This is a genomic window from Arthrobacter sp. B6 (genome assembly GCF_001663775.1).
GTDB lineage: Bacteria > Actinomycetota > Actinomycetes > Actinomycetales > Micrococcaceae > Arthrobacter.
The window spans coordinates 1978875-2093649 of sequence record NZ_KV467168.1 but is presented as its reverse complement, the minus strand read 5'-3'; the positions used below and the strand labels follow the sequence as shown (position 1 = coordinate 2093649).

The window sequence follows — 114775 nt, the reverse complement described above, 5'->3', positions numbered from 1 at the left end:
AAAGTCGACGCTCACCGAAGCGCTGGCCCTGCACGCGAAGGTGATCGGCACCGCCGGTGCCTCCAGTGGCAAGGCCAACCGCAAGGAAACGGTCTCGGACTGGATGCAGATGGAGAAGGACCGCGGCATCTCGATCAGCTCCGCCGCGCTGCAGTTTTCCTACCGGGACACCGTCATCAACCTGCTGGACACTCCCGGCCACGCGGACTTCTCCGAGGACACCTACCGGGTCCTGGCCGCCGTGGACTGCGCAGTGATGCTGGTGGACGCCGCCAAGGGCCTGGAAACGCAGACCATGAAGCTGTTCGAGGTCTGCAAGCAGCGCAACCTGCCCATCATCACGGTGATCAACAAGTGGGACCGCCCCGGCCTGGACGCCCTGGCCCTGATGGACGAGATCACCGAACGGACCGGCCTCCAGCCCATGCCGTTGACCTGGGCCGTGGGCATCTCCGGCGATTTCCGCGGCGTCTGGGACCTGCGCAATGACCGGTTCGCACGCTTCCAGCGCAACAACGCCGGCGCCAACATCGCGCTGACCGAATACTTCACGCCGGAACAGGCCGCGGAGAGCCAGGGCAGCAACTGGTCCGACGCCGTGGACGAAGCCGGCCTGGTCATCGACTCCAACCTCGAGTTCGACGTCGAAGCCTTCCACGCAGGTACCGCCACGCCCATCCTCTTCAGCTCCGCCGCCCTGAACTTCGGGGTGAAGGAACTGTTGGATGCACTGGTGGACTTCGCTCCGCCAGCGGCGCCCCGCCCGGATGTTGACGGCAGCCCGCGCGCCGTCGAATCGCCGTTCTCCGGCTTTGTCTTCAAGGTCCAGGCCGGCATGAACAAGGCCCACCGCGACCACGTAGCCTTCATCCGCGTATGCTCCGGCGTTTTCGAGCGCGGCATGGTGGTCACCCAGACCCGGACCGGGAAGTCCTTCGCCACCAAGTACGCCCAGCAGGTGTTTGGCCGCGAACGCGAGGTCATCGACGAGGCCTACCCCGGCGACGTCGTGGGCCTGGTCAACGCTTCCTCCCTGCGCGTCGGTGACAGCCTTTTCCTGGAAGAGGCCGTGGAGTACCCGGCCATCCCGCTGTTCGCCCCGGAACACTTCCAGGTGGCGCGGTCCAAAGACCCCAGCAAGTTCAAGCAGTTCCGCCGCGGCATCGAGCAGCTGGAGCACGAGGGCGTCATCCAGGTGCTCCGCTCCGACGTCCGCGGCGACCAGGCTCCGGTGCTTGCCGCCGTCGGCCCCATGCAGTTCGAAGTGGTGGAGGACCGCATGGCGCACGACTTCAATGCCCCCATGCGCCTGGAACGCCTGCCGTACTCGATGGCCCGGATTTCGACGGCGGATGCAATGCCCGCGCTGGCCAACGTGCCGGGCGCCGAGGTGCTGGTGCGGTCCGACGGCGAATACCTCGCCCTCTTCAACGACGTGTGGGCCCTGCGCCGGATTGAGAAGAACCACCCGGACCTGACGCTGGTGCCGATCGGGACGCACAACCCCGCCAAATAGCTGTTCCTTCCAATCCGTCGGGTGAACGGAGCCGAAGACTCATTGGGACGTTCGCGCTGCCCGGCATGCGGGCAGCCGCCTCCGTCCCGCAACAAGAAAGCCAGGTACCCAGATGTCTGCAGTCCAACCACGCGCGCTCATCACGGGCGCCGGCACGATCAACCCCCTCGGCTCCAACGTTGGGCAGACTTGGGACGCGTTGCTTGCCGGCCGCTCCGGGATCGCTGCCCTGGACAATGACTGGGCCGGACAGTTGCCCGTGCGCATTGCCGGCCAGGTCACCGCCGACCTCTCGGAGCACCTGACCACACGCGAGCTCAAGCGGATGGACCGATGCGGACAGCTTGCCCTGGTGGCCGCCCGTGAAGCATGGCAGCAGGCAGGGGCGCCGGACGTCGACCCCGAGCGGTTCGCCGTGGTGATCGGTTCGGCCTACGGCGGCCTCGGCTCCACGATTGAGCAGGACAGGGCACTGGCCAGCGGCGGCCCGCGCCGGGTATCGCCGCATACCCTGACCCGCCTGATGGTCAACGGCCCCGCTGCCTGGGTCTCCATCGACCTTGGTGCCCGCGGCGGAGCCCGCACACCTGTCAGCGCCTGCGCCTCCGGGGCCGAAGCCATCGTGCAGGGTGCCGAAATGATCCGGTCCGGAGCGGCCGACGTCGTCATCGCCGGCGGCGTGGACGCCTCAGTAAATGACCTGGTAATCACCGGGTTCTCCCAGATCCGGGCCCTCTCGACGCGCAACGGCGAACCCCAGCTTGCGTCACGCCCGTTCGACGGCGGCCGCGACGGCTTTGTCCTGGCCGAGGGTGCCGGCATTGTGGTGCTGGAGAGCGAAGCGCATGCCCGCGCGCGTGGTGCCGCCGTCCTGGCAGAGGCCGCCGGCGGATCAGTGACCTCGGACGCGAACGACATCGTGGCTGCCGACCCGGCCATGCAGCGGAGGGTCATGCAGAAAGCCCTGGCCTCGGCCGGGATGGACGCCGCGGACATCGGCTTCATCCACGCCCATGCCACCTCCACCCCGGTGGGGGACCGGCTCGAAGCCCAGGCCATCACAGCCATCTTCGGTGCCAACGTCCCGGTGACCTCCACCAAGGGCCACACCGGCCACCTGCTGGGCGGCGCCGGTGCGCTGGCCGCCGTCGTGGTGGTCCAGGCCCTGCAGACCGGGCAACTCCCGGGCACGCTGAATGTGGAGGCACTGGATCCGGAGATTGACCTCAACGTCATCACGGACACCGCCCACACGCTCGCGCCCGGCTCCGCCGCTGCCGGCCTGGTGAACGCCTTCGGGTTCGGCGGACACAGCGTCGCGCTGGTGATTGCGGGGAACTGAACACAGCAGCATCAGGGCCGGGCGTTGGCCAGCTGCCTGGGCCTGCTTATCCGATCAGCAGGCTCAGAGCTTCCGTCAGGTGCTCCACTTCGCGCACGGAGAAACCAGCCGGAACGGGGCCCGGACCGTTGTGGCTGGCCGGGACGACGGCGTGGGTGAAGCCCAGGCGGTGGGCCTCCTGGATCCGCTGGTTGATGCCAGGCACGGGCCGGACCTCCCCGGCCAGGCCAACCTCGCCGAAGGCGATGAGCCGGGTGGGCAGGGGCTTCCGGGCCTTGGCCGAGGCCACCGCCAGGGCGACTGCCAGGTCCGTGGCGGGTTCGCTGAGCTTCACACCGCCCACTGTGGCCACGTAGGAATCGTCCTTGTGCAGCAGGCATCCGGCCCGTTGCTGCAGGACGGCCAGGAGCATGGACACACGGGAACTGTCCAGGCCGCTGGTGGCCCGGCGCGGCTGGGAGTTGGGGCTCTCGGCCAGCAGCGACTGGACCTCGGCCAGCAACGGACGCCTGCCCTCCATGGTCACCGTAATGCACGTTCCGGATACCGGGTCCTTGGTGCGGCTGACGAAGAGCCCGCTGGGATCAGCCAGGCCCTGGATGCCGTCCTCGTTCAGGTCGAAGCAGCCCACATCGTCCGTGGGCCCGTATCGGTTTTTCACGGCCCGGAGCAGCCGCAGCCTGGAATGGCGCTCGCCTTCGAACTGGCACACAACATCAACCAGGTGTTCCAGCAGCCGCGGGCCGGCGATGGAACCGTCCTTGGTTACGTGGCCCACCAACAGGGTGGTCATGTTGCGCCGTTTGGCCGAGGCGATGATGGACGCCGCGACCTCGCGCACCTGGGACACCCCGCCGGCGCTGCCGTCCACGTCCGCGCTGCTGAGGGTCTGCACCGAGTCCACAATGAGCAGCCTCGGCTCGATTTTCTCGACCTGGCCAAGTGCCTGCCCCAGGTCCGTCTCAGCGGAAAGGTAGAGGGAATCCGCGACGGCGTCGATCCGTTCGGCGCGGAGCTTCACCTGCGCGGCGGACTCCTCGCCCGTGACGTAGAGGACGTCCTGCGCAGTCCGGGCGAACTTGGCGGCCACGTCCAGCAACAGGGTGGACTTGCCCACGCCCGGCTCGCCGGCCAGCAGGATCACGGCGCCCGGGACCAGGCCACCGCCCAGGACGCGGTCCAGTTCGTCCACGCCTGTGGGAAGGAACGCCGCGGTGGTCGCGTCCACTTCGGCAATCCGGCGCGCCGGCTCCAGAACTGTTGTTGCCGCCGTCGTGCGCGCCACGGCGGCGCCGGTTTCCTCAACGGTGCCCCAAGCCTGGCACTCGCCGCAGCGGCCTACCCACTTGACCGTGGTCCAGCCGCACTCGGCGCACTTGTAGGCAGGCGCCTTGGACGCCCGGGAAGTCTTTGTAGCCATGCGTTCCACCCTAATGGCGGGGGCGGACATCACCCTGCACGGATCGTCTCCACGGTACGCCGGAAGACCGGCCGCGCGCAGCCCAGTGCGTTAACCAAGGGTGACGTGCCGGCTGTCAGGTCGGGGAAGAGCGTTGGTTCCTGGTAGATCACGGAAATGCCGGCAGCCTTGCTCTCTGCCACATTCTTGAAGTTGACCGGTTCATCGTCCACCCTGAAGTCCCCCGAATCGGGATGGTGCAGTCCGGCCAGGATCTTGACCAGGGTGGATTTGCCGGCCCCGATTTCTCCGACGAGGGCATGGATTTCACCCGGCAGAATTTCCATGGTCCCGTCGGCCAAGGCCACCACGGGGCCAAAGGTTTTCGCCGCGTGGGCCAGGGAGATGACTGGAAGCGAACCCCCCGTCCGGGCTGGACCGGGAATCATTGGGTTCATGCATTGAGATACCGCACCTTTGGGGCTCATCTAATGAATCGTTTCACGTCCTCTGTGATTTGAATCATAGGCTCGCACCAGGGTCCCGTCAACAGAATGCGGATGGCTGGTCCTAGGCGTTATTGATTCGTTTCATTGGCCGTCAGTGCACCTGGGTTGCGGGGCCGTTGACGTGGTCCACTCCGGACGGGTCACCCCCGTTCGAACCACGAAGGGCGGAGCGCTGCCCAAGGCCCAACCCTGGCGGGCTACAGCCCCGGCAGGACGTCCCGGGCTTCGCGGGAATCCATCCCCGTGGCCTCCAGTAGGTCCACCATCAGCGGCCGGAACAGCATGACTACGGTTTCGCCTTCAAGCCGCTGCACTTCCAGCAGTTTCGGATGCAGGCGGAGGGCGATTTCGCTCAGGTCCTGCCGGGCCTTGCGCAGGTGGGCGCGGCGGACGCCGTCGTGCGTTTCCGCCAGGCCCAGCGACAGTTCGTCAATGGCGGCAGCGGTGTCCTGCAGCACCTCGGCAATGTTTTCGTTGGCCTCATCGGACAGGGCGGCATGGTTGATGGCACTGGTAAGCCGCCGCGCGAAGACCCTGCTGTTACGCAGGGCCAGGTCGATGAAGTTCAGCGACTGTTCCAGCCGGTCCAGTTCGTCGCGGTGCCGTCGGTAGGCAGGCGCCAGCGTTGCCACCTCGCCCGAAGCGCGCAGGGAGTGGCGCATCCCGTCCACCAGCGGCTGGCAGTTCCGTCCGCGGATGAGCGCGTGCCACGCCTGCGTGGAGTCGCTGGTGCTCAGGGCTGTGGCGCACTCCCGCAGCACTTCTGCCAGTTCATGGAGCAGCTTCTGGACATCCTTCCGGGGTTCGCGGCGCGGATCCTTTGGCACAAGGATGGTCACCAGCAGTGCGAACAGCCCCCCGACGATGGCATCGAGACTGCGCGTGAAGGGCCCGCCTGCGGGCGCCGGCAGGAGCACCACAAGCAGCGATTGCAGCCCCAGTTGCGTGGTGAAGATGTTGCCGCTGTCCAGGAACCGCGCCAGCAGGATGGAGATCAGGAGCACGAGGGCGGCAACCCAGATTCCACCGCCCAGCCAGTGGAGGAGCAAGTCACCCACCGCGATGCCGATGGTGCAGCCCAGCCCCACTTCCACCACCCTGCGCAACCGTGGCTCCCGGGAGAAGCCCAGCGCAATCAGCGATGACGTCGCCGCGAACAGCGGACCGGAATGCCCCAGCACGTACTCAGCGAATGCATAGGCCCCCACGGCGCAGCCGGTCATCTGAATGGCGGGGAACAGCGAGTTGCGGCTGCGGATCAGGCCGGTGCGCACGCGGCCACGCAGGAAACGCCCGCTTGCTGAGAATCCTGTTGCGATGGCCATGCGCTCAAGTCTATTCACCGGCAGAGCACTGCGGCCGGACATGTGATCGGCGCAACCTTCTTGCATCGATTGCTCCGGCAACGCCCTTTTGACACCCCAAAAGGGCGTCCTTGGAGCAATCGATGCGCCGTTCAGCCCGCCAGCGGTGACAGCGCGAGGGCCAGGACAAAGGCCCCGGCGGCCGTGGCGACCGGCGTCAGGACCCAGAGCGCCAGTATCCGGATGACCAGCCGCCGGTTGGTCACCGAGAAGTTCTGGTTTTCGCCGGCACCAAGGACCCCGGACGTCACAGTGTGCGTGGTGGACAGCGGCAAGTGCAGGCCGATGGCGCCGACAAACAGCATCACGGCACTGAAGATCTGGGCCACTGAACCGCGCAGGGGGTCAATCCGGATGATCTTGTAGCCGATGGTGTGGGAGATGCGCCAACCACCGAAAAGTGTTCCGGCTGTCATCATTACGGCGGACAGGAGCGCGACCCACATCGGGATGGTGCCGCCGTCGGAATAGCCGCCGGCCAGCAGGGCGAGCAGCAGCACCGCGCTGACGCGCTGTCCGTCCTGCAGACCGTGACCAAACGCCACGGCGCCGGCGGCGATGGACTGGCTGCGGCGGAAGCGGGTGTTGACGACGTTGGGCTGGGTATAGCGCGCCGCCCATGTGGCCGGGTAGACCAGGAGGAAGGCGCCGCTGTAGGCAACCAGCGGTGAGAGCAGCAGAGGCAGGACCACCTGGAAAAGGAGCGACTCGTCCACGCCGCCTACCGCGCCACCGCCCACTGCCAGGCTTGCCAGTCCGGCGCCGGAAAGGCCACCAACGAGGGCGTGAGTGGAGGAGGTCGGGATTCCGCGCCACCACATCAGGATGCCCCAGGCGCAGGCGCTTACCAGGCCTGCAGCCAGGATGTTGAGGCCGTTGACACCGCCGGGCAGGGTGATCCAGTGCTGGCTCACCGCCACGGCCAGGCCTGCGCTGAGGAGGGCGCCAAGGAAGTTGAAGAAAGCGGCCAGCAGCACGGCCACGCTGGGGGTGAGAGCGCGTGTGCGGACAGCGGGTGCCACGGCGGTGGAGACGTCCCGGAAGCCGTTGACGAAGGCAAACGCGGCAGTCAGCAGAACCACCAGGCCGAAGATGGCTGCAGTCAACTCAGGATTCCTTGACGATGATGCTGCCTACCTGGGTGGCGATCCGCCGCATGTCCTTGGTGACCTCAACCAGCTGGTTGGCGATGTCCCGGTTCCGGGAGTACTGCGCCCACTTCATGTCCGAAATCATGTCCGCCACCCAGACGCGGTGGGTGCGTTCGGCGCGCTTGGCCAGACGCAGGATCTCGATCCAGTAGTCCTCAAGGCCGTCCAGGTTGTTCAGCTGGCGCATGGCGTCCACGGTCAGTTCGGCCTGGCGGCTGATGATCTCCAGCTGGTCCGCCGCCCGCTTGGGCAAGCGCTCCAGCTTGTACAGGGCCACCAGCTCCGCGGCGGCGTCGAGTTTCTCGATGGCCTCGTTGAGGTAGCGGGACAGCGCGTACATGTCCTCGCGGGGGAGGGGGTTCACAAAGCTGGTGCGCATGTGGGTGAGCAGTGCGAAGTGCAGCTCCGCGGACTTGGCCTCGTGGTTGTGCATGTCCTCCACGAGTTTGCCGTGCTCGGCTGCGGGGACGCCCAGGATCTCCGCAAGGGTGGCGGTGGCCAGGACGATCTGGCGCGCCATCTCCGAAAGGAGGTTCAGCCCGGCGGGCTCCTGGGGAAAAAGGCGCAGCTTCACGTGGGTACCGGTCTCCGGGAAATGTACTGTGATGGGGAAGCCGGCTTTGTGACTTGACCGCAGCCAGCAATTGACCATTACTCTACCGGGCTGTCACAGGCACCAAAAAATGGCACAAAAATGGTGCCGAACCGGATACGCCTCTCGGCGGTAGGCCGCTCTAGGCGGCTAATTGTTGAAGCCCGGGGGTTTCGCGGCTCGGCACCAGTTTCAGTGTTCTACGTTGGCTGGCCCAAGTCAACATTGACAGATCGGGCCTGCCTGGGTCAGTCCAGCTCGCCCAGGCGCCACGCGTTGGCCGCGTGCTCGAGGTCCTCGGCGGTCTTCACCAACTGGTGGGAGTTCCGCGTGAGCTTACTGGCGTGGGCCTCGTTACCGTGTTCGGCGCCGTCCGCGATGGTCGCCTGGCCGAGCGCCACCACGCGGCAGAACGCCGCGGAACGTTCCAGCGCGACGTCGAACTCGCCGTCGAACGCCCCTGAGAGGATGGCGTCAGCCATGGTCCGCATCTCATCGGCGCCCGGCGGTTCGGCGGCGCCGGCCACCACGTTGGAGACCTGGGCGGTGTCCTTGCCGGCACGGAAGTAGACCGAAATCCGCTCAGGGTCCTGGACGGTGGCGGCGCGGAGGGCGTACAGCCGCCAGAGGGCGCCGGGCAGGGAGCGTGCCGGGCTTTCGGCCCACATCTCCGCGATGGCCTCCAGCCCCTGTTCATCCGTCAGCTTGACGAGCCGTTCAGTGACGACGGGGTCGTCGCTGTCGCGTCCGTGGCGCACCAGTGCCTGTGCGGCGAGGTGGGCGGCCTCGGAGACGCGTGCAGGGTCAGGACCCCCTGCAAACGGCTCAAAGTCGATGGGCGCGAAAGGCTTGGGCTTGTGATGCCGGTTGGCTCCGCCGTAGTGACTGGGTCCTGTTTGCTCGCTCATGCCCCCACGCTACTCCTGTGCCCAAAGGGAATCGAGTGCGGGGCTGGGCGGTACCCGGGGCCTACCCGGGGCGCGGTAACGGGGCCGGAACAGGCCGCTAAGCGTACGACGGCGGCGCGCAGGTGCGTGCCGGAAGAGCCGCGGGTGTGGGGTACAGTATTAACGTCCAGAAATGGACTGGGCTGATCGGCTCTTTTGGCGGTCAGCTGGGGCCTTTAGCTCAGTTGGTAGAGCATCGGACTTTTAATCCGTGGGTCGTGGGTTCGAGCCCCACAGGGCCCACTCTTTTAGCGAAGAGTGGCAAGTCCCCGGCATCCTGGAAACAGGGTGCCGGGGACTTTTCTTTGCCGCGATTGCAGGCGCTCCTAAGCTTGTCCGGGGTTTGGAACCATGACGGCCACGAACCGCGGACAAGCTTGGGAACGCTGCGCAACGGGCACAATGGGTACATGTCAAAAAGCAGCAACGGGCGGCTGCCGCGTCTTGAGGACGTGGCCGAGCTCGCGGGGGTCTCGCACCAGACGGTCTCGCGCGTCATCAACAACCACCCGAACGTCAGCAAGGCCACCCGGGAAAAGGTGGAAGCTGCGATTGCCGAACTCGGGTACCGGCGCAACACCGCCGCCAGGAGCCTGGTGACCCGGCGCTCGCAGACCATTGGGGTGCTGGCCAGCGAACTCTCGCAGTACGGCCCGGCCAACACGCTCCTGGGAGTGGAGCAGGCCGCCCGGGACGCCGGCTATTTCGTCAGCATCGCCGCCCTCCGCTCCGTCGGCCGCGGGGCCATCTTCGACGCACTGCGGCACTTCACGGACCAGTCGGTGGACGGCATCGCCGTGCTGGTGCCGCACTCGGAAACCCTGCAGATCCTTGAGGAATTCAATCCCGGTGTGCCCGTGGTTGCCGTCGGCTCCCTGGGCAACGAGGCCGTCAGCGGTGCCATGGTGGACCAGAAGCGCGGCGCCGAGCTCGCCGTCGGGCATCTCATCGAGCAGGGCCACCGGACGATCGGCCACGTGGCGGGCCCCGGGGACTGGATTGACGGCGCCCTCCGCGCCGAGGGCTGGCGCGCCGCCCTCAAGGACGCCGGACTCCCGCAGGAAATTCTGCACGAAGGTGACTGGAGCGCGGGCAGCGGCTACGAGATCGGCCGCCGGCTTGCCGCCGATCGTACCGCCACGGCGCTCTTTGTGGGCAACGACCAGATGGCGCTGGGCCTCCTGCGGGCGTTCAACGAGGCCGGCGTCCGCGTGCCCGACGACGTCTCCGTAGTGGGCTTCGACGACCAGCCGGAGTCGGGGTACTTCACGCCGCCGCTCACCACGGTGCGCCAGGACTTCGAGGAACTGGGCCGCCGCTGCATGGACATCATGCTCAAGGAGATCGAAGCCGGCGCCGCCGTGAGTTCCACCGTGGTCACCCCTGTTCTGGTGCGCAGGGCCAGCACGGCCCAACCCGCCGCTGGTTCCAGGTAACTGCCCCCTTCCACGCAGGCCGCAACTGTGCTGGCCAGCTCCTAGGCAACTCTCCCTTTCCTGGCCAGGTGCGGTCGCCGCAAAGGCTGTCACCAGGTGGTTGACTTTGCATTTGTTAGCGCTCACAATTGTTGTCAGGCCGCGAAGCGGCGGCAGCTCATTGGAGGAAGCTTTTATGGACGTCACAGTGGACGGCACGGACAACTACGTCATCGGTGTGGATTACGGGACTCTTTCCGGGCGGGCGGTAGTGGTCCGCGTCAGGGACGGCAAGGAGCTCGGCAGCGGCGTCTTTGACTACCCGCACGCCGTGGTCACGGATGCGCTGCCGGCGGATGTTGCTGGCAGGGCAGGCGGATCAGGCGCCCGGCTGCCCGGCGAATGGGCACTTCAGGTGCCCAACGACTACCGCGATGTCCTGCGCAACGCCGTTCCGGCCGCGATCGCAGCCGCCGGGATCGACCCCGCGGCCGTCGTCGGCATCGCCACCGACTTCACCGCCTGCACCATGGTGCCGGTCAAGGCTGACGGAACCCCGCTGAACGAGCTGGCTGGCTTCGCCAACAGGCCGCACGCCTACGTGAAACTGTGGCGCCACCACGCCGCGCAGCCGCAGGCGGACCGGATCAACCAGCTGGCCGCCGAACGCGGCGAAACCTGGCTGCCGCGCTACGGCGGACTCATCTCCTCCGAATGGGAGTTCGCCAAGGGCCTGCAGCTGCTGGAAGAGGACCCGGAAGCCTACGCCGAGATGGACCACTGGGTGGAGGCGGCGGACTGGATCGTCTGGCAGCTGTGCGGCAAGTATGTCCGCAACGCCTGCACCGCCGGCTACAAAGGCATCTACCAGGACGGCCGGTACCCGTCAGAGGACTTCCTCTCCGCGCTGAACCCGGAGTTCAAGGACTTCGTCAGCGCCAAACTCGAGCACACCATCGGCCGGCTCGGCGACGCGGCCGGTTACCTCACAGCCGAAGCCGCCGAGTGGACCGGCCTGCCCGAGGGCATTGCCGTGGCGGTGGGCAATGTGGATGCGCACGTCAGCGCCCCGGCGGCCCATGCAGTGGAGCCCGGCCAGCTGGTGGCCATCATGGGCACCTCCACCTGCCACGTCATGAACGGCACGGAACTGCACGAAGTCCCGGGCATGTGCGGTGTGGTGGACGGCGGCATCGTGGACGGCCTCTGGGGCTACGAAGCCGGACAGTCCGGAGTGGGCGACATCTTCGGCTGGTTCACCAAGAACGGCGTCCCGCCGGAATACCACCAGGCCGCTTCCGAAAAGGGTCTGGGCATCCACGAATACCTCACTGAACTCGCCTCCCGCCAGGCCATCGGCGAGCACGGCCTCATCGCCCTCGACTGGCATTCCGGCAACCGCTCGGTCCTGGTGGACCACGAACTCTCCGGCGTGGTGGTGGGCCAGACACTCGCCACGAAGCCGGAGGACACCTACCGCGCCCTGCTTGAGGCCACGGCCTTCGGCACCCGCACCATCGTGGACGCCTTCCGCGATTCCGGCGTGCCCGTGAAGGAATTCATCGTGGCCGGCGGCCTCCTGAAGAACAAGCTGCTGATGCAGATCTACGCGGACATCACCGGGCTGCAGCTCTCCACCATCGGTTCCACCCAGGGCCCCGCACTTGGCTCCGCCATCCACGCCGCCGTTGCGGCCGGAAAGTACACGGATATCCGGGAGGCCGCGGCAGCCATGGGCTCCGAGCCCGGCGACGTATACATACCCATCCCGGAAAACGTTGCCGCCTACCAGGAACTGTTCCAGGAATACCGCACGCTGCATGACTACTTCGGCCGCGGCGCCAACGATGTGATGCACCGGCTCAAGGCCATCCAGCGCGGGTCCGCCGCAGCGTCCAAGTCCGCCGCAGCGTCCAAGTCCGCCGCAGCGTCCAGCACCGCCGCTGCACCAGACGCCTCCACCCCCGCGACGGTTGGAGCCTCCGCATGAGCACCACGCCGGCACAAACCCTGGAAACCATCGCCCGGATCCGGCAGGAAGTCTGCACCCTGCACGCCGAGCTCACCCGCTACGAACTGGTGGTGTGGACCGCCGGAAACGTTTCGGCCCGCGTGCCCGGCCGCGACCTGCTGGTCATCAAGCCATCCGGCATCTCCTATGACGACCTGACGCCCGAGCAGATGGTGGTCACCGACCTTTACGGGGTGCCCGTGGACGGCGACGCGGACGGTGAGTGGGGCAACCCGCCGCTGTCGCCGTCGTCGGACACCGCGGCGCATGCCTACGTTTACCGCAACATGCCCGACGTCGGCGGCGTGGTGCACACGCACTCCACCTACGCCACGGCCTGGGCGGCCCGGGGCGAGTCCATCCCGTGTGTGCTGACCATGATGGGCGACGAATTCGGCGGCAACATTCCGGTGGGCCCGTTCGCACTGATCGGCGACGATTCGATCGGCCAGGGCATTGTGGAGACGCTGAAGAACTCCAATTCGCCCGCGGTGCTGATGCAGAACCACGGCCCGTTCACGATTGGCAAGGACGCCCGGTCCGCCGTGAAGGCCGCGGTGATGTGCGAGGAAGTGGCGCGCACGGTCCACATTTCCCGCCAGCTGGGCGAGCCGATCGCCATAGACCAGGGCCACATCGACTCCCTCTACGCCCGGTACCAGAACGTCTACGGCCAGTAACGCCTTGCAGCAGCCCACCGCCGCCAGCCCCACCCGAACTTACTTCGCAGGAGAACCCATGAGCACCGCAGCAAACACTTCCCTCGACGGCTACGAGGTCTGGTTCCTCACCGGCAGCCAGCACCTCTACGGCGAGGACGTCCTGAAGCAGGTGGCAGCGCAGTCCCAGGAGATCGCCAACCAGCTCAACGCCTCCTCGGCCGTCCCGGTCAAGATCGTCTGGAAACCGGTCCTGACCGACTCGGACGCCATCCGCCGCACCGCCCTGGAAGCCAACTCCAACGACTCCGTCATTGGCGTCACCGCCTGGATGCACACGTTCTCCCCGGCCAAGATGTGGATCCAGGGCCTGGACCTGCTGCGCAAGCCGCTCCTGCACCTGCACACCCAGGCCAACGTGGAGCTGCCGTGGGCGGACATCGACTTCGACTTCATGAACCTCAACCAGGCCGCCCACGGTGACCGCGAGTTCGGCTACATCCAGTCCCGCCTGGGCATCGCCCGCAAGACCGTCGTAGGCCATGTCTCCAATCCCGAGGTGACCCGCCAGGTGGGTGTCTGGCAGCGCGCCGCCGCCGGCTGGGCCGCGATCCGCACCCTGAAACTGACCCGGTTCGGTGACAACATGCGCAATGTCGCCGTCACCGAAGGTGACAAGACCGAGGCCGAGCTTCGCTTCGGCGTCTCGGTCAACACCTGGTCAGTCAACGAACTCGCCGATGCCGTGCACGGTGCCGCAGAGGCCGACGTCGACACGCTGGTCGCGGAGTATGAGGACCTTTATGACGTGGTGCCGGAGCTCCGCGCCGGCGCGGCCCGACACGACTCCCTCCGCTACGGCGCCCGCATCGAACTGGGCCTGCGCAGCTTCCTGGAATCCAACGGATCCGCCGCCTTCACCACGTCCTTTGAGGACCTCGGTGCGCTCCGCCAACTCCCCGGGTTGGCCGTACAGCGGCTCATGGCTGATGGCTACGGCTTCGGTGCCGAAGGCGACTGGAAGACCGCCATCCTGGTCCGCGCCGCCAAGGTGATGGGTGCGGGCCTGCCCGGCGGTGCCTCCCTGATGGAGGACTACACGTACCACCTGGAGCCCGGCTCGGAAAAGATCCTGGGCGCCCACATGCTGGAGGTCTGCCCGTCCCTCACTGCCGGAAAGCCCAGCCTGGAAATCCACCCGCTGGGCATCGGCGGCCGGGAAGACCCCGTCCGCCTGGTGTTCGACGCCGACGCCTCCCCGGGTGTTGTAGTGGCACTTTCGGACATGCGGGACCGCTTCCGCCTGGTGGCCAACGCCGTGGACGTAGTGCCGCTGGACCAGCCGCTGCCCAACCTCCCTGTTGCCCGCGCCCTGTGGCAGCCGAAGCCCGACTTCGCCACCTCGGCCGCCGCGTGGCTCACCGCCGGCGCCGCGCACCACACAGTGCTCAGCACCGCCGTCGGCATGGACGTCTTTGAGGACTTCGCGGAGATCGCCCAGACGGAGCTGCTGGCCATCGACGCGGACACCACCATCCGCCAGTTCAAGAAGGACCTGAACTGGAACGCCGCCTACTACAAGCTCGCCGGCGGGTTGTAAGTCCGCCGAAGCGGTACCGGCGCGCCTAGTGGTCGAAGTGGGTGCGGGGCGCGCCGTCCGGGAGCTTGTCCAGGATGTCCTCGGCCACCTTGCGGAGCTTGATGTTCCGGTGGCTTGAGGCCTTGGAGATGATGCCGAAGGCCTCCCTGTAGGAGCATCTGTTCTCCGCCATAATCACTCCGCAGGCAATATCGATGGAGGTCCGGCTCTCCAAGGCCGAGCGGAGATCGGCCGCGGAAGTCCGGGCTTCCCTGAGCTCCAGCGCCAGCCCGAGGCTCCGTGATGCCAGGTCGGCGAAGCCAAGCGCGGCGGCAACCACGGCCTGTGGAAATGCGGCCGTCCTGGCGGCAAAAAATGCCAAAGCCGACTGCGCGCCGCCGTCCAGCTGCAGCGGCACGGCGAGGATGCTTTTGTAGCCGGCGGACCTCACCTGGCGCCTGTATTGCGGCCAGCGGAAATCAGCTGCCAAGTGGTTTGCCGCCACCGGGAGACCGGAAGCCAGCGCATCCGTCATGGGGCCCTCGCCCAGCTCCAGTTCCAAAGATGCCAGCCCGCGCGGGCGGTCACCTGTTCCCGCCAGGGTGGCGTGTTTGCCGCCTTGCAGCATCACGGCACAATCCGCTATTCCGTCAGTGGCCTGGCTGAGGGTGTCCCCGGCCAGCCTGGCCAGCGTCTCCAGGGACTCGGTAATGCTCTCGCAGCCGGTTACGAGGTCGAGCAGCAGGCCCTCCTGCAGGCCATTGTGGTCCGCAACCCCGGCTGCGCCGCCGGGCGCCTGCGGGGCGTCGATTGGGGTCGGGAAAGGATTGCCGGGTCTGGTCATGTCACGGTCAGGGGCTGCCCGTGCGGGCGATGAACAGGCGGACGGATCGCGCAAACAGAGGGCCGGCGACGGCTGGGGGAGAGGCCTTGGTCTCAAAGACCTCCTCGTCGCCGGCCCCGCTCATTGCCCCGGTCCATCGGGCCGGGAAATCGCAGTTCGTGGGTCCTGCACGCATCCTTCTTCTCACACCCCCAAGTGAGGAAATCGTGGTTTGTCCTCTCTGTCGAAAGTAGTTCTCTGACGGTCCAAGGTGAACGGGTAATCGGTACTCAATTTTCAAATTAGGTAGTACTTGGTTTTGGCGACGAGTACTCGGATTCGGGGATTGCCCTGTGATGGCCTGCGGGAGGAACCGGCAGACCGCGGCACCACAGAAGCGCCGGGAACCAACTCCCCGGAGGGTCCTTGACTCTGGCAGCCTGCAACACCCACAATTGATTTCTATAACGTTGTAGAAACAGAAATGAGGAAGCTTTCGTGGGCATATCAGAGTCAGCCGCAGCCAAGGTCACCATTGACCCGTCCTTCACCGTGGGGCCGGTCCGCCGCCGGACTTTCGGCGCGTTCGTCGAGCACCTGGGCCGCTGCGTCTATACCGGGATCTTCGAGCCGGAGCACGCGACGGCAGACGAGGACGGGTTCCGGGCGGATGTGCTGGAGCTGACCCGCGAGCTTGGCGTCTCCACCGTCCGGTACCCGGGCGGCAACTTCGTTTCCGGGTACCGCTGGGAAGACGGTGTGGGTCCGGTGGAACAGCGCCCCGCACGGCTGGACCTGGCCTGGCACTCAACGGACCCCAACCTGGTGGGCGTGGACGAGTTCGCCAAGTGGTCCGCCAAGGCAGGCGTCGAAACCATGATGGCCGTCAACCTGGGCACCCGCGGGACGCAGGAAGCCCTGGACCTGCTGGAATACTGCAATATCGACGGCGGCACCGCCTTCTCGGATCAGCGCAAGGCCAACGGTGCAGAGAACGGCTACGGCATCAGGATGTGGTGCCTGGGCAACGAAATGGACGGGCCGTGGCAGATCGGCCACAAGAACGCCCTCGAATACGGCCGGCTCGCCGCAGACACCGCCCGCGGCATGCGCATGATCGATCCGGACCTGGAACTGGTGGCCTGCGGCAGCTCCGGACCCACCATGCCCACGTTCGGCGAGTGGGAGCGGGTGGTCCTGACCGAGACCTATGACCTGGTGGACCTGGTCTCCGCCCACCAGTACTTTGAGGACTTCGGCGACCTTCAGGAACACCTCGCCGCCGGGCACAAGATGGACTCCTTCATCCGCGACATCGTCGCCCACATCGACCACGTGAAGTCGGTGAAAAAGTCCGACAAGCAGGTAAACATCTCCTTTGACGAGTGGAACGTGTGGCACATGAGCCGCGGCGAGTCCAAGTCACCCAGCGGCCAGGACTGGCCCGTGGCACCCGTCCTGCTGGAGGACATCTATACGGTGGCGGACGCCGTCGTTGTCGGGGACCTTTTGATCACGCTGCTGCGCAACACGGACCGCGTGCACTCCGCCAGCCTGGCGCAACTGGTCAACGTCATCGCCCCCATCATGACCGAACCCGGCGGCCGGGCCTGGAAGCAGACCACCTTCCACCCCTTCGCCCTGACCTCCCGCCACGCCGCCGGCACTGTGCTGCAGCTCGCCGTCGAATCCCCGCTGGTCAGCGGCGGCAAGACAGCCGACGTCACTGCCCTGTCCGCCGTGGCAACGCTCGACGCCGACAAGGGCGAGGCGGTGGTCTTCGCCGTCAACCGCTCGGCGACGGACGCGCTTTCGCTTGATGCCGCCGTCGCGGGCCTGGGCAATGTCCGGGTCATCGAGGCGGTCACCTACGCCAACAAGGACCCGTACTGGCAGGCCACAGCGGATGACTCGACGTCGGTCCTGCCCGTGGAGAACGTCAGCGTCAAGGCCGACGGCGGCAGGCTCACCGCCGAACTGCCCGCAGTGTCCTGGACCATGATCCGCCTGGCGTTGGAGTCCTAGGCCGGAACACACGCCCCAACCCAACCACCCCTCCCGAGTTTTTGTCCAGATACGGCGGGATAATGGCCGGCTAAGTCGCCAGAAGTGGACAAAAACTCCTGGTCATGACGCGGGAGGCGGGTTGGTGGAAAGATAAGGGCCATGGAACTGCATATCACCGGTGATCCGGCTGCCGACAAACTCCTGAGCGACGACGCGTTTGCGCTCCTGACGGGCATGCTGCTGGACCAGCAGGTGACCATGGAATCCGCCTTTGCGGGTCCGGAGAAAATCCGGGCCCGCATCGGGTCCATCGAACCGGCCGCCGTTGCAGCCTACGAACCGCAGGCCTTCGTGGAGGTGTTCAAGGAGCGGCCGGCTGTCCATCGCTTCCCTGGCTCCATGGCGGGGCGCGTCCAGGCGCTCGCTGAGACGGTGCAGCGGGACTGGGACGGCGACGCGACGCTGATCTGGACCAAGGGCAACCCCGATGGCAAGGAGGTGCTGCGCCGCCTGCTGCAGCTGCCGGGTTTCGGGGAGCAGAAGGCCAAAATCTTCCTGGCGCTCCTCGGCAAGCAGCGAGGGCTGCAGGCGCCGGGCTGGCGGGAGGCTGCGGGCCACTACGGCCAGGAGGACGCCTTCCTCTCGGTGGCGGACATCGTGGACCCGGAGTCGCTCTCCAAGGTCCGGGCTTCCAAGCAGGCAGCCAAGGCTGCCGCCAAGGCCGCCAAGGGCTGACCCGGATCCAGTCGCTGGACGTTCGCGGCTGGGCTTTACGACAGCGGGTGGTTCCGGTTTCGCCAACATCTGCAACGATGTAATGAAACAGAACGCAAGGAGAACGAAGCACCGATGGCAGTCACCATGAATGACGTTGCGCGCGCCGCGGGTGTATCACTGAAAACGGTGTCGAATGTGCTCAATGACTACGAGTTCATCCGGCCGGCCACCAAACAGCGTGTCCACGATGCCATCGCGGAGCTGGGGTACGAAGCGAACCTGACGGCGCGGAGCCTTCGTTCCGGGAAAACCCGCATGCTCGGGCTTGTGCTGTCCGATCTCTCCGCGCCGTATTATGCCGAACTGGCATCCCGGCTCATGACCGTGGCATCCCGGCGGGGTTACCGCGTGCTCGTGGAGCAGTCCGGAGCCGCCGCTGAGAGCGAGCTCACCGCATTGCAGGGTCCCTTCCGGCAGCTGACTGACGGTCTGCTGTTCACGCCCCTCGCGATGGAGGCCGACGCCGTTGCCTCCCGCCGCGGCTCCAAGCCTGTGGTGCTGCTCGGGGAACACATCGTGGATCCCCGGTTCGACCTGGTCACCATGAAAAACGAAGAGGCAGCTACGGCGGTCACCGCCCATCTGCTGGCGGCGGGCCGCCGTCGGATCGCTGTGGTGGGCGCCCGCTCGGAGGAGTCCGCAGGCACGTCCGGGTTGCGGCTCAACGGATATCGGAAAGCCCTGGATGACGCCGGAATCACCTTTGACCCGGCCCTGGTGGCACCGGGTGAATGGCGGCGTGACTCCGGTGCTGCCGCCGTCGCGGGCCTGCTGGACAGCGGCATTCCGTTCGATGCTGTGTTTGGCCTGAACGATGCCCTGGCCCTGGGAGCAATGCATGAACTGCTGGTCCGCGGCGTCAAGGTTCCGCAGGATGTTGCTGTTGCAGGTTTTGACGACATCGACGAGGCGCGGTTCGCGTCGCCGTCGCTCACCACCGTATCGCCGGGTATGGATGAGATTGCCGAACGGTCAATCGGGCTGCTGATCGACCGGATCGAAGGGCTGGAGACGGCCGACGATGGCGTGCACGTCGAAGCCGGCTTTATGCTGAAGATCCGCGAATCCGCACCGTAAGGGCGGAACTGCGAAAGGGAGACCATGGTTGATGTCCGGACCGAAGCAGTGATCAACAGGCCGCGTGCGGAGGTAGCCGGCTACGCCGGGGACCCTACCAACGCCCCCGAGTGGTACAGCAACATCAAGTCCGTACGGTGGGAGACGGCGCCCCCGCTGGGAGTGGGTTCCCGGCTGGCCTTCGTGGCCGAGTTCCTGGGGCGCACCCTTGAGTACACCTACGAATTCACGGAGCTGGCCCCTGGATCCTCGCTGACCATGCGCACCGCCCAGGGGCCCTTTCCAATGGAGACCACCTACACCTGGCAGGACGCGGGCCAGGGTGCCACACGTATGGCCCTGCGCAACAGCGGCAGCCCTGCCGGCTTCTCCCGTCTGGCCGGCCTGGTGATGGCGCCCATGATGCGCCGTGCCATGCGCAAGGACCTGGCCAGGCTGAAGGCGCTGCTGGAAGCCCGCTAGGGCTTGTCTTCCCGGGTATCCTTGGCAGCACCGTTTCCAACGCCGAAAGGGTGGTTGACGTGATTGCACTGCTGGTGATCGACGTGCAGAACGCCTACTTCGAGGACCCGGCACTGGCCGTACAGCAGAAAGCCGTGGTGGCTGCCTGCAACAGCCTGCTCGAAGCCTTTGTGTCCCAGGGACACAAGGCCCTCCTCGTTGGCACCGAGCATGAGCGGGACAAATCCACGTGGTCGCTGAACATGCTCGATGACGACCAGGGGTTCATCTTCCGTGGCAGCGACCAGGCTAAATTCGTCCCCGGCTTGGCAATTGACGGCCTCCCGCAGCTGGTGAAGACCCGCGACAGCGCGTTTGTAGGCACGGATCTGCTGTCGCGGCTGCGGAACTGGGACGTGGACGAAGTGGTCCTTGCCGGCGTTTCCACGCACAACTGCATCGCCCAGACAGCGGCAGACGCCTTCGCCCGGAACATCCGCGTCACCTACGCCCAGGAAGCCACGGCGTCGGAGGACACCCGCGCCGCCGCTGATATGCTGCGCATCCTCTCCGCGGAGTATCGTCAGCAGGTGCAGTCAAATGCCGAGATCATTAAGCGGCTCCGATCCCTTTAGAATGTGTCTGGCTCAATCCGCCGCCATCTCACCCTCTTTAGGCTGATCTTTACCTCCAACTCTACTGAGACCGTGCACCCGTGGACCCACCACGGGCCCCGGAAACCTGACGGAAACCTGACCGGCCTACTGTGATCACGAAGACCACCGTGGAGGCCCTGCACCGGAAATGCTGGCAATGCATGACCCTTGGGTCTATAAACGTAGGAGCGCCCAGCAGCCGAAGGGAACCTGATGCACCTGATGCCCCGTGAGCAGGAAAAGCTCATGATTGTGGTGGCCGCCGACCTCGCCCGGCGGCGGCAGGCGCGGGGCCTCAAACTGAACTTCCCCGAAGCCGTGGCCATCATCAGCTACGAACTGATCGAGGGCGCACGGGACGGCCGCACCGTGGCGGACCTCATGAGCTACGGGACCACGCTCCTCACCAGAGAGGACGTCATGGAAGGCGTCCCCGAAATGATCCACGACGTCCAGATCGAAGCCACCTTCCCCGACGGCACAAAGCTTGTCACCGTCCACGATCCGATCCGATAGGGCAGGCGGCCATGATCCCAGGCGAATACATTCTTCGGCCCGAACCGGTGACAGTGAACGCCGGACGGGAGGCGATCGACGTCGTGGTCACCAATACCGGTGACCGCCCCGTGCAGGTGGGGTCGCATTTCCACTTCGCCGAGGCGAACGCGGCCCTCACATTCGACCGGCAGGCCGCGTACGGCCGCAGGCTGGACATCCCCGCCGGTACCGCGGCGCGGTTCGAGCCGGGGGACAGCAAAACCGTGCGGCTGATTGAACTCGCCGGCAGCCGTGAGGTCTTCGGCCTCAGCAACGCCGTAAACGGCGGGCTCGACGCCGGCAATCCAGTCGGCACCCGCCTCGACGGCAAAGAGGGGGCCAAGTGAGCTTCGACCTTCCCCGCCGGCAGTATGCCGACCTCTACGGCCCGACGACGGGAGATGCCATCCGCCTGGCGGACACCGAACTTTTCCTCGAAATCGAGAAGGACCTTACGGCCTACGGCGAGGAAGTGGTGTTCGGCGGCGGCAAAGTGATCCGCGACGGCATGGGCCAGAACGGCCAGATGACCCGGGACGGCGGTCCAGGTGGCGACTTTGGTTCCGGCGGCGGTGTGCCGGACACCGTCATCACCAACGCCGTCATCCTGGACTACACCGGCATCTACAAGGCCGATGTCGCGCTCAAAGACGGCCACATCTTCAAGATCGGCAAGGCCGGTAACCCGCAGATCACCGACGGCGTGGACATCGTCATCGGCGCCAGCACCGAAATCATCGCCGGCGAGCGCAAGATCCTCACTGCAGGGGGAGTGGACAGCCACATCCACTTCATCTCCCCGGACCAGGTGCCCACCGCCCTCACCAGCGGCGTGACCACGATGGTGGGCGGCGGCACCGGACCGGCCGAAGGCACCAAAGCCACCACCGTCACGCCCGGCAAATGGCACATCCAGCGCATGCTGCAGGCCGCCGAGGGGCTGCCCATCAACATCGGGCTGCTCGGCAAGGGCCATGCCTCCGCCGTCGAACCCCTCGCCGAGCAGATCCGCGCCGGCGCCATCGGGCTCAAGGTCCACGAGGACTGGGGCTCCACCACCTCGTCGATCGACACGTCGCTGAAGGTGGCTGACGAATACGACGTCCAGGTGGCCATCCACACCGACACCCTGAATGAGTGCGGGTTTGTGGAGGACACCATCCGTGCCATCGACGGCCGGGTCATCCACACCTTCCACACCGAAGGCGCGGGCGGCGGGCACGCCCCGGACATCATCAGGATCGCCGGGCTGCCCAACGTCCTGCCGGCGTCGACCAACCCCACGCTTCCCTACACCCGGAACACAATCGAAGAGCACCTGGACATGCTCATGGTCTGCCACCATCTCAACCCCGACATCCCCGAGGACGTGGCGTTCGCCGATTCCCGCATCCGCGCCGAGACCATTGCCGCCGAGGACGTCCTGCAGGACCTGGGCATCTTCTCCATCACCTCCTCCGACTCCCAGGCCATGGGCCGCGTGGGCGAGGTAATCACCCGCACCTGGCAGGTGGCCGACAAGATGAAGAAACAGCGCGGCGTGCTTTCAGATCCCGACGGCGGCACACACGGTTCCGCCGCCGGCTTGGGTTCGGAGAGCGACAATTTCCGCATCAAGCGCTACGTGGCGAAGTACACCATCAATCCGGCCATCGCGCAGGGCATGGCCGACTCCATCGGCTCGGTGGAGGAAGGCAAGTTCGCGGACCTGGTCCTCTGGGATCCCGCCTTTTTCGGGGTAAAGCCCGAGCTTGTACTTAAGGGCGGGCAAATCGCCTACGCGCTGATGGGCGACGCCAACGCCTCCATCCCGACCCCGCAGCCACGCACCATGCGCCCCATGTTCGCCGCGTTCGGCAAGGCGGTGCAGCAGTCCTCCATTACGTTCCTGTCCCAGGCGGCCATCGACGCCGGGGTGCCCGGGGAACTGGGCCTGCAGAAGGTCATCCGGCCTGTATCCGGCATCCGCTCGCTGACCAAGGCCGACCTCAAATACAACGATGCGACCCCTGACATCCGGGTGGACCCCGAAACGTACCAAGTCACCGTCGACGGCGAGGACGTCACCTGCGAACCCGCCGAGGTCCTGCCCATGGCACAGCGCTACTTCCTCTTCTAACCCGCCCTGCCACAAACCACTGAGCCACCCGGAGCCTGACGTGATCATCGACAAAGTCCTCGGCAACCTGCACGAGCTGCCCACCGCAGACCTTGCTGCCTACACCGGCCTGCACCGCGAGAAAGTGGTGCTGCCCAGCGCCCAGCTGGTCAAACGCATCCAGCGCGTCACCACGGACCACGGCAAGGAAATCGGCATCCGGCTGCCCTCCGGCTCCGGGGACCTGCGTGACGGCGACATCCTGCACGTCGCCGACACCAACATGATCGTGGTGTCCGTGCTGCCCACCGACGTCCTGGTCATCGCTCCCCGCTCCGTCTACGAAATGGGCGTCGTGGCACACTCGCTCGGCAACCGGCACCTCCAAGCCCAGTTCTTCGACGCTGGCTCCGAGTACGGGGCCGACGTCATGGTGTGCGCCTACGACCACACCGTCGAGGACTACCTCCGCCACGTTGCCGTGCCCTATACCCGCCAGGAACGCGTCATGCCTGTGCCTTTCCGCCATGCTGAACACAGTCACTAGCACCAGTGTCACCTTGGGTGCGGTGGCCGGGTGCGCCTTGAGGGCTTCGGCGGGAGATAGGGGCCGTGCCCGCTTCGCGGTGCCCACCACGCCGCGGCCCCTATCTCCCGCCTCCGCTGACTCGAAAGGTCACCATTCGTCGAGGTTCTCTTTATGACCTACCAACTTGCCTTGCAGCAGCTTGTTGATTCCGCTTTGCCTACCGGGGCGTTTGCTCACTCTCTTGGGTTTGAGACTTATGTCGACGCTGGGGTCGTTGTTGATGAGGGGTCTTTTGGGGCGTGGCTCAGTGTGTTCGTTGGCCAACAACTGACGTATTCCGATGGGTTGGCTGTCCGATTTCTTTATGAGGGGGTGGATGTCGGGGAGTTGGACTCCTTTTTGTCTGCCTCCTTATTGCCTCGGCAGGTTCGGGAGGCGAGCGTCAAGATGGGTGGGCGGCTGCTGGAGATTGGGGCCGAGGTTTTTCCGTCGAAGGACCTCGCACTGTACCGGGACCTGGTGACCAGCGGCCGGGCTGCCGGGCACCAGCCGCTGGCGTTCGCCGTCGTCGCCCGTTCCCTGGGTGTGCCGCTTCAGGAAGCGCTCGCCGCCTACCTTTTCGCCGCCGTAACCTCGCTGACGCAGAACGCGGTCCGCGCCATCCCGCTTGGCCAGAACGCCGGCCAGCGGCTGCTTCGGCACGCGGCCGACGACGTCGCTGCCGCCGTCGAGCGCATTCCGCACCTGACGCCGGACGACTTCGGGGCCGTCAGCCCCGGACTGGAAATTTCCCAGATGCGGCATGAGCGGCAGCGTGCCCGAATGTTCATGAGCTAGCAGGAGGACAAAATGACTGAACCCGTCAAAATCGGCATCGGCGGCCCGGTGGGGGCCGGCAAGACCCAGCTAGTGGAACGGCTCACCCGCCATATGAGCCGCGAAATCTCCATGGCCGCCATCACCAACGACATCTACACCATCGAGGACGCCAAAATCCTGGCCGCCAACGGCATCCTCCCCGAGGACCGGATCATCGGCGTCGAAACCGGCGGCTGTCCGCACACCGCCATCCGCGAAGACACCTCCATGAACACCGCCGCCATTGAGGAGCTCAAAGCCCGGCACCCCGACCTCCAGGTGATCTTCGTCGAATCCGGCGGCGACAACCTCTCCGCCACCTTCAGCCCCGAGCTCGTGGACTTCTCCATCTACATCATCGACGTGGCCCAGGGCGAGAAGATCCCCCGCAAAGCCGGCCAGGGCATGATCAAATCCGACCTCTTCATCATCAACAAAACCGACCTCGCCCCGCACGTCGGCGCCGACCTCTCAGTGATGGAGAAGGACTCCAAAGAATTTCGAGGGGCCAAGCCGTTCTGTTTCACCAACCTGAAAACGGACGAAGGGCTCGACAAAGTCATCGAATGGGTAAGGCGCGATGTCCTGATGCTCGACCTCGCCGGATGAAGACTGTTCCCCTGCTGGCACATGACGGTGACCTGATCGCAGAGGCGGCGAGGCCGGGTTTGGGGGCCGCGGCGTGGTGGGCCTCGTGGGGGGCCCACTGCCGCGAGGGTCCCGACTCGAGCTTGCGAGAGTTGGGAGCGGCTGGGGACGGGCACGGCCCCAAATCCGGCGAAGCCGCCGTACCCAGCCCGGCCACCTCGTCGCCAATGGGGGAGCTCGCCTTGCACATTGGCCAGCGCGGCGGCAGGTCCGTCGCCATTCACCAGTTTCATCAAGGCGCCTTAAGGGTTTTGCGGCCGCACTATCTTGATGACTCTGGGCAGGTTTGTTATGTCGTGGTGAATCCTGGCGGGGCTTACCTTGGGGCGGATCTGTTCCTCGTGGATGTTGCAGTGGGGGATGGGGCCGATTTGTTGCTCACTACGCAGTCGGCGACGAAGATTTACCGGACGCCGGGGTCTTTTGCTGAGCAGCGGATGACTGTGCGGCTGGGGGAAGGGGCGCGGCTGGAGCTGATGCCTGACCAGTTGATCGCCTACCGGCAGGCCAGCTACCGGCAGAACACTTACATCTCGGTGCGGCCGTCGTCGAGCCTGGTCATGGCCGAAGTCGTCACTCCTGGCTGGTCGCCGGACGGGGCGTCCTTTCGATATGAGGAGCTGAGGCTGCGGAATGAAATTCGGGTGGAAACCGACGACGGCGGGCAGCTTCTGGCACTGGACAACCTCCTGATCCGGCCGCCCGCCGGCGACGTCACCGGCCTGGGCCATATGGAGGGTTTCAGCCATCTGGGCTCCCTGGTGGTGGTGGATGCACGGGTTGACCAGTCGCTCGCCGACGATCTTCACTCCGTGACCGCGGACCACGAGGCGCACGCCGGAATTTCGCTGACACGCACCTTGGCCGGAACCACAGGACTGGTGCTGCGCTCGCTGTCCGACAGCACGGGGGAACTGAACCGTCTGCTCGGCGCCTGCACGGCGTTGCTCCGGGAACGCTGGCACGGGCAGGCGCCCCTGGACCTGAGGAAATACTGATGACCGCCCTGACCCAGTTCGCCGTCATGTACCGGGAGCGGGACACACTGCCGGTCCGGACCCGGCTGTATTTCACCTTCGGTGCGGTGGCCGCCCTGCACGTTGCCGCCGTCGTACTTCTGCTCAGCGGAACCGCAGGAGGCGGGCAGCCGCTTGCGTTGGGGCTGGTGCTGACTGCCTATCTCGCCGGGGTCAAGCACAGCTACGACTGGGACCACCTCGCAGCGATCGACAATTCCACCCGGAAGTTCGTGGCCCAGCGGCAGGACCCCGTCAGCGTCGGGTTCGCCTTCAGCCTGGGGCACAGCTCGGTGGTGATCCTGGCCGGTGTCCTGGTGGTCGCCGGGGCCACAATGGTGGGGCAGTTCATGGAGGACGGCTCCGCCGGCAACCTGGTGCTCGGCCTGATCGGGAGCGGGGTCTCCGGGCTGTTCCTGCTGGCGATGGGGATTTTCAACGGCTCCGCGTTCGTCCGGGCGGCCCGGGCCTACCAAGGAGCACGGGCCGGCGCCAGCATCGCCGTCGAGGACCTCGAAGCGAAGGGCCTGGTGGCGCGGCTCCTGGCACGGCCGCTGTCGCGGGTCCGCCGGCCGCGGAACATCTACGTGATCGGGTTCCTGTTCGGCCTTGGCTTTGACACCGCCACCACCATCGGCCTGCTGGTGATGACGACGGCGGCCTCGCTGGCTGGCGTTTCACCCCTCGCCCTTGTCGCGCTGCCCCTCGCTTTCACTGCGGCCATGACACTCTGCGACTCGCTCAACGGGGTGGCGATGATGCGGATGTACCGCGCGGCCCTGGAGGATCCGCGCCGGAAGCTCGGCTTCAACGCCGCTGTGACCGGCCTCTCCGCCCTCTCCGCACTGTTTATCGCCGTCATCACCCTGGGAGGCTTCCTTAACACAGCCTTCGGTCTGCATGACCCCGCGACCAGCTGGCTCGGCGCCATTGACCTCGGCGACGCCGGGCTCCTGCTGATCGCACTCCTCCTCGCGGTATGGGGCGCGGCCAGCCTTCCCCGGCGGTGTAGGTAATCTGGCTGCATGGATCTTGATTCCGATGGGGTGGAACAGCTGGTGGGCGAACTGCGGCGCTCGCATCCGAGGATTGCCGTTGCCACCGTCGTCCGCGGCGACACGGCCACTGCGGGCGGCGGAGTTCCAGCTGGGGCGGACTTCGAAATCGGCTCTGTTTCCAAGGGGATCACCGGGCTGCTGTATGTGGATGCCTGCGACCGCGGCGAAGTCCGGCCTTCCACGGCCCTGGGCGAGTTGCTTCCCCTCGGCAATTGCCCTGCGGCGCGGCTCACCCTCTCGTCCATAAGCACCCACTCGTCAGGCCTGCCACGGCTGCCCAAAACGGACACCTGGAAGCGCAGCTACAACCTGTGGCGCCATGGCCGAAATCCCTATGGCGAAGACCTGGCGGAGCTGTTCGCCCAGGCGCAGACAGTCCGGCTAAAGACACCCCGCCCGAGGTATTCGAACCTCGGGTTCGAACTGCTGGGCCATGCCGTGGCCTCCGCGGCGGGACTGACGTTCAAGGATCTGGTTGCCGCACGCCTGAGCGCTCCGCTGGGACTCACTGCCACGTACGTCCCCACTACGGAAAGCGCCCTGGGCCCGGACGCCCTCACCGGCACCAACCGCAAAGGCCGCAACCAGGATCCCTGGGTTGGCGAAGCGCTGGGCCCGGCAGGTGGCATCCGTTCCACCATCACAGACATGGCCACGCTGGCCGGCGCCCTCCTGGACGGTTCTGCGCCCGGAATCTCCGCGCTCGATCCTGTAGCCAACTTTGCCGGACCGGCGGCACGGATCGGGGCTGCGTGGCTGACCGTGGAAGCCAAAGGAAGGACTGTGACCTGGCACAACGGTGCCACCGGCGGCTTCAGCTCCTGGATGGGCCTGGACCGGGAAGCGGGCACCGCGGCTGTGATGCTCTCAGCCACCACCGGATCGCTGGACCGCCACGGTTTCCGGCTCCTGGCCGAACTTCCGTCAAACCCGTGAGGCACGTTCGTTGTGCCATGACGGCGGGTTCTTAGACTGGGTGGACACCCGACAGGTCACCAGCGCATCCCGGAAGGCCGGATCATGTCCAACCGCAATCCCGAGGTAGACACCTGGCTGGCGAACTATGCCAACCCCCAACGCGCCCTTGTGGCCAAGATCCGTGACTTCGTCATGGACGTCTCGCCGGAGCTGAGTGAAGCAGTGAAGTGGCAGGCGCCCACCTTCATATACAAGGGGAACATCGCCTCGTTCTTCCCCCGGGCGAAGAAGAACGTCACCCTGATGTTCCACCAGGGTGCTTCCATCGATGACCCCTTCGGTCTCCTGGAGGGTGACGGGGACGTAGCCCGGGTGGCCCGCTTCATCGACGACGCCGACTTTGAAGCGAAGAAGCCTGCATTGGAAGCTGTCATCCTGCGCTGGATCCGGGACCACGCCTAGGTCCCCGTGCGCGGGACAACATTCCGGTGATTGGTAGTTGCCGCCGTCCGGCCGCCGGGCGTGATTTAATCAGCGCACTGAATGTTGTGCAGGGCTGGGGCCTTCCGATGATGTTCGACCGTGCAACCGGTCAGACAGGAGCCCCAGTGAGCCCGGATGTACCCGTACGCGCCGCCGGACGACACTTCCGCGCCGGCCGCGGGCCGTTGCGCACGGTCCTTTCCCTTGCGGCGGCCATGATGGTTGTACTCGTTGCCGTCACCGTGTCCGTCGTCCGCTCTGAACGCGTCACTGGAACCGGCAATCCCGCCCTCTCCGGGACCGGGCCACTTGGAGTCATGGCCGGCGTGGGTGCAGGCAGCGAGGGCATTGAGGGGGTCCTTCGCCGAGCATCCGGCTACCGCGTTGGCGTCGCCGTCGCGGACACGGCGGGCGGCGCGGTCCGCACCTTCGGCGATGAAGCGGCTTTTGCGGCTGCCAGCACAGCCAAGCTCATCACTGCCGCGGCCTATTTCCAGCGTGTGGAGGCAGGTGAAGCGCGCCTCGATGAGGCGCTGGGAAACTACACCGCCGCATTCCAGCTCAAGGCCATGATCACCAACAGCAACAACGACTCCTGGCTTTTGTTGATGGACAGGCTCGGCTATCGGCGGCTGAGCCAGTATGCTGCCTCAATTGGCGTGACCTATGATCCGGAAGATAACCGGCTGACTCCCGGTGAAATGGCCCTGGTCCTGACAAAGTTGTACTCGGGTGACCTGCTCAACCCGAGCAACACGGCGCAACTGCTGGGGTACATGCAGGACACCAACAACGAGGCGCTGATCCCAGCCGCCTCAGGCCGCAGCATCACCGTCTATCACAAGTACGGCCAGCTCGGCGGGGTACTCCATGATGCTGCCCTTCTGGAACACCGCGGGTCGACGTATGCGCTCGTTATTTTTACGGAAGGCGCGGATGAAAGAGGCGAGGCCGAGCGCAGTCAAACGATCCGCGACCTGACCCGCGCGGTAGTGGATGCACTCTTTCCAGCGGCCTGACCCGCGGAGCGCGGCAATGGGGCCCTTGGGCGGAAAGGTGCCGACGACGGCGCCGCGGGCCACTGCCCGAAACCCGGCTTAAGCCGCCTGCCGGTTCTGGGGCTTCCGCGGCCGCGGCTGGGTGCGCTTTGCAGGCGCTGCGCGGGGCCTGCGCCGTGGCTCGGCGGCGATGCGGCCGCCGTCGGGAATCGTGCTGTCGGCATTCACACTGGTGCCGTGCTCGATGACCACACCGGCGCCGATGCGTGAGTGGCTGCCGATGTGGACACGGTTGCCTATGACCGTTCCGTGGCCTACCCGCACGCCGTCGCCGATGACAGTGCGTTCGCCCACCTGCGCCTGGCGGTCGATCCAGCTGCCGTGGCCTACCCGTGAGCCGGAACCGATCCGCGCTCCCGGCTCGACGTAGGTCATGGGTCCCAGACGCGCACTTTCAGCGACGTAGGCACCCGGCCCAACAAAGCCCCCTCCGTTGGCGTGCCGCCGATACCGGATGACCCTGCCGGCTTCGTCCTCCACTGCTTCAATCTGCCTGCTCATTCCGTCCTTCTCCAGGGCTCGGGGATGTTTCTCCCGTGCATATGGTTAACGGTGGAGTAACCCGGTGGATTCCCGAGGAAGGGGGGCGGGCCAGGGCGGGTAGACACGCATGGCGCGCTTTCCACCCACAAAGTCCCTGGACACAACACCCCGTGCGATCAGTGCTTCCCGGGGAAAGACGAATGCCCAAGCCCTCTTCGCCGCTGACACCGAGCGCAATCAGCTATTCCGCACAATCCACGCCAGGAGTAAGCTTCAATGACCGCGGGGGCGGCAGCCGGCCGATAGCGTTGAGGCCGGTTTTTGGCTTGCGTTATGTTCAGGGGGGACATTGGTAGCCGCAAAGGTCTCAAACGACGAAGTTTTCACCGATGTTGCACTGCACCTTCAGGACCTTGTATTGGGAAACCCGTGCATGGAGAAAGTGCTGGGGGATTTGGCCGCATATGCGGCCGGGCGGCTCAGCACCCGGGACGATCAGGTATCCTGCGGCATTTCGCTGGTGCGGAGCAGAAAGTCCAGCACCGTAGCCGGCAGCGATGCACTCGCACGCCGCGTGGTCCGCGCGGAGGACGCTTGCGGGCAGGGTCCGGGCATCGCGGCACGCGACTGCAAGGCCATAGCGCTCGTCCTGGACCTGCGGCTGGAGGAACGCTGGCCCCAATTCAACCGGGCGGTGGCCGGAAGCGGTTTCCTGTCGGCGCTGTGCATCCCGTTGGTCCTGGAGAGTCCCAACAAGGCAGTGCTGAACCTGTACAGTCCTTTGCCCAACGCATTCGACGGAAGGCGTATCGACAGGGCGGCTGCCTTTGCCGAACAGGCATCCAAGGGCCTTCGGCTGGTGCTGAAGATGGCGCGGCTGGAGGACACCCGCGATGAACTGAAGGCCGCGATGGAGTCCAGGACGGTCATCGACCTGGCCACCGGCGCGATCATGGCCAGGAACAAGTGCAGCCAGCCCGCTGCGTTCAAGGTCCTCCTGCGCGCCTCCAACACCCGCAACATCAAGCTCCACGATGTGGCGTCCGAGGTGGTGGCGGCCTTGTCCGGTACCGCTGGAGCCGTCACACACTTCGACGAATAGCTGCCCGGCCCGCATGCCGCCAAGGGTCTTGGCCCATTCCGTCAGTCGGAGGGCCCTGCGCCGTACAGTGCCGCCAACAGGTCGATGACTCTTTGCCGCTCCCGCGGGGGTTCCGCCCTGGACCAGGCCAGGAGGACAGCAACCGGCGGCGCATCGCGCACTGGCCGGTAGACCACTCCGCGGCGCCGGTACTGGTGTGCCGTAGAGGCCGCGGTGATGCCGCGCGCCCTGCCGCTGCCGATCAGCGTCAGCCAGTCGTCGACGTCGCGGATGGGGACGAACTTTTCCGGCTGGCTGCCCGGGGGCCACAGGTCCTTAGTGGTGCTCCCGGTCCGGGTGTCCAGCGCCAGAGCGGATTGCCCCACCTGACCCAGGGTCACCGACCGCCTGCCGGCAAGCGGGTCGTCCGAACTCATGGCACAGTAGCGCTTTTCCTCGCCTACCAACGCGCAGTCGATGCCGGCGGCGGCGTCCGGCGTACGGCGCAGGATGGCGAGGTCGGCGGTGCCCTCGTTGAGTCCCGCCGTCGGCGTGTTGTTCCGCACGAGCTCCAGTTCCGTGTCCGGGAATGCTGCCGCCCATCGGCGCTGGAAGTCCGTGGTGTGCTCGCCCAGGGCGGACCACGCGTAGCCGACGCGCACGGTCCCCGCCTGTGAACCTGCTTCGCGGACCAGTTCGTCCAGGGCGCCGAGCGCGCGGCGGAGATGGACCATAGCCCGTTCCCCAGCCTCGGTCAGCGCAACGCTCCGGGTGGTCCGGTGCACCAGGCGGACGCCCAGTGTGCGCTCCAGAGCTGCGATGTTGCGCGACACGGCGGCCTGCGATATTCCCAGGTCAATGGCGGCATCCGTGAAAGTGCCCGCCTCCAGCAGGGCCGCGAGGCATCGGAGCTGACGCAACTCTAAATCCATGCGGCCAGTCTATTCATGCGCCGGGCGTATAAGTATCCCAGCGAATGCATTGGGCGGATTCGCAACATCGAAGCACACTGCGTACATGACAGACGGAGATTCGCCCAAGGTGGCGGGCAAGGCCGGCGCGGCTACCCTCGTGGCCAGTGCCTTGTCCAATCAGTTGGGCGCGGCCAGCGGCTCACTCGCCTTTCCGGTCATGGGGCCCGTGGGCGTGGTGGCGGTGCGCCAGCTTGTTGCCGCCGCGGTGCTGCTTCCCCTCGTCAGGCCGCGGCTGGGGGCCCTTACCCGGCAGCAGTGGTGGCCGGTGCTGCTCCTGGCAGTGGTCTTCGGGACCATGAACCTGTCCTTGTACTCGGCCATCCAGCGCGTGGGGCTGGGGTTGGCCGTCACGCTCGAATTCCTCGGGCCCCTCGCCGTGGCGCTGCTCAGCAGCCGGAACAGGTCCGGCGCAGTCTGCGCAGTCCTCGCCGGGGCGGGCGTTGTGGCAATCACCCAGCCAGAACCCTCGACCGACTACTTCGGAATTGCCCTGGGCCTTATCGCGGCCTGCAGTTGGGCGGCCTACATCCTCCTCAACCGCACGGTGGGCCGGCGGATCCCTGGAGTGCAGGGCACTGCCGCTGCCACTGGCGTCTCCGCGCTGTTGTTCCTGCCCGTGGCGGCGGTGATTTTTGTGGCCCGGCCGCCGGAGCCCTTCGCTGTTATCTGCGCCGTCGGCGCCGGGGTGCTCGCCTCGGTGGTGCCCTACCTTGCCGACCTGGTTGCCTTGCGCCGGGTCCCGGCCAATGTCTTTGGCGTCCTGATGAGTATCAACCCCGTCTTCGCAGCCCTGATTGGTGCGCTCGCGCTCCGGGAGGACCTGGGGGCGCCGCAGTGGTGCGGGATTGGACTGATAGTGATGGCCAACGCGGGCGCGCTCCTGTTCCGCGGACGTGGCAACGGCTGATCCGGCCACCCTGAATCTGTGATGGCCGGGGGCTGCCGCCCCCAGATCCGCCAACGCCCTTCAGGGCAACTACTGCTTACCGTATTTGCGGTGGACCGCCTGCTTGCTCACGCCCAAGCACAACGCGATGGCCTCCCAGGAAAGTCCTGCCTGCCGTGCCTTGCGGACCAGGGAAGCTTCTGCCCTCCCCACTTCCTTCTGCAGTTCGGCGACCGCATACAGTCCTTCCGCGGGTCCCTTTCCGTCCATCGACGCAACGAGTGTCTTCATCCGCTCCACCTCCATTCGTCAACATTAGTTGACGAATGGAGGTGCGTCAACATTAGTTGACGAACTGTCTACTGACCGGTCCCTCAAACGACGGCGGCGGCCGGCGCCGTCGCATCTTCGCTCGCCTCCGCCTTGTCCACCGCGGCCTCCGGCAGGTCAGCCACCAGCTCCGCGGCCGTGGGCGGGTTCGCGCCCGGCCGACGCACGGTGATGGCTGCCGCCTTAGACGCCGTCTGCCCGATATTGGCCAGGACGTCCCGTCCCAGGCCGTCAGTGGGGCGGGACAACAGACCATAAATCAGGGCCGCCATGTAGGAGTCGCCCGCGCCGATGGTGTCCGCCACCGTGGACCGGATGGCGGGGATGAAAAGCTGGGTGGCCGGCGTCGCCAACAACGAACCTTCCCCGCCGCGGGTAACCACCGCCAGCCCGGCGCCCAGCCGCAGGATCCGTTCGGCGGCTGCCTCCAGCGTGACTCCCGGGTACAGCCAGGCTGCGTCCTCGTCGCTGAGCTTGACCACATCAGTCAGCGGAATGAGGTCCTCGAAGATGTTGCGGGCCTCGGCCTGGCTGCCCAGCAGGGCGGGCCTGATGTTTGGATCGTAGGTGACCATGCACTCCCGGTGGGACTGTTCCAGCAGGGCCCGCACCGCCGTCGCGCCCGGTGCCAGGAACGTGGCGATGGATCCGGTGTGGAGCACCTTGGGCAGGTGGGCGGGGGCCACTGCCGGGAGTTCCCAGCTGATGTCGAAGTCGTAGTCTGCTGAGCCGTCCGCATTGAGGGTTGCCGTGGCGGAGGCCGTGCGCGCTGCGTTCCGGGAGCCGGGCAGGAGTTCGACGCCGGCACTTCGCAGATGCGCCTCGATCGCCTCGCCGCGGGCGTCCGGGCCCAGCGACGTCAGCAGGGCGGTGGCGATGTCGAGGCGTCCCAGGCCGTAGGCCACGTTCATTGGTGAGCCGCCCGGATGTTCAATTGGGCCATTGGGGGAGGCTACAACGTCAACGAGTGCTTCGCCGATGACGATGACGTCGGGGGATTTGCTGTGCACGGGAGCGCCTTTCATGGGGCCGTCCGCGGGCCTGGTGCAGGCCCGCGGACGGAGTTGGTGATCATCGGGTTGGGGATGGATCTTCGGTGATGCAGGGTCAGGCGGTGGCGGCGCCGGTCATGATCGCCACCGCATCGGTCATGGTGTGGGACTTCGGCGTGATGGTTGCCGCGCACTTGCCCAGGCGTTGGATGTGGATCCGGTCCGCTACGTCGAACACGTGCGGCATGTTGTGGCTGACCAGGATGACGGGCAGTCCCCTGTCGCGGAGGTCCCTGACCAGCTGCAGGACCTGGTTGGACTCCCTGACGCCGAGCGCCGCCGTCGGCTCATCCAGCACAACCACTTTGGAGCCGAAAGCCGCGGCGCGGGCCACCGCCACCGCCTGGCGCTGCCCGCCGGAGAGGTTCTCCACCGGCACCGTGACGTCCTGGAGCGTGGAGATGCCGAGCCGCGTCAGCTCTTCCTTGGCTTTGCGGCGCATGCCCTTGGTATCCAGGACGCGGAAGATGCTGCCGAGCGGTCCGGGCACGCGTTCCTCCCGGCCGAGGAACAGGTTGGAGGCAACATCGAGCGCCGGTGAGACGGCGAGGTTCTGGTAAACGGTTTCGATGCCGTGGGCCCGGGCGTCCTGCGGGCGCTTGAAGTGGACGGGCTGCCCGGACACCGTCAGTTCACCCGAGTCCGGGATTTCGGCGCCGGTCAGGCACTTGATCAGGGTGGATTTGCCCGCTCCATTGTCGCCGATGATTGCCAGGACCTCGCCGGGGTAGAGGTCCAGGCTGACGCCGTCGAGCCCCACCACCCGGCCGAAGGTCTTCACGAGGTTCCTGGCTTGCAGGATTGGCTGGCGGACGTCCGTGCCGGTGGACTCCAGTTGGGAGGCGGTCATGATTTCACCTTTCGGATCCACTGGTCCACGGACACAGCGATGATGATGAGGACGCCGACGGCGAGGGTCTGGTAGAGCACATCGAGGCCTGCGAGGGAGAGCCCGTTGCGGAACACGCCCACGATCAGTGCGCCCAGCAGGGTCCCCCAGACGGAGCCGCGTCCGCCGAAGAGGCTGGTTCCGCCGATGACGACGGCGGTGATGGAGTCCAGGTTCAGGTCCAACCCGGCGTTGGGGCTGGCTGCGTTGGTGCGGCCGATCTGGATCCAGGCGCCGATTGCCAGGACTGCGCCGGCGGCGAGGTAGACGCTCATGAGGACTTTGTTCACGGCGATACCGGCGAGGCGGGCGGCTTCCTTGTCATCGCCTACGGCGTAGACATGGCGTCCCCAGGCGGTTTTGCCGAGGATGAACGCGATGGCGATGTAGAGCAGGAGCATCACGACGACTCCCGTGGAGATCCTGACCGGACCCACCGGGAATGTTGTTCCGGTCCAGGTGAGCAAGTCCGGCATGGCGGAGCCGCGCACTGTAGCACCGTTGGAGTAGAGCAGCGTCAGGGCGATGAAGATGTTCAGCGTGCCCAGTGTGACGATGAAGGGTGGGAGCCGGAACCTGGTGACAAGGAAGCCGTTGAGGGCTCCGGCGGCGAGCCCCATGATCATGCCTGCAAGCAGTGCAACAGGCCCGGGGAGTCCCTCGTTGACGGCGAGCTGGGCCACGACCATGGATGAAAGGATCATGACGGCACCAACGGAGAGGTCGATGCCTGCCGTGAGGATGATGAGTGTCTGGGCAATGGCGAGGATGCCGACGACGGAGACCTGCTGGGTGATCAGGGAGAGGTTTTCGACCCGCAGGAACCTTTCATTGAGCAGGCCGAACACGACCACCGCGATGAGAAGCACGAGGGCTGGGCTCAGGGCGGGGTAACGGTGCAGGGTGTTGCGTATCCGGCTGAGGGGCGTCTGGCGGTCGAGGAATTCCTCCGCCAGGTCGGCATGCCCGGCGCTGGGCGGGCCGGCGGTCTGTTGCTGGGTCATGATGAGTCCTGATCTTCGGTGGGTGGTTGCCGGGGCGGATCTGGTCCGGTGGAAGAAGTGCGGGGAGGCCGATAGCGTGATCCGGTCTCCCCGCCCTGCAGTGGAACTGTGTGGCTACTTGCCCCAGCAGATCTCGGAGGCCGCGGCGGTGGTGATGCTCTTGACGCCGTCGGCCGGCTTGTCGGTCACCAGCTCAACGCCAGTGTTGAAGAAGTCCAGGCCCTCGGAGTTGGCGGGCTTGTTGCCGGTCTTGGCGAGGTCAACAATGGCCTTCACACCCAGTTCGGCCATCTTCACGGGGTACTGCTGGGCGGTGGCGCCGATGACGCCGGACTTGACGTTGTTCACGCCCGTGCAACCGCCATCCACGGAGACCACCAGCACGTCCTTTTCCTTGCCGGCGGACTTCAGGGCCTCGAAAGCGCCTGCCGCGGCAGGTTCATTGATGGTGTAGACAACGTTGATGTTCGGGTTCTTGGACAGGAGGGTTTCCATGGCGGTGCGCCCGCCGTCCTCGGCACCCTGGGAGGCCTGGTTGCCGACAATCTCGTAGTCCCCGCCCTTGCCGCCGGTGTACTTCCCGCTCTTGGCTTCGTCGCCGTTCTTCTTGGCGTCCGCAGTGTCGATGCCCATGCCCGTGAGGAAGCCCTGGTCGCGGTTGTAGTCCACGGAGACAACCTTGTCGTCAAACAGGTCAAGCAGTGCGATGGTGGCTTTCTTGCCGTCCAGTTGGGCGGCGGTCCATTTGCCGATGAGTTCTCCGGCAGAGAAGTTGTCGGTGGCGAAGGTGATGTCTGCGGCCTCCGCGGGGTCCGGCGGGGTATCAAGGGCAATGACAAAGAGCCCGGCGTCCTTGGCCTTCTTCAGGGCATCAACCACGGACGGGCCGTTCGGGGTGATCAGGATTCCCTTGTCGCCCTTGGAGATGGCGTTTTCGATGGCTTGGATCTGCGTGTCCTCATCACCGTCGGCCTTGCCGGCGGCAAGCTTCAGGTCTACGCCGTCTGCTTCGGCCGCCTTCTTGGCGCCTTCCTGCATGGAAACGAAGAAAGGGTTGGTGGTGGTCTTGACGATGAGGGAGACTCCCACCTTCTCATCGGAGGCATTGCCTGCGTTGGCGGAGGGACCCCCGCCGCAAGCGGTGAGGCTCAGGGTGCCGAGGGTCAGGACGGCGCCCGCGGCAACCAGGCGGCGGGCGATGGCGCGCGGGGTCTTGGAAGTCAACATTGAATCTCCTGTGTTCGTGGCACGTCCCGTGCCTGACAACGATGTCAGGCATCATGTAATCAGCGTCACACGCTATAGTCAAGGTAAATTCGATGATGAAGGACGAAGTCATGACAACGATGTCTAATCGTTACCAAGCAGCCCCGGCAAAGGACCGGCCAACGATGCGCCATGTCGCTGCGCTGGCGGGCGTGGGCATTAAGACCGTTTCCCGGGTGATGAACGACGAGCCGGGTGTTTCAGAGGCCACCCGGCAACGGGTCTTGGGCGCGTCCCAGCAGCTCAACTACCAGCTGGACATGGCCGCCGGAAGTCTCCGGCGCGCGGGGCGGCAGACCCTGTCGATCGGGCTCCTGCTTCCCAGCGTGGCCAACCCGTTCAGCAGCGAGATCCATCGCGCGCTCGAAGACGCCTTGGCTGCCCGCGGGATTGCCGTCTTCGCAGCAAGCCTCGATGATGACCCGGAACGGGAAAAGTCGCTTGTGGCCGCTTTCCTTGGCCGGCGCGTGGATGGCCTGGTCCTCACGCCGATTGCCAAAAGCCAGGCGTACGTCATCCCGGAGCATTCCCGGGACCTGCCCATGGTGTTTATTGACCGCGAACCCGTGGGAATCGAAGCAGACGCCGTGGTGACGGACAACGCCGTCGGAGCTGCCCGGGCGGCGACCCACCTGATGGCTCACGGACACACCAAACTTGCCTATTTGGGTGACCGCACGGATATCCAAACAGCCCGGGAACGGCGGCGCGGCTTCCTTGAGGAGCTGGGCAGGGCGGGCATCCCGACATCGTCCGTTCCGGTCCGCGAAGGTCTTCATAACGAGGAGTTGGCCCGGCAGGCAGCGCTCGAACTGATGAATGCAGAGAACCCGCCCACGGCGATTTTCTCCAGCCAGAACCTGATCACCTTTGGTGCCATGCGGGCGCTCAAGGAGCTCGGAGCGAGCCGGGGCACTGCACTGGTGGGGTTCGACGACTTCACGCTTGCGGACATGATGGACCCCGGCATCACTGTCATCGCACAACACCCCGACAGGATCGGGAAGCTGGCAGCTGAGCGGCTGCTTGCCAGGATCGACGGCGACGACCAGCCGGCGCAGACGTACATAGTCCCCTCCGAACTCATCCAGCGCGGCTCCGGCGAACTCCCGCCGGCCGCCTGAACGCGGCAGCCCCGGATCCGCAACAGCTCCCACCCCCACAGCGCCAGTCCACGGCCGAACCAACACCCTTGTCGAACCAACCCAGAAGGAACAACCATGACTAAGACGCTCTACGCCGAATTCACCGTCAAGCCCGGCAGCGAAGACCGGGTCGCGGAGATGATGCGGGAACTGACCGAAGAGGTGAGGAGGGAACCGGGAAACGAGCTATTCCTGCCGTACACGCGGGAAACGAATCCCCGCGAGTACTTCGTGTTCGAGGTCTACGAGGACGACGCGGCTTTCCAGGAGCACATCAGCGCGGATTACGGCGCACGGTTCAACGGCGAGCTCGCGGACCTGATTGAAGAGGACGGTTCCGTGCTGACCTGGCTCCAGCCGGTCGCCTGACCACCCACTCCTCAGACCACCCACTCCTCAGACGCCAAACCCGGGCTTGTCCGCGGTTCCGAACCTTCAAGGCAGGGAACCGCGGACAAGCCCGGGTCGTGAGACGGCGAACCCGGGGCGGACTAGGTTACTTCTGGCGGTCCTTGACCGGCTTGGTCAACGTGCTGAACATCGACTGCGCCAGCGGCGTAACGGTGAGCGATTTCAGTTGGGCGGTGCCGCCGTCGGCAAAGAGCGCCACCTGGGCTGCGCCCGCTTCAGGAAACACCTGGTCCGTGATGGTCCGCTGCCCGCCCTGGGTGAAGACCTCCACGGACGACCTGTCCAGGTACACCCGCAGGGTCACGGTACCGTCCGCGTCCAGGGTGACTGGCGCAGAGTCCACTGAGGTGAACAGCGGGTGGAAGCCGGTGTCTCCCGAGTTCCGCCGGTCCACATACACCTCGCCGGTGGTGCGGTCGTAGCCGATCTCGGTGGCGGCGCTGCCGTTGCCCAGCACGGTGATTCCGGCCCGTGAAGCTGTGCCGGGAGCGAGGGTGACGTCGATCCTCTGGACCTGGCCCCAGGCAGCCGCCGGCAGCGCAGTGGTGCCCGCTGTGATGTCCCGGGCCCCCTTCTGCGTGTAGCTCGGCTTTGTGGCAAGGTCATCCACCTGCTTGACGGCCCGCTGGGTGAGGCGTGGCCCGGCCGGAGTCTGGATCAGCCCCACCTCCCGGGGCAGTGACATGGCGCTGCGCCAGGACGACGTGGGGATGGCCTGCGCGTAATCCCAGTTATTCATCCAGCCCAGCATCACGCGTTTGTCCTGGGGCATGTTGGCAAAGGACACGGAGGCGTAGTAGTCCCGGCCGTAGTCCAGCCAGTCGTAGGTCTGGATCCGCGGTGTGGCCGCCTGCTCTGACGCCACGAACTCATCCGCAAGGATGTGGCCCCAGCCGAACCGGTTGTTGTCCACTACCCTGATGCTGGCCTGCCGGCCCTTGAATTCTGCAACGTTCCACGAGGCCCAGTCCAGGACCTCGCTGTTGGCACCAGTGGCGGTCCGGACCACCTGGCCGTCCACCACCAGGTTCACCGTGGTCTCGTCGGAGCGCGTCACCGCTGCCTGGTCGGTAAGCATCACGTGGTCCAGCGTGAGGTGGCCCCAGCCACCGGTGGCCTGGTCCACGATCCGCAGCCGGGCATCCTGCCCGGCAAACTCCGAGACGTCCCAGCCCTTCCAGTTCAGGGCACCGGCCTCATCTCCGGCCAGGCTGCGCACCACGTTGCCGCCCACCAGCAGCTGGACCTCCAGTTGCTGGCCTGAACCTGCGGCCCGGTGTCCGCCGCCCACCAACATGCTCATGAAGTCCCGGGAGAGAGTGAACGACGGCGACGTCATGGTTCCCTGCCTGTCATCAGCCGGTGCGCCGCCGGTTTCAAACGTGTTGATCCGCTTGGCTCCGATATAGAAGTCACCGCCGGAGGTGGCGGGCTGGAACGAGGGTGCCAGATCGCCCGTTCCGGTCCAGCCGGCGTCGGCCATTGACGTTCCATCCGGAACCTCGAAGCCGTCAAACAGCAGGTCGCCGGCCGGCGGAGTGTTGTCCAGCTTGTCCGAGACGCGGGGGTGCTGGCCGCCACCCACCAGGAAATTCAGGTAGTCGCTGGTGACCGTGAACTGCGAGGATTCCATGTTGCCCACGGGCCAGTCGCCGTCGTTGAAGGAGTTGATCAGTCCTGCCCCGGAGAAGCCGGTCACCGGGTTCTGCCCCGGAAGCGAGCCGGTTGCCGGAGCATCGCCGAACGGTCCGTTCTTCCAGTTTCCGGGCTCGTTGGCTACCGTCCAGCCGTCGTAGGTGCCGTTGTTGAAGCCGGCCAATGGTGTTCCGGCGGGCAGGGTATCGCTGCCTTTGGTTGTCTCGGAGGTGAATGTGGTGCCGTCGAAATCGCCAACAAAGTACTGCCCGGCCGATCCGCCCGCAATGCCGCCGGGGTTGATGTTGACCACCATGACCCACTTGATGTTGGCCGGGTCGCCGTCCACGGCCAGCGGGAAGAGGTCAGGGCATTCCCAGAGTCCGCCCGCGGCATTCGCCGGCCCGAACTCGCTCAGGAGCGCCCAGTCCTTGAGGTCGTTGGATTTGTACAGCAGTACTTTATGGTCTGCGGCCTCGACGACGGCCATCACCCAGTAGCCGCCGCCATCCGGGGTGCTGTACCAAAAGACCTTTGGATCGCGGAAGTTGGCCGAGTTGCGGTTCAACACCGGGTTGGCGGCGTACTTGGTCCACGTCTGCCCGTCATCCAGGCTGTACGCCAGGGACTGCGCCTGGAGTCCTGCGTGCGGCGAGCCAGGCTTGTACGCGCTGGTGTAGACGGCGACCAGCGGCGGGTTGTCAGCGGTTCCGAACCCCGAGGTATTGTCCTTGTCCACCACAACACTCCCGGAGAAGATGTCCTGCTCCTCGTCGGTGGCGATGGCCACCGGCTGCTCCGTCCAGTGCGTCAGGTCCTTGGATGTGGCGTGGCCCCAGGACATGTTGCCCCACATGTTGCCTGAGGGGTTGTGCTGGTAATACAGGTGGTACACGCCCTTATGGAACACCATCCCGTTGGGGTCGTTCATCCAGTTCTGCTTTGGTGTGTAGTGGATGCCCGGCCTGTACTGCTCCCCGCCGAGCGGTGTTCCGGAGCCGGCCTCAGTGTCGGTCACGGTCGTCCGCGACGTGGTTGCCGGGGCTGCCGTGCCCCAGGCCGGAACGGATCCTGCGAGCGTTGCGGCGAGGCTGAGGCCGGCCAGGGTGAGCGCCGAACAGGTTCGGACTGTGGGTGATGTGATCTGCATGGAGTAAGGGTCGCCCTTCATCGCGCGTGCCTATTTTGGATAGACAACGTTGTCAGTGTCAGGAACGCTAGGGGATGTCCACAAGACAAGTCAACGGTTCAAACCATCCGTTGAAGCAGTCCGCGGCTGCCCCTGCAATAATCGGAACCAACAGTTTTGCGCGGGGGCTGTACGGCTCCCGTGTGGCAGGAATCAATGTAAGTTCGGGCCCATCACACCAGGCGAGGCGGACATCCATGAAGGCTCCAGACCAGCAGTACGCGCAATTCTCCGGAACGCCGGGTTCCCCTGGCGGCGGCGAGGCGGCAGGTCACGGGCCGGTGGATTTGCATCTCCTGCAGCGCCTCGCCGACGCGCATGGCGTCGGTACGTCGTTCCATGGCTGGGACGGATTGCCGCACAGCGTCGCACCGGAGACGCTGATTAAGGTCCTGGCCGCGTTGGGGGTGGCGGCGCATTCCAACGAGCTGATCGAAGCTGCCTTGGCCGAGGCGGAGCTGGCGCCGTGGCGCCGGATGCTGCCGCCCGCCGTCGTGGTCCAGCAGGGGGAAACGGCGCTGGTTCCTGTCCACGTCCGGGACGGTGCCACGGCCCGGCTGCACGTGGAGCTTGAAACGGGCGCGGGCGAGCCCGTGGATGCCGTCCAGCAGGACATCTGGGTGGCGCCGCAGGACGTGGACGGTGTGCCTACGGGGCGGGCAACGTTCGCCTTGCCGGAGGGGTTGCCGCTGGGCTGGCACACATTGCACGCGGAGTCCGACGGCGTCACGGCCCAGGGTGCGCTGGTGGTGGTTCCTGCGCGGCTCACCACGGCCGAGCCGCTGCTCAAGCGCCGCGGCTGGGGCCTGGCCACGCAGCTGTATTCCGTGCGGTCCAGGCGGTCCTGGGGGATCGGCGACTTCGAGGACCTGGCGGACCTGGCCACGCTCAGCGGTTCACGCGGAGCGGACTATGTCCTGGTCAACCCGCTGCATGCCGCGGAGCCTGTTCCGCCGGTCCAGCCCTCTCCGTATTCACCCTCCACGCGCAGGTTCTTCAACCCCCTCTACATCCGCGTGGAGGCCATTCCCGAAATTGCCTACTTGAAACCGCGCAAGCGCGCCACGGTGGACCGGCTCCAGGAACAGGTCCACGGGCTGAACAAGGACGCTGAGCGGCTGGACCGCAACGCTGTGTACGCGGCCAAGCTCCAGGCCCTGGAACTGCTGTACCACGCCCGGCGGGCACCGGCGCGGCAGGCGGCGTTCGACGAATTCTGCCGCATCTCGGGTCAGGGCCTGGATGACTTCGCGCTGTGGTCCGCCATTCGCGAGGACCTGGCGCCTGAGGACCCGCTCTGGGCCGATCCGGACTGTGCACTTGGTTCCCCCGAAGCGGAGGCGCTGAGGGAAAAGCTGGCGGATCGGATCGGATTCCACCGCTGGCTGCAGTGGATCTGCGACGAGCAATTGAAGAACGCGCAACAGGCGGCCCTCCAGGCGGGGATGCGGCTGGGCGTGGTTCACGACCTCGCCGTGGGCGTTGACCTGAGCAGCGCCGACGCCTGGACCCTGCGCGACGTCCTCGCACCCGGAGTCAGCGTGGGCGCGCCGCCGGACATGTACAACCAGTTGGGCCAGGACTGGAGCCAGCCGCCATGGCATCCCGGCCGGCTGGCCGAGGCCGGCTATGCACCGTTCCGCAACATGCTGGCAACGGTGCTTCGGCATGCGGGTGGCATCCGCGTGGACCACGTGCTGGGCCTGTTCAGGCTGTGGTGGGTGCCGGCCGGCAACTCGCCCCGGGACGGCGCATACGTCACATACGACCACGATGCGCTGATCGGCATCCTCGCGCTGGAAGCCCAGCGCGCCGGCGCCGTGGTGATCGGCGAGGACCTCGGCACGTTCGAGCCGTGGGTGCGTGACTACCTCGCCGCGCGGGGCATCCTTGGGACGTCCATCCTGTGGTTTGAGAACGACGGCGACTCGCCGCTGCCGCCCGAGAAGTACCGCGCACAGGCCCTCGCCAGCGTCAATACGCATGACCTGCCTCCCACCGCCGGCTACCTGGCCGGCGACCATGTGGCGCTGCGCAGCCGGCTGGGCCTGCTGGAACGCTCCGAGGCCGAGGAACTGGCGGAGCACACCGCCACCCTGGAAAAGATGATGGGCTTGCTGCGCGAACGCGGCCTGCTGCCCGAGAGCGGTGAAACGGCGGAGGGCGGCGACGCGGCCGGAGGCAGGGGAACCGGCAGCTACGGCAGTGAGGAGCGCACGATTGTGGCGCTGCACCGCCTCCTGGCCCAGTCGCCGTCGGTCCTGCTCGGAGTGGCGCTGGTGGATGCTGTGGGGGAGCGGCGGGTGCAGAACCAGCCCGGCACCAACGAGGCGCTGTATCCCAACTGGCAGGTCCCGCTGGCCGGTCCGGACGGGAAGCCGGTGTTCATCGACGACCTTCCTGCCAACCCGAGGTTCAACGCTTTGCTGGCTGCAGTTTCTGAGGCGCTCCGCGGCTGACGGGCGGCGCGTTGGGTCCCGCCGCGGGTCTGGCAGGCGGGCCGGGGTGGAGCGAGAATGTGAAGGGGAACCGGACCGCCGCTGGCAGGATGCGCACAGGAGGGACCACATGACCGACGGACCCGTATTGGTGGTGGGCGGTACCGGCATGCTGGGCAGCCAGGTTGCTACGGAGCTGCTCAAACGCGGTAAACAGGTGCGGGCGCTGGTGCGGTCCGGCTCGGACGCCTCCCGGCTCGAAGCCGCCGGAGTGGAGATCGCACGGGGTGACATGCTGGACGCGTGGTCGCTGCTTCGGGCGATGGAGGGCGTCGATGCAGTGATCACCTCGGCGGCAGGCTACACCCGGCACCGCAAGGGCGACACCCCCAAAACCGACACAGTGGGCAACGCCAACCTGGTCGAAGCCGCCAGCCGCTCGGCTGTCCGGCGGTTCGTCCTGACCAGCATCCTCACCTGCGACCAGACCCCGGAGGTTGCGCACTTCTGGCACAAGAAGCTGACCGAAGACCGTTTGGAGGAGTTGGGCGTCCCGTTCGTGGCGCTCCGCCCAGGCGGGTTCCTGGACCAGATCACGCGCTTCGGCGGCGACCCGTTCAGCAAGGGCCGGCTCACCTGGATCGGGTCGCCGCGGATCCCGGTGACTTTTGTGCTCACGTCCGACATCGCCGGCTACCTTGCAGAGGCGGTTGACCTGCCGGGCCTGGACGGCCGGCGTATCGACATTGGCTGGGACCGGCCGGTCGGGATGCAGGACGTCGCGGACATTGCGGGGCGGCTCACCGGCAAAACCCTCAGGGTCCGTTCCGTCCCCGCCGGCGTCGTGCAGGCGGCGGGGAAGCTGCTGGGCCCGGTCAGCCCCACGGCCAAGGACTTGGCCGCCATGATCGCCTGGTTCCAGAGCGGCCGGTATGTTGCGGACACCACGCTGCAGCGGCAGTTCTTCGGCGAGCCGCCCACCGCCGAGCTCGCCATCCGGCGGTTCGTCACGGGCCTGGGGCAGACCGTGCGCTCCCAGACCCGTGACACGCCCTCTAGCCCGCCGTGAGCAGGTGGGTGAAGTGGTCGTACCGGAAGGTGACCGCGCCGCCGTCGTGCGTGTAGGAGATGTTGCCGCCGTTAGGCACCCCGTCCGCCCCGTAGTTCAGGCCCCAGCTACGGTTCAGCGCCGCCTTGAACTCGTAGGTGCCGGCCGGCAGGGCCGGCACGGACAGCTTCCACACCAGCGTCGCCGGGTCCAGCGTTAGCTGGGCCTGGTCGCAGGCGGGATCCCAGTCGGCGGCACACCCGAGCTCGTCGTCCAGGCTTCCCGCGATGGCCACCGCGTTGGGCTGTTGAGAGGCATACACGGCGCTGAGGATGTGGGTGCTGTTGTCATAGCGGAACGTGACCGGGCCACCGGGGTGGTCCAGGACGATGTCCGCCCCGTTCAACTCGCCGTCGGCGCCGTAGTTGACTTCCCAGTTGCCGTTGAGCGCGGCCTTGTACTCGTACTGCCCGGCAGGCAGGTCAACAGTCAGCCGCCAGATGTTATCCGCCGGGTCCAGGGTCATCATGGCCTGCGGGCAGGCAGGATCCCATTCGCCGCAGCCCATCTGCAGGTTCAGGTCCCCGGCAACAGTCACCGAATCAGGCTGCGGGGCCTCCCCGACAAACACGGTCCGCGGTTCGCTGACCACGCTGAAACCGGGCCCGGTCATGCTGGCACGGTACCGAACCTCCGTGCCGTCGGGGAGCTCCAGTGCCGCAATGTCATCAACCGCCGAGTAGACCGGTGAGGAATCATCAGAGCCCACGGCCGTCCAGTCAGCGTCGCCCACACTGCGTTCGAAGGACACCACGTGGCCGGACTTTTCCGGATCCGCCGTGGCGCTGAGCTCCACGGAACCCTGCACGCTGCTGCCTTCCACGGGCTTTTGCAGGGTCAGGATCGGCGCGGGAACCGTAGCTGCCCGGGATTGGCTGGTGGCCGTGTGGCCGCCGTTATCCAGCACGGTGGCCCGGTATTCCAGGGCGGTGCCTGCATCCAGCGCCGCGACGTCGTGGAACACCTGGTAGGGAGCGGTGTCATCCGTGCCGATCGGCGCCCAGCCACCGCCCGCCGTTTTAGCCTCGAAGGTGACCTCGTAGAACGAAGTACCGCCGACGTCGGCCGTTACCTTGATCCGGCCGTTGTCCGCGGGTGCCGCGGCAGGTCCCTGGAGCTCGACGGCGGGCGCCGCCTTCGAGTGCGGGATGCGGCCCGAGGACTGGTAGACCACGGCGGACAAGGGCGGGACAGTGACCGTCAGCGTGCCGTCCGCGGAGGTCTTTACTTCTTCCGCCGCGCCACCGTAAATACGTGTGTAGTTGCGCTTGCCGATGTAGGAGGGGACGCCCGCCGTCTGCGGCTGTTCGCTGTTGTTCAGGGCAACGACATATTCGCGCTGGTCCTCTGCGTCAGTGCGGGAGAAAGCATAGATCCCGGGCCCTTCGGAGGCGTGGCGGTGCTGGTGGGCGCCATCGCGGAGGGCGGGGTGCTCCTTGGTCAGGGCAGCGAGCTGGCTGATCTTGGCGTACAGGGGGTGGCCGGCGTTGAAGTTATCGGCCGCGTGCGTTGCGTCGGTTCCCAGCAGGTCGTCGTCGAGATACTCCGGAACCTGGCTGGCGAACAGCGTCTGCCGGGCGTCCTGGTCCCCGCCCGGGCCGGTGAACCCCTGCTCGTCGCCGTAATAGATCACCGGGTTGCCGCGGGAGAAGTACATCAGCTCGTGGGCCAGCTGGTCGCGGGCCACCTGCTCGGCGTCGGTTGAACCGGGGTTGTCGGCGGCGATGAAGCTTCCGATGCGGCCCATGTCGTGGTTGCCCAGGAAAGTGGGCAGCTGATAGACATTGGAATCGGCGTCGGTGTACCAGTCGTCGCCGGCGAAGAAGGCCTCCAGGGAGCGGGTGTCCTGGCTCTTGGAAGCGAAGTTCCGGGCGGCGTCCTGGAACGGGAAGTCCAGCACGGCCTGCATCTCGTTCCGGGTGGTGAACTGCGAGGTGAAGCTCTTGGTGGAGTCGAAGACTTCGCCGAACATAAAGAACTCGTCCTTGCCCTGTGCCTTGGCGTAGCTCAGGACCTCGGGGCCGAATTCCTGCCAAAACTCGTTGTTGACGTGCTTCATGGTGTCGATTCGGAAGCCGTCCACGCCGAACTCGCCGATCCAGGTCTTGTAGATCTCCTCCATGCCGTCCACCACTGTGGGGTGCTCGGTGAAGAGGTCGTCCAGGCCGAAGAAATCGCCGTAGTAGGAGTCCTCGCCCACAAACGTGGTGTCCCCACGGTTATGGTACAGCGAGGGATCGTTCAGCCAGCCAGGGACTTTCAGTTCCTCTTCGCCTGGCTCCAGTACGGGAACGTACGGGAACGAGGTTGCTGGATCGAGTTCCGGAAACTCCTTCGTGCCGGCAAAGTCCCGGTCATCGAATTCCACGCCGGCCTTCGTCCTGTATGGTTCCGCGTCTTTGGAGATATATGACTTCCGGGCGCCTTCCTCGTAGCCGATGACGTCCGCGGTGTGGTTGGTGATGATGTCGAAGTACACCTTCATGCCCCGCGAGTGTGCCTCGTCAATGAGGGCCTGCAGTTCGTCATTGGTGCCCAGGTGCGGATCGATCTGCGTGAAGTCCGTGATCCAGTAGCCGTGGTAGCCGGCCGACTTGTCCTCCGGCTGCACTGCCTTGTTTTTGAAGCTGGGGGTCAGCCAGATGGACGTAGTGCCCAGGCCCTGGATGTAGTCGATCTTGTCCAGCAGTCCGGCCAGGTCGCCGCCGTTGTAGAAGCCTTTCTTGGTGGGGTCGAAACCGGACACCATGGGATCGGGGCCCAGGCCGCCGTCGTCATTGGCTGTGTCCCCGTTGCTGAAACGGTCCGCCATCACAAAGTAGAAGTTTTCGTCCGTCACCGGGGCGCGGAGGGAGTGGAAGGCCGACGACGATCCCGGGTTTTTGGGGCCCGGCGCCGCGTGCGCAGGAAGTACTGCAGCCGCAGCGGCAACGGCCGCGGCAAGGATGCTGGCGGCCGCCCGGAAGGATGCGGTGCGCCGGAGTGGTTTGCGTCTGGAGGTCGGGCGGCTCTGGGCGGCTGGTCTGAGGCTTGGGGTGGAGCCTTTGGGGGTGCGGGATTTCACGTCAGGAGAGACCTTCCTGGTAGCGGCGTTGCTGTGCAGGGTCCTGTTCGCGCGGTGCGCAGTCACAGGTGGTTAGTCCGCCAACCAAGGAGCCTTGGCTGTGAACCAAGTCACAACTGTAAACGCTTGCACTAAATAATTCCAGTGTTTAGGGAAAAGCTCCTACGCCCGGCTTGCGGGCACCAAGGCGGTAGGCGAGGGGGTCTGCAGGTTGTGGATGAGGGTACCGGGCAGTCCGGTGGCGGAGTCCAGGGCGAACGTAGCAATGTTGTCTGACCGCTCGTGCGCCACGTGGAGCCACTGCCCCATGACCAGGTGGTGGCGCGGCCAGTCCCCGCCGCTGGCCACATCCTTGACCGGCGAGAGTTCGGTGCCGTCCGGGCCGACCCGCAGGACGCTGATCAGGTTGGAGCCGCGTACGCCCACGTAGGCGTGGTTCCCTTCCTGGTCGAGGCAAATCTCTGCCGCAGAGTCATCCGGAAGGCTGCCACCGGAGGTGGCCGGGCCACGGTTGATAAGTTCAAAAGTCCCGGCGTCCGCCCTGACGACGAAAACCTCGATGGAGTATTCAGAGACCACAAAAACGCTTCCGCTGCGGTGCTGCACCAGATGGCGGGGTCCGCTGCCGAAGGGGAGCGCTACCTCGTGGTCCGCGATCAGTCCGGCTCCGGGTTCGTACCGCCAGATGCGCAGGGCGTCGTGGCCCAGGTCGGTGGTCATGATTCGTCCGTCGGCCAGCATCAGGCTGGCGTGGGCCCGGCTCTGCCGCGGTTGCCCCGGCGCCATGCTGCCGTGCGGATCAACCGATGGTGCCGCCGCAAACCGCCGTGTTATGCCGCCGTCGTGATCCAGTTCGTAGAGCAGCACCTGGCCGTCGCCCCAGCACGCCGCGGTGAGAAAGCGGCCCAGCGGGTCGACGGCTACGTGGCAAGTGGCTTCTCCGGCGGGCTGTGGATGGCCGAACGGTTCCAGCCCAAACTCTCCGGTCCGGCGGAAGGCCCGGACCATCTGGCGTTGCTCGGCCACGGCGTAGACCACGGGCAGGGTTGGGTGGGCGGCAACGAACGACGGCGAATCGGCCTCGACTGCTGTACCTCGCCACTCGAGCGACCCGTCGGGGTGGGCGGACAACGCGCCGATGCCCTTCGCCCGGCCGCCGCCGTCGGCTGTGTACGTGCCGGTCCAGATCAGGGTCTGCTGCTGCAGGGAAGTCATGGGTTCCATCCTGCCAACATTTTGGCTCATGCAGGTGGATTGAGACGTCAGCTAGCATGGATTTTTCGAGTCAAGGCAGAAGGAGGTGAGTGACGATTCCCGCTCTATCAGTTTCGGGACTCCCTCAGCCTGCCGTCCGGACCGCAAGGCTTAGGTGACGCGGGGGAGTGCCCATCGGCTCACCGAAAGGCGTTTCCATGCCAGGTCCTGAACTACTTTCTGCTTCCCCCACTTTCGCCCACGTTGTGTCCCGGCTGCGCGCGGCCGGTTGCGTTTTCGCCGAAGACGAGGCGCGTTTGCTTCTGTCCGAGGCGTCCGGCCCTGCTGAACTGTCCGAGTGGGTAGCCCGCCGAGTCACGGGTGTACCCCTGGAGTACATCCTGGGGTGGGCGGAATTCTGCGGACTCCGGATGGCCGTTGAGCCCGGTGTTTTTGTACCCCGTCGACGCACTGAGTTGCTCGTTTCTGAAGCAGTGACGCTGCTGCGGGGGAGCCTTGCGACGGCTTCTTGCACGACGACTGACGCGTCGTCCCCCGGGGTTGTGGTGGATCTTTGCTGCGGGTCGGGGGCTGTAGGCGTCGGGATTGCATCCGGAGTCCCCGGGGCGGAACTTCACTCAGCGGATATTGATCCCGTTGCCGTGAGCTGCGGGCGCGCGAACGTGGCAGGGGTGGGCGGGCAGATCCATCAGGGCGACCTGTACTCAGCACTCCCTGCCGGGCTGCGGGGACGAGTGCGGCTCCTGGCTGTCAACGCCCCGTATGTTCCCACAGGTGCGCTCCGGACCATGCCGCCTGAGGCCAGAAACTATGAGCCCCGCGTCTCGCTTGATGGTGGCGCCGACGGCCTGGACCTCCACCGGCGGGTCATTGCGGAAGCTGCGGAGTGGCTGGCTCCGAACGGTCACCTCCTCATTGAATCGAGCAAACGTCAGGCGGCCGGGACTTCCACGCTCATGGTTGCTTCTGGAATGCCGGCTCGGACGGTGCACTCGGAGGAACTGGACGGCACGGTCGTCATCGGCGTCGCTGCCGGCGGTCGCACCGTGCGGGCGGTTTAGGGGCGCCAGGTGGCCGCTCTGGCCTTGGCTGTCCTGATCACGTGTCCAGTATCGTCTACGTGTTCCGCTGGTCACGGACCTGTCCGGTTCAGGTATACCGTTTGCTGGATTCCACACGCCCGAGGGCCGGGGCACACTTTCCTGCCTCCGCGCGTCGGTCACCCCTGCCTCGGCGCGCCGGTTGTTTCTGGGCGTTCACTCCTGTCGGGGGGGCCGGCTTTTTCTTTGGTGGGTTATTCGCGGGGTGGTGGTGGGGGTTTGAAGTAGTGGTTTTGTTGGGGTTTTTGGGTGGGGTCGATGTGGCGTGGGGGTGTGTACCAGGGGACGCCGTTTTGGGTGGTGATGGTCCATTGTTCTTTGTGGATGAGGTGGTGGTGATGGGTGCATAGGAGTGCGCCGTTTTCAGTGGTGGTTGGTCCGTCGTGGGACCAGTAGGTGATGTGGTGGGCTTCGCACCAGGGGGCGGGGATGGTGCAGTTGGGGAAGGTGCAGCCTTGGTCGCGGGCGGTGAGGGCGGTGCGTTGGGCGGGGGTGAAGAGCCGGGTTTTGCGGCCGAGGTCCAGGATTTCGCCGTGGGTGCCGAGGAGGGCGGGGATGATGTCGGCGTCGCAGGCGATTTTGCGCAGGGTGGTGGCGGCGACGGGGCCGGTGAAGACGAAGTTCCCCGTCCCGGTCCCAGTCCCGGTCCCGGTGGCCGTGGTGCCTGTGCCGGTGGGCGTGGCGCCGGTGCTGGTGCCGGTTTCTGGTCCATAGCGCGGGCCTGGGCCGGTGCTGCAAGCCGTGCCCGCACCCGCGCCTGGGCATGTGTCGTTGGCTGTGCTGCCGACCGTGCCCGCACCCGGGCTTGGGCTTGGGGCCGGGCTTGAATCAGTGTTGCTGGCTGTGGCCGTGGCGGTGTGGGTGTGGGGGAAGAGGTCTTGGTAGTTGATGGTGGCGATGATTTGGGGGCGGTTGCCGCCGGTGGTGGGCAGGGTGTTGGTGGTGAGGGCGGCTTTGACGGCGCCGATGATGCCGTCGAGTTGTTTTTGGGACCGGGTGCGCCGGTCCAGGTCCATGTCACCGTCGCGCCATACGTCCGGGTCTGTGCCGGTGGCGTTGGTGTTGGTGGCGGGTGTGGTGGTGCGGGGGTTGGTGGCGGTGTTCATGGCGGTGAGGAGGTGTTCGTATTGGTCGGTGGTGGCGAAGATTTCGAGGTGGTGGAGGCCGTGGCGTGGTTTGCGGATGAACGCGCCTTGGGTGTGGCGGAGGGTTTCTTCGGTGGGTTCGGTGCCGTCGGCGTCGATGGTGTCGGCCCAGCGGCGGGCGACGCGGCTGAGGAAGTCGGGGTCTGCGGTGGCGGCGGTGCGGGTAAGGTCCTGCTCGATCCGGGCCAGGGTGTCGGGGGTGGTCTGGTGTTGGAGCCGGTCCAGGGTGAGGCTGATGATTGTTCCGGCACGGGATGACACGGCCGGACCCGCGGCCATCTGCCCGGCCGCTTCCTGACCCGGCCCGCGGGTACCGGTGTCCGCGCCGCCATCTGCGCCGTGTCCGTGCCGCCATCCGTGCTGGTGTCCGTGCCTGCTTCCGTGCCGATGCTTGCGGTGCCCGGGGTGTTTGGGGTGGTGGGGGTTGGTGCGAGTCCGGCGGCGAGGTGTTCGCGCGGTGGTGGTGTGGTGTTGCCGGTGAGGGTGGTGCCGGGCAGGGTGTCGTGGGCGAGGTGGAGCCGGCGGCGGGCTTCGCTGATCCCGATCCGGAGCCGGAGCCGGAGGAATTCGGCGGTGTTTTTGCAGCCGTCGTCGGCCGGGGAAGCCGGAACGGGTGCGGCGGGGGCAGACGGGATCGGGGTCGGGTGTCTGTCGGCGGTGGTGGGGTGGTCGGCTCCGGTGGCGGGGATCTGCGCTGCGGTGCCGGTGCCGGGGCCGGTGCCGGTGCTGGCGGGCCAGGATTCGTTGGTTTCGTTGAGGGTCTGGACGCCGTTGTCCCAGCCGGTGATCCAGGACCGGCCGGACCGGGCGGATCTGGCGCGGGCGGTGGCTGCGTCGGTGATGGCCTGGGTGCGGGTGCGGTCCACGGCGCCGGCGGCGAGGATCTGCAGGTACTCCACGGTCCGGGAGAGGTCCTCGGTGTGACCGGCGAAATCTGCGGCCTGGACGTAGTCTGCCAGTGCCAGCACGTCCGGGGCCTGGGCCGCGACAGCGTTAATGACAGCGATGGCGTGAAGGAGCGCGGCGGCACCGGCCCGGCCTGAACCGGGAACAGCGGCGGTGTCCACACGCCCGGCAGTTTCAACGGTTTCCCCGGACCCGGCGGTGTCCGGAAGCGAGGCGGTTTCGGGGAGTGCGGCTGCCTCTGTGGAAGGGCTGCAGCTCAGGCTCAACCGGTCCGCCCGGGCGCCGCCTGCGAAGGCCCGGCTGCTGGGGACGCGTCCAACAGGCGCCGGGGCGCCGGATGGTGCCCAGATCCGGGAAACGGTAGCAGCGCGGGCACCGGCAGGCATCAGGGCGGCGGCTGAACCGCCGTGTCCCGCACCCTGAGGCCTAAGAGCTTCCATAGGAACACTCTTTCAAGGGGGTACGACAATTAAGGCTCGCTGCGATGCCGCAGCCAGGAAAGAGCCGGCGGGCCGCACAAAACCGAGGCCGGACAAGCCGACCCGGCCCGGTCGCGGGCAGGTGCAGGGCAGCGCAGACGGCAACGGCGGCACCGGCTGCCCCGGGACGCGCCCCACGGCGGGCCGACCGCCACACCGAACCGCCGCCGTCGAACGCCCAGATGCTGGAAGCGCCCCCAAAAGGCAAACCAGCGCCCGGTAGCAGGCCGGCAGTATCGCCATGCCCCGCACCCTGAGCCCTAAGAGCTTCCATGGGAACACTCTTTCAAGGGGGTACGACAATTAAGGCCCACGCCGATGCCGCACCCAGGAAAGAGCCGGCGGGCCGCACAAAACCGAGGCCGGACAAGCCGACCCGGCCCGGTCGCGGGCAGGTGCAGGGCAGCGCAGACGGCAACGGCGGCACCGGCTGCCCCGGGACGCGCCCCACGGCGGGCCGACCGCCACACCGAACCGCCGCCGTCGAACGCCCAGATGCTGGAAGCGCCCCCAAAAGGCAAACCAGCGCCCGGAAGCCGGCCGGCAGTACCGCCATGCCCCGCACCCTGAACCCTAAGAGCTTCCATGGGAACACTCTTCCAAGGGGGTACGACAATTAAGGCCCGCACCGATTCCGCACCCAGGAAAGAGCCGGCGGGCCGCACAAAACCGAGGCCGGACAAGCCGACCCGGCCCGCTGGAGGGCAGGTGCAGGGCAGCGCAGACCGCAACGGCGGCACCGGCTGCCCCTGGACGCGCCCCACGGCGGGCCGGCCGCCACACCCAACCGCCGCCGTCGAACGCCTAAGAGCTGGAAGCGCACTTAAGAGCACGCCGGCGCGGCTGAGCAGGTCGCTGTGCCGCCGAGTCAGCTCTTGGCGAGACCTGGCATGCGCCTTGTGGAAGGGCCGCGCGGCTGCTGGTGTTCCGTTGCGCTGAACTCCGGATACGCGGAGGATGAGTCCATGAGCGGAAAGTCAGAGGCCGGCAAGCCCGGGATCCCAAAGTCATCAACAACCGGAAAGCAAAATCCATCCCGACGCCGAATCTGGACCATCGCGGCGGTCGTTGCTGCAATAGGGCTCGTCATCGGGCTTGTGGTGTTCAAGCCGTGGCTGCTCTTTGTGGACGTGAGGGTGGATGAGCAGTTGCCAGCGGTGGCCACCGCCCCCGCCCAAGCCCAACCGACAACGCCGCCCGCGCCCCAAGCGTCGACGCCTGGCACGGCACCAACAGCCGGCAGTCCGACGCCGACACCCACTCCCGCAGGCCCGGTGCAGTTGGCTGTGGGTACTTTGATCAGCCATGAGCACCCGACGACGGGAACTGTCCGGATCATCCAGCAGCCGGACGGCACCCGGCTGCTCACGCTGGAAAACCTGGATACGTCCAACGGTCCGGATGTGCACGTCTGGTTGAGTGCAGCGCACGTGGTGGAAGGGACAGCCGGGTGGTTCACGGCCGGCTCCGCTGACTACTACGACCTCGGCCTTATCAAGGGAAACCAGGGCAATCAGGTTTACCAGATTCCCGCCGAAGTCGATTTGTCGAAGTACCCGGCAGTTGACCTGTGGTGCGTTCAGTTCAGCGTGTCGTTCGGGGCTGCCGAGCTGGTCACCTGAACCGAAATGGGCGCCAGAGCTTAAAACGCCGCCGGCCGCCGCGTCCCCCAAGGATCGCGACGGCCAGCAAGGTCAATCAGTTTTAGCACAATTCCGGCACCCGCCTGCTGCACAGGGCAGGCGCAGCGTAACTTTTCGCTTCCGAACGGGGTCAGTCCCGCTTGGGATCCACGTTGGTGGCCGCACCCGCGGGGGTTGCGCCGCCTTCGTCTGACCAGTCTTGGCCGGTGGCGTCGTTCATGGCCGGATCCGAATGAACATCGGACGTGCCAAGGTTGACTGTTTCCGGGTGTGTGCTGTGAGCCGGGACGTGGTCGCCGGCGTCGCTCGCGCCGCCGTCGGACGTTTTTGCTTTGCCGTTACTGGCCGACGTGTCGTGGTGCATGGCCGAACCGATCACGGTGCCCGCCCGGCGGGCAGCCTCACCCAGTTGGTCCGCCACTTCCGGAGCTTTTTCCTTGATGGCTTCGGTGGCGGCCGTGACCTTGTCCTGGACAGGTTTGCTGTCCCAAAATCCAGCTGCCCTGGCCTTCAGCTTGTCATAGGCCGCCCGGCCGGACCGCGATCCCAGGACATATCCTGCGGCGATTCCAACACCCAAAAGAAGTTTGTTTTTCACGATGAACTCCTGCTCCGTGAGAAGGTTTCAGTTCCGGCCGGAGGCCGGGGGAAAGGAAAACCGACCCGGGGATAGTGTCCCCAGGCCGGTTTCCTGGCTGCGTGCCAGTTAGCTACGCACGCCGCGCTTGGTGATCATGCCATACACCAGCAGCACGATGAGTGCGCCACCGATGGCCAGCAGCCACGTCTGCAGGGAGAAGAACTCCTGCAGTCCGGTGCCGAAGATCATTCCACCGATCCAGCCGCCGAGGAGGGCCCCAACGACGCCCAAGACGAGGGTGATGAGCCAGCCGCCACCCTGCTTGCCCGGGAGGATCGCCTTAGCGATCGCACCAGCAATAAGTCCGAGAATCAGAAATGCAAGAAATCCCATTTTTCGTTCCTCTTCCTAAGTAAAGGAGGCCTCCGGATCCCGGAGACACTTCATCCTTCTGCCTCAATAGTAATCATGCTTACTATCGAATTGCCAACCCCGCCGCTCGGAAAAGGCCCATTTCAGGGCCGAATCAGTGTCCCGACACGTCCGAATCGATGCCCGCGCCCGGACCCTCGTCCAGGATGGCAATTTCGGCCAGATCCTGCGGATCCAGGGCGAAATCGAACACGTCCAGATTCTCCCTCATCCGTTCCGGATCGCCGGATTTGGGAATGACCACAAGTCCGTTCTGAATATGCCACCGCAACACGAGCTGCCCGGGCGTTTTGTCGTACTTTTCACCCAGCTGGGCGAGAACCGGAGCGTCCAGCAGGCTGGCCCCGGAACCACCCAGCGGGCTGTACGATTCCGTGACAATGCCGTGCCTGGCGTTGAACTCCCGTTCAGCCACACGGGTGATGGCCGGGCTGAGCTGTATCTGGTTCACCGCCGGCACCACGTCCGTCTCGGCCAGTAGCCGCTCCAGGTGCGCCGGTTTGAAGTTGGAGACGCCGATGGACCGGGCTTTCCCCTCCGCCTGCAGCCGCTCGAACGTCTTCCACGTCGAAATGAATTCATCACGCGCAGGGAGTGGCCAGTGGATCAGCAGCAGATCAACGTAGTCCAGCTTCATCCTCCTCAGCGAGCCCTCCAGCCCTTCAACGGCCCGGTCCTGACCTTGGAACTGGCCGTCAAGCTTGGTGGTGACGAAGATTTCGCTGCGATCCACCTCGCTGGCCCGGATGCCGTTGCCCACGCCTTCCTCGTTTCCGTACTTCACGGCGGTATCAATGTGCCGGTACCCGGCTTCCACGGCAGTGACGACGGCGGCAGCCACCTGGTCGTCGTCCAGCGGCCAGGTGCCCAGTCCCATCTGGGGGATGCTGTGACCGTCATTGAGCTTGATGAGCGGTGAAAGTGTCATTGCAACAGTCTCTCGTGCTTTCGCCTTTCCTAGCCCTCGAATGCCCGAAGAATATTCCTGGCCTGGTAATCCAGCATGGTTCGCGCCAGGTCGGACACCTCGTCTTTCTTCTTTTGTTGAACCAGGAAGCCTGCGAAGCGCTGGATGGCCTGACCCGCCTTGGAGGCATCGCCGTCGTTGACAGCCTTGGCGGCCTGCTGCGCACTGGCCGTAAGCTGGCCGGTCACCGGTCCAGCTACGTCGCCGGAGTCAACCAGGTCCTCCAGGGTCTGCTGGAGAGCCTTGACGCTGCCCGGGAGCCAGGCGGCGCGCAGTGGAACGTGGCTGAAGTCCATATCCGAGGCGAAGTAGAAGTCCGTGTAGGACGGCTGGTTGTAGGAGGTGTTCTGGCGCGCCACCTCGGCGCGGTACTGCGGATCGTGCATCAGCGTGTAGAGCTTGTGCTGCGTAACTTCGGTGCTGACGTACATCCGTAACGCCGAGCTGTCGGCCGTGCGGACCAGCATCTCCTCCCGCCAGTCACCCACCACGTCGGCCACCAGGCTGGGGGTGCCCTTGGTGCCGTTATTCGTGCGGGTTCCCTCGGCGGTCAGCAGCCGGCCGCGCTTCCAGTCATCGATGGTGGGGGTCTGGTTACCCGAGCCGTTCACAATCTGGGTGGTCATGTCGGCTGCCCACTTGATGCTCATATTGGTGCCGGGGGACGTAGTGGATAGTTTGTCGCCGTCGGCCGACTGCATGCCGATGGCCCAGTTTTCAATGCCCCGCACATCAGGGTCGACGTCGCCGATCATGCCGCGGCCGGTGTCCCGGCCGGAGTACTCGCCGAACAGCACCTCGCCGGTGGCGGCGTCCCGCATGGCGTAACCGTAGGGCGCCCAGATTCCCCCTTCGTGCACGGTGAAGATTTCCTTGCCGGGCCGGTCTGGGTCGATGTCCGTCACGTGCATGGCGTCGCCGTGCCCCAGGCGTGCCTCCTCGCCGGGGGTGGCGCTCTGCGGGGGCATGGTGTCGAAGGAGCTGTAGAGGAGGGAGCCGTCGTCGTCGATGGTTGCGGAACCGTAGACCACTTCCTGCTTGCCGTCGCCGTCGACGTCCGACGCGCTGAGGGAGTGGAAGCCCTGCGTGGTGAGCTTGCCGAACACGGGATCCGTGCCATCGCGGCCATGCGGGCCGTCGTTGAACGGGTTGGTCATCGGGGTCCAGCCGGAGTCCACGTTCCAGACCGGGCTCAGGTCTGTGCCGTCCCAGGTGTAGCTCGCCAGGGTTGACCGGGTGTAGTAGCCGCGGGCAAACACGGCGGCGGGCTTCTTGCCGTCAAGGTAGGCGACGCCGGCCAGGAATCTGTCCACCCGGTTGCCTGGCTCGATCCGGGACATGGCGTAGTCGCCCCACATCAGGCCGTCGTCGTGCCGGCCTGGCTCATAGGAGACGGTCTTCAACTCCTTGCCGGTGGCACCCTCGAAGACCGTCAGGTATTCGGGGCCGGAGAGGATGAACCCTTCGAAGGCGCGCAGGTTGTTCCGGGCACTGCGGGATGGGGCGTAGACGTCCATGAAGTAGTTGGTGACAGCCTCGGCGTCCGTCCGGGACAGGGGGTACTGGTACTGCGGGGCGATGCCGAACGCCTCTTCCAGCGTTGCCGGCCAGTTGCCCGCCTTGACCTCGGGATGGTCGTGCCAGCCCCGGAAGGTAGCCACCATATGTTCGTAGTAGTCGGCGGCGCTCATCCGGTAGTCGTCGGTGTTGGCGTACCCGGCGGCGACATCCTCCGTTGGCAGCGAGATGAACGACTCACGGGCCGTCGAACCGTCGGGGTTGTACGTGACCGTCTTGGTGCCGGGCGCCGTCTTGAACATCATCTCCGCGCGGCCGTCGCCGTCGAAATCGTTGACCAGCATCTGGGTGTAGTGCGCGCCCGCGCGGATGTTGACGCCGAGGTCGATGCGGTGCAGCAGGGTGCCATCAGCCTTGTACGTGTCCACATAGGTGTTGCCGGTGTAGCCCACCTGGGAGACGTCCTTGGCGTTGGACGGGTCCCACTTGACCACGAATTCGTACTGCCCGTCGCCGTCCACGTCTCCCACACTGGCGTCATTTGCCGAGTAGGTGTAGGCCTCACCTTTGGGCGTCACGCCGTCGGCCGGCTTCTTGAGCGGGATGTCCTTGAAGTTGCCGCTCCACGAGGTGGCGGTGGCGCTCCGGTCCAGTTCCACGCCGCCGACGACGGCGCGCACGTCATATTCCGACGTCGCCTTTCCGCTCGCGTCGAGGTAGTTGGTGCTGTCCGTGACCGTTGCCAGCTTCTGTCCGTCGCGGTACACCGCGAAGTCGGTGCCAGTGAGGCCAGTCGCCGTGGACCCGGTTGCCTCGTGCCCCAGGAGGCGCCAGCTCAGGAACACGCCTCCAGGCGTTCCGGCGGCCACCAGCCCGCGGTCCAGATAGTCCAGCTGGACGCCCGCGGTGGCTGGCTTTGGAGAAGGTTCGACGGCGGCTGCCGGGGTGGCGATGCAGCCAACGGTCAGGGCCAGGCCGGCCGCCGTGGCAACCGAAAAACGGCGCACTGATTTCCTGCTCGGATTCATCGATGAATCCTTTCAATTTCGGAATGGGAAAACGCTTCCCCAGTAACTTAGTGGTGGTTTGGGACACAATACAAGCCTTGCGCCCGACGAAGATCCGGAGTATTTAGAACGTTGTAGAAGTTGGTCCGCAGCTGGTCCTAAGGACGCGTCGCTCACCCTGGGCGGCGGGCCCAGCCAATCAGCCGGTCGCTCAGGTCCATGAACTGCTGGTCCACGGCCTGAAGTTCAGGATGGATGTCATACCAGTCCACGATCTCCCTGGCTCCGTCCGCAAATGGAATGGTTGCCGTGTAGCCAGGTACAAGGGACTTGATCTTGGTGTTGTCGAAGACCACGGAATGGGACCGGTCGCCCAGCAGGTTGGCTCCCAGTTCGGCACTGTGAGCGGCGATGGTTTCCGAGGCCACGTGGACCAGTTCCGGCTCGGCGACGCCGGCTGCCCGGGCGAACAGCCGATAGATCTGGTTCCACGGCAGATACTCGTCAGAGGTAATGGTGTAGCTCTCGCCCACAGCCTGCGGCCGGCCCAGCAGCCCCACAAAAGCCTTGGCGAAGTCCCGGCTGTGCGTGAGCGTCCATAGCGAGGTTCCGTCACCGTGCACGAGTACCGGCAGTCCGGCACGCATCCGGTGCACGTCGGTCCAGCCTCCCACCATGGCGATCTTGGTGCGGTCGTAGGTGTGGGACGGGCGCACGACAGTGAGCGGGAAGTCCTCCGAGCGGTAGGCTTCGAACAACACTTCCTCGCAAGCGATCTTGTTCCGTGAATACTCCCAGAACGGATTTTTCAGGGGAGTGGATTCCAGGATGGGCAGCCGGGTGGGCGGCTTCTGGTAGGCGGAGGCTGAGCTGATGAACACGTATTGTCCGGTCCGCCCGCGGAACAGGTCGATGCTTGCCCGCGCCTGCTCAGGAGTGAAGGCAATAAAGTCCGCAACGGCGTCGAACTCCCGCCCGGACAGCACGTCCCGCACCGCGGATGCGTCACGCACGTCCGCGTGCAGGACCTCCGCGCCGTCCGGCACGGGACGGCCGGTCTGCTGGCCGCGGTTCAGGACGGTCAGCCGGTGCCCCAGCGCGACGGCGCGCTCTGCCGCCGCCGCGCTGATGACGCCGGTGCCGCCGATGAAGAGGATGCTTCTTGGCGCCACCGTGTCGGCTTCCAGGCCGAGCGGGTTCACCACGCGTAATCTTCCGGCGCGGGCCGGTGCCCGGGGAAGATGTCGTCGAGGCGCTTGAGGGCGTCGGCGCCGAGCGTGACATCCAAAGCCCGGATGGCGGCGTCGAGCTGGTCCTGCGTGCGAGGGCCCACGATCGGTGCCGTGACGGCGGGCTGGTGAAGCAGCCACGCCAGGGCGATATCACCGGGCGCGTGGCCCAGTTCATCCGCGAAATCCTCGTACTGCTGGATCTGGTCCTGGTGCTTCTTCAGCGTTTCCAGGGCCCGGCCCTCGGTGCGGCGGACGCCTTGTTCCTGCTTCTTCAACACTCCACCGAGAAGCCCGCCCTGCAGCGGTGACCACGGGATGAGGCCCACGCCGTATTGCTGGGCGGACGGTATGACTTCAAGCTCCACCTCGCGGCGGAAGAGGTTGTAGATGGACTGCTCGCTGACCAGGCCTGTGTAGTTCCTGCGCCGGGCGGCCTCCTGTGCCTGGGCAATGTGCCAGCCGGCGAAGTTGCTGCTGCCGGAGTACAGGATTTTGCCCTGCTGGACGGCAACCTCGATGGCCTGCCAGATCTCGTCCCACGGGGTGTCCCTGTCAATGTGGTGGAACTGGTAGATGTCGATATAGTCCGTCTGCAGGCGCTTCAGGCTGGCGTCCAGGGCCCGGCGGATATTCAAGGCCGAGAGCCTGGACTCGTTGGGGCGGTCCGTCATGGTGCCGTAGAGCTTGGTGGCCAGGACGGTCCGTTCGCGGCGCTCGCCGCCCTGCGCGAACCAGCGGCCGATGATCTCCTCAGTCCAGCCGCGGTGCCCGGTGCCGCCGTACACGTTGGCGGTGTCAAAGAAGTTGATGCCGGAGTCCAATGCGGAGTCCATGATGGAGTGCGCGTCGGATTCTTCGGTCTGGGGGCCGAAGTTCATCGTGCCCAGGCAGAGGCGGGAGACCTTGAGGCCGGAGCGGCCGAGGTGGGTGTACTGCATGTTGGGTCCTTTGGCTTGGGGGTGGCTTTCTAGAGCTGGGAAAAGGATGCGACGGCGGGATCGGAACCGATGCGCGCACCGGACTCCAGGGCCGTGATGGACGCAAGCTCGTCCTCGGTGAGCGTGAGGGACGTGGCCGCAAAGTTCTCGCGAATCCGTGAGGGGTCCACGGACTTGGGAATCACGATGGTGCCCTCGGCGAGGTGCCACGCCAGCACCACCTGGGCGGTGGTGGCGTTGTGCGCCCGGGCGACGGCGGTCACGGCGTTCCCGTTGAGGTCGCCGCCCTGCCCCAGCGGGCTGTAGGCCTCCACGGCAATGCCCAGCGAGCGGCACTTGGCGGCCAGTTCGGCCTGCTGGTAGCTGGGGTGCAGCTCTATCTGGTTGACGGCGGGGACGATTTCGGAAGACTCCAGCAGGGTGTCCAGATGGTCGGCGAGGAAGTTTGAGACGCCGATGGCGCGGATCTGCTTGTTCTCGTACAGCCGCTCCATCTCCTTCCATGCCTGGACGTAGAGCCCCTGCGACGGTACGGGCCAGTGAATGAGGTACAGGTCCACGTAATCCAGGCCCAGTGCCTTGCGGCTGTTCTGGAACGCTTCCTGGGCGCGGCCCTGCTCACCGTTGCGGAGTTTGGTGGTGACGAAGATTTCCTCGCGGGGAATGCCCGTGGCCGCAATGGCCGCACCAACGCCGGCCTCGTTGCGGTAGCCGGCTGCCGTGTCGATGTGGCGGTAGCCCGCTTCCAGGGCATCCTCGACGATCCGCTGTGTGTCCTCCGGGGGAACCTGGAAAACGCCGAGGCCGAACTGGGGGATGGTGACGCCGTTGTTTAGGGTCAGCTCTGACATGGGTGCTCCTTAGCTGGTGCGTGGTGCGTGGTGCTGGATGTGTGCCGGCTGCTCGACAAATGACTCTATGAGAAAGCGGTTTCCGCTGGCTCACTACTGAGCCTATGCATTTTCGCCCCGATAGTCAGCCCCTGGCCCTGTCCCTGTTTTTCCTAGGACTGGCAGTCCTACCTTCGTTGTAGAAGGAGCCGCCATTTGCCGTGCAGAATAGGGTGCATGGGTCAGAGCGCCGAGTTTGGAAAATTCCTGAAGGCCATGCGGTCCCGGCTGAGTCCGGAAGATGCCGGTGCGGAAAGTTCTTCCGGCGCGCGCCGCGTGCCTGGCCTCCGGCGCGAGGAAGTGGCACGGCTCGCAGGCGTCAGCACGGACTACTACATCCGCCTGGAGCAGGGGAGGAACATCCACCCCTCGCGGACCGTGCTTGATTCCGTGTCCCGGGCCCTCCGCCTCGACGCGGGCGAACATGCGCACATGATGGACCTCCTGGAAAACTGCGCGGCCAGCACGCGTTCCCCCGGTCCGGCGCAGGCGGTGCGTCCGGCCCTCCGCCAGCTCCTGGAGGCTGTGGGGGACGTCCCGGCAATGGTGTTGGGCAGACGGACCGACGTCCTCGCCGGCAACCGGATGGCCTTCCTCCTTTTCACGGACTTCACGTCCCTTCCGGCCCACGAACGGAACCTCACCCGCTGGCTGATCCTCGATCCCGGTGCCCGGGAGCTCTTCCGCGACTGGAAGACTGTGGCGGCAGAAGCGGCCGGTGCCCTCCGCGTGGATGTCGGGCGGCACCCCAATGATGCCCAGGCCAACCAGCTGGTCGGTGAGCTCGCCGTGCACAGCGAGCATTTTCGTCAATGGTGGGCAGGGCACCGCGTGGCCACCCGGTCTGCGGGCAGCATCCGGCTGCATCATCCCGCCGTCGGAGACCTGGAACTGAACTTTGAAAACCTTGTCCTCCCGGACGATCCCGACCAGATGCTCCGGGTGTTTTCCGCCCGGCCTGGCTCGCCGTCGGCTGACGCGCTGGCCCTGCTGAGCCTTAGCGTGGAGGCCAGTGCCAGTGCCAGTGCCAGTGCCAGTGCCAGTGCCAGTGCCAGTGCCGGTGCCAGTGCCAGTGCCGTGGCAGAGCCGGGGCCGCAGCAGCCGCCTGCTGAAGCGCCGCCCGCGGTCGCCGAAAACCGGGAGTGACCGGCAGCGCCCTGCCAACTCTGCTGTACTTTTGGCCAGCCCACCGCAAGGATTCTGGCCAGGAGCCCATTGGGCCGGGGTTGCACCCTTCCTAGGCTGGAGAACCAAGCTTTTTTCTCCACCAAGGATGGTCTCAACGATGAAACGCATCGCACTGCTCAAGGAACGCCAGGTCACCGCCCTCAGCAACAGCCGGGCCGCCAGCACCGGCTCACACTGCCCTGCTTCCGGACTCTGGAGCCCCGAGGCTGACCCCCACACGGTCCTTTCGTTTTTCGAGGGCCAGGTGTTTCCCGCGTTCGACGGCGTGCCCACCATATGGCGCCGGCGCACCACAGGCGTTGTCTCGTCGAACTGAAATTAAACAGTGATAGCCGCGCCCGGTGGCGCGGCCATCACTGCCTGGATCATGGACGGTCAGTGTTTTTGAGGATCAGTGTTCTTCCAGGCGGAAACCCAGCTTGATGGTGACCTGCCAGTCGGCGATTTTGCCCTCTTCCAGGTGACCGCGGATTTCCTTCACCTCGAACCAGTCAAGGTTGCGGAGGGTCTGGGACGCCTTGGCGATGCCATTCCGGACGGCGTCGTCCACGCCTTGGGTTGACGTGCCGACAATTTCAGAAATGCTGTACGTGTGGTTGGACAACTTCGCTCCTCGTGATCGCCTTCGATTCCCGGTTGCGGGCGGTTCTCGAAGCCTAGTAGCAGTTTGTGAGCCTTGGCCAGACCCCTCGCCCCCGGAGTTTTTGTCCAGCTACAGGGACTTAGGGGCCCTCAAAGTCGCCATAAGTGGACAAAAACTCCTGGTGGGGGGCTGGGGGAACAGCTACCCGGACGTTCCGTTGAGAACCGTCACGTTGGCGTAGCTGACATTCCTTCCCGTGGTCTGCAGGACGTTGCCGTCCTGCGGGGTGTCGGAGGTGACTGTCAGGTCGCGCACCGTTGAGCCGTCCGCCGCCACAAGCAGGGTGACGCCTTCGCTGTTGGTCAGGACCACGTCCGCGGCATTTCCCGTCGCCCCCGCAAGGGTAACGTTGCGCCGGTCGCCCCAGATTACGGAGGGCTCGTGGTACGTGCCGGGCTGGATCAGCACCGTGACGGGGCCGGGGTTGTTGGAGGGGATGGCCCCCACGGCTGCCCTGATGCTGGCGAAGTTCCCTGTGCCGTCCAGCGCCACCGTGATGACCTTCTGTGCTGCAGGGTCCGTGCCGCCCAAAGGTCCGCCGAATGCGCGCACGAGCGCAGGAACCGCCGTCGGGGGCGTGAGCTCATAGGCATATGCCGCGGCGGGGTCGAACGCCTGACCCCGTTCCTGGCCGGTGTTGCCACTGCACTGGTCAAAGATGTTGTTCCGGGCCACCAGCTCACCGCCCGGACCCTGGTGGTGCAGCGGATTCCGGACATTTCGGAAGTAGTTGCCCTCCACCACCAGCAGGGCTTCGTTCCGGCCCAGCATCCCGTAACTGGAGATGTTTTCCAGGTAATTGTTGTAGACGTGGGAGGCCGCGGTGTTGTCCAGGCTGGCGTTCCGCTGGTGGGTGTTCCGGATCCAGTTGTGGTGGACGGTGATCCGGGTGACCACATTCTGGGTCCACCCTTCGCCCAGGGCCTTGTTGTGGTCCGCGAAGACGTTCCAGGACAGGGTGACGTTGTCGCAGTCCTTGCGGACGTCCACCAGGCCGTCGCCGAGGCGGGTGAAATACATGTGATCCACCCATACGTGGGTACAGGTGTCCATCTGGATCCCGTCCCTGTCGTTGTCCGGGCGTTTCCCCACGAAGTCGCCGGGGATGTAGGAGTCCCGGACGGTGAAATTGCGGAACACCACGTTGGAGACGTTGATGAGCTTAAAGCCTGCATTCACCACCGCGGCTCCTTCACCTGATCCAAGGAAGGACTTGTTGGCAGTGACTGTCAGCTTCTCGTACTGCGGGAACACCAGTTCACCCCGGAGGATCACCACCAGCGGTTCGGGACTTTTCGCAAAGGCCCGGAGCTGGTCGGGCGTGCTGGCGTGGACCAACCGGCCGCCGGCCCCACCGGTGGTTCCCGCGCGGCCGTGCGCGGCAACGCCGGCGAATCCTTGGGGTGCGTCGGTCCACGCAGCCGGTCCGCCGCCCTCCGTCGGATTGCCGAGCGCACGGTCGATCGGGAGCCCGGCTTCCGCGAAACCGTTGGAGCCGACGGCGGGATGCAGCCTGCTCCCGCCCGCCGCCGTCGCTGCCGGGCTGAGCAGGCCGGAGGTCACCAGTCCGCCGGCTGTCAGGCCGGCGGCAAGGAGGGTCCGCCGTCGGATGTTCATCTCTTGTGCGTTTGCCATCTCAGCCACGTCCCGCCGGGGTCCAGTCACCGAGGAAGGTCTCCTTGGTGAACTTGAGTGCGTCCTCCGGCGTGAGCTGGGGGTGGAACTCGTTGACGTAGGCGCCAGGTCCGCTGTTGTTGAATTCGGCGAACCGTCCCTCGGTCCAGGAGTGGCCGCTCATGTCAGCCCAGCCGCGGACGGCGATGTGGCTGCCCACGACGGAGTCCCGGATCACGGCCATGGGGTGCGCGTTCGGATCGCTGCTCGCGAACCAGGGGCGCCCCAGGCTGACGGTTCCGGCAGCGGCGTCGGAGGTGAGGTTGCTGTCCACGATCAGGATGCCGTACGGGTTGGAGTTCTTCGTGCTCGGGGCCACGATGTAGCCGTTGTTGGTGGCGCTGGCGCGGTCCAGGGAATGGATGGTGCAGCCGTCGAGGACAGCGGTGCCGCGGCCGTAGATGAAGTCCACGTCACCCTCGATGTAGCAGTTCTTGAGGTACGTGCGGGCCGTGGCGTCGCGGCCGGCGGTGTCCGCGAGGTAGGTGTCCTGGTTGCCCAGGAACCGTGTGTTGTCGAAAGTCACCCTGTCACCCACGGACCGGACGGCAAGCGCCTGGCTGGGACCGTTGGCGGCCTCGTCGTAGTTGTTCTCGATCGTCAGGTTCCGCACCGTGCTTCCGGCAGCCGAGATGGTCACCGTGGGACTTCCGGCTGTACCCCAGGTGCCGCCAAAGAATTTCACGCCGTTGGCCGGAGTGTCGTAGGTGATGACGACGTCGGCGGGGTTGGCTGTTGCACCCTGGATGGTGAGGTTGGGACGGTCAGCCCAAACATTCACTGTTTCGCGGTAGGTGCCGGGTTTGACGGTGATGGTGCGCGGCGCGGTGCTGCCACTGGGGATGGAACCGATGGCGGCCTGGAGGCTGCCGAAATCGCCGGTGCCGTCCAGCGCGACGGTGATCTCGGTGGTGTTGTTCGGCGCGCTGTTCCCTCGCGGCCCTGCGCCGGCGGCAACGATCTCCGGTACGCGGGCGGCGTCGTCCTTTTGGTAGGCGTAGTACTGCGTCGGATCAAAGGCGGCGCCCACATTGTCCTTGCGGCCGCGGGTGCCGTTGAAGACGTTGTCCCGGTTCAACACTTCGGTGCCGGGGTCCTTTGCTACCACCGGATCCTGGACGGCGCTGAAGCTGTTGCCCTCAAGGACCACCTTTGCGGCGTTGCGGCCCATCATTCCGTACTGGCCTATGTCCTGGAGGAAGTTGTTGTAGACGTGGGCGGCAGCGGTGTTGTCCAGGCTGAAGTTGCGCTGGGTGGTGTTGCGGATCCAGTTGTGGTGGATGGTCATGCGGGTCACGGCATTGGAGCTCCAGCCGACGCCCAGGGCTTTGTTGTTGTCCGCGAAGACGTTCCACGAGTACGTGATGAGGTCGGAGTCCTTGCGGGTGTCGATCAGGCCGTCACCCATGCGCTCGAACTTCATGTGGTCCACCCAGACGTGGTGGGTGGTGTCCAGCTGGAGGCCATCGCGGTCGTTGTCCGCGCGCTTGCCGTCCCAGTCGCCCGGGATGTAGGAATCCCGGACAGTGAAGTTCCGGAAAATGACGTTGGAGACATTGATGAGCTTGAAGCCGGCGTTCACCACCTCGGCGCCCGCCCCCACGCCGATGAAACTCTTGTTGGCGGCCACGGGGATCTTGATGTAGTCCGTGGCCCTGACGGTGCCGCGGATAAAGATGACCAGCGGTTCAGCAGCCGCCGCGTAGTCCTTGAGTTCCTGGATCGTGGACGCTGTAACGATCCTGCCTGCCTGGCCTCCGGTGGTTCCGGCCAGTCCGTATCCGGGGAGGGAAGCGAAGCCGTCCGGCGTCTGCTTCCACATCGCTTCCGGCGTGCCTTCGGTATCTGCAGACAGGGTGGCGGGCAGGGCTCCGGACTGTTGCGTGGCTCCTGGAGGTGCCGCGTGGGCGGCTGGGATTGCCGCGAGGCTCCCCAGCATAACGACGGCGGTGGCTGCCCCTAATAGACGTCGCAAACTCATGCAAAACTCCTTTGTTTTGTGTCCGGGCAGCCTCCAGCCAGGACTCCTTCGGTAAGGGATGTTCAGTCAGTGATGCGTACGGAGAAGCAGGCGGGTACCGCGATGCGGGCCGCTCCGGGCAGGAGCGGCAGCAGCGGCGGCCCGGGGGCCGGGCGCTACTTCAGCCCGGTGGTGGCGATGCCGTTGATGAGGTACTTCTGCCCGGCGATGAAGAATCCGATGATGGGGGCGATGGACACCACGGACATGGCGAACATCGGGCCCCACATGCTCTGGCCTTCCGAGTCCATAAAGGCACGCAAAGCCAGGGGAACTGTGTAGAGGTCCTGGTTCTGGATGTAGAGCAGAGGGCCGAAGAACTCGTTCCAGGTGGAAATGAAGGTGAAGATCGCGGTGGTGGCCATGGCGGGGATGCACAGGGGCATGATCACCCGAAGGAAGGTCCGGAACGGGCCGCAGCCATCGATCTGGGCGGCGTCGTCGAGCTCCTTGGGAAGTGCCTTCATGAACTGCACCATCAGGAAGATGAAAAACGCGTTGGTGGCCATGAAGTTCGGAACGATCAGCGGCAGGTACGTGTCAAGCCAGCCCAGCTGGGAGAAGATGATGTACTGCGGCACCAGGAGCACGTGGCCGGGCAGCATCAGGGTCCCCAGCATCAGGGCGAAGAAGAGCTTCCGGCCGGTGAACTCCATCCGGGCGAAGGCGTAGGCGGCCAGGGCGCAGGAGAAGATGTTGCCCACAATGGAGAACACCACCACGATCAGGGAATTGATCAGGTAGACGTGGAATGGCTGGTTCAGCGCCGTCCAGCCCTGTTCGTAGTTGCTGAAGTCCCAGTTCTCCGGCCATAGCCCGAGCTGGCGGAAGATATCGTTGCTGGGCTTGAAGGAACTGGAGATCAGCCACAGCAACGGGTACAGCATGACCAGGCCTACCAGGCACAGAATCAAGTGGCGGGAGAACCGGGTGCCGGGAGTGCCGGTCAGGGCGTCTTCCGGGGGTGCTTCCTTCTTTTGCCTGTTCTTTGTGGGTAATTCGAGGAGTGCCATTGCGGTTGCCTTAATTGTCGTAGAAGACCCAGAACTTGGATGCGATGAAGTTGATGGCCGTGAAAATCGCAATAATCATCAGCAGCAGCCAGGCCATGGCGGAGGCGTACCCCATCTCGAATTCGGTGAAGCCCTTCTGGTACAGGTAGAGGTTGTAGAACAGCGTGGAATCTGCCGGACCGCCGGTGCCGCCGCTCATCACATAGCCCTGGGTGAAGGTCTGGAAGGAGCCGATCAGCTGCATGATGAGGTTGAAGAAGATGATGGGGCTGATCAGCGGCAGGGTGATGTTGCGGAACTGGCGCCACCTGGAGGCGCCATCGATGGACGCCGCCTCGTAGTACATGGCGGGTACCTGCCGCAGGCCGGCCAGGAAGATCACCATGGGGGACCCGAACGTCCAGACGTTCAGGACGATCAGGGTGCTCAAAGCGAACTCCGGGTCAGTGACCCACGCCGGCCCCTGGATACCGAACAGTCCCAGGAAGCCGTTGACAATGCCGTCGTTGCCGAAGATGTAGCGCCACAGCATGACGATCGCGACGCTGCCACCGAGCAGGGACGGCAGGTAGTAGACGGAGCGGTAGATCGCCAAGCCCTGGAGGCCGCGGTTCAGCACCAGGGCTATCAGCAGGGCCACGGCCAGGGAGATGGGCACGGAGACAAAGGTGTAAATGAACGTCACCTTCAGGGACTGCAGGAGCCGTGGGTCCTCGAACATCACCTGGAAGTTTGCCAATCCCACGAAATTTGGCTCGGTGAAGAGGTTATAGTCCGTAAAAGCCAGGTAGAGGGAGGCGAAGAACGGAATGATCGTGAACAGCATCCCGATGAACCAGGGCAGCAGGAACAAATAGCCCGAACGCTGGTTGGTACGGCGGGAGTTACCCCGCCGGCGCTGTCCGCCGGACTGCTCCGCGAGCGCAGCGGCTGAGCCGGGGGCTTGCTTGGTCAGCACTGACATGCGTCAGGCTCCTATCTGGATGTGGGGATAACTGGACGCGCGCCGACTACTTGTTGATGGCGGCATTGCTCTTCTCCAGGAAGGTCTTCGCGGCATCAGCAGGGGTTACCCGGCCGAACTCGACTTCGGTGGCCAGTTGCTTGAGGGTGTCGGCCACAACGCTTGCGCCCTTGGGGTACACATATGCAGGGGCCAGGTCGTCTTCCTGGATGGCGGCCACCATGTCCACGAAGGCGATGTCGTCCTTGCTGAGTTTTGGCTTGATGGCGTCCGCAACTTCCGGATTAATGGGCACCCCGCGCTGGGTGAGCGTTTCCGCAGCTCCGTCTGCATCGTTGATCAGGAAGTTCAGCAGTTTTGCAGCTTCCTTGGGATGCTTCGACTTGGCAGCAATGGACCAGAGCATGCTGGGATCCGCTGAGTAGCCGCGGCGTTCCTCTGTGGTTTCACCGGGCATCCGGAGCAGGACCACGTTGCCGCCGGCAGCTTCGTTGTAGGCCTTGTAGTTGTTGATCGGAATGATCTGCGAGGCGACGGTTCCCTTGGCGAGGTACGACTGGGCGGCTGAGCCGCCGATCGCTTCGAAGAAGCCTGCCGGCGGATAGCCTCCGGCATTGCGAAGGTCAACGCTGTACTGGAACCACTCCCTAATGGTCTCCTCGCTGACCCCGAGCTTATTGTCCTTGGTGTAGAAGTCCTCGCCGCGCTGCCGTGCGAACAGGATGGGACCGGTTTCGGTGGCAACGTCATAACCGGCCCCGTATACCTTGCCCTCCGTTTTCTGCGTGACTTCGGTGGCGAACTTGGCGTAGTCCTCCCAGCTCCAGGTCTTGTCGTCCGGGATGGTGACGCCGGCCTGGTCCGTAATGGTTTTGTTGACCACCATGCCGATGGTGGTCACGCCTGTGGCCAGGCCGTAGAGCTTGCCATCCACTTCACCCCGACTTTGGATGGTGTCCGGGATGTCTGCCAGGTCGAGTTCCTGCATGGACCTGAGGTCTGCGAGCGTGCCGCGCTGGGCATACTCCAGCAAGCTGCGGTTGGCCATGTTCAGCACGTCGGGGGGATTGCCGCCGGCGAAGCGGGTAGCCAGCTTGTCTGCGTAAGGGCCGCTGTCCTGGTATTCGCTCTTGACCGTAATGCCGGGATTTTTCTCTTCGAAGATCTTGATGGCGGCATCTGTCATCTTGGCGCGGTTGGAATCACCCCAGTACACGAAGTTCAACTCCACGTTGCCTCCGCCGGCTGACGGGGAGGTTGCCCCTCCACAGCCGCTCAGGGCCAATCCGGCCGCCGTCAGTGCCGCACCCAGGATGATCCTGCGCGGAATGTGGGTAGTCGTTGTCTTCTTCATTGAATGACGCCTCTCTGGCGGGTTTATCGGGCTAGTTCCGGCTACGAGGTGAAACTCCCCAAAGGAGAGTCGCTGTAACGAGGAAACTTTCTGGTGGAGAATCGGGCACTGGACCCCTCTTTTGAATCTCGAAGGGCCATAACTGCGGTAAAACATTTGAGTAAACGATTTCTAGCAAGAAAATGCTGTGACTGTCAACACAAATTTGAAACTGCGATCGATCGACATTAAAGAAACTTTCTGTACTACTTGCCGAAGATTTCTGCTGTGGCTATGCTGATCCCCACACCCCGGAAACGCCACCCACAGGAGGTTTGCTTGGCCATCCATACCCCGCCCGCCGCGGCGGCCTGCGGCCTTTCCGGCCAGGGCCACCCGCTGGCCACGCACTGCACCGACCTGCGGGAGCCGGCAAGCATTGCGCCCCGCCCCTACCTCCACCCCCTGCGATCACTCGCCGGTGCAGCGGTCACGGAAGCCGGGCCGGACGATCATCCCCACCACCTGGGCCTGTCAGTCGCATTCTCCGACGTCAACGGAACCAATTTCTGGGGCGGATCCACCTTCACGGCCGCAAGCGGTCCCAGGCTCCTGGCAAATCACGGAACCCAGCTGCCACAGGGATGGCACTCATCCGCAGGTGCGGACACGGCCGGGGAGTCCGGCAGTGTCTCCTGGCGCTCGGCTGCAGGTGACGAGCTCGCCGTCGAGCAGCGGCGCATCCAGTACTTTGCCCATCCGGAACCCGGAAGCTGGAGCCTGTCACTGTCCTCGGTGATCCGTCCGGCAGCGGACGTGCAGCGGCTGGCTGTGTCGTCGTCGGCCGTCAAGGGCCGGGCAGGCGCCGGATACGGCGGAATTTTCTGGCGGTTTCCCTGCGGCAGCGGTGACCCGGTTGTCCTTTCCGGCACCGGCAGCGGCGCCGCCGCCGCGCATGGTTCGTTGTCGCCCTGGCTCTCGGTCACCATGCGGGTCGACGGCAGGCCAGTCAGTGTCCTGCTCTCCCAGGACGCCGGACGCCTGCTTCCATGGTTCGTCCGCGCGGATGGCTACCTGGGCGCCGGACCGGCCGTGGCCTGGTCCGAACCTGCGTATGTCTACCCACACGCCCCGCTCAGCCTGGGCCTGCATGCCGTGATCCACGACGGAGTGGTGAAGACTCCTGCCCGCGCCCTTGAACTCCTCCATCAGCACCCCCGACTCACCCCCGGCTCAACCGACAGGACAGTATGACAACCCGGCCTCCCACCCCCGTCTATACCAATCCCATCCTCAACGGTGACTGGCCGGATCCAGACGCCGTGCAGGTGGACGGCGTCTATTACCTCATCGCGTCGAGCTTCAACAGGGTGCCGGGGCTGCCCGTGCTGAAGTCCCGGAACCTCGTGGACTGGGAACACGCGGGCCACGCGCTCGCCGCGCTGCCCCAAGGCAGCCACTACTCCCTGGTGCGTCACGGCAGCGGGGTCTGGGCCCCCGCGCTCCGGTACCACGACGGCCGCTTTTGGATCTTCTACCCCGATCCGGACCACGGCATTTTTGTCCTGAGCGCCGAACGGGCAGAAGGGCCGTGGAGTGCCCCGCATCTCCTCTACGCCGGCCGCGGCATCATTGATCCGTGCCCGCTGTGGGATGAGGACGGAGAGGCCTACCTGGTCCATGGCTGGGCGCACAGCCGGATCGGCGTCAAGAACCGGCTCACTGTCCACCGGATGGCCCCGGATGCGAGCCGCCTCCTGGACCACGGCACGCATGTCATCAACGGCGCCGACCTCCCGGGCTACACCACCCTGGAAGGGCCCAAGTTCTACAAGCGCGATGGCTGGTACTGGATCTTCGCACCCGCGGGCGGCGTGGCCACGGGCTGGCAGTCGGTCTTCCGCTCACGGTCCCCGTTCGGCCCATACGAGGGACGCACGGTGCTGGAGCAGGGGACCTCTGACGTCAACGGTCCCCACCAGGGCGCCTGGGTGACCACGCCCCAGGGCCAGGACTGGTTCCTGCACTTCCAGGACCGCGGCCCCTACGGCAGGGTGGTCCACCTCCAGCCGATGGGCTGGGGCGACGACGGCTGGCCGTGGATGGGGACACCCGCGGACGACGGCGGCCCTGGAACCCCCGTGACCAGCCACCCCTATCCGGTGGGTACTGTCGCGGAAGACGTCGCACCGCCGGCGAGCGACACCTTCGATTCGCCGTGGTTGGGGCCGCAATGGCACTGGCAGGCGAATCCGCGCGAGTCCTGGTGCTTCCAGGGCGGGGGAGGGCAGCTGGTCCTGCGTCCCCAGGCCAACGACCCGGTGAACCTGCGCGAATTGCCCAATGTGCTGGGCCAGATCCTGCCCGGCACACCCTCCACCTTCACCACCACGCTGGAACTGGACGACGTTCCGGTGGGTACCCGGGCCGGCGTCGTGGTCCTGGGGCAGCGGTACGCCTGGCTGGGCATCATCCGCACCGCAGACGGGTACGTGTTGGGAAGTGGCACCGGCGGGGACGGCCCCCACGAGGAGCGGCCAGGACGCCAGGTGCCACTCACTGGTCCGCGGATAGAACTCCAGATCCGCACGGATGCCTCGCCCCGGTCCACCTTCGCGTGGCGGACCGGACCGGGCGAGCCGTGGGAAGTGCAGGGCTGGAACTTCAAGGTGGTGGAGGGCAAGTGGATCGGCGCTGAACTGGGCCTTTTTGCGGCCTCCCCGCTGGGTTCCCAGGAAAGCGGCAGTGTTATCGTTGGACCCGTGCGGGTGGAGACTGCGCCGGTCCGCCGGGCAGTCGCCCCGCATTTCGCCGCCACCGCTTCCAGATGATCGCAAGGACCGCACCTTTGACCGCCACTCCGCGCCCTAAGATCGCAGACGTGGCCGCGGCGGCTGGCGTCTCGGTGCCCACCGTGTCCAAAGTGCTCAATGGCCGGTCGCACGTGTCCGAGGCCACGCGGGCCAAGGTGCGCCAGGCCCTTGAAGAGCTCGACTACACCAAGCGGAACGTCCCGGCTGACCAGCCCGGACTGCTGCAGCTGGTGGTCAACAACTTCGACTCCCCCTGGGTGCTGGAGATCATGGAAGGTGCCGAGGCCGCTGCGGCACGGCTGGGCTATTCGATTGTCTACACGCGGGCGGAGCACGCCACTGCCGAGAACTGGCGGAAGCTCCGGGAATCCTCGGCCAACCGGCTTGCCGGCGTGGTGCTGCTGGCTCCGAGGCGCGGATCCCGGTTGGTCACCACGCTGCGCAGCCTCAATATTCCTGCGGTGGCAGTGGATCCGGAAGGAACTGAGGGGCTCACAATCCCCAGCGTCAGCCCGGCGTCGTTCTCCGGAGCCCTCGCCGCGGTGGCACACCTGCTGGGGCTGGGCCACCGCCGCATCGGCATCATCACCGGCCGGGGCCACGGTTCCGGACACAGCCGTGCCCGGTACGCGGCGTATGCAGCCGCGCTCCACGAAGCGGGCTTGCCGGTCCTGCCTGAACTGGTGCGCGACGGGGATTTCAGCATCGAGTCGGGAGTGCACCACGGCGGGGACCTCCTGGACCTGCCGGAGCCTCCCACCGCGATCTTCGCGGCCAATGACCTCCAGGCGCTGGGGGTCATGAACGCTGCCGCCGCGCGGTCGTTGAAGATTCCGGGCGACGTCAGCATTGTGGGCTTCGATGACATTGCGCAGGCTGCCCTGATGTCGCCGCCGCTGACCACCGTCCGCCAGCCACTGTCGCAGCTGGCGTCCATGGCCGTGGGCATCGTGGCCGAACAGCTCGAGCTGCAGGGGCCGGCGGCTCCGGTTGCGCTGGAAGTTGCCACCGAACTGGTAGTGCGGGGCACCACCGCCCCGCCTTCACGCTAGGTCGCCCCAGCTCTGGAGTTTTTGTCCACTTATGGCGACTTGAGGCCGTTTTTGGGCGCCGTAGATGGACAAAAACTCCGGCGCAGGGCCTAAGGGAAGTCCTAGCGGGCGCCCAGCACCAGGTTCTTGAGGTCGTCCAGGGTCTGCTGCATGTGGTTGTCCATGGCCACGCGGGAACGGGAAGGATCGCGTGATTCCAGGGCCTCCGCGATGTTCTGGTGGTGCGCGATGGCGTGGGCCTGGATCTCCGGCACCGCAGATGTTTCGGCCCGGCGCTTTGCCAGGACGCGGTGCAGCGGTTCGAAAAGTACAGCCACAAAAACGTTCTCGGACGCGTGCAGGATCAGGTCATGGAAGGCCAGGTCGGCTTCCACAAACGCGGGCAGGTCATTAACCTCATGGGCGGCACGCATGGCCGCCACACACTCATAAAGCGCCTGAATTTCAGCATCGCCAATCCTGCCGGCAGCGAGTTCGCAGGCCCCCGTCTCCAGCATCCTGCGGAGCTCGATGAGCTGCACAGAGGCGTCAGCCTCGTTTTTCCCCTCGGACGCAGCGCGCAGAACTGCCTCCAGCGATGCCCAGCGGTTGAGCGGGTTCACGAAGGTGCCGCGGCCGCGCTCGACGCTGAGGATCCGCTGTGCCTCGAGGGTTTTCATGGCCTCGCGAACGGTCATCCGGCTGACTTCATGTTTGGCGCTGAGCTCGAGCTCCCCTGGAACGCTGGCTCCTGGTGGGAATTCTCCCGCAATAATGCGGTCCAAAAGCTCGTCCGCGACTACGTCCACCAGTGATTTCCGTGCCATGTTTTCCCCTGATCGCGCGTGGCAAATATGTCTGACAAGTCTACTTGCGCGCTGGAATGTGGTGTGCCACACTATTTATAAATGTTAGATGTCAGACATCTTACAGATATTGCCATCACCGCCGATTACATCCACAACGGAGTGCACAGTGAAGCTTGAAGCAGACATTCTGGCCGCCTTCCCGGCCGAGGTCCGGATCCCAGCCAGCCTGGTTGCCGACGCCCTCGCCGCGTCCAACGCAGAAGCTCCCGCCCTTTTTGTGGTGCTCGACGACGACCCCACAGGAACGCAGTCCGTTGCGGACCTGCCCGTGCTGACCCGCTGGGACGTGGAGGACTTCACCTGGGCCTTCGGCCAGGCCAAACCGGCAGTTTACGTGCTGACCAACACCCGCAGCCTGGATCCCGCCGAGGCAGCTGCCCGGAACGCGGAGATAGTTCGCAACGCGTTGGCCGCGGCAGCTGATGACGCGCTCCGGCTCCGTTTTGTCAGCCGCAGCGATTCCACCCTCCGCGGCCACTACCCGCTCGAGCCCGACGTCATCGCCGCCACCGTTACTGAGGCCAGCGGTGAAGACACCGACGGCGTGGTGCTGGTCCCCGCCTTCCCCGACGCTGGCCGGGTGACCATCGGCGGCGTGCACTACATGCGGGGAACCGGCGAGGACGCCGGCCTCCTCACGCCGGTATCGGAGACTGAATTCGCCAGGGACGCGACCTTCGGCTTCACACATTCCGGGATGGCCAAGTATGTGGAGGAGAAGTCACTGGGCCGTTTCGCCGCGGAGTCCGTGATTGTGCTGGACCTGAACACCATCCGCGCCTCGACTGATCCGCAGGTCACCGCCACCGCCATCGCGGACGCCATTGCACCCGCCGCGCACTCCACACCCATCGTGGCCGACATCGTCACCGAGAATGACCTCCGTGCCCTGTCCCTGGGCCTCGCGGAGGCCGAACGGCGCGGCAAGAACCTCCTGTACCGGGTGGGCCCGCCGTTCGTCCGTGCCCGCATTGGCCAGGAGATCCGCACCGAGCTCAGCGGAAGCGAGGCCTACGCCGGAAACACCCCCTCGACGGCGGGTGGCCTGATCGTGGTCGGTTCGCATGTGGGTGTCACCACGCGTCAGCTCAAGGCACTCACTGAGCAGCACAGCGCCGCCCGCATCGTGGAAATCGACGTCGAAAAGCTGCTGGGTGAAAGCGCGGATGCCTACCTCGACCAAACGGTGGAAACCGTAGTTGACGCGCTCCACGGCGGCGATGCAATCGTCCATACCAGCCGGCTGCTCATCAAGACCGCGGACCCGGCCGAAAGCCTGCGGATCGCACGCACAGTGTCCGCCGCCGTCGTCGCCGTGGTGAACCGGACCCTCAAGACCTTTCCGCCGCGCTTTGTTATTGCCAAGGGCGGGATCACGTCCTCGGACGTGGCGGCGCACGGGCTCGAAATCCGGCACGCCATTGTCCGGGGCCCCATGCTGCCGGGCATCGTCTCCCTCTGGGAACCTGTGGACGGCCCGGCGAAGGGCATTCCCTACGTCGTGTTTGCCGGAAACGTAGGCGACGACGATTCCCTCGCCCAGGTCACCCGAAAGCTCAGCAACACCTTCTAGTCCGCACCGGCTCCTTACCCACACGTATTCAACGGAGAAAACAATGTCTGCAAACTATAAAGTCACAGTCCTCGGCCTTGGCGCCATGGGACTGCCCATGGCCACTCGCCTGGCCAGCCAGCTCACGGTCCACGGCTTCGACATTGCCGAGGCGCGCCTGGCGCTTGCCGCGGAAGCCGGAATCCACACCTTCAGCTCCGCGCGGGAGGCAGCGAAAGGCGCCGACGCCCTGCTCCTCGCCGTCCGTAATGGCGAACAGCTCAACGACGTCCTCTTCGGCGACAACGGTGTGGCCTCCGTGCTGGAGCCGGGCGCCGTCGTGATCCTGGGCAGCACCGTCGGCACCGAAGCCATCCCGGCCACCGTGGCCCGGCTGGCGGAATACGGCGTCGAACTCGTGGACGCGCCCTTGTCAGGCGGCCCCAAGCGCGCGGGAGAGGGTGACCTGCTGATCGTCGTCGGCGCGACGCCTGAGGCACAGGAGAAGGCCCGCCCCGTCCTGGAACTTCTTGCCTCCACCCTCACCATCGTGGGCGACAAACCCGGGGACGGCCAGGCCCTCAAGACCGTCAACCAGCTCCTGTGCGGCATCCACATTGCGGCCGCAGCAGAGGCCATGGCACTTGCTGACGCCCTCGGCCTTGACCAGGCCAAGACCCTGGCCGCACTGGAAGCCGGCGCCGCCGGGTCCTTTATGCTCTCCAACCGCGGCCCCCGCATCTTGGAGGCCTACACGGAGGAAGGCGCTGAAGTCCTCAGCCGCCTGGACATCTTCGTCAAGGACATGGGCATCGTCGGGAAGGCCACCCGCGCCGCCGGACTGGCAGCCCCCGTTGCCGCCGCCGCGGAGCAGCTCTACCTCCTGGGCCAGGCCCAGGGCCTCGCCGCAGCCGACGACTCCGCTGTCATCAAGGTCGTTGCGCCCACCAAACGCACCGCCTGACCCGGAGTTTTTGTCCACTTGGAGCGACTTCCCACCCCCTGAAGTCGCCTGATCTGGACAAAAACTCCAACCCGGATAAAGCCCGACGACGGCGGTCCCCCTCCGCCGTCGTCGTACCACCAGCTCGCTAGGCTTAACTAGCGATGTCAAAGGAGACACATCATGAGCGCACTAGCTCTTTTGGCCATAGCAGCCGCAGGCGTCGCCCTGCTGCTCGTGGCTGTCATCAAGTTCAAGATTCCAGCGTTCCTCGCCCTGCTTGTAGTCAGCGTTTCAGTGGCACTGGTAGCAGGCATTCCCCTGCCGGACATCATCAAAACCGTTACTGAAGGCATGGGCGGAACCCTCGGATCCGTCGCCATCCTGGTGGGCCTCGGCGCCATGCTGGGGAAGATGATCGAGATCTCCGGCGGCGCCCAGTCGCTCGCCGGAAAATTCACCCAGCTGCTGGGTCCGCGCCGCGTAATCGCAGCCCTCACGGCCGCAGCGTTCCTGCTGGCCATCCCGGTGTTCTTTGACGTCGGATTCATCATCCTGATCCCCATCATCTACGGCTTCTCCAAGGCCGCGGGCGTCAACCCGGTCAAAATCGGCCTTCCGGTGGGCGCCATCATGCTGGCAATCCACGTCGTCGTTCCGCCGCATCCGGGCGTTGTTGGCGGCGCCGGCATCCTGGGCGCTGACATTGGCTGGACCACCATCCTCGGCCTCGCGCTTTGCCTCCCTGCCGGTGTCCTGGGCTACTTCGTTGCCCGCAAGCTGAACCGGCGCGAATTCACCATGCTTCCGAGCACCGCCGAGCAGTTCCGACTCTTTGGTTCCGGAACGTCCCAAGTGGAGCAGGAAGCCGGCCAGGGCACTTCCAATGTTGCCGTCAAGACCGAGGTCAAGACCGCGCCCAGCCCGGCGATGATCATCACGCTGATCGTTCTTCCCATCCTCATGATCATGGTGGGAACCGTCGGCGCAGTCATCCTGCCCAAGGATTCGGTGCCGGCCCAGATCGCTGCCTTTGTGGGCGCCCCGCTGATTGCACTCCTCACGGCCCTCGGCCTGGCGTACTACTTCCTGGGCATCCGCCGCGGCTGGTCCTCGCAGCACACCGGCGAAGTCATGGACTCCGCCCTGGCGCCCACCGCAATCGTCATCCTGGTAACGGGCGCCGGCGGCGTTTTTGGCAAGGTCCTTACCGTATCCGGCATCGGCACCGCGCTCGCCGAAGGCCTGCAGACCGCCGGCCTTCCCGTCATCGTCATGGCGTTCGTCCTCGCGGCCATCCTCCGGGCATCCCAGGGCTCGGCCACCGTGGCCATCATTACAACGTCGGGCCTGCTCGCCGCCTCCGTGGCTGCCGGCGGCTTCTCACCGCTGCAGACCGCCCTCATTCTGATAGCCATCGGCTTCGGTGCCTTCGGCCTGAGCCACGTGAACGACTCCGGCTTCTGGATCGTGACACGCTACCTGGGTCTATCTGTAGCTGACGGCCTGCGGACATGGACCGTACTCACCACCGTCCTGGGCCTGGCAGGCTTCGCCCTGACGTTCCTGGTCTGGATCCTGGTGGGAGGCCTGGGCGTCTGATGCGCACCCGTCTGGACCACCTGGTCACTTCCGCCCTGCAGCAGGGCTCGGCCGTTCCCGCGTTCACCTGCTACGACTTCACTACAGCACTGGCTGTTGTGGGCGCAGCAGAGGACGCGGGCCACGGGGTCATCCTGCTGGTGGCGCCCAGGACGGCGGCCACGGCCAACGGCCTGCGGCTGATCGCCGCGCTCCGCGGACTGGCAGACGGCGCAGCCGTGCCAGTGTCAGTGCAACTGGACCACGCCTCAGATCTTAAGGTGATGGCCGACGCCGTCGCCGCGGGGGCGGATTCGGTTCTCGCGGACGGCTCGTCCCTTCCGTATGAGGAAAACATTTCCTTGGTCAGGGCGGCACGCTCGCTGCTGCAGGCAAAGGGCGGCGCCGGCGTCGTCCTCGAAGCCGAACTCGGCGGCCTGGCCGGCGACGAGGACCGGGCCTTCGGCACGGACGAAGCAGGCGTTTCAGTGGCAGGGCTGACGGACTCCGCCCAGGTGGAGGGTTTCGTGGCCCGGACCGGCGCGCAGCTGCTTGCTGTGGCCGTGGGCAACGTGCACGGCAAGTACAAGGGCGAGCCGCAGCTCCGATGGGACGTCCTCCAGGACATCGCCGTACGGACGCATATCCCGTTGGTGCTCCATGGCGCGTCCGGCATTCCGGCGGGTGAGCTGGTCAAGGCTGCCGCCATGAACGTAGGCAAGGTGAACTTCAATACCGAGCTCCGGACCGGAGTTCTCTCCACGCTCCAGGAGCAGCTCCCGGCGCACCGGGCGGACGGCGAGAACCTGCAGGGCCTGTTGGGTCACTGGAACACTTCGGCCAGGGAATTCGCCACTGCGGCGCTGGGCATGCTCACCCGCTGAGAGTTTTTGTCCACGTACGGCGACTTTGGGGGCCCGCAACTCGCCGTACGTGGACAAAAACTCCAGGAGGGGAGGGAGGCTAGGATCGAGCCATGATCCTGGCCTCCCTACTTTTTGCGTTCCTTGCCGCCGCCCTGCACGTCTACATCTTCACTATGGAGTCCCTCACCTGGACCAGGCCGGCCACCTGGAAGCGCTTCGGACTGGCATCCCAGGCAGACGCCGAGACCACCAGGCCGCTCGCGTACAACCAGGGTTTTTACAACCTGTTCCTGGCCATCGGAGCGTTTATCGGCGTCGGCTGTGTGGCGCTCGCTGCCGCGGGGTCGGCGCAGTCGGTGGTGGGCTGGACCCTGATCCTCAGCTGCTGCGGGTCCATGCTGCTGGCCGCAGTGGTGCTTGCCCTCAGCGGGAAAAAGTACCTCCGTGCAGCCGCGACCCAGGGCGCAACGCCGCTGCTCGCCGTCGTACTGGCACTCCTGGCGGTTGCATTCTGACCTCGTTGCCGTGACTGCCGGGCTCTTGCTGCCCTCCGCGCGACGGGACGCGGCATTCCGGCGCCGAATTCTGGCCCCTGCCACGCCGCGGGCGGACAATGGAGCTAACAACGACATCAGCGTTTCCAGGGGCCGCACATGAGTGGTGTGAAGGAACAGGGGGCATCCCCGCAGCACGGACCCGCCAATAGGTGGAACATTGAACGCGACCTGGTGATTGACCTCGTCCGGTTTTTCTGCCTGGCGCTGGTGGTGGTGGCGCACTGCATGATGGTGAGTCCGGTGTTGCACCGGGACGGCACCGTGACCACCGAAAATACGCTGGCGGTACAGGGCTGGTTCGTACCCGTCATCTGGATCTTTATGGTGATGCCGCTGTTCTTCGTTACGGGCGGAACTACCGGGCTGCAGTCCTGGCGACGGCTCAGGGCCAGGGGCGGCACAGGCATCCAGTTCGCCCAGGCCCGACTCCTCCGCCTGGTGCGCCCGGCCACCGCGCTGTTGGCGTGCATGTTCCTGGGCCTCTGGGCCGCCCTGCTTCTGGGCGTTGACCCCCAGGTGATCCAGCTGATGACGGCCGGCGCGGGCATGCCGTTGTGGTTCCTGGCCGCCTACCTCGCTGCGCAGCTGAACGTTCCCCTGCTGTCCCGCTGCCATGACCGTGCACCGTGGCTGACACTCAGCGCGCTGGCGGCCCTGGTGGTGGCTGTGGACTGCTTCCGCGGTGCGCTGCCCCTGCTGGCCTACGCCAACCTGGTCTTCCTTTGGTGCGCCGTGCAGCAGTTGGGCTTCCTGATGGCGGACGGTCATTTCGCCAGGCTCTCGCGTTCCGCACTGGTGGGGCTGATCGGCGCGGCCAACCTGCTGCTGGGCGTCGTGACCGGGCTGGGCCTCTATTCCGGGAACATGCTGGAGAACCTGAATCCGCCCAACCTCTGCCTGCTCCTGCTGGGCGTGTCCCAGGCGGCCTTCCTCCAGCTTGCCCGTCCCGGGATCGGCTGGGTTGCTGGGTTGCGATGGGTCCGCGCCGTGGTGTCTGTGGCCGGGCGCCGGTCCATGACGGTCTACCTCTGGCACCTGCCCCTGCTCGTGGCGATGTCGGGTCTCCTGCTGCTCACCGACTTTCCCAAACCGGCCGCCGGCACTGCCTCCTGGTGGTGGGCGCGGCCGCTGGTGCTCGTGGGCGTGGTGGGCCTGCTGCTTCCCGTCATTGCCGCCTTCGGGCGGCTGGAGGAACGTCCGACGGCGTCCGCCCACACCCGCGGTCGGCCCGCCGGCGCGGTGGTGACTGCCGCCGTCGTGGTCTTCCTGCCGGTGGCGGATGCCGCCTTCAACGGACTCACGCTGGGCCTCCTTGGCGGGGGAGCGGCGTGCTTTGCGCTTGCTGTGCTGCTGCTTGGCAGGATGCCCGGACGGGTGCCAGAGCAACTGCCGGCGCCTCTTCCGGAGCACGTGCCGGAGCAGGTGCGGGAGCGCCGGCACGCGGCGCGCGGCGACCAGCCGGGCGGGCCATTGCCAGCGGGGCCAAGTAGTGCCACTGTCGAACCATGACTGAGAACATGATTTCCACCGAGGACGAGTTCAGCCCCGACGTTTCGCTGTCACGCAACGACGCCCACCACTGCTATGAGCTGCAAGTCGGCGGAAAGGTGGCTGTGCGGTCGTTTTTCCGTGACCAGCCAGGACACATAGATTTCACCCATACGGAGACGGCAGAGGAGTTCAAAGGCCAGGGCCTGGGCAAAGTGCTGGCCCACTTCGCCTTGGATGACGTGGTGGCTTCCGGGAAAAGGATTATCCCGCATTGCCCGTTCATCGCCGGCTACCTCCGCCAGCATGAGGGCTACGGGCAGTACATCGACTGGCCAGAGGACGCCTAAACCGGCGCAGTATTGTGGCTTGCGCGACATTTTTATAAAGTCGGTGGTGGGCCATGCAGCCGGCCCGCGGGCACCTATGCGGAGATCGCAATGAGCCACAAACTTTCCCATCACAAGCTTCGAATTGTTGTCCACGTTGATGTGGACCCCGGAAACATCAGCGTGGATGTTGCCGGCTGCCTGACGCAGAGCAATTTTCCGGCGCTCCTGCACCTGCTCCTCCGGGCGCAGCGCCTGGCCTCCGCCCCTGACATTGCGTTGGACCTGCGGCGTGCCATCCACCTCGACGCCGGCGTCCTGTCGCACCTTCGGCACGTGGCCAGCCCCGGCTCGCACAAATCGGGGCAGGATGCGGACATCCATCACGCGATGGGTCTTGCGGCGGCCGCGGCGCTGGAGGAAGCCGATGACTTCCGCCTGACCCTCCTCGAGCCGGTCTACCTGCCGGTATGCCCCATCCACTCCGCCGCCGACAGCGAGGCTGCCCGGCGGGACGCGGCCAAGGCGGCCGTTGTGGAGCATCCCAACCAGCCCACGGACCCTGCCCATCCGGTGCGTCCGTCGCGGGCCGCCTCAGCCAAGCGTTCCACGCGCGAACGTGCAGTTAAGGCCCTTCGCGTCCACCTCTGAGGGCTGCCTTTCAGTTCGACGCTTTTCTATTCGCGGCTGCCGCGATCCGGGCCTTGCGCCCCGGCCCTTTCGCGCTCGCCCCGGCCCTTTCGCGCTCGCTCCGGCAGTTCGCCCTGGCACTCCGCGCCGGGAGTCCGCGCCTTCCGTTGACCGTCAGCTCGAGCCAGGCCTCTGTGCGGGGGCATTTTGCCTCGGTTTCCCGGGGTTGGCCAGTCAATGACGCGCTCCTGACCCGAAAGCCCCCCTGTTTCCGCGGGTTCCGATAAATAGGTCACAAAAGTTTGACGGAAAGGTAAGCCTAAGTAAGGCTTACCTTGCTAAAGACCCCCCGCCGTCGACTGAAGGAATGACCATCGTGCCGCTGCTGCCCCGTGTTGATGAGATGTACGTGGATGAGAACCAGGTGAGCCACGCACTGCCCGGACAGGATTTCGGCTCCCGAGTGGAGCTTGCCCTCGCTGCCACCAACCATCTGTTCAACACCCGGAACTCCACGCGCTATGTGGCCCAGGTGCTGCAGGGCGTCAACGCCGTTGCCACCAAACTGGACCGCACCTCCCAGCCGTTCACCGGCGTCGGGCCCGCCGAAATGAAGGAACGCATCGGCGCAGTGGACCTGGACCGTCCGCTCCCGGACACCGCCGCCGCCCTTGAGGAGCTGGAATCCGTCTACCTCCGGGACGCCATCTACTTCCACGATGCCAAGTACGCCGCCCACCTGAACTGCCCGGTGGTGATCCCGGCGTTGGTGGGGGAGGCAATCCTGTCCGCGGTGAACTCATCGATGGATACGTGGGACCAAAGCGCCGGCGCCACCATGATCGAGCGCCGGCTCATCGACTGGACTGCCGAGCGGCGGCAGCTGGGGGCGGCAGCCGATGGCGTGTTCACCTCCGGCGGCAGCCAGTCCAACCTGCAGGCCCTGCTGATCGCCCGGAACCACGCCGTCGCCGGCCTGCGGCAGGAGCCGGCCAACGCCGGCCTCCGGCTGCCGGCCTTGGTGGAAAAGCTGCGGGTTTTCACGTCTGCTGACAGCCACTTCAGCATCCGGAAGTCCGCTTCGATGCTGGGGCTGGGATTCGATGCCGTCATCTCTGTCCCGTGCGCCGCAGACCACAAGATGGACCCCGCAGCCCTCGCCGAAGCCATGGCGGAAGCGCACGACGCCGGGCTGGTGCCGATGGCGGTTGTGGCCACCGCCGGAACCACCGACTTTGGTGCCGTGGATCCGCTCGCGGAGCTCGCGGCCCTTGCCCGCGCCTACGGCGCCTGGTTCCACGTTGATGCCGCCTACGGTGGCGGGCTGATGGTCTCGGGCCGCTACCGCCACCTGCTGGACGGGACGCGGCTGGCGGATTCCGTCACCGTGGACTTCCACAAAACGTTCTTCCAGCCCGTCAGCTCCAGCGCCCTGCTGGTCCGGGACGGCGCCATGCTGCAGCACGTCACGTACTACGCCGACTACCTGAACCCGGAAAGCGCCGCCCTGGCAGCCATCCCCAACCAGGTGGACAAAAGCATCCAGACCACGCGCCGCTTTGACGCCCTCAAGCTGTGGCTGACCCTTCGCATCATGGGCGCGGACGCCATCGGTGCGCTGTTCGACGAAGCCATCGACCTGGCCACCCGCGTGGGATCCGTGCTGGCGGCGGACGACGACTTTGAACTCGCCGCCGCCCCGCAGCTCAGCACGCTGGTTTTCCGGTACCGCCCGCGCGTGGCAGGGGCTTCACCCAGCGCTGCGGACAGTGACGGAAGGTTGTCGGAGGATGCATCCGACATCGTTAACCCGGCCATCCGCGCCGCAATCTTCGCCTCAGGGCAGGCTGTAGTAGCGGGTACCAAGGTAGCCGGAAGGCACTATCTGAAGTTCACCCTCCTCAACGCCGAGGCGACCCTGGAGGACATCAGCGAAATCATCGAACTGCTCCGCCGCACCGGAGCGCAGCTGCTGGCCAACGCCGGCGCGACGGGAGTTTCCGCATGAGCACCTCCACTGAACCGCACATTTTCGATTTCGCGGGCATCGGCGTCGGGCCCTTCAACCTTGGTCTCGCCGCCCTGAGCGAGCCGGTTGACGGGCTGGACGGCGTCTTCCTGGAACAGCGGGACTCGTTCGACTGGCACCCGGGGATGATGCTGGAACCGGCCCATCTCCAGGTGCCGTTTATGGCGGACCTGGTGACGCTGGCCGATCCCACGTCGCCGTATTCGTTCCTGAACTTCCTCAAGCAGACCGGGCGGCTGTACCGCTTCTATATCCGCGAAAACTTCTATCCGCTGCGCGCGGAGTACAACCAGTATTGCCAGTGGGTGGCCGGGCAGCTGCGGTCCGTCCGTTTTAGCACGGCTGTGCTGGATATAACGTACGACGGCGGTGTGTACCGGCTTTCGGTGGAAGGTCCGGGGGGTCCGGAGGTGCTGCTGGCGCGGCGTCTGGTGCTGGGCACGGGCACCTCGCCGCATGTGCCGGCGTCCTGTGACGGAATAGTCGAAGCGGCGGCCAATGAAGGCGGGGGACTCGTCCTGCACAATGCGGACTACGTGTCGAGGAAGAGTGAACTGCAGGCCAGGCGCAGCATCACTATCGTGGGCAGTGGACAGAGCGCCGCGGAGATCTACTACGAGCTGCTCCAGGAGATCGACATCCACGGCTACCAGCTGAATTGGGTTACCCGGTCCGGGCGATTCTTCCCGCTGGAGTACACCAAGCTCACACTGGAGATGACTTCACCGGAATACGTGGACTACTTCCACGGGCTCCCGCAGGACCAGCGCGACGGCCTCGTCAAGAGCCAGAAGAACCTGTACAAGGGCATCAACTCAGAGCTGATCGATGCCATCTATGACCTCCTGTACACCAAGAGCCTCTCCGGCCTGGTGGACACCCAGCTCCTGACGCATTCATCGCTGAACGGTGCCGTGTGGGATCCTGCCGCCGGCTCCCACACCCTGCAGCTCCGGCACGAGGAACAGGGTAGCGATTACGTCCTGGACAGCGAGGCCGTGGTCCTGGCCACCGGCTACACCTACCGGGAGCCTGGCTTCCTGGCCGGGATCCAGGACCGGATTGCGAGGGACCCGGCAGGCCGGTTCGCCGTGGCACGAAACTACAGCACCGGCGTCGAACCCGGCGAGATCTTTGTCCAGAACGCGGAGCTGCACACGCACGGCTTTGTCACACCGGACCTGGGCATGGCCGCCTACCGCAATTCGTGCATCCTCCGTGAGATCACCGGCCGCGAGGTGTATCCGGTGGAGCGCAGCATCGCGTTCCAGCAGTTCGGCGCGCCGACGGGTGTTCCGGCTGCGGCCGGAGCGCTTCCGGCCGGGAGAGCCGGGGTGTCCGCGTGAGCTTTACGTTCCGCTGCGTTGACGCGCTCGCTGATGCACCCCTCCTCCACAGCTGGGTAACCCAGCCCTACGCGTCGTTTTGGGGGATGCTGTCCTCCACAATCGACGGGGTTGTGGAGGAGTACTCGAAGATCCAGTCCAGCGGGCATCACCATGCGCTGCTGGGGCTCGACTACCGCGGCGCCCCGGCCTTCCTGATGGAGGAGTACCGTCCGTCCGCCTCACCCCTCGCAGCCGTCTATCCGGTGCAGGAGGGCGACATCGGCATGCACCTGCTGGTCGCGCCGCCGTCGGGAGATCCCAAGCCGGGCTACACGGCCACGGTCATGGACGCCGTGCTGGACCGGCTGTTCCAGAAGCCGGGCGTGGAACGCGTGGTAGTGGAACCCGATGCCCGGAACACCAAGATCCATATGCTCAACGAGCGGCTCGGTTTCCAGCCGGCGGGCGCAGTAACGCTGCCGGACAAGGAAGCGCTGCTCAGCTTCTGCACACGCCAGGACTACCTCAACGCCCGCGCGGCGCTCCGCAACCCCCAAGAGCCTGCTACTTCGATCCATCAGGGAGCCACACTGTGACCACCATCGAACTGGACCCGGCCGCCCTGCGCGAGCCGGCCGCCGCCATTGACCCGGCCGGAACTGGCGCCGCTATTGACCCGGCCGGAACTGACGCCGCCATTGACCCGGCCGGAACTGGCGCAGCCGCCGCGCCAGGGACCCGCCCAGCAAACGCTGCCAACACAGCGAACACCGTCCCGCACCTTGCTCCGGAACGCTGGGCTGTGGCCAACCGCCACTTGGTCCGCAAGGCGCTCGCCGAATTCCTGCACGAACGCATTCTGTCGCCGCAGCGCCTGGGTTCCGGCGCGGACAGCGCAGGCGCGGACGGGCCCGCGGTGTACGTGGTCCGGAGCGACGACGGTTCAACCGCGTACTCGTTCACCGCCCGTGTCCTGGAGCTGGAGCACTGGTCGGTTGACGCCGCGTCCATCCGTTGCACGCGGGACGGCGAGGATGCCGCCCCCGATGCGCTGCGCTTCATCACCGAGTTCAAGGACACCCTGGGGATCCGCGAGGAGATGCTCCCGGTCTACCTCGAGGAGATCAGCAGCACCCTGGCCGGCCACTCCTACAAGCAGTGGCTGGGGCAGCCGTCGGCCCAGGAACTTGCCGCCGGCGTCACCCGCGGAACTGACCCCGCAGCCGACTTTCAGGCCATCGAGCGCAGCATGACCGAGGGGCATCCCTGCTTTGTGGCCAATAACGGCCGGCTGGGGTTCGGCATCAGCGACTACCGGGCGTTCGCCCCGGAGACAGGGGCCTCCGTCCGCCTGGAATGGATCGGGGTCCACCGCAGCCAGGCAGTCTTCACGTCCAGCGCAAGGCTGGATTACAGCGCCCACTTGGAGGCGGAACTGGGTGCGGGTGTCCTGGAATCGTTCGATGCCGAATTCCGGGTCCAGGGCGTTGACCCCGCCCAGTACCTTCTGATGCCCGTGCATCCGTGGCAGTGGGAGAACAAGCTCACCGTCACGTTCGCGGCCGAGATCGCCCAACAGCACATCATCCACCTGGGGGCGGGGATTGACAGCTACCAGGCCCAACAGTCCATCCGGACGTTCTTCAACACCAGCGCCCCCGCCAGGAGCTACGTCAAGACGGCGATGTCCGTCCTGAACATGGGCTTCATGCGGGGTCTGTCACCGCAGTACATGAAGGCGACTCCGGCCATCAACGACTGGCTGCAGGACCTGATCCGTTCAGACGACGCCTTGCAGAAGCGCGGCCTGGCCATGATCAGTGAGATCGCCGCCATCGGCTACCACAACAGCTACTACGAAGCAGCCTCCGCTAAGGGGTCGCCGTACCGGAAGATGCTGTCTGCGCTGTGGAGGGAAAGTCCGCTCCCCCTGCTCGAGGACGGCCAGCAGCTGGCAACAATGGCATCGCTGCTGCACGTCGATTCGGCTGGCCGGCCGATGGTGTCCGCCCTCATCGGGCGGTCCGGGCTGGACCCCGCCGAATGGCTGCGCCGCTACTTCGAGGCGTACCTTGTCCCGCTGGTCCACTGCCTCTACAAGTACGAACTGGCGTTTATGCCCCACGGCGAGAACGTCATCCTGGTGCTGGACAACGGGGTGCCCGTCCGGGCAATCATGAAGGATATCGCGGAGGAGATCGTGGTGATGGGGGACCGGCTGGACCTCCCGGAGGAAGTCTCACGGATCCGCGCGGACATTCCCGACGGCGAAAAGGTCCTTGCCATCTTCACTGACGTCTTCGACTGCATCTTCCGCTTCCTCGGTGCATTGCTGGTGGAGGACGGGAAGCTCAGCCAGGAGGAGTTCTGGGGCACGGCCGCCCGCGTCATCAGGGACTACCAGGCGGAGCACCCGGAGCTGGCGGACCAGTTCGCCCGCCACGACCTGTTCGCCGAAGACTTTGAACTGTCCTGCCTGAACCGGCTGCAGCTTCGGAACAACCAGCAGATGCTCGACCTCGCGGACCCGTCCGGCGGGCTGCAGATGGCCGGCCGGCTTGCGAATCCACTGGCCCGCTCCGCCACCGCCCGCTGACCCGCCGCTGGTAATGCGCGAACGTACACTTGGGGCCCTTGGGCGAGGGCCCCAAGTGTACGTTCGCGCTGCTGGAAGGGCCGCAAGTGTACGTTCGCGCAACTAGGCTGGGGGCATGACGCGACAGGACGCCAAAACCACTGCCCTTATCACCGGTGCCAGCGCCGGCCTGGGTGCCGAGTTCGCCCGCCAGCTGGCAGCCCAGGGCCACAACGTCGTGCTGGTGGCCCGGAACCGGGCCCGGCTCGAAGAAGCGGCGGCGGACCTGGAACGGCGGTACGGGACCAGGGCTGAGGTGCTGCCCGCGGACCTGACGGACGACGGCGGTGTGGCCGCCGTCGTCGCACGCCTCACCGCCGCGGAAAACCCGGTGGGCGTCCTGGTCAACAACGCCGGGATCGGGCTTCTGCACAACTTCGAGCAGAACCACATCTCCGAGGAGAAGCGCCACCTGAAACTGCACGGTGAAACCGCCATGGAGCTGACCCACGCCGCCCTGCAGGGCATGCTGGCACGGGGCTCCGGCCGGATCATCAACGTGGCCAGCGTGGCTGCTTTCTTGCCGCGCGGCACTTACTCGGCCGCGAAGGCGTGGCTGCTGAGCTTCAGCCGCTGGGCCAACCTGGCCTACGGACCCAGGGGCGTGAAGGTCACCGCCGTTTGCCCCGGCTTCACGCACACAGAGTTCCACGACCGGATGGGGATGGACAAATCCGTTGCCCCGTCCTGGACCTGGCTGACCGCCGAGCGCGTGGTTCGTGAAGGCCTGGCGGACAACCTCCGCGGCAAGGCCGTGTCCATCCCGTCGAAGCGCTACAAGGCGCTGGCAGTTGCCGCTCGGGTGCTGCCGGACAGGCTAGTGACCGGGCCTGCGCGGAAAGCGAAATAGGGGTACCGGCCGGGACCGTGACCGCACGGTCACCACAACCAGAATTCCCACGATCGCCCCCACGAACGTTTCCACTCCGCGTTCCAGGATGAGCACACCGGGGTCGATCGGTGCCGCCAGTTGCGTTATCAGAAGGACGACGGGGGTGAAGGAGACCATGGCCAGGCCGTAGTGCCGCGCCATGAACAGCTCCGTGGTGAACTGGAAAACGATCACCAGAATGGCCAGGACCGCTACCTGGTGGGTTGCGAACAGCGGCGCGAGTGACCACGGCGCCTGAACAATGACGACGGCGGTGACCGCCAGCCCGAGGAATGTCCCCACAATGCGGTGGATCCCCCGCCGGACCCGGCTTGGGAGATCAGCCCCGGCCAGCGGGACGGCTGCAGCCGCCATGGCCCAATGCGGATGTCCGCTGCCGCTGATCACCCCGATGGAGCCAGCCAAACCCACTGCCAACGCATACCTGGCCGCATGAACTGCCGCCGCCCGCGCGGCGACACCGCGGAGCGCCAGCACATCGCGTCCGGCTCCCGGCTGCCACGCCCGGCCGCGGACCCAGCCGCCGAAACCTACCGCCATGGAAAACGCAGCTGCACCTGCAGCGATCAGCAGGGCGACATACCAGGGCGTGCCCATGGGTACCGAGGCGCAGGCACCCAGTGCCAGGATGCCGAAGAACGGGCCGTTGGGCTTGAGCTTCACACGGTCCGAAAACACGGAGGCGGCCCCGGCCAGCGCTGCCTCCACGGCCACCAGCCACCAGGAATGGAGGTGGTTGACGGACAGGAACACGCCCACCGCCACCCCGCCGAGGAGCACCAGCGCGGCCTGGGACTGGTGCCGGAGCCGCAGCTGGTGCGGTTCAGACCGGCCGTACATTCCCGTCAAGGCGCCGAAAACGGCGTAGATGATCAAGTCTGCGCGGCCCAGGGCAAGGAGAAGGAGGGACGGGATGGCAACACCCAGGGCCACGCGGAGCGCTGCCAGGTGGTCGTTGTCCGCAGGTTCCAGCCGGTGGAGGGCGCGGACCTGCCGCACGACGGACTCCATGCGTTCACACCACCAATCATGGGTTGCTGTCCCGGAGGCGGGACCTTCGGCCAATTATCTCCCGGCGCGCGGCTAAGGCCCGCCCTGCGTGCTTCCGCAAGGAAAGCGCACGGAACGGGCCTTTGAGCGCGGGCTGCAGGACGGCCCGGTAAGGCCGGTTTGGTGTTTCGGTTTGTCGCCTAGACCCCCGCCGGAACCTTGGCGGCGGAGGCGGTAGGGGCGTCGGTGGCGTCCTGGGTTTCGAACGGCATGTCGTCCAGGTCGATCAACGGGTTCTCGTCCTGCGTGGCCACCAGTTCCCGGGCTTCCGCCTGCGTGTCCACGCTGGGCATGGAACCGGGCAGTGGACGCCGGGCTGATTCCTTGAGGAAGTAGATCGCGACGGCGCCGATGGCTGAGGTCGCCATAAGGTAATAGGCGGGCATCATGTCATCGCCGGTCGCAGTGATCAGCGCCGCAACGATGAACGGCGTGGTGCCGCCGAAGATGGCCACGGCAAAGTTGTAGGCAATACCCATTGCGCCGTACCTGCTGGCCGTCGGAAACTGCGCGGGCAACGCCGAGGCGAGATTTGCCACGTAGAACGTCACCGGGAAGGCGATCAGCGATAGGCCCGCCAGGGTGGACCAGACCTCGCCGATCCCGATCAGCAGGAACGCGGGGGTTGACAGCACCACGGTGCTGACGGCCCCGATCCACAGCACGGGACGGCGCCCGATCCGGTCAGACAGCTTCCCGGTCAGGGGAATGCACAGGCTCATGATGACCAGCACGGGGATGGTCAGCAGCGTACCGTGGACGGGATCGTAGCCCTTGGACTCAGTGAGGTACGTCGGCATGTAGGACGTCAGGGCGTAGCCGGCGGTGTTGGCAGCGGCGACGAGGATCATGGCCACGATAAGCGAGCGCCAGTAGGCCTTCACGATTCCCACCGGACCCTTGGCGGCGTCGACGTCAGCTGCGGCCGCGTCCTGCCCGAGGGATTCCTGGGCATCGAGGGTGGCCTGGAACTGAGGGGACTCCTCGATCTTGTTCCGGAAGTAGATGGCGATGAGGCCCAACGGACCGGCAATCAGGAACGGAATTCGCCAGCCCCATTCCTCCATGGCTGTCTGGCCAAGGGTCAGCTGCAGGACAGAAACCAGCGCCGCGCCCAGGGCGAAGCCAAGGTAGCTTCCCATGTCCAGGAAGCTGGCAAAGAATCCACGGCGCTTATCCGGGGCGTATTCGCTCACGAACGTGGTGGCGCCGGCGTATTCACCGCCGGTGGAGAAGCCCTGAACGAGCTTCAGGAGCACCAGAAGCGCGGCGGCCCAAATGCCGATCTGCGCGTACCCGGGCAGCAGTCCGACGGCGAACGTGCTCGCCGCCATGAGCATCAGGGTTGCTGCGAGTACCTTTTGCCGTCCCACCTTGTCGCCGAGCCAGCCGAACACCACGCCGCCGAGTGGACGGGCGATGAAGGTGGCAGCGAACGTTCCCAGCAGGAACAGCGTCTGGACGGATTTGTCGGCCTCGGGAAGGAAGACCGGTCCCATGGTGGTGATCAGGTAGCCGAATACGCCGACATCGAACCACTCCATGGTGTTACCCACGATGGTTCCGCCGAGGGCCTTTTTCAGCATGGGCTGGTTCACAACATTCACGTCGGACTCTTTGAGCCGGCGACGCGGGAGGATCTTTGGTTTCCGCACACCTGGTCGTGCGGTTGGTGGCACTGCATTGTTGGTTCCGCTGGCGCTGTATACGCCTGCTGAAGAGTCGGTCACGCTTCGGTCTGTGGGCATTTGGGCGACTCCTGTGGAGGTCATTTGCTTGCGACTTGTAGCTGCCCCGCTCCGGGCAGGCCTTCAATTTTACGCGAATTCCGTAGCAATCGAGACTTCAATGGCGTAGGATCGTCCGTTTCAGGGCGTTGTTCGCCCTTATCAATGGGTTTCTTTTTCGCCGCTGTGGCCGCGCCATCACTGGGGTTCCGGCCCGGCGGTGCCGCCGTCACGAAATCTTTTCCTTCTTAACCGCAATTGGCCGGCTTCTGGGACCTGTTCAGCGCTAAAGGTGACGGCCGCCACGCTCCGGAGGGCTGCGTGATGCGGTTCCCGGACCCAGTTCGGGGGTTCACAAGTGACGCGCAAGCTGCCTATTGTTGTGCCATGGGAACACTAATCTTTGAGTAGGCGGACGCCTGCGGCCGTTCTGCCGGCCCCCGTCCACGCTGATCTCGTCAGACACGCTGATCCTCCTCAGAAAGGTTCCACTTCATGACCGAACAAAACTCTCCCAGCGAGCCCGAAACCCCTGCCGAAAAACCGGAGGCCAAGGGCATCAGGGCCGGGCTCACCGAAGCGCAGCGGGCCATGCTCGCCAGCAAGTCCCGGGGCGGCGATTCCGGGTTGCAGAGCGTGGGCAAGAACCACAAGCCCACGCATACCAGTGGCAAGCAGGGGCCGGCCGAGAAGAAGGTCCGCTGGTAACTGCAGCGCTCGGAAGGGCCCGCCAAGCCTACGTTGGTAAACACTTCATTTCATTGCGGAAAGGAAGAAAAATGGCTGAAAATCAAACTGGGTCAAGGATTCAACCGGAGATCGCGGACCACCTCGTGGCTGCCATGGACACTCCGGCCATGCCTGGGCCGGCCACCATTGCCGTGACCACTGCCATGGCAGGGGAGCAGCGCTGGCCGGATGGCAACGGCAAGCGGCGGCACCCCAAGGAACGGGGTTCAGCCCACGGACGGATGGGCCAGGAGGCAGCCGTAACGGCCGTGCACCGGACCGGCCGCCCTCAGATGCCGCACTCATCCTAGAAGCGCTGCTCCAAGTGACTCGCATCTAACCTGAGGACACGCAGAAGACCTGGCGACACCTATTTTCGGGTGTCGCCAGGTCTTATTTGTGTCCTGGAGGAATGTGCGCGTCGCCAAGGGGCTACGCCTCGGCCACCACCTCGTCGGCGTCCTTGTCCAGCCGCCAGCCCCGCCAGACCGGATGCCTGAGCTTCCCGCTGCCCGTCCATTCGCCGAACGTCACCTCGCCCACCAGCCGGGGTGTCACCCAGCGGGCATCCGACGCGTCCTCGCGGGGCACGTCGTCGAACGGTGACGTCTTCCGCGCCAGACCGTCCACTTTTTGCCTGAGTTCGTCCAGTTCGTGCAGGCTGAAGCCGCTGCCTACCCTGCCCACGTACCGCAGCTTGTTGCCGTCGGGGATGCCTACCAGGAGCGACCCCACCGACCTCTGGCGCCCGCCTTTACCTGGCCGCCAGCCGCCCACCACCACTTCCTGGGTCTGCTCCAGCTTGATCTTGATCCAGGTCCTGGTCCGCTGCCCGCTGACATACCGGCTGTCCGTCCGCTTGGCCATCACGCCCTCAAGCCCCAGCTCCTGCGCGCTCTCCAGGATGTGGTCGATCCGGTCGTCCAGGACGGGGGACAGCTCCACGGGGCACGCCGAGGGGCTATGGAATTCCTCGAGCCGCTGCCGCCGCTGGTCGAACGGTAGGCGGCGGAGGTCCTTCCCGCCGTCGGAAAGCAGGTCAAAAAGCAGCAGCCGGACCGGAATGGCGGCACGGGCTTTTGCGACGTCGGCGGGCCGGGTGAGCTTCATGCGTCCCTGGAGCAGCCCGAAGTCGGGTTTGCCGGAGGGCCCGACGGCGACGATCTCACCGTCGGCGACGAACGGCCGGTCCGGCCAACAGGCCCGGTCGGTCAGCTCGGGGTAGGTTGCCGTGACGTCATTGCCGTTGCGGCTAAAGATGCGGACCTTCTTTTCGTCCGCGACGATCACGGCACGGACGCCGTCCCATTTGAGCTCATACCGCCAGTCGCTGCCCTGAAGGTCGGCAGCGGTACCGCCCGTGGCCATCATGGGCCTGAGGTCTTCAGTGGCAGCTGCGGTGGCCTCCTCGGTTCCCCGGCGCCCGGCCCCGGTATCCCCGGCTCCCGTCTCCACGGTTTCCTCGTTGGACCCATCGTCCCCGGCCGGAGCCTTTCGCGGATGGAATGTGTGGTGGTCCTTGTCCATCAGATGGATGAGCCACTGCCCTTCGCTGTCTTTGCCCTGCCCCCGGCCGGTGTGGATCAGCGCAAACTTCCTGGTTCCACCCAGGCCCCCGCCCTCGGAGCCGGTCAGTGTTGCGATGACCTCCCGGCCGTTGATCCACTTTTCGAGCTCGTAGGTTCCGTGGTCCCAGATGGTGACTTCCCCCGCGCCGTACTGGCCCTTCGGAATAGTGCCCTCGAACGTTGCGTAGTCCAGGGGATGGTCTTCGGTCTGGACCGCCAAATGGTTCTTGTCGCCGGACTCCGGGACACCCTTCGGCAGGGCCCAGGACACCAGCACGCCGTCGTACTCCAGCCGGAAATCGAAGTGCAGCCTGCTGGCGTGGTGCTCCTGGATCACGAAGGTGTTGCCGGTTCCCTCGGTGCCTGTGAAAGGTTCCGGCGTCGCGTTGGGATCGCGCATCGAACGGTACCGTTCCAGGCGCGGGTGGGCGCCGCCGTCGTGCTGGGTATCTCCCGGTCTCCCCGGACGCCCTGTGCCCGCGGCGATGGCGGCGAAGGGCTCCTTGCCGGCCTTCACCCTGCGCATCACTTCTTTGTAGTCGAGGTGCTGCAGATTGGCGGAACTGATTTCCCGCCAGGTTCTCGGGGCAGCCACGGTGGGGGTATGCCTGCCGCGTAGGGAGTACGGCACGATGGTGGTTTTGGCGGCACTGTTCTGGCTCCAGTCCACCAATACCTTGCCCTTGCGCAGAGTTTTCTTCATATCGCTGACGGCAAGATCCGGGTGGTCGGCTTCCAAAGCCCGGGCCAGTTCGTGGGCGAAGTCCGAAATTTGGTCCGAGGTCTGGGTTCCGTCCAAGCCTGCATAGAGGTGGATGCCTTTGCTGCCACTGGTCACAGGGACCGGGTCCAGGCCAACGTCCTGCAGGATGGACCGGGCCAGTAAAGCCACTTCCACGCATTCCTCCAGTCCGGCGCCTTCACCTGGATCCAGGTCCAGGACCAGGCGGTCCGGATTCAGTTGGTTGCCGTGGGAGTCAACCTTCCACTGGGGCACGTGGATTTCCAAGGAGTTGATCTGGCCGAACCAGGTGAGCGTGGCGGGATCGTTGACCAGCGGGTAGTAGATGGTGCGGTCCTTGTGCGTGATGGCCGCGCGGGGGAGCCAGCCCGGCGCAGAATCCTCCAGGTTCTTTTGGAAAAACACCTCGCCGGGTTTCTCGGCGGTGCCCACACCATTGACCCACCGCTTGCGGGTAGCCGGACGGCTGGCCGCGGCCGGGATGAGGACGTGTGCCACGGCAGCGTAGTAAGCCAGGACATCGGCCTTGGTGGTGCCGGTCTCCGGATAGATGATTTTGTCCAGGTTGGTCAGGGTCAGTTCCCGCCCCGCCACGCGGACACGCTCCTTAGCGCCGGCCAAAGGTCTTCACCTCCGGCCCGCTGTGATGTTCACTTGAGGGATGAGAGCCATCTGGAAAGGTGCCATCGCGTTTGGCCTGGTCAACGTGCCCGTGAAGGTCTACAGCGCCACCGAGGACCACGACATCAGCCTCCACCAGGTCCACAACGCCGACGGCGGACGGATCAGGTACCAGCGGCGCTGCGAGGTGTGCAGCAAGATCATCGACTACTCGGACATTGAGAAGGCTTTTGAGGACGGCGGCCGGACAGTTGTCCTGTCCAAGGAGGAACTCAAGGCCATTCCGGCGGAGAACAGCCACGAGATCGAGGTGGTCCAGTTTGTCCCGTCGGAGCAGCTGGAACCCATGATGTTCGAAAAGAGCTACTATCTGGAACCGGACTCGAAGTCGCCCAAGGCGTACGTCCTGTTGCGCCGGGCGCTCGAGGACACGGACCGTGTGGCCATTGTCCAGTTTGCCCTGCGCGAGAAGACCCGGCTGGGGGCATTGCGCATCAAGGATGACGTGCTGGTGCTGCAGTCCCTCCTGTGGCCTGACGAGGTCCGTGAGGCCAACTTCCCGGCACTGGATGAACCTGTCCGCATCTCCGCGCAGGAACGGGAAATGTCCGCGGCCCTCGTGGAGTCCATGGCCGCCGACTTTGATCCGGACCACTTCACCGACGACTACCAGGTCCAGCTCCGCACGCTCATCGACGCCAAGCTGGAAAAGGGAGACTCCCTGGATACCGACGAGACCTTCGGTGTGGAAGCCGGCGAAGGCGGCAAGGGTGAAGTCATTGACCTGATGGAGGCCCTCAAGCGCAGCCTGGACCGGAAGCGCGGGGGCGGCTCTGCGGCACCCGCCGCGGACGCCGACGCCGGGGAAGGCGAGGACGAAGAGTCCGGGGAGGAGGCGGACACAGGAACCAAGGGAGCTGCCGCAAAGTCCACGACCGGGAAGTCCACCGCGGCGAAGTCCAGCGCCGCCAAAGCGGACACCGCTAAGTCCGGTACCGCTAAATCGGGCGCGGCTAAATCGGGCACGGCCAAGTCCACTGCGGCAAAGACGGCCGGAACGAAATCCACCGCCGCTAAATCCACCGCGACCAAGTCCACCACCAAGACGACTGCTGCCAAGCCTGCGGCGAAGGCCTCCACCGCTCGGGCGCGCAAGGGTGCCTGATTCTGCAGGAGCGCCTGACGCTGCGGGCCGTCGGAAGGCTGGTGCGGAGATGGCGGCCGCCTAGGAGTTCCGGAGGGCGGAGATGAGCTCGCTCTTCTTCTTGCTTGAGTACCCCGTGAGGCCTATTTCTTTGGCCTTCGCTTTGAGCTGCGGGACAGTCCAGTCCTCGTAGTCGCCTGACTTACCGCCTTTGCGGCCCACGGCGGAGCGGCCCTTTTGGGCTGCCGCGTTGGAAATACGGGCAGCCTTCTGCTTGGACGCACCGTCCTCCCGCAGTTCCTCGTACAGTTCGGGATCCTTCAAACTCGGGTTCTTCTTCGCTGGCATCTCATCCTCCTTCATGCGGTGGCGGGAGCGTCGACCGGCCATCCCGCTGAGGGAGCCGGTCGATGCCGGGACGCCGATTCCCCTGTCCATGCAGGTCAGGCTTCCACGCTATGTCCGGGCCTGTGGAAAAACAAGGAAACACTAAGTTTGCTTGCTTTGGGTTCCCGCTGGCGGATTCGGACGCTTTACAGCCCGGCCCGCTGCGTCCACAATGGGTCGCATCGCAGCCTCCACTGTTCCCACAGCGTGCTGTGACTCAAAACCTGTCACAGGAGAGGGGCGCCGACATGAATGACACGACGGACGTCAAAGAGGCCGACCAGTTACTGAAGCAAAAGCACCGGGCCATGTGGGCGTCCGGAGACTATCCCGCGCTTGCCAGCGAACTGGTGCTGGACCTTGGAGCCATCCTGGTTGAGGCGTGCGGAGTCAAAGCCAAGCAGCGGGTCCTGGACGTCGCCGCCGGCGCCGGAAACGCAGCCATCCCTGCGGCCATGATGGGCGCCAAGGTGATTGCCAGCGACCTCACTCCCGAACTGTTCGACGCCGGCCGCCACCAGGCAGCCGACCGCGGCGCAGAGCTGGAATGGGTGGAAGCGGACGTGGAGGCGCTGCCCTTCGGGGACGATGAATTTGATGTGGTGATGTCATGCCTGGGCGTGATGTTTGCGCCCCACCACCAGGCCGGCGCAGATGAAATCCTCCGGGTATGTAAGCCTGGCGGCACCATCGGCATGCTGCACTGGACACCCGAAGGGTTCATCGGAAAGATGTTCGCCACCATGAAGCCGTTCGCCCCACCGCCCCCGCCTGGGGCGCAGCCGCCGCCGCTGTGGGGCAATGAAGACCATATCCGCGAACTCTTTGGCGACAGGATCACTGACATCCAGGCACAAAAGCGCACGGTAGCCATCCACAGCTTCCACCAGCCGGAGGACTTCCTGCGGTACTTCAAGTCCCACTACGGTCCCACCATCTCGGTCTACAAATTCCTCGCCGAGGACGAGGACAAGGTCAACGCCTTGGACAAGGCCCTCACGGAACTGGCTGATTCCTTTGGTGACGCCCATGGTGACGCCGCCTGGCAAATGGAATGGGAGTACCTGCTGCTCACGGCAAAGAAGGCCAAGTAGTGTCCGGCGGCCATGTGGCAACCTCCACGATTACCATCGATGCGCCCGCCAGCCGCGTCTGGGATGTCATCACCGATCCGGCCGCCGTGAAGGAATTTATGTTCGGCGCCGACCTGGTCACGGACTGGACCGTCGGTGGCCCCATCCTCTGGCGTGGAGAGTGGGAGGGCAAGCCCTACGAAGACAAGGGCTACATCCTCGAAGTGGAACCCGGGCAGAAACTGGTCCACACACATTTCAGCCCACTTGGCGGCGAGGACGACGTGCCTGAGAACTATCACACGCTGACGTGGACTCTGGAGGACCGGGACGGGCGGACGCAGCTGACGCTCTCGCAGGACAAGAACACCAGCGAAGAAGCCGCTGAGCACTCCAAGGGTATGTGGGACAGGCTCGTGGCGGACGTCAAGAAGATCACCGAACGCGGCTAACCACCCCAACTAGGTAGCAGCAGGTGTCGTTATGAGCGTCCATAACGACACTTACTGCTACCTAGTTGGGCGGGGAAGCTTAAAAAGCCAGCGGCCGCCGTCGCTCCCGTTCCCACAGAGGGACAGGAACGACGGCGGCCGCTGGCACCAGGCGGCCGCTACTCGGCGTCGTGATCCGTTTCCAGGATCTTCACGAGGTTTGCCAGGGCGTCGTCCGCGCCTGTGCCCTCGGCACGAAGCACCACAACATCGCCGTGGGAGGCACCCAGGCTCATCAGGGACAGGATGCTGGCTGCGTCCATTGCTTCGTCGGCAGGCTCACCTTCCCGCGCGATGGTGATGTCGAGGTCGTACTCGCCGGCGGCCTCCGCGAAGATGGCGGCGGGCCGGGCGTGCAGGCCTACGCGGCTGGCGACGGTTGCAGTGCGTTCTGGCATTTTTGCTCCTTTTGTCTTTCGGCGCCCTGTTGGGTTCGGCGCCGTTGATTGGTAGTGAGTGGGGCCGGGTCAGACGGTTGCGGGAACGGACTCCACGGTAGCAGCGGGCTTGGCGGCGGCCCAGCGCTTGAGGGCAATGACGGCCAGCGCGCTGACCACGGTTCCAGCCAGGATGGCGACGACGAACATCAGCAGGTTGCCGATGGCGAAGAACACGAAGATACCGCCGTGGGGTGCCTGCGAGGTGACGCCGGTGGCCATGCACAGGGCGCCCGTGAGGGCGCCGCCCACCATGCTGGCGGGGATGACGCGCAGCGGGTCGGCCGCTGCGAACGGGATGGCGCCTTCGGAAATGAAGGATGCGCCCAACAGCCAGGCTGCCTTGCCGTTCTCTCGCTCAGCCAGGCTAAAGAGCTTCTTGTCCACGACGGTGGCCAGGGCCATGGCCAGTGGCGGCACCATTCCGGCGGCCATCACGGTTGCCATGATCTGCCACGGGGCCTGGTTGGTGGCGCTGCCGGCGCTCAGTCCGGCAACGGCGAACGCGTACGCAACCTTGTTGACCGGGCCGCCGAGGTCGAAGCACATCATGAGGCCCAGGATGATGCCCAGGACCACTGCGGAGGCACCGGTCATACCCGAGAGCCAGGAGTTCAGTGCGGTGGTGAGTCCCGCGATGGGACCGCCCAGGACAAGGAACATCAGGCCGGAGGCAAAGATCGAAGCGAGCAACGGGATGATCACTACGGGCATCAGGCCGCGCAACCAGCGCGGTACCTGCCAGGTCCCGATCAAGTGCGCCATGTAGCCGGCCAGCAGGCCGCCCACGATGCCGCCGAGGAAGCCGGCACCCATGAACCCTGCGACGGCGCCGGCGACAAAGCCCGGCGCGATGCCAGGCCGGTCAGCGATGGCGTAGGCAATGTAGCCGGCCAGCGCCGGAACCAGGAAGCCCATGGACAGGGCACCGATCTTGAACATCACCGCGCCGAGGTAGATCGCGAGGCCGCCTTCGGGAAGGTTGCCGAAGTTGTTCTCCAGCACCACCGTGTCAGCGACTTCGGTAATGTCGTAGCCACCCAGCAGGAAGCCCAGGGCGATCAGCAGGCCGCCACCTGCCACAAACGGAATCATGTAGCTGACACCGGTGAGCAGCGCGCGCTTCAGCTTCTGGCCGATGTGCTCGCCCTTTTCCATCTCCGCGTTCTCAGCCTGTTCCTCGGCACCGAAATGCGGAACCCGGCGTGCGTTCGGGTTGTCAGCCGCGGCGAGTGCTTCCTGGACCATCTTGTCGGGCTCGTCGATGCCGCGCTTGACCGGCGCGTTGATGACGGGCTTGCCGGCGAAGCGCTCCTTGCCGCGGACGTCCACGTCCACCGCGAAGATCACGGCGTCGGCGGCGGCGATGACCGCGGGGTCCAGCGGCTTTGCGCCGGAGGAGCCCTGCGTTTCAACCTGCAGGTCCACCCCCATTTCCTGGGCGGCGGCAACCAGCGAGTCGGCGGCCATATAGGTGTGGGCGATGCCCGTGGGGCACGCGGTCACGGCCACGAGCCGCTTTTGTTTGGAACCGCCGCCGGCAGCCCCTGCGCCGGCAGCGCCGGCCCCCGCAACAGCGGAAGCGCCGGCAGCCGGAGCCGCCTCAGCGGGCACGGCAGCCGCGTGGGCTGCCGGCTTGTCCGCCAGCGCGCCATCCACGAGTTCCACGATTTCCTCGCGGGAGGAGGCGTTCCGCAGGGCTGCGGTGAAGTCCTTTTTGATCAGGGACCGGGCCAGCTTGGACAGCAGCTTGAGGTGTTCCTGGTCGGCGCCGCCGGGTGCAGCGATGAAGAAAATCAGGTCGGCGGGGCCGTCCTTGGCGCCGAAGTCCACCTTGGGGTTGAGGCGGGCCATGGCAAGGGTGGGAACGGTGACCGCCTCAGACCGGCAGTGCGGGATGGCGATGCCGCCCGGGATGCCGGTGGCGGTTTTCTGTTCGCGGGCGAAGGCATCGGCAAAGAGGCCCTCAACTTCTGTAGCGCGTCCGCTGGCAGCAACTTTGCTTGCCAGGTGCCTGATCACGTCCTCGGGCGAGCTGCCCAGGTTCTGGTCGAGCTCGACCAGTTCGGTGGTGATGAGCTGAGTCACTGTCAATCCTTTCGAAGGGCCGTGATGGTTACGGCATCCGGGGTGGTTTGGTGGACTGCCGGGACAGTGGAACCCGGCAGGGAGGCGGCGGCGGCACCGTGTGCCACCGCCTGACGGAGGCAATCGGCCGGGGCGGCGCCCTGGCCGTGGGCGAGCAGATAGCCAGCCAGCGACGAATCGCCCGCGCCGACCGTACTGACCGCGGCGACCGGCGGATGCGTGGCCAGCCACGCGCCGTCGGCCGTTACCAGGACAGCTCCCTTGGATCCGAGAGTTGCCAGCACAGCACCCACACCGGAACGCACGACGGCGGCGGCGGCTGCTGCGGCAGCCGCCGGATCCGCTTCAAGTTCGTCTGCGGTTGACGCCGTGGCGAAGCCGGCTGCTGCAGCCAGTTCCGCCAGTTCCTCGGCGTTGGGTTTGAGGAGGTCCGGTTTCCCGGACACACTGTTCTGCATCGTGCCGTCCGGCGAAGGGCCGGAGACGGCGGCCGCCAGCGGCCCGCCGGAGGAGTCGACGGCGATGAGCGGTGCAGCCTGCTGTGCGCCGCCCTCGGCTGCGGCACCATTGCCTGCACGCAGCCTCCGGGTAACGGTGGCGTAGAAGTCGGCCGGGAAACCCGGCGGGAGGGAACCTGCCAGGACCACCCAGCTTGCGCCGCGGGCGCGCTCCAGGAGCAGCACGATCAGGGCTTCCTGTTCCTCTGCGCTCAGCATCGGCCCGGGCTCGTTGATCTTGGTGGTCACGCCGCCGGGTTCGGTGAGGGCCACGTTGGTGCGCAGCGGCTCTTCGATGGGCAGGGCTGCGAACGGAACGCCGTCGTGGTGCAGGCCAGCAAGGACGGGATCGCTGTCGCCGCCGGGAAGTACCGCGACAGTCTGCAGGCCTGAGGCGACCAGCGCCCGGGACACGTTGACGCCCTTGCCGCCGGACTCCTGGCTGACCGAGACGGCACGCTGAACTTCGCCGCGTTCCAGGGGGCCGGGCAGGGCCACCGTGCGGTCCAGGCTGGGGTTGGCCGTGAAGGTGACAATCATGCGACCACCACGTCAACGCCGGCCTCTGTCAGGGCTGCTGCCAGTTCCGGGCCGGGCTCGCTGTCTGTAATCAAGGTATCCAGATCTTTCAGGGAGGCGAACTGGACCAGGGTTTCTGTATCCAGCTTGGAGGAATCGGCCAGCACAACGATGCGACGGGCCGAATGGACGAAGGCTGCCTTGACGGCGGCTTCTTCGGGATCGGGAGTGCTGAGGCCAAAGCTGGGGTGGATGCCGTTGGTGCCGATGAAGGCGACGTCCGGGCGGAGCCGGTGGGCAGCATCCACTGTTGCCTGCCCCACCGCGGCCTGGGTAAGGCCACGCACCCGCCCGCCCAGGATCTGCAATGCGATTCCGGGTGTGCTGGAGAGCCTGGCGGCGATGGGCACCGCGTGGGTTATCACCACGAGGTCTGCGTCCGCATCGGCGGCGGAAGACTCGACGGCGGTGCGCCGGGAGAGGAGGTCGGCCAGGACTTCGGTGGTGGAACCGGCGTCGATCAGGATGCTCCCGGAGGAGGTTTGGGGAACCAGCGCCATGGCAGCTTCGGCAATCCGCCTCTTCTGGTCGGGGCGCTGGATTGCCCGCGCGTTGATGCTTTCTTCGGTGGTGCTGAACCGGTCGGCCGCTACGGCACCGCCGTGGACCCGGCGGACGGTCCCGGCAGTTTCCAGGGTGGCGAGGTCGCGCCGGACGGTTTCGGTGGTGATGCGGAAGCGCTCAGCCAGCAGGGTCACACTGACCCGGCCGCTGCCGGCAACAAGCTCGGCAATCTTCTGCTGGCGCTCCTCGGCGAACACATACCCTCCGTTGCGTAAAGTCCTGCGGGATTATCGAGTGACTGGCATCACATGATGTTGAGTTACTTGACTTTATCTTTGTTTGTGTTGGTTTGTCAATGGAAACCCACACGAAACAAAGGGTGAGGAGTTTTTGTCCACTTCGGGTGAGCTGAGCGGCCCGGAAGTCGCCGGATCTGGACAAAAACTCATCAGGAGGGGCGAGCGTGCAGGGAAACGAAAGCCGGGCCGGACCGTTGTGGTCCGACCCGGCTTGTTGGGTTCATGATGGGGTGCTTTCCGTCCGGCGGTTACAGGTTGCCGTCGCGGCTTTCATTGCGGGTGATGCGCTCTCCGGTGTTGGGGTCAACCACCGAGCGGGTTTCGCTGACCCTCCGGCTGCGTCCGGGCGAGGCCAGGATCAGCGATGCGATGAGGCCAATGACGCCCACCGCCATCAGGATGTACCCGATCAGCACCTGGTCGACGGCCGGGATCAGGCCCGGGGCGACTGCCCAGGCGAGGATGGCGCCGATGGCGATGAGGAAGATGGAGGAACCGATTCTCATGACTTGCTCCTTATTGTCCGCGGTTTTGTGGGCGGTACTTTTGGATCTGTCGGACGCGTTTATGTTTGTCAAGCCTGTTTGCTAAGCATGCTGTCTGTCTAGCGTCAGGCTACAGCGCTGTCAGGGCTGATTCAACGACCCGGCCAGGGTGCGGCGCAATCGTAACCGAACGCCACCGCGCCACTGCGTCCACCTGCTGGTTAGGCTGATCCGATGGAAACAGTTGTGTGGTCGAAGCCCGAAAATGAACGGGCAGGCTCCCCCCTGCTGGTGATGATGCACGGCTACGGTACCGACGAATCCCGGATGGTGCGGCTGTTTGACTATCTGCCGTCAGAATTCACTTGTGCGGCCCTGCGGGCGCCCATGATTATCGGAGACCACTACGGGTGGTTCCTCCTGGACTACTTCCTCGCCAACGACTTTGCCGACGTCATCAGCACCACCGGCACGGTCCATGACTGGATCAACTCGGTCAGGGCCCCGCACCGCAGTGTGAGCCTGATGGGGTATTCGCAGGGCATGGCCATGGCCAGTACCCTGCTCCGGCTCCATCCCAAGAGCTATGAAGCCGTGGTGGGGCTGTCCGGCTTTGTGTTGGACAATGAGCTCCTGGCGCTGACCGACTCCTTCGAGACCCCGCCGCCGTTCTTCTGGGGGAGGGACAAGGCGGACCTCGTGATTAACGACGACGCCATCGCCCACACCGAGGAATGGCTGAACGCCAATACCCGGCTCACGGCCAGGACCTACCCCGGCATGGGCCATGCCATGTGCAAGGCAGAGATGGTGGATGTCAGCGCCTTCCTGCGCCACTACGTCCTTCGATGATGCCGTGAACGTTTCCGGGTGGTCCATGCTCCGGTGAGCCTGCCTGGGGCTGAGAATCGCGTCACACTCGGGCGCGGAGAAAAAACAGTTGCGCGCTAAATTTGTAAGCGCTTACACTCAACTTCGGCCGAGTCTACCGGCCCTGGAACTGGGGGGTAAGGAGATCTGCGGCATGCACCTGTTCAACGTACCTGCATGCAAAGGGCAGCTGCCCGCCAATTGTCGGCCTGCGCTTCGGGTAGCCCGCCGGTTTGTCAGGGGACGGCGGGACGCCCATGATGTAAGAAGGTATTCACCAGCGCCCCGCCGGGCAGCCGTGGCATTCCCGCCCACGCCACCGCGCCGCGCTTGCTGATCACAGCGGACATCGTCGCCGCCCCCTCTCCACGCACCGGCTTCCAGGCAACGCGCCCGCCGGGCCTGCCCGCCGTCTGAAAGGACACCGCACCGCGCATGACTGATCTACTGACCCAAACCAAGAGCTGGACCGGCGCCTCCGCCATTCTCTTTGACCTGGACGGGGTGCTGACCCCCACGGCGACTGTCCACGAACAGGCCTGGCAGGAACTCTTCGAAGGCTACCTGGCGTCCCAGCCGCAGGTACCCGGCTACCGGGAGAGCGACTACTTCGACCACATCGACGGCAAGCCGCGGTTCGACGGCGTCCGGGACTTCCTGGCATCCCGGGGCATCGTGCTCTCCGAGGGGCCCACGGACGACGATCCCGCACACACCACAGTTCAGGGACTCGGCAACCGCAAGAACCGGATCTTCAACGACATTGTCAGTGCCGGCGTGGAGCCGTTCGAGGGTTCGGTGCGTTTTGTCGAAGCCGCGCTCGCGCAGGGACTGAAGGTCGCCGTCGTCTCCTCCTCCCGGAACGCACCGGCGGTACTCAAAGCGGCCGGCCTGAGCGACCGCTTCCCTGTGGTGGTGGACGGCGTGGTGGCCGCCGCGGAGGGACTGCCCGGCAAGCCCAGCCCCGCCACCTACGACTACGCCGCCCGGCTGTTGGAACTTCCCAGCGAGGAATGCGTCGTGGTGGAGGACGCCGTGTCCGGGGTGCAGGCGGGCCACGCCGGCTCGTTCCACTCCGTGATCGGTGTGGACCGCGGCGCAGGCCGGCAGACCCTTTTGGACGCCGGGGCCACCATGGTGGTGGGCGACCTGGAGGAACTCCTCTAGCCCGCTGAACCCTGATAGTACTCAGCCCAGGCTGTTCCCCGACAGCCTGCAACCCCTATCCGCGGCGTCCCCGCCCCCCAGGACGAGCCGCCCAACCAGACACCACGTAGCGTGCCCGCCCCGGGCATGCACACAGCGCCCCAAGCCGGATGAGCCCGGCTGCACAGCACAACGCCAAAAGGACCCCAACACCATGGCTCTAATCACCGCGGACCGCGAACGGTTCCCCAACACCCCCTGGCAGCTTGTGGAGACTCGCCACGAGCCGGGCAATGCGGGCACCCTGGAGACCCTTTTCGCGCTGGGCAACGGGCATCTCGGCATCCGCGGCGCCCATTGGGCAGCTGCTGACGCCGACCTGCCGGGCAGCTTCATCAACGGGCTGCACGAAATCTGGGACATCAAGCATGCGGAGAACGCCTTCGGCTTCGCCCGGACCGGGCAGCGGATCATCTACATCCCCGATGCCAACAACTTCACGGTGATCATCGACGGCGAGATGCTCAGCCTCGCCGAGTCCGCGGTGCAGGAGTACCGCCGCTCGGTGGACTTCTCCACGGGTGTCTACGAATGCCGCATCACGTGGCTGTGCCGCTCAGGCGCCACGGTCACCACCACCGAACGCCGGGCCGTGGGCTTCGAGTCCCGCGGCAGCCTGGGCATCTCCCTGGAGGTATCAGCGGACCGGGACGTATCCGTCGACGTCACGTCCTCCGTCATCAACCGGCAGGACCAGCCTGTGGAGGACCACTCGGAACACGACCCGCGGCGGGCCGGCCGCCACGCCGGCCGCGTCCTGCTGCCGTTGCGGCTCGACGGCGGCGACGGGTCGCTCCGCCTGTCGTGGGAGGCTGCGGAATCCAAGCAGCGTGTCGGGATCGCCGTTGACCACTGGACCTCCGCCGGCCACCAGCCGTTCGACACCCTGGTGGACCAGGACGACAGCAGCGTCCGGTACGTCCTGGCCGTCGGTGCCGGTGAGCCGTTCCGCCTTGAGAAGAGCATCAGTTACGCAGCGGGGCCGGGCGTCCAGGACTCCGGCTGCGACGCGGCGGAGGCGGCCGAAGAGGGGCTGCGCTCCGTGGAGGAGATCTTCGCGGAAAGCCGCGAGCACTACCGCGGCTACTGGGCCACGTCGGACATCATGGTGGGAGGCCAGCCGGAGCTTCAGCAGGCCATCCGCTGGAACCTGTTCCAGCTGGCACAGGCAACAGCGCGTGCCGACGTCGCGGGCATCCCGGCCAAGGGAGTCAGCGGCTCCGGGTACGAGGGGCACTACTTCTGGGACCAGGAGGTCTACCTCCTGCCCTACCTGACCTACACCAACCCGGAGGGCGCCCGCCGGGTCCTGGAGTTCCGGCACGAGATGCTTCCCATCGCCAGGATCCGCGCCAAGGAGCTGAGCGTGGACGGCGCACTGTTCCCGTGGCGCACCATCAACGGGCTGGAGGCGAGCGCTTACTACGCCGCAGGCACCGCGCAGTTCCACATCGCGGCGGCCATCGCGTTTGCCACCAACCGGTACGTCTGGGCCAGTGGCGACGCCCAGTTCCGCGACGGCATGGGTGCCGAACTGCTGATTGAGACGGCCCGCATGTGGATCTCCCTGGGCTTCTTCGGCAAGGACGGACTGTTCCACATCCACGGGGTCACCGGTCCGGACGAGTACACCGCCGTGGTCAACGACAACCTGTACACCAACGTGATGGCCCGCTTTAACCTCCGTGCCGCAGCCGCCCTGGCCCATGCTGAGATCAGCGACGACGAACGCCAGCTGTGGTCGGCCGCCGCCGACCGGATGCAGCTTCCGTTCGATGACCGGATGCAGGTGTATTCCCAGGACAACGACTTCATGACCCTTGAGCCCTGGGACTGGACCACGCCCCGGTCCAAATACCCGCTGCTGCTGCACTTCCACCCGCTGGTGATCTACCGCCACCAGGTGCTCAAGCAGGCTGACACCGTCCTGGCGATGTTCCTGCAGTGGCAGGACTTCAGCGCGGAGGAGAAGCGCCGGGCTTTCGATTTCTACGATCCCATCACTACCGGCGATTCCACCCTGTCGGCGTGCGTCCAGGGCATCATGGCCGCAGAAGTGGGCTACCCCAAGGCGGCGCTGGAGCACTTCACCAACGCCTTGTTCATCGACCTGGATGACACTCACGGCAACACGATCGACGGCGTCCACATCGCCTCCACCGGCGGGGTGTGGAGCTCGCTGGTCTGCGGCTTCGCAGGCCTCCGCGACCAAGGGCCCGCACCGTTCTTCGATCCGCGTCTGCCCTCTGAATGGGAAAGCCTGGCCTTCCACCTCAAGGTCCAGGGCCGGCTGCTGCAGGTGGAGCTCGACGCCGGTTCCCTCACCCTCACCGTGTCCGAGGGGGAGCCGCTCGACGTGGACGTCAGGGGCGAGTTGTTCAGGGTGGGTGCGGAAGCGGTCCGCGTGGCGCTGGCGCCCGTCCAGGTCCCCGAGCCCACGGTCTTCCCCAGCGGGTTGCCGACGGCCAGCATCCCCGTGGTGCGCGCCCTGGCCTAACTCCCGCCGGCCCGCAGTGCTGCGGCCCTGTCCGGGCCTCAGCAGGTGGCGGGAGGAGTGCTGACGCCGGGCGCGTCAGTCTCCTGCCGCCGTCGCGCGTTCCATCTCCGGAGCCCTGTCCAAGGGGTGGGTCAACTCATCCTGGGGCATCTTTGCCACGATGGACGCGATCACTGCCACGATGGGGCAGACGGCGCCGGTCACCAGGAAGATCAGCCAGATGGGCAGCACCTCCGCGGCGGGTCCGGCCAGGGCCATGGAGACCGGCATCAGGGCCAGGGACACAAAGAAATCAAGGCTGGAGACCCTGCCCAACAGATGAGGCGGGACGCGCCGCTGGAGCAACGTTCCCCAAATGACCATGCCCACGCTGCCGGTGGCACCGAAGACGAACAGTGCCGCGGCCAGCGCCCAGAAACTGTCCATGATTCCGACGGCGGCCAGCGGCAGGGAGCCGACACCCCAGGATGCCATCATGACCGTGAGATACCGCCGGGGCAGCCTCAGCGATGCGGTCACCAGCGACCCCGCAGCCCCGCCGACGCCCATGATGGCGAGCAGGAAACCGAACATGCGGGAGTCGCCGCCCAGCTGGTCGCGGACCACAAACGGGAGCAGCACTTCGATGGGGCCGATCAGGAAAAGCACGGAAATGCAGGCCCAGAGCAGGGTCCAGAGCAGCCACGGCGTGCGCACCGTGTAGCTGACCCCTTCGCGGAGGTCATGGAAAAAGGAAGACTTGGCCCGCCGTGTGCCGGCCACGCCGCTGTGCTGCGAGTTGCTGGCCTGTGATCCCCTGGCCTCAGAGCCGTTGGCGGGGGCCTCCAGCGCGTGCCGGCCCAGGAAATTCAGGATGATGAACGCCATCACGTGGCAGACGGCGACGCCGGTGACCGCATGGGTAGGCGAGAGCGCGGCCACCAGGATGCCGGCGACCGCGGGCCCGGCCGCCTGCTGGAGGGTGGGACGCATGGTCCCTTCCATGCCGTTGGCCGCCAGGAGGTCCTCCGGGGGCAGGATCCGCGGCAGGATGGCGGAGTAGGCGGGAAAGAAGAATGCTGCGCCGACACCAAGGACAAAGGCGCCGACGGCGAGATGCCAGAGCTCCAGCCAACCGGCCATGGAGAGGCCGCTGATGCCCGCGATGACGGCAAGGTTGGCGCCTTCAACCGCGATGATCAGGAGGCGCTGCGGGAACCGGTCAGCTGCGATGCCGCCGGCCAGTACAAATGCCACCAGGCCCACGCTGCCGGCAGTTGCCACCAGGGAGAGCTCCAGCGGGCCACCGCCCAGATGGATGACCTGGTAAACCATCGCAACAGCCCACATTCCGGATCCGAAAATGGAGATGGCAAGAGCGGCGATAAGGACCCTGTACTCACGGTGCGCAAACGGCCGCAGGGCTTTGGGGGTGGGCATAGGGTAAGTCTAGGCTTTGGGGAAAATTTGGGGGTACCGGAATGAAGAGCCTGGCCTTCGTGGGCGCCAATCACGGCCTGGCGCTGCATCCCGTGGACGCCAACGGCGAACAGATTCCGGGCGAGGCGGCCAGTTGTTTCGCCTCCTTCTGGATGGCTGAATGGTCTCGGTGGGGAACGGGCAACGCCCTGATCGTTGCAACCCTGCAGGGCTGGCGGAGCTACGGAAGCAACGAGTACTTTGCCGCCAGGCTCGCCGCCGAACTGACCCGATACTTCCCGGAGGCGGCCCGGTTCCCGCTGAACGGGATTTCGCACACCCAGGACGAGTTCGACGTCGAACTGAACCTTGAGCACGGATTTCGCGCCGCCGGCCGCAAGGCTGAGCTGGAGCTCGCGGGGATCCTGGACCGACGGCACTTTGCCCAGCCCGACTTCCAGCTCGGACCCAATTCCGCGGCGCTCAGCAACGTCTATCTGCCGTGCAGCAGCGGACGGCTCGCCGAATTCGGAGTGGAGTGGCCCGGCATGGCGAGCGTTTACCCGGGACCGCGGGGACCGTCGTCGTCCGGCTATATGGCCGTTGCCGAATCCTGGGTGATGTAGGGGGACCCACGGGGGTTGGCCTAGTGTTAAGCAACCTTAGTATTAGGTACGGCAGCGAAGGCTGCCGCGAGCGAAAGCAGAGGTGACCATGGCCAAGCGCAGCAATCCCGCTATGCGGATCGCACAGGAAACCGCCCACAACGCGGTGTTCGACGCCGAAGGAAAGCCGAAGCCCGGGGTGCACAACGTGCTGCTCCGGGCGGTGGAGATCCAGCGCCCACTGGTGCTGGCCTACATTCGCAGAGTGCAGCGCAAACAACCACACGCGTCCGCGGCGCAGCTCGCCGTGAGGATCGAACGGGACTACCTCGCGGCGGTCACCGGTGGTGGCGCGATCGTGGGTGCCACGGCCGTGGTGCCCGGCGTCGGGACCGTCGCCTCCCTTGGGCTCTCCGCTGCCGCCACCGTGGGTTTCCTTGAGGCGACCGCGCTGTATGCAACGTCCCTCGCGGAACTTCACGGTATCCGCCTTACAAACCCGGAGAAGGCCAGCACTATGGTCATGGCCATCATGCTGGGCGAAGAGGGGACGGCCCTGCTGGGTACCCTGAGTGGCCAGGCGGCGGGCAGGGGTGCCAGCCCCACTAAGGCGTGGGGCAATGCGCTCTCGAAATCCATCCCCGGGTCCGGCTTCGGTTCCGTCCGGAGCAGGATCCAGAAAGCGTTCCTGAAGAGCCTCCTGAAACGCCAGGGCACGGCGTTGTTCGGCCGGGCGCTGCCCTTCGGCATAGGCGCCGTGGTGGGTGGTGCGGGGAACCTGATGATGGGGCGGGCCGTGGTGGCCAACGCAAAGGAGGCTTTCGGACCGATGCCGGATACGATTCCAGGGGAGCTCAAAGCCACAGAGGCGGGCCCGGACAACCTCACTCTGGAAGGCAACAACCTTGGACCTCAACGCTGACCTTGGCGAATCATTCGGCTCCTGGAACATGGGGGACGACGCCGCGATGTTCCGGCTGGTCACCAGCGCCAACGTCGCCTGCGGCTTCCACGCAGGCGACCCCGTCACGATGCTGGACAGCTGCCGCGCCGCCTTCGAACTTGATGTGACCGTCGGTGCGCATGTGGGGTACCGCGACCTGGCAGGCTTCGGCCGGCGCTCCCTGGACATGTCCTTTGACGAGCTTTTCGGCGATGTCCTGTACCAGCTGGGCGCCCTGGACGGCGTTGCGCATGCTGTCGGGGCTTCGGTGGATTACGTGAAGCCGCACGGCGCCCTCTACAACCGCCTTGTCCACGATGAAGAGCAGGCCTCAGCCGTGGTTGCCGCCATTCAGGCCTACGATCCAGGCCTGCCCATCCTCGGACTGCCGGGCTCGCAGCTGCTGGTCCAGGCCAAGGAGGCCGGTCACCCCGTTTTCGTGGAGGCCTTTGTGGACCGCGCCTACCAGGCGGACGGCACGCTGGTGCCGCGCTCGCACGAAGGTGCCGTCCTGCATGACGTCGATTCGATTGTTGAGCGTGCAGTGCGCCTTGCCGTCAAAGGCGAGGTAGTGGCTGTGGACGGGACGGTGGTTCAGGTCAGGCCCGACTCGCTCTGCATTCATGGCGACACACCGGGCGCTGTGGAGATGGCTGCCGGAGTCCGTGCGGGCCTTGAAGCCGCCGGTGTGCAGCTGGAGTCCTTCGCCTAATTAGGGTGCTTCGGACCCAGCTACATTGGAGAGCTGCTCCTCAGGCCATGGATCTTCAGGCAATGAAATTCCGAACTCGTCGGGCTGGTCGTCTCCGGTCATGGCTGGGCTGGGTTTTGGTCCCGCTAGCAGGCCAAGGATCTGTGGTGGCCAGTGTGGTGGTTCCCAGTCTTGGTGTTCGCTTGTGTAGTGGCGGCCGGTGGGTGAGGTCCAGCTGGGTGGTTGGTCTTTGGTGGCGGGTCCGGGTGTCCATCCGCTGGTGTGTTTGAGTTTGTGGTGTTTGGGACATGGCTGGCCGAGATTCGAGATGCCGGTGGTCCCGCCGTCGGCCCACGCGAGGAGGTGATCTGCCTCGTTGTCCAAACTCTGATTGCTGCAGCCGGGGAAGGGGCATTTGCCGTCCCGCAGCCGCAGCCATCTGCGTTGGGCTTTGGTCACCCGGTAGCTGTCCCGTCCGATCTCCAGCGGCGCCCCGTCCCTGGGATCCACGAGGACCCGGTGGAAGGAGGATGCCCCTTCGGCCACGAGGTTGCGGGCCATGGATGCCGGGATGGGCCCGTATCCATCGAGCAGGGCGGGTTCGTCGGTGAGGCCCATCAGCCCGAACACGGGGACTGTGACCAGGACCTGCGCCGCCGGAGATGGCACACGGCCACCATCGATCCGGTTCGTGGCTGGGGCGGGACCAGTCACGCCGTCATCGGCGCTGGGGCTCCCGGCGGTAGCTTCTGTGCTGCCGTCCATCGGAGTGCTCGTAGTGAAGCCGGCGCTGAGTAGGAAGGCCGCGGCGATGTCGGCGCGCAGATGGGTCATGGTCCGGCCCTCACGGGGGCCTTGGAGGGTACGGGCGGTGGCGGTGATGCGGTTCCAGATCGCGGCGGCCTGGTCCGCGGGCAGGTAGGCGGAGATCCAGGCCATGCCGTCCCGGTCCGGGGCGTATTCCAGCCGCCGGTCCAGGACGCTTCTGGCGTGGCGTTGTTCGATGCTGACGGGGTGGTGGCGTTCCCGCCAGGTGCGGGCCTTGTGCCGGAACCTGGCCGGGAAGAGTTCACCGGCCGGGCACTGCTGGGCCAGGTCCGCTGCATCGGGGTCCAAGAAGTGGGCTTCCATTGTTGCGGCGGCTGTGGGGTCGAGGCTGGTTGTTTCGTCGACCATGATCCGGGCGTGCTGCCACGACAGGTTCCCGGCCTCCAACGCGGCCAAAGTCAGCGGCAGGGCCGTGGTGAGTTCGTGGGACTGGGCCAGCAGGGCCGACGCCGAGCGTTCACTG

Annotated in this window: 104 protein-coding genes and 1 tRNA gene (2 of these 105 only partly in view); 61 read left to right on the top strand and 44 right to left on the bottom strand. The window is 65.7% G+C overall.

Features of this window, described 5'->3' with window-relative positions; genetic code table 11:
* Positions 1–1516 carry the 3' portion of a peptide chain release factor 3 gene (locus AU175_RS09185; protein WP_066287749.1) on the top strand. It extends 98 nt beyond the left edge of the window, so the window shows 1516 of its 1614 coding nt (coding positions 99–1614); its start codon lies off the left edge, out of view; the stop codon is at positions 1514–1516.
* 112 nt (positions 1517–1628) lie between these two features.
* Positions 1629–2858 carry a beta-ketoacyl-[acyl-carrier-protein] synthase family protein gene (locus AU175_RS09180; protein ID WP_066287747.1) on the top strand — a complete coding sequence of 410 codons (1230 nt, stop codon included), beginning with the start codon at positions 1629–1631 and terminating at the stop codon, positions 2856–2858.
* A 46-nt stretch (positions 2859–2904) separates the two neighbouring features.
* Here AU175_RS09180 and radA read toward each other — a convergent pair whose 3' ends face one another.
* From radA to AU175_RS09150, 6 genes are all read right to left on the bottom strand, one after another.
* A complete protein-coding gene (gene radA / locus AU175_RS09175) occupies positions 2905–4278 on the bottom strand; it encodes a DNA repair protein RadA (protein WP_066290856.1) in 1374 nt (457 codons plus the stop codon).
* Between the two features lie 29 nt (positions 4279–4307).
* A complete protein-coding gene (locus tag AU175_RS09170; RefSeq protein WP_442855290.1) occupies positions 4308–4715 on the bottom strand; it encodes an ATP-binding cassette domain-containing protein in 408 nt (135 codons plus the stop codon).
* Between the two features lie 248 nt (positions 4716–4963).
* Complete coding sequence (locus AU175_RS09165) at positions 4964–6091, bottom strand: FUSC family protein (RefSeq protein ID WP_066287741.1); 1128 nt, start codon at positions 6089–6091, stop codon at positions 4964–4966.
* A gap of 131 nt (positions 6092–6222) precedes the next feature.
* The gene (locus AU175_RS09160) at positions 6223–7236 is read right to left on the bottom strand and encodes an inorganic phosphate transporter (protein ID WP_066287738.1); all 1014 of its coding nucleotides are present in this window, start codon (positions 7234–7236) and stop codon (positions 6223–6225) included.
* A 1-nt stretch (position 7237) separates the two neighbouring features.
* A complete protein-coding gene (locus AU175_RS09155) occupies positions 7238–7855 on the bottom strand; it encodes a DUF47 domain-containing protein (protein ID WP_066287734.1) in 618 nt (205 codons plus the stop codon).
* A 266-nt stretch (positions 7856–8121) separates the two neighbouring features.
* Positions 8122–8781, bottom strand: a complete 660-nt coding sequence (locus tag AU175_RS09150) for a hypothetical protein (protein WP_066287731.1) — start codon at positions 8779–8781, stop codon at positions 8122–8124.
* Between the two features lie 209 nt (positions 8782–8990).
* Between AU175_RS09150 and AU175_RS09145 the strand changes: the two genes are divergently transcribed.
* The 5 genes from AU175_RS09145 to araA all read left to right on the top strand — a co-directional run bounded on the left by AU175_RS09145 (position 8991) and on the right by araA (position 14505).
* Positions 8991–9063: transfer RNA gene (locus AU175_RS09145), tRNA-Lys, on the top strand.
* A gap of 167 nt (positions 9064–9230) precedes the next feature.
* Positions 9231–10256 carry a LacI family DNA-binding transcriptional regulator gene (locus tag AU175_RS09140; protein ID WP_066287728.1) on the top strand — a complete coding sequence of 342 codons (1026 nt, stop codon included), beginning with the start codon at positions 9231–9233 and terminating at the stop codon, positions 10254–10256.
* 175 nt (positions 10257–10431) lie between these two features.
* A complete protein-coding gene (araB, locus tag AU175_RS09135; protein ID WP_066287726.1) occupies positions 10432–12225 on the top strand; it encodes a ribulokinase in 1794 nt (597 codons plus the stop codon).
* The gene (locus AU175_RS09130; RefSeq protein WP_066287723.1) at positions 12222–12926 is read left to right on the top strand and encodes an L-ribulose-5-phosphate 4-epimerase; all 705 of its coding nucleotides are present in this window, start codon (positions 12222–12224) and stop codon (positions 12924–12926) included. The genes araB and AU175_RS09130 overlap by 4 nt, the downstream gene beginning before the upstream one ends.
* A gap of 58 nt (positions 12927–12984) precedes the next feature.
* Entirely contained in the window at positions 12985–14505 is a 1521-nt protein-coding gene (araA, locus tag AU175_RS09125) for an L-arabinose isomerase (protein ID WP_066287721.1), read from the top strand.
* 25 nt (positions 14506–14530) lie between these two features.
* Here araA and AU175_RS09120 read toward each other — a convergent pair whose 3' ends face one another.
* Positions 14531–15328, bottom strand: a complete 798-nt coding sequence (locus AU175_RS09120; RefSeq protein ID WP_082979075.1) for a GAF and ANTAR domain-containing protein — start codon at positions 15326–15328, stop codon at positions 14531–14533.
* Positions 15329–15805: 477 nt separating this feature from the next.
* Between AU175_RS09120 and arfA the strand changes: the two genes are divergently transcribed.
* The 16 genes from arfA (at position 15806) to AU175_RS09040 (ending at position 29429) form a co-directional block, all read left to right on the top strand.
* Positions 15806–17332, top strand: coding sequence for an arabinosylfuranosidase ArfA (arfA, locus tag AU175_RS09115; RefSeq protein WP_066287718.1), 1527 nt, complete (start codon positions 15806–15808; stop codon positions 17330–17332).
* Positions 17333–17473: 141 nt separating this feature from the next.
* Positions 17474–18049 (top strand): HhH-GPD-type base excision DNA repair protein, encoded by a 576-nt coding sequence (locus tag AU175_RS09110; RefSeq protein ID WP_066287716.1) that lies wholly within the window; start codon positions 17474–17476, stop codon positions 18047–18049.
* Between the two features lie 114 nt (positions 18050–18163).
* Complete coding sequence (locus tag AU175_RS09105; RefSeq protein ID WP_066287713.1) at positions 18164–19168, top strand: LacI family DNA-binding transcriptional regulator; 1005 nt, start codon at positions 18164–18166, stop codon at positions 19166–19168.
* A 24-nt stretch (positions 19169–19192) separates the two neighbouring features.
* Positions 19193–19630, top strand: coding sequence for an SRPBCC family protein (locus AU175_RS09100; RefSeq protein WP_066287710.1), 438 nt, complete (start codon positions 19193–19195; stop codon positions 19628–19630).
* A 59-nt stretch (positions 19631–19689) separates the two neighbouring features.
* On the top strand, positions 19690–20244 hold the full coding sequence (locus tag AU175_RS09095) for a cysteine hydrolase family protein (RefSeq protein ID WP_066290850.1): 555 nt from the start codon (positions 19690–19692) through the stop codon (positions 20242–20244).
* 234 nt (positions 20245–20478) lie between these two features.
* Positions 20479–20781, top strand: a complete 303-nt coding sequence (locus AU175_RS09090; protein WP_066287707.1) for an urease subunit gamma — start codon at positions 20479–20481, stop codon at positions 20779–20781.
* A gap of 11 nt (positions 20782–20792) precedes the next feature.
* Positions 20793–21149, top strand: coding sequence for an urease subunit beta (locus AU175_RS09085; RefSeq protein WP_066287705.1), 357 nt, complete (start codon positions 20793–20795; stop codon positions 21147–21149).
* On the top strand, positions 21146–22921 hold the full coding sequence (ureC, locus tag AU175_RS09080; protein WP_066287703.1) for an urease subunit alpha: 1776 nt from the start codon (positions 21146–21148) through the stop codon (positions 22919–22921). The genes AU175_RS09085 and ureC overlap by 4 nt, the downstream gene beginning before the upstream one ends.
* Positions 22922–22961: 40 nt before the next feature.
* Entirely contained in the window at positions 22962–23447 is a 486-nt protein-coding gene (gene ureE / locus AU175_RS09075) for an urease accessory protein UreE (protein ID WP_066287701.1), read from the top strand.
* Between the two features lie 153 nt (positions 23448–23600).
* Complete coding sequence (locus tag AU175_RS09070; protein WP_066287699.1) at positions 23601–24266, top strand: urease accessory protein UreF; 666 nt, start codon at positions 23601–23603, stop codon at positions 24264–24266.
* 12 nt (positions 24267–24278) lie between these two features.
* Positions 24279–24896, top strand: coding sequence for an urease accessory protein UreG (gene ureG, locus AU175_RS09065; RefSeq protein WP_066287697.1), 618 nt, complete (start codon positions 24279–24281; stop codon positions 24894–24896).
* A gap of 206 nt (positions 24897–25102) precedes the next feature.
* Positions 25103–25933 carry an urease accessory protein UreD gene (locus tag AU175_RS09060; protein ID WP_066290847.1) on the top strand — a complete coding sequence of 277 codons (831 nt, stop codon included), beginning with the start codon at positions 25103–25105 and terminating at the stop codon, positions 25931–25933.
* Positions 25933–26967, top strand: a complete 1035-nt coding sequence (locus tag AU175_RS09055) for a HoxN/HupN/NixA family nickel/cobalt transporter (protein ID WP_066287695.1) — start codon at positions 25933–25935, stop codon at positions 26965–26967. The genes AU175_RS09060 and AU175_RS09055 overlap by 1 nt, the downstream gene beginning before the upstream one ends.
* 9 nt (positions 26968–26976) lie before the next feature.
* Positions 26977–27945, top strand: a complete 969-nt coding sequence (locus AU175_RS09050) for a serine hydrolase domain-containing protein (RefSeq protein ID WP_066287693.1) — start codon at positions 26977–26979, stop codon at positions 27943–27945.
* An 84-nt stretch (positions 27946–28029) separates the two neighbouring features.
* Positions 28030–28389: a DUF1801 domain-containing protein gene (locus AU175_RS09045; RefSeq protein WP_066287691.1), complete on the top strand. Its 360-nt coding sequence runs from the start codon at positions 28030–28032 to the stop codon at positions 28387–28389.
* Positions 28390–28535: 146 nt separating this feature from the next.
* Positions 28536–29429 (top strand): serine hydrolase, encoded by an 894-nt coding sequence (locus AU175_RS09040; protein WP_066287689.1) that lies wholly within the window; start codon positions 28536–28538, stop codon positions 29427–29429.
* A 78-nt stretch (positions 29430–29507) separates the two neighbouring features.
* Here the strand turns inward: AU175_RS09040 and AU175_RS09035 are convergent, their stop codons facing one another.
* Positions 29508–29969, bottom strand: coding sequence for a transferase (locus tag AU175_RS09035; protein WP_066287687.1), 462 nt, complete (start codon positions 29967–29969; stop codon positions 29508–29510).
* A gap of 45 nt (positions 29970–30014) precedes the next feature.
* Complete coding sequence (locus tag AU175_RS21290) at positions 30015–30179, bottom strand: MepB family protein (RefSeq protein ID WP_231938504.1); 165 nt, start codon at positions 30177–30179, stop codon at positions 30015–30017.
* Between the two features lie 205 nt (positions 30180–30384).
* Between AU175_RS21290 and AU175_RS09030 the strand changes: the two genes are divergently transcribed.
* Positions 30385–31053 carry a GAF and ANTAR domain-containing protein gene (locus AU175_RS09030; protein ID WP_231938503.1) on the top strand — a complete coding sequence of 223 codons (669 nt, stop codon included), beginning with the start codon at positions 30385–30387 and terminating at the stop codon, positions 31051–31053.
* Positions 31054–31094: 41 nt separating this feature from the next.
* Here the strand turns inward: AU175_RS09030 and AU175_RS09025 are convergent, their stop codons facing one another.
* The gene (locus tag AU175_RS09025) at positions 31095–31964 is read right to left on the bottom strand and encodes a LysR family transcriptional regulator (protein ID WP_066287683.1); all 870 of its coding nucleotides are present in this window, start codon (positions 31962–31964) and stop codon (positions 31095–31097) included.
* An 85-nt stretch (positions 31965–32049) separates the two neighbouring features.
* On the opposite strand from AU175_RS09025, the gene AU175_RS09020 reads away from it, so the two are divergent.
* The gene (locus tag AU175_RS09020; RefSeq protein WP_066287680.1) at positions 32050–32913 is read left to right on the top strand and encodes an EamA family transporter; all 864 of its coding nucleotides are present in this window, start codon (positions 32050–32052) and stop codon (positions 32911–32913) included.
* A 69-nt stretch (positions 32914–32982) separates the two neighbouring features.
* On the opposite strand, the gene AU175_RS09015 is transcribed toward AU175_RS09020, so the two are convergent.
* From AU175_RS09015 to AU175_RS08995, 5 genes are all read right to left on the bottom strand, one after another.
* A complete protein-coding gene (locus AU175_RS09015) occupies positions 32983–33198 on the bottom strand; it encodes a transcriptional regulator (protein ID WP_066287677.1) in 216 nt (71 codons plus the stop codon).
* Between the two features lie 68 nt (positions 33199–33266).
* Entirely contained in the window at positions 33267–34247 is a 981-nt protein-coding gene (locus AU175_RS09010; RefSeq protein ID WP_066287674.1) for a carbohydrate kinase family protein, read from the bottom strand.
* 82 nt (positions 34248–34329) lie between these two features.
* Positions 34330–35124, bottom strand: a complete 795-nt coding sequence (locus tag AU175_RS09005) for an ATP-binding cassette domain-containing protein (protein ID WP_066287671.1) — start codon at positions 35122–35124, stop codon at positions 34330–34332.
* Complete coding sequence (locus AU175_RS09000) at positions 35121–36167, bottom strand: ABC transporter permease (protein WP_066287668.1); 1047 nt, start codon at positions 36165–36167, stop codon at positions 35121–35123. Before AU175_RS09000 ends, AU175_RS09005 begins: the two co-directional genes overlap by 4 nt.
* Positions 36168–36281: 114 nt before the next feature.
* The gene (locus AU175_RS08995; RefSeq protein ID WP_066287665.1) at positions 36282–37394 is read right to left on the bottom strand and encodes a substrate-binding domain-containing protein; all 1113 of its coding nucleotides are present in this window, start codon (positions 37392–37394) and stop codon (positions 36282–36284) included.
* A 164-nt stretch (positions 37395–37558) separates the two neighbouring features.
* Here AU175_RS08995 and AU175_RS08990 point away from each other — a divergent pair, with 164 nt between their 5' ends.
* The gene (locus AU175_RS08990; protein ID WP_066287662.1) at positions 37559–38557 is read left to right on the top strand and encodes a LacI family DNA-binding transcriptional regulator; all 999 of its coding nucleotides are present in this window, start codon (positions 37559–37561) and stop codon (positions 38555–38557) included.
* Between the two features lie 96 nt (positions 38558–38653).
* Complete coding sequence (locus tag AU175_RS08985) at positions 38654–38947, top strand: putative quinol monooxygenase (RefSeq protein WP_066287660.1); 294 nt, start codon at positions 38654–38656, stop codon at positions 38945–38947.
* A gap of 127 nt (positions 38948–39074) precedes the next feature.
* Here AU175_RS08985 and AU175_RS08980 read toward each other — a convergent pair whose 3' ends face one another.
* Positions 39075–41774 (bottom strand): GH32 C-terminal domain-containing protein, encoded by a 2700-nt coding sequence (locus tag AU175_RS08980; RefSeq protein ID WP_156642237.1) that lies wholly within the window; start codon positions 41772–41774, stop codon positions 39075–39077.
* A 236-nt stretch (positions 41775–42010) separates the two neighbouring features.
* Here AU175_RS08980 and malQ point away from each other — a divergent pair, with 236 nt between their 5' ends.
* A complete protein-coding gene (gene malQ, locus AU175_RS08975) occupies positions 42011–44272 on the top strand; it encodes a 4-alpha-glucanotransferase (protein WP_082979073.1) in 2262 nt (753 codons plus the stop codon).
* Between the two features lie 109 nt (positions 44273–44381).
* Positions 44382–45320: an SDR family oxidoreductase gene (locus AU175_RS08970; RefSeq protein WP_066287654.1), complete on the top strand. Its 939-nt coding sequence runs from the start codon at positions 44382–44384 to the stop codon at positions 45318–45320.
* Here AU175_RS08970 and AU175_RS08965 read toward each other — a convergent pair.
* Together AU175_RS08965 and AU175_RS08960 are read right to left on the bottom strand one after the other, a co-directional pair.
* Positions 45307–48423, bottom strand: a complete 3117-nt coding sequence (locus AU175_RS08965; RefSeq protein ID WP_082979072.1) for an alpha-amylase family glycosyl hydrolase — start codon at positions 48421–48423, stop codon at positions 45307–45309. The two genes, AU175_RS08970 and AU175_RS08965, sit on opposite strands and share 14 nt — an antisense overlap.
* A gap of 162 nt (positions 48424–48585) precedes the next feature.
* Complete coding sequence (locus AU175_RS08960; RefSeq protein WP_082979071.1) at positions 48586–49638, bottom strand: lactonase family protein; 1053 nt, start codon at positions 49636–49638, stop codon at positions 48586–48588.
* A 197-nt stretch (positions 49639–49835) separates the two neighbouring features.
* On the opposite strand from AU175_RS08960, the gene AU175_RS08955 reads away from it, so the two are divergent.
* Positions 49836–50699 carry a putative protein N(5)-glutamine methyltransferase gene (locus AU175_RS08955; protein ID WP_066287651.1) on the top strand — a complete coding sequence of 288 codons (864 nt, stop codon included), beginning with the start codon at positions 49836–49838 and terminating at the stop codon, positions 50697–50699.
* Positions 50700–50932: 233 nt separating this feature from the next.
* On the opposite strand, the gene AU175_RS22000 is transcribed toward AU175_RS08955, so the two are convergent.
* On the bottom strand, positions 50933–52162 hold the full coding sequence (locus AU175_RS22000) for an HNH endonuclease signature motif containing protein (protein WP_082979070.1): 1230 nt from the start codon (positions 52160–52162) through the stop codon (positions 50933–50935).
* A gap of 365 nt (positions 52163–52527) precedes the next feature.
* On the opposite strand from AU175_RS22000, the gene AU175_RS22350 reads away from it, so the two are divergent.
* Positions 52528–52926 (top strand): hypothetical protein, encoded by a 399-nt coding sequence (locus AU175_RS22350; RefSeq protein ID WP_231938501.1) that lies wholly within the window; start codon positions 52528–52530, stop codon positions 52924–52926.
* Between the two features lie 1307 nt (positions 52927–54233).
* Positions 54234–54890 (top strand): DM13 domain-containing protein, encoded by a 657-nt coding sequence (locus AU175_RS08940; protein ID WP_082979209.1) that lies wholly within the window; start codon positions 54234–54236, stop codon positions 54888–54890.
* Positions 54891–55041: 151 nt separating this feature from the next.
* Here AU175_RS08940 and AU175_RS08935 read toward each other — a convergent pair whose 3' ends face one another.
* From AU175_RS08935 to AU175_RS08905, 7 genes are all read right to left on the bottom strand, one after another.
* The gene (locus AU175_RS08935; protein ID WP_066287642.1) at positions 55042–55509 is read right to left on the bottom strand and encodes a hypothetical protein; all 468 of its coding nucleotides are present in this window, start codon (positions 55507–55509) and stop codon (positions 55042–55044) included.
* A 108-nt stretch (positions 55510–55617) separates the two neighbouring features.
* Positions 55618–55884: a GlsB/YeaQ/YmgE family stress response membrane protein gene (locus AU175_RS08930; protein ID WP_066287640.1), complete on the bottom strand. Its 267-nt coding sequence runs from the start codon at positions 55882–55884 to the stop codon at positions 55618–55620.
* Positions 55885–56017: 133 nt separating this feature from the next.
* Entirely contained in the window at positions 56018–56851 is an 834-nt protein-coding gene (locus AU175_RS08925) for an aldo/keto reductase (RefSeq protein WP_066287638.1), read from the bottom strand.
* Positions 56852–56880: 29 nt separating this feature from the next.
* Positions 56881–59436 (bottom strand): rhamnogalacturonan lyase, encoded by a 2556-nt coding sequence (locus tag AU175_RS08920; protein WP_066287635.1) that lies wholly within the window; start codon positions 59434–59436, stop codon positions 56881–56883.
* Positions 59437–59588: 152 nt separating this feature from the next.
* Positions 59589–60620, bottom strand: coding sequence for an SDR family oxidoreductase (locus AU175_RS08915; protein ID WP_066287633.1), 1032 nt, complete (start codon positions 60618–60620; stop codon positions 59589–59591).
* Complete coding sequence (locus tag AU175_RS08910) at positions 60614–61585, bottom strand: aldo/keto reductase (RefSeq protein WP_066287631.1); 972 nt, start codon at positions 61583–61585, stop codon at positions 60614–60616. The genes AU175_RS08915 and AU175_RS08910 overlap by 7 nt, the downstream gene beginning before the upstream one ends.
* Before the next feature lie 29 nt (positions 61586–61614).
* Complete coding sequence (locus tag AU175_RS08905) at positions 61615–62436, bottom strand: aldo/keto reductase (RefSeq protein WP_066287629.1); 822 nt, start codon at positions 62434–62436, stop codon at positions 61615–61617.
* Between the two features lie 216 nt (positions 62437–62652).
* Here AU175_RS08905 and AU175_RS08900 point away from each other — a divergent pair, with 216 nt between their 5' ends.
* Both AU175_RS08900 and AU175_RS08895 read left to right on the top strand, forming a co-directional pair.
* Positions 62653–63621, top strand: a complete 969-nt coding sequence (locus AU175_RS08900) for a helix-turn-helix domain-containing protein (protein ID WP_066287625.1) — start codon at positions 62653–62655, stop codon at positions 63619–63621.
* A 139-nt stretch (positions 63622–63760) separates the two neighbouring features.
* Complete coding sequence (locus tag AU175_RS08895; protein WP_066287623.1) at positions 63761–63979, top strand: hypothetical protein; 219 nt, start codon at positions 63761–63763, stop codon at positions 63977–63979.
* A 75-nt stretch (positions 63980–64054) separates the two neighbouring features.
* Here AU175_RS08895 and AU175_RS08890 read toward each other — a convergent pair whose 3' ends face one another.
* From AU175_RS08890 to AU175_RS08865, 6 genes are all read right to left on the bottom strand, one after another.
* The gene (locus AU175_RS08890) at positions 64055–64267 is read right to left on the bottom strand and encodes a dodecin (RefSeq protein ID WP_066287620.1); all 213 of its coding nucleotides are present in this window, start codon (positions 64265–64267) and stop codon (positions 64055–64057) included.
* Between the two features lie 180 nt (positions 64268–64447).
* Positions 64448–65971: a pectate lyase family protein gene (locus AU175_RS08885; RefSeq protein WP_231938500.1), complete on the bottom strand. Its 1524-nt coding sequence runs from the start codon at positions 65969–65971 to the stop codon at positions 64448–64450.
* Positions 65943–67961: a pectinesterase family protein gene (locus AU175_RS08880; protein WP_066287619.1), complete on the bottom strand. Its 2019-nt coding sequence runs from the start codon at positions 67959–67961 to the stop codon at positions 65943–65945. The genes AU175_RS08885 and AU175_RS08880 overlap by 29 nt, the downstream gene beginning before the upstream one ends.
* Before the next feature lie 155 nt (positions 67962–68116).
* A complete protein-coding gene (locus AU175_RS08875) occupies positions 68117–69013 on the bottom strand; it encodes a carbohydrate ABC transporter permease (protein ID WP_066287615.1) in 897 nt (298 codons plus the stop codon).
* A gap of 10 nt (positions 69014–69023) precedes the next feature.
* Positions 69024–69977, bottom strand: coding sequence for a carbohydrate ABC transporter permease (locus AU175_RS08870; RefSeq protein ID WP_066287613.1), 954 nt, complete (start codon positions 69975–69977; stop codon positions 69024–69026).
* A gap of 46 nt (positions 69978–70023) precedes the next feature.
* A complete protein-coding gene (locus AU175_RS08865) occupies positions 70024–71331 on the bottom strand; it encodes an ABC transporter substrate-binding protein (protein WP_066287611.1) in 1308 nt (435 codons plus the stop codon).
* A 318-nt stretch (positions 71332–71649) separates the two neighbouring features.
* On the opposite strand from AU175_RS08865, the gene AU175_RS08860 reads away from it, so the two are divergent.
* Genes AU175_RS08860 through AU175_RS08850 form a run of 3 tightly spaced genes read left to right on the top strand, consistent with a single transcriptional unit; the run spans position 71650 to position 75175 of the window.
* Positions 71650–72564, top strand: coding sequence for a PmoA family protein (locus AU175_RS08860; RefSeq protein ID WP_066287609.1), 915 nt, complete (start codon positions 71650–71652; stop codon positions 72562–72564).
* Positions 72561–74141 carry a glycoside hydrolase family 43 protein gene (locus tag AU175_RS08855; protein WP_066287606.1) on the top strand — a complete coding sequence of 527 codons (1581 nt, stop codon included), beginning with the start codon at positions 72561–72563 and terminating at the stop codon, positions 74139–74141. Before AU175_RS08860 ends, AU175_RS08855 begins: the two co-directional genes overlap by 4 nt.
* A gap of 17 nt (positions 74142–74158) precedes the next feature.
* A complete protein-coding gene (locus tag AU175_RS08850) occupies positions 74159–75175 on the top strand; it encodes a LacI family DNA-binding transcriptional regulator (RefSeq protein WP_231938499.1) in 1017 nt (338 codons plus the stop codon).
* A 101-nt stretch (positions 75176–75276) separates the two neighbouring features.
* On the opposite strand, the gene AU175_RS08845 is transcribed toward AU175_RS08850, so the two are convergent.
* Positions 75277–75981: a FadR/GntR family transcriptional regulator gene (locus AU175_RS08845; protein WP_066287602.1), complete on the bottom strand. Its 705-nt coding sequence runs from the start codon at positions 75979–75981 to the stop codon at positions 75277–75279.
* A gap of 148 nt (positions 75982–76129) precedes the next feature.
* Here AU175_RS08845 and AU175_RS08840 point away from each other — a divergent pair, with 148 nt between their 5' ends.
* The 13 genes from AU175_RS08840 to AU175_RS08780 all read left to right on the top strand — a co-directional run bounded on the left by AU175_RS08840 (position 76130) and on the right by AU175_RS08780 (position 90811).
* On the top strand, positions 76130–77596 hold the full coding sequence (locus AU175_RS08840) for a four-carbon acid sugar kinase family protein (protein WP_066287600.1): 1467 nt from the start codon (positions 76130–76132) through the stop codon (positions 77594–77596).
* Between the two features lie 43 nt (positions 77597–77639).
* Complete coding sequence (locus AU175_RS08835; protein ID WP_066287598.1) at positions 77640–78539, top strand: NAD(P)-dependent oxidoreductase; 900 nt, start codon at positions 77640–77642, stop codon at positions 78537–78539.
* Positions 78540–78701: 162 nt separating this feature from the next.
* Positions 78702–80120, top strand: a complete 1419-nt coding sequence (locus AU175_RS08830) for a GntP family transporter (protein WP_066287595.1) — start codon at positions 78702–78704, stop codon at positions 80118–80120.
* Positions 80120–80983 carry a class II fructose-bisphosphate aldolase gene (locus AU175_RS08825; protein ID WP_066287593.1) on the top strand — a complete coding sequence of 288 codons (864 nt, stop codon included), beginning with the start codon at positions 80120–80122 and terminating at the stop codon, positions 80981–80983. The genes AU175_RS08830 and AU175_RS08825 overlap by 1 nt, the downstream gene beginning before the upstream one ends.
* Positions 80984–81075: 92 nt before the next feature.
* Positions 81076–81480 carry a DUF1304 domain-containing protein gene (locus tag AU175_RS08820; RefSeq protein WP_066287592.1) on the top strand — a complete coding sequence of 135 codons (405 nt, stop codon included), beginning with the start codon at positions 81076–81078 and terminating at the stop codon, positions 81478–81480.
* Positions 81481–81618: 138 nt separating this feature from the next.
* Complete coding sequence (locus AU175_RS08815; protein ID WP_082979068.1) at positions 81619–83031, top strand: acyltransferase family protein; 1413 nt, start codon at positions 81619–81621, stop codon at positions 83029–83031.
* A complete protein-coding gene (locus AU175_RS08810) occupies positions 83028–83360 on the top strand; it encodes a GNAT family N-acetyltransferase (RefSeq protein ID WP_066287590.1) in 333 nt (110 codons plus the stop codon). Before AU175_RS08815 ends, AU175_RS08810 begins: the two co-directional genes overlap by 4 nt.
* Positions 83361–83450: 90 nt before the next feature.
* Entirely contained in the window at positions 83451–83990 is a 540-nt protein-coding gene (locus AU175_RS08805; protein ID WP_066287588.1) for a hypothetical protein, read from the top strand.
* A 382-nt stretch (positions 83991–84372) separates the two neighbouring features.
* A complete protein-coding gene (locus tag AU175_RS08800) occupies positions 84373–85977 on the top strand; it encodes a pyridoxal phosphate-dependent decarboxylase family protein (protein ID WP_066290825.1) in 1605 nt (534 codons plus the stop codon).
* Positions 85974–87344 (top strand): lysine N(6)-hydroxylase/L-ornithine N(5)-oxygenase family protein, encoded by a 1371-nt coding sequence (locus AU175_RS08795; RefSeq protein ID WP_066287583.1) that lies wholly within the window; start codon positions 85974–85976, stop codon positions 87342–87344. The genes AU175_RS08800 and AU175_RS08795 overlap by 4 nt, the downstream gene beginning before the upstream one ends.
* Positions 87341–87922, top strand: a complete 582-nt coding sequence (locus AU175_RS08790; protein ID WP_066287581.1) for a GNAT family N-acetyltransferase — start codon at positions 87341–87343, stop codon at positions 87920–87922. Before AU175_RS08795 ends, AU175_RS08790 begins: the two co-directional genes overlap by 4 nt.
* A gap of 101 nt (positions 87923–88023) precedes the next feature.
* The gene (locus AU175_RS08785) at positions 88024–89922 is read left to right on the top strand and encodes an IucA/IucC family protein (protein WP_066290823.1); all 1899 of its coding nucleotides are present in this window, start codon (positions 88024–88026) and stop codon (positions 89920–89922) included.
* A gap of 115 nt (positions 89923–90037) precedes the next feature.
* Positions 90038–90811 (top strand): SDR family NAD(P)-dependent oxidoreductase, encoded by a 774-nt coding sequence (locus AU175_RS08780; protein WP_066287578.1) that lies wholly within the window; start codon positions 90038–90040, stop codon positions 90809–90811.
* Here AU175_RS08780 and AU175_RS08775 read toward each other — a convergent pair.
* A complete protein-coding gene (locus tag AU175_RS08775) occupies positions 90779–91864 on the bottom strand; it encodes an FUSC family protein (protein WP_066287576.1) in 1086 nt (361 codons plus the stop codon). The two genes, AU175_RS08780 and AU175_RS08775, sit on opposite strands and share 33 nt — an antisense overlap.
* A 179-nt stretch (positions 91865–92043) precedes the next feature.
* Positions 92044–93651, bottom strand: a complete 1608-nt coding sequence (locus AU175_RS08770; RefSeq protein ID WP_066287574.1) for an MFS transporter — start codon at positions 93649–93651, stop codon at positions 92044–92046.
* Between the two features lie 474 nt (positions 93652–94125).
* Here AU175_RS08770 and AU175_RS08765 point away from each other — a divergent pair, with 474 nt between their 5' ends.
* Together AU175_RS08765 and AU175_RS08760 are read left to right on the top strand one after the other, a co-directional pair.
* Positions 94126–94338 carry a hypothetical protein gene (locus AU175_RS08765; protein ID WP_066287569.1) on the top strand — a complete coding sequence of 71 codons (213 nt, stop codon included), beginning with the start codon at positions 94126–94128 and terminating at the stop codon, positions 94336–94338.
* Between the two features lie 71 nt (positions 94339–94409).
* Positions 94410–94670: a hypothetical protein gene (locus AU175_RS08760; protein ID WP_066287568.1), complete on the top strand. Its 261-nt coding sequence runs from the start codon at positions 94410–94412 to the stop codon at positions 94668–94670.
* A gap of 121 nt (positions 94671–94791) precedes the next feature.
* Here the strand turns inward: AU175_RS08760 and AU175_RS08755 are convergent, their stop codons facing one another.
* Entirely contained in the window at positions 94792–97290 is a 2499-nt protein-coding gene (locus AU175_RS08755; protein ID WP_066287565.1) for an ATP-dependent DNA ligase, read from the bottom strand.
* A 40-nt stretch (positions 97291–97330) separates the two neighbouring features.
* Here AU175_RS08755 and ku point away from each other — a divergent pair, with 40 nt between their 5' ends.
* Positions 97331–98455, top strand: a complete 1125-nt coding sequence (gene ku / locus AU175_RS08750; protein ID WP_066287563.1) for a non-homologous end joining protein Ku — start codon at positions 97331–97333, stop codon at positions 98453–98455.
* Between the two features lie 60 nt (positions 98456–98515).
* Here ku and AU175_RS08745 read toward each other — a convergent pair whose 3' ends face one another.
* Positions 98516–98782 carry a DUF7218 family protein gene (locus AU175_RS08745; protein WP_066290821.1) on the bottom strand — a complete coding sequence of 89 codons (267 nt, stop codon included), beginning with the start codon at positions 98780–98782 and terminating at the stop codon, positions 98516–98518.
* A gap of 287 nt (positions 98783–99069) precedes the next feature.
* On the opposite strand from AU175_RS08745, the gene AU175_RS08740 reads away from it, so the two are divergent.
* The gene (locus AU175_RS08740) at positions 99070–99915 is read left to right on the top strand and encodes a class I SAM-dependent methyltransferase (RefSeq protein ID WP_066287559.1); all 846 of its coding nucleotides are present in this window, start codon (positions 99070–99072) and stop codon (positions 99913–99915) included.
* Complete coding sequence (locus tag AU175_RS08735) at positions 99915–100346, top strand: SRPBCC family protein (RefSeq protein WP_082979067.1); 432 nt, start codon at positions 99915–99917, stop codon at positions 100344–100346. The genes AU175_RS08740 and AU175_RS08735 overlap by 1 nt, the downstream gene beginning before the upstream one ends.
* A gap of 158 nt (positions 100347–100504) precedes the next feature.
* Here AU175_RS08735 and AU175_RS08730 read toward each other — a convergent pair whose 3' ends face one another.
* From AU175_RS08730 to AU175_RS08710, 5 genes are all read right to left on the bottom strand, one after another.
* A complete protein-coding gene (locus AU175_RS08730; protein WP_066287554.1) occupies positions 100505–100783 on the bottom strand; it encodes an HPr family phosphocarrier protein in 279 nt (92 codons plus the stop codon).
* A 69-nt stretch (positions 100784–100852) separates the two neighbouring features.
* Entirely contained in the window at positions 100853–102910 is a 2058-nt protein-coding gene (locus tag AU175_RS08725) for a PTS fructose transporter subunit IIABC (protein ID WP_066287551.1), read from the bottom strand.
* Positions 102911–102912: 2 nt separating this feature from the next.
* Positions 102913–103947: a 1-phosphofructokinase family hexose kinase gene (locus tag AU175_RS08720; protein WP_066287549.1), complete on the bottom strand. Its 1035-nt coding sequence runs from the start codon at positions 103945–103947 to the stop codon at positions 102913–102915.
* On the bottom strand, positions 103944–104747 hold the full coding sequence (locus AU175_RS08715) for a DeoR/GlpR family DNA-binding transcription regulator (protein ID WP_066287546.1): 804 nt from the start codon (positions 104745–104747) through the stop codon (positions 103944–103946). The genes AU175_RS08720 and AU175_RS08715 overlap by 4 nt, the downstream gene beginning before the upstream one ends.
* 290 nt (positions 104748–105037) lie before the next feature.
* Complete coding sequence (locus AU175_RS08710) at positions 105038–105295, bottom strand: DUF6458 family protein (RefSeq protein WP_066287543.1); 258 nt, start codon at positions 105293–105295, stop codon at positions 105038–105040.
* A gap of 213 nt (positions 105296–105508) precedes the next feature.
* Here AU175_RS08710 and AU175_RS08705 point away from each other — a divergent pair, with 213 nt between their 5' ends.
* The 3 genes from AU175_RS08705 to AU175_RS08695 all read left to right on the top strand — a co-directional run bounded on the left by AU175_RS08705 (position 105509) and on the right by AU175_RS08695 (position 109847).
* On the top strand, positions 105509–106126 hold the full coding sequence (locus AU175_RS08705; RefSeq protein ID WP_066287542.1) for an alpha/beta hydrolase: 618 nt from the start codon (positions 105509–105511) through the stop codon (positions 106124–106126).
* Positions 106127–106579: 453 nt separating this feature from the next.
* Positions 106580–107311: an HAD family hydrolase gene (locus AU175_RS08700; RefSeq protein ID WP_066287540.1), complete on the top strand. Its 732-nt coding sequence runs from the start codon at positions 106580–106582 to the stop codon at positions 107309–107311.
* A gap of 193 nt (positions 107312–107504) precedes the next feature.
* Positions 107505–109847, top strand: coding sequence for a glycoside hydrolase family 65 protein (locus AU175_RS08695; protein WP_066287538.1), 2343 nt, complete (start codon positions 107505–107507; stop codon positions 109845–109847).
* A gap of 75 nt (positions 109848–109922) precedes the next feature.
* Here AU175_RS08695 and AU175_RS08690 read toward each other — a convergent pair whose 3' ends face one another.
* Positions 109923–111266: an MFS transporter gene (locus AU175_RS08690; protein WP_066287534.1), complete on the bottom strand. Its 1344-nt coding sequence runs from the start codon at positions 111264–111266 to the stop codon at positions 109923–109925.
* 41 nt (positions 111267–111307) lie between these two features.
* On the opposite strand from AU175_RS08690, the gene AU175_RS08685 reads away from it, so the two are divergent.
* The 3 genes from AU175_RS08685 to AU175_RS08675 all read left to right on the top strand — a co-directional run bounded on the left by AU175_RS08685 (position 111308) and on the right by AU175_RS08675 (position 113505).
* Entirely contained in the window at positions 111308–111871 is a 564-nt protein-coding gene (locus AU175_RS08685) for a hypothetical protein (protein WP_066287532.1), read from the top strand.
* Between the two features lie 88 nt (positions 111872–111959).
* On the top strand, positions 111960–112772 hold the full coding sequence (locus AU175_RS08680) for a hypothetical protein (protein WP_066290818.1): 813 nt from the start codon (positions 111960–111962) through the stop codon (positions 112770–112772).
* Complete coding sequence (locus AU175_RS08675) at positions 112756–113505, top strand: LamB/YcsF family protein (RefSeq protein ID WP_066287530.1); 750 nt, start codon at positions 112756–112758, stop codon at positions 113503–113505. The genes AU175_RS08680 and AU175_RS08675 overlap by 17 nt, the downstream gene beginning before the upstream one ends.
* Here AU175_RS08675 and AU175_RS08670 read toward each other — a convergent pair whose 3' ends face one another.
* Positions 113506–114775: the 3' portion of an HNH endonuclease signature motif containing protein gene (locus AU175_RS08670; protein ID WP_066287527.1), read on the bottom strand. 314 nt of this gene lie beyond the right edge of the window; the window shows 1270 of its 1584 coding nt (coding positions 315–1584); its start codon lies beyond the right edge, outside the window — the gene reads right to left on this strand; the stop codon is at positions 113506–113508.

Bases quoted from the DNA above. Each gene is read 5' to 3' on its own strand.
- AU175_RS09180 (WP_066287747.1), top strand. From the start codon at position 1,629: ATGTCTGCAGTCCAACCACGCGCGCTCATCACGGGCGCCGGCACGATC.
- radA (WP_066290856.1), bottom strand. From the start codon at position 4,278: ATGGCTACAAAGACTTCCCGGGCGTCCAAGGCGCCTGCCTACAAGTGC.
- AU175_RS09170 (WP_442855290.1), bottom strand. From the start codon at position 4,715: ATGAACCCAATGATTCCCGGTCCAGCCCGGACGGGGGGTTCGCTTCCA.
- AU175_RS09165 (WP_066287741.1), bottom strand. From the start codon at position 6,091: ATGGCCATCGCAACAGGATTCTCAGCAAGCGGGCGTTTCCTGCGTGGC.
- AU175_RS09150 (WP_066287731.1), bottom strand. From the start codon at position 8,781: ATGAGCGAGCAAACAGGACCCAGTCACTACGGCGGAGCCAACCGGCAT.
- AU175_RS09140 (WP_066287728.1), top strand. From the start codon at position 9,231: ATGTCAAAAAGCAGCAACGGGCGGCTGCCGCGTCTTGAGGACGTGGCC.
- araB (WP_066287726.1), top strand. From the start codon at position 10,432: ATGGACGTCACAGTGGACGGCACGGACAACTACGTCATCGGTGTGGAT.
- AU175_RS09130 (WP_066287723.1), top strand. From the start codon at position 12,222: ATGAGCACCACGCCGGCACAAACCCTGGAAACCATCGCCCGGATCCGG.
- araA (WP_066287721.1), top strand. From the start codon at position 12,985: ATGAGCACCGCAGCAAACACTTCCCTCGACGGCTACGAGGTCTGGTTC.
- AU175_RS09120 (WP_082979075.1), bottom strand. From the start codon at position 15,328: ATGACCAGACCCGGCAATCCTTTCCCGACCCCAATCGACGCCCCGCAG.
- AU175_RS09110 (WP_066287716.1), top strand. From the start codon at position 17,474: ATGGAACTGCATATCACCGGTGATCCGGCTGCCGACAAACTCCTGAGC.
- AU175_RS09105 (WP_066287713.1), top strand. From the start codon at position 18,164: ATGGCAGTCACCATGAATGACGTTGCGCGCGCCGCGGGTGTATCACTG.
- AU175_RS09100 (WP_066287710.1), top strand. From the start codon at position 19,193: ATGGTTGATGTCCGGACCGAAGCAGTGATCAACAGGCCGCGTGCGGAG.
- AU175_RS09090 (WP_066287707.1), top strand. From the start codon at position 20,479: ATGCACCTGATGCCCCGTGAGCAGGAAAAGCTCATGATTGTGGTGGCC.
- AU175_RS09085 (WP_066287705.1), top strand. From the start codon at position 20,793: ATGATCCCAGGCGAATACATTCTTCGGCCCGAACCGGTGACAGTGAAC.
- AU175_RS09070 (WP_066287699.1), top strand. From the start codon at position 23,601: ATGACCTACCAACTTGCCTTGCAGCAGCTTGTTGATTCCGCTTTGCCT.
- ureG (WP_066287697.1), top strand. From the start codon at position 24,279: ATGACTGAACCCGTCAAAATCGGCATCGGCGGCCCGGTGGGGGCCGGC.
- AU175_RS09060 (WP_066290847.1), top strand. From the start codon at position 25,103: ATGGGGGAGCTCGCCTTGCACATTGGCCAGCGCGGCGGCAGGTCCGTC.
- AU175_RS09055 (WP_066287695.1), top strand. From the start codon at position 25,933: ATGACCGCCCTGACCCAGTTCGCCGTCATGTACCGGGAGCGGGACACA.
- AU175_RS09050 (WP_066287693.1), top strand. From the start codon at position 26,977: ATGGATCTTGATTCCGATGGGGTGGAACAGCTGGTGGGCGAACTGCGG.
- AU175_RS09045 (WP_066287691.1), top strand. From the start codon at position 28,030: ATGTCCAACCGCAATCCCGAGGTAGACACCTGGCTGGCGAACTATGCC.
- AU175_RS09035 (WP_066287687.1), bottom strand. From the start codon at position 29,969: ATGAGCAGGCAGATTGAAGCAGTGGAGGACGAAGCCGGCAGGGTCATC.
- AU175_RS09030 (WP_231938503.1), top strand. From the start codon at position 30,385: ATGGAGAAAGTGCTGGGGGATTTGGCCGCATATGCGGCCGGGCGGCTC.
- AU175_RS09025 (WP_066287683.1), bottom strand. From the start codon at position 31,964: ATGGATTTAGAGTTGCGTCAGCTCCGATGCCTCGCGGCCCTGCTGGAG.
- AU175_RS09020 (WP_066287680.1), top strand. From the start codon at position 32,050: ATGACAGACGGAGATTCGCCCAAGGTGGCGGGCAAGGCCGGCGCGGCT.
- AU175_RS09015 (WP_066287677.1), bottom strand. From the start codon at position 33,198: ATGGAGGTGGAGCGGATGAAGACACTCGTTGCGTCGATGGACGGAAAG.
- AU175_RS09010 (WP_066287674.1), bottom strand. From the start codon at position 34,247: ATGAAAGGCGCTCCCGTGCACAGCAAATCCCCCGACGTCATCGTCATC.
- AU175_RS09005 (WP_066287671.1), bottom strand. From the start codon at position 35,124: ATGACCGCCTCCCAACTGGAGTCCACCGGCACGGACGTCCGCCAGCCA.
- AU175_RS09000 (WP_066287668.1), bottom strand. From the start codon at position 36,167: ATGACCCAGCAACAGACCGCCGGCCCGCCCAGCGCCGGGCATGCCGAC.
- AU175_RS08995 (WP_066287665.1), bottom strand. From the start codon at position 37,394: ATGTTGACTTCCAAGACCCCGCGCGCCATCGCCCGCCGCCTGGTTGCC.
- AU175_RS08990 (WP_066287662.1), top strand. From the start codon at position 37,559: ATGCGCCATGTCGCTGCGCTGGCGGGCGTGGGCATTAAGACCGTTTCC.
- AU175_RS08985 (WP_066287660.1), top strand. From the start codon at position 38,654: ATGACTAAGACGCTCTACGCCGAATTCACCGTCAAGCCCGGCAGCGAA.
- AU175_RS08980 (WP_156642237.1), bottom strand. From the start codon at position 41,774: ATGCAGATCACATCACCCACAGTCCGAACCTGTTCGGCGCTCACCCTG.
- malQ (WP_082979073.1), top strand. From the start codon at position 42,011: ATGAAGGCTCCAGACCAGCAGTACGCGCAATTCTCCGGAACGCCGGGT.
- AU175_RS08970 (WP_066287654.1), top strand. From the start codon at position 44,382: ATGACCGACGGACCCGTATTGGTGGTGGGCGGTACCGGCATGCTGGGC.
- AU175_RS08960 (WP_082979071.1), bottom strand. From the start codon at position 49,638: ATGACTTCCCTGCAGCAGCAGACCCTGATCTGGACCGGCACGTACACA.
- AU175_RS08955 (WP_066287651.1), top strand. From the start codon at position 49,836: ATGCCAGGTCCTGAACTACTTTCTGCTTCCCCCACTTTCGCCCACGTT.
- AU175_RS22000 (WP_082979070.1), bottom strand. From the start codon at position 52,162: ATGGCCGCGGGTCCGGCCGTGTCATCCCGTGCCGGAACAATCATCAGC.
- AU175_RS08940 (WP_082979209.1), top strand. From the start codon at position 54,234: ATGAGCGGAAAGTCAGAGGCCGGCAAGCCCGGGATCCCAAAGTCATCA.
- AU175_RS08930 (WP_066287640.1), bottom strand. From the start codon at position 55,884: ATGGGATTTCTTGCATTTCTGATTCTCGGACTTATTGCTGGTGCGATC.
- AU175_RS08925 (WP_066287638.1), bottom strand. From the start codon at position 56,851: ATGACACTTTCACCGCTCATCAAGCTCAATGACGGTCACAGCATCCCC.
- AU175_RS08920 (WP_066287635.1), bottom strand. From the start codon at position 59,436: ATGAATCCGAGCAGGAAATCAGTGCGCCGTTTTTCGGTTGCCACGGCG.
- AU175_RS08910 (WP_066287631.1), bottom strand. From the start codon at position 61,585: ATGCAGTACACCCACCTCGGCCGCTCCGGCCTCAAGGTCTCCCGCCTC.
- AU175_RS08905 (WP_066287629.1), bottom strand. From the start codon at position 62,436: ATGTCAGAGCTGACCCTAAACAACGGCGTCACCATCCCCCAGTTCGGC.
- AU175_RS08900 (WP_066287625.1), top strand. From the start codon at position 62,653: ATGGGTCAGAGCGCCGAGTTTGGAAAATTCCTGAAGGCCATGCGGTCC.
- AU175_RS08895 (WP_066287623.1), top strand. From the start codon at position 63,761: ATGAAACGCATCGCACTGCTCAAGGAACGCCAGGTCACCGCCCTCAGC.
- AU175_RS08880 (WP_066287619.1), bottom strand. From the start codon at position 67,961: ATGAGTTTGCGACGTCTATTAGGGGCAGCCACCGCCGTCGTTATGCTG.
- AU175_RS08875 (WP_066287615.1), bottom strand. From the start codon at position 69,013: ATGGCACTCCTCGAATTACCCACAAAGAACAGGCAAAAGAAGGAAGCA.
- AU175_RS08870 (WP_066287613.1), bottom strand. From the start codon at position 69,977: ATGTCAGTGCTGACCAAGCAAGCCCCCGGCTCAGCCGCTGCGCTCGCG.
- AU175_RS08865 (WP_066287611.1), bottom strand. From the start codon at position 71,331: ATGAAGAAGACAACGACTACCCACATTCCGCGCAGGATCATCCTGGGT.
- AU175_RS08855 (WP_066287606.1), top strand. From the start codon at position 72,561: ATGACAACCCGGCCTCCCACCCCCGTCTATACCAATCCCATCCTCAAC.
- AU175_RS08845 (WP_066287602.1), bottom strand. From the start codon at position 75,981: ATGGCACGGAAATCACTGGTGGACGTAGTCGCGGACGAGCTTTTGGAC.
- AU175_RS08835 (WP_066287598.1), top strand. From the start codon at position 77,640: ATGTCTGCAAACTATAAAGTCACAGTCCTCGGCCTTGGCGCCATGGGA.
- AU175_RS08830 (WP_066287595.1), top strand. From the start codon at position 78,702: ATGAGCGCACTAGCTCTTTTGGCCATAGCAGCCGCAGGCGTCGCCCTG.
- AU175_RS08825 (WP_066287593.1), top strand. From the start codon at position 80,120: ATGCGCACCCGTCTGGACCACCTGGTCACTTCCGCCCTGCAGCAGGGC.
- AU175_RS08820 (WP_066287592.1), top strand. From the start codon at position 81,076: ATGATCCTGGCCTCCCTACTTTTTGCGTTCCTTGCCGCCGCCCTGCAC.
- AU175_RS08815 (WP_082979068.1), top strand. From the start codon at position 81,619: ATGAGTGGTGTGAAGGAACAGGGGGCATCCCCGCAGCACGGACCCGCC.
- AU175_RS08810 (WP_066287590.1), top strand. From the start codon at position 83,028: ATGACTGAGAACATGATTTCCACCGAGGACGAGTTCAGCCCCGACGTT.
- AU175_RS08805 (WP_066287588.1), top strand. From the start codon at position 83,451: ATGAGCCACAAACTTTCCCATCACAAGCTTCGAATTGTTGTCCACGTT.
- AU175_RS08800 (WP_066290825.1), top strand. From the start codon at position 84,373: ATGTACGTGGATGAGAACCAGGTGAGCCACGCACTGCCCGGACAGGAT.
- AU175_RS08795 (WP_066287583.1), top strand. From the start codon at position 85,974: ATGAGCACCTCCACTGAACCGCACATTTTCGATTTCGCGGGCATCGGC.
- AU175_RS08780 (WP_066287578.1), top strand. From the start codon at position 90,038: ATGACGCGACAGGACGCCAAAACCACTGCCCTTATCACCGGTGCCAGC.
- AU175_RS08775 (WP_066287576.1), bottom strand. From the start codon at position 91,864: ATGGAGTCCGTCGTGCGGCAGGTCCGCGCCCTCCACCGGCTGGAACCT.
- AU175_RS08770 (WP_066287574.1), bottom strand. From the start codon at position 93,651: ATGCCCACAGACCGAAGCGTGACCGACTCTTCAGCAGGCGTATACAGC.
- AU175_RS08765 (WP_066287569.1), top strand. From the start codon at position 94,126: ATGACCGAACAAAACTCTCCCAGCGAGCCCGAAACCCCTGCCGAAAAA.
- AU175_RS08760 (WP_066287568.1), top strand. From the start codon at position 94,410: ATGGCTGAAAATCAAACTGGGTCAAGGATTCAACCGGAGATCGCGGAC.
- ku (WP_066287563.1), top strand. From the start codon at position 97,331: ATGAGAGCCATCTGGAAAGGTGCCATCGCGTTTGGCCTGGTCAACGTG.
- AU175_RS08745 (WP_066290821.1), bottom strand. From the start codon at position 98,782: ATGCCAGCGAAGAAGAACCCGAGTTTGAAGGATCCCGAACTGTACGAG.
- AU175_RS08740 (WP_066287559.1), top strand. From the start codon at position 99,070: ATGAATGACACGACGGACGTCAAAGAGGCCGACCAGTTACTGAAGCAA.
- AU175_RS08730 (WP_066287554.1), bottom strand. From the start codon at position 100,783: ATGCCAGAACGCACTGCAACCGTCGCCAGCCGCGTAGGCCTGCACGCC.
- AU175_RS08720 (WP_066287549.1), bottom strand. From the start codon at position 103,947: ATGATTGTCACCTTCACGGCCAACCCCAGCCTGGACCGCACGGTGGCC.
- AU175_RS08710 (WP_066287543.1), bottom strand. From the start codon at position 105,295: ATGAGAATCGGTTCCTCCATCTTCCTCATCGCCATCGGCGCCATCCTC.
- AU175_RS08705 (WP_066287542.1), top strand. From the start codon at position 105,509: ATGGAAACAGTTGTGTGGTCGAAGCCCGAAAATGAACGGGCAGGCTCC.
- AU175_RS08700 (WP_066287540.1), top strand. From the start codon at position 106,580: ATGACTGATCTACTGACCCAAACCAAGAGCTGGACCGGCGCCTCCGCC.
- AU175_RS08695 (WP_066287538.1), top strand. From the start codon at position 107,505: ATGGCTCTAATCACCGCGGACCGCGAACGGTTCCCCAACACCCCCTGG.
- AU175_RS08690 (WP_066287534.1), bottom strand. From the start codon at position 111,266: ATGCCCACCCCCAAAGCCCTGCGGCCGTTTGCGCACCGTGAGTACAGG.
- AU175_RS08685 (WP_066287532.1), top strand. From the start codon at position 111,308: ATGAAGAGCCTGGCCTTCGTGGGCGCCAATCACGGCCTGGCGCTGCAT.
- AU175_RS08680 (WP_066290818.1), top strand. From the start codon at position 111,960: ATGGCCAAGCGCAGCAATCCCGCTATGCGGATCGCACAGGAAACCGCC.